At 71.0% G+C, this 115,066-nt stretch carries 97 protein-coding genes, 5 tRNA genes and 2 pseudogenes (1 of these 104 cut by a window edge); 71 read left to right on the plus strand and 33 right to left on the minus strand.

What is annotated here, in order from left to right:
• Positions 1-583: 583 nt before the first annotated feature.
• Positions 584-2,149 carry an MFS transporter gene (locus tag H305_RS0122450; protein WP_028802365.1) on the minus strand — a complete coding sequence of 522 codons (1,566 nt, stop codon included), beginning with the start codon at positions 2,147-2,149 and terminating at the stop codon, positions 584-586.
• Between the two features lie 109 nt (positions 2,150-2,258).
• On the opposite strand from H305_RS0122450, the gene H305_RS0122455 reads away from it, so the two are divergent.
• Complete coding sequence (locus H305_RS0122455) at positions 2,259-2,870, plus strand: TetR/AcrR family transcriptional regulator (protein ID WP_028802366.1); 612 nt, start codon at positions 2,259-2,261, stop codon at positions 2,868-2,870.
• A 46-nt stretch (positions 2,871-2,916) separates the two neighbouring features.
• Here the strand turns inward: H305_RS0122455 and H305_RS0122460 are convergent, their stop codons facing one another.
• The gene (locus H305_RS0122460; RefSeq protein ID WP_028802367.1) at positions 2,917-4,095 is read right to left on the minus strand and encodes an MFS transporter; all 1,179 of its coding nucleotides are present in this window, start codon (positions 4,093-4,095) and stop codon (positions 2,917-2,919) included.
• A gap of 47 nt (positions 4,096-4,142) precedes the next feature.
• On the opposite strand from H305_RS0122460, the gene H305_RS0122465 reads away from it, so the two are divergent.
• Positions 4,143-5,549, plus strand: a complete 1,407-nt coding sequence (locus tag H305_RS0122465) for a PLP-dependent aminotransferase family protein (RefSeq protein WP_028802368.1) — start codon at positions 4,143-4,145, stop codon at positions 5,547-5,549.
• 53 nt (positions 5,550-5,602) lie between these two features.
• On the opposite strand, the gene H305_RS0122470 is transcribed toward H305_RS0122465, so the two are convergent.
• On the minus strand, positions 5,603-6,952 hold the full coding sequence (locus H305_RS0122470) for a PucR family transcriptional regulator (RefSeq protein ID WP_028802369.1): 1,350 nt from the start codon (positions 6,950-6,952) through the stop codon (positions 5,603-5,605).
• Between the two features lie 164 nt (positions 6,953-7,116).
• On the opposite strand from H305_RS0122470, the gene H305_RS0122475 reads away from it, so the two are divergent.
• The gene (locus H305_RS0122475; RefSeq protein WP_028802370.1) at positions 7,117-8,043 is read left to right on the plus strand and encodes a proline dehydrogenase family protein; all 927 of its coding nucleotides are present in this window, start codon (positions 7,117-7,119) and stop codon (positions 8,041-8,043) included.
• A 36-nt stretch (positions 8,044-8,079) separates the two neighbouring features.
• On the plus strand, positions 8,080-9,711 hold the full coding sequence (gene pruA, locus H305_RS0122480; RefSeq protein WP_028802371.1) for an L-glutamate gamma-semialdehyde dehydrogenase: 1,632 nt from the start codon (positions 8,080-8,082) through the stop codon (positions 9,709-9,711).
• 3 nt (positions 9,712-9,714) lie between these two features.
• Here pruA and H305_RS0122485 read toward each other — a convergent pair whose 3' ends face one another.
• A complete protein-coding gene (locus H305_RS0122485; protein ID WP_028802372.1) occupies positions 9,715-10,587 on the minus strand; it encodes an alpha/beta fold hydrolase in 873 nt (290 codons plus the stop codon).
• 152 nt (positions 10,588-10,739) lie between these two features.
• Here H305_RS0122485 and H305_RS0122490 point away from each other — a divergent pair, with 152 nt between their 5' ends.
• A complete protein-coding gene (locus tag H305_RS0122490) occupies positions 10,740-11,279 on the plus strand; it encodes a GNAT family N-acetyltransferase (protein WP_028802373.1) in 540 nt (179 codons plus the stop codon).
• 327 nt (positions 11,280-11,606) lie between these two features.
• A complete protein-coding gene (locus H305_RS55805; protein ID WP_095936841.1) occupies positions 11,607-11,735 on the plus strand; it encodes a hypothetical protein in 129 nt (42 codons plus the stop codon).
• Positions 11,736-11,808: 73 nt separating this feature from the next.
• Here H305_RS55805 and H305_RS0122500 read toward each other — a convergent pair whose 3' ends face one another.
• Entirely contained in the window at positions 11,809-13,374 is a 1,566-nt protein-coding gene (locus tag H305_RS0122500; RefSeq protein ID WP_028802374.1) for a purple acid phosphatase family protein, read from the minus strand.
• A gap of 154 nt (positions 13,375-13,528) precedes the next feature.
• Between H305_RS0122500 and H305_RS0122505 the strand changes: the two genes are divergently transcribed.
• Together H305_RS0122505 and H305_RS0122510 are read left to right on the plus strand one after the other, a co-directional pair.
• A complete protein-coding gene (locus H305_RS0122505; RefSeq protein WP_028802375.1) occupies positions 13,529-14,572 on the plus strand; it encodes a 3-isopropylmalate dehydrogenase in 1,044 nt (347 codons plus the stop codon).
• A gap of 263 nt (positions 14,573-14,835) precedes the next feature.
• Entirely contained in the window at positions 14,836-15,924 is a 1,089-nt protein-coding gene (locus tag H305_RS0122510; protein WP_028802376.1) for a branched-chain amino acid aminotransferase, read from the plus strand.
• A gap of 140 nt (positions 15,925-16,064) precedes the next feature.
• Here H305_RS0122510 and H305_RS46785 read toward each other — a convergent pair whose 3' ends face one another.
• Entirely contained in the window at positions 16,065-17,519 is a 1,455-nt protein-coding gene (locus tag H305_RS46785) for a cytosine permease (RefSeq protein ID WP_051370843.1), read from the minus strand.
• Between the two features lie 142 nt (positions 17,520-17,661).
• Here H305_RS46785 and ureA point away from each other — a divergent pair, with 142 nt between their 5' ends.
• The 5 genes from ureA to cimA all read left to right on the plus strand — a co-directional run bounded on the left by ureA (position 17,662) and on the right by cimA (position 23,832).
• Positions 17,662-18,366: an urease subunit gamma gene (ureA, locus tag H305_RS0122520; RefSeq protein ID WP_028802377.1), complete on the plus strand. Its 705-nt coding sequence runs from the start codon at positions 17,662-17,664 to the stop codon at positions 18,364-18,366.
• Positions 18,363-20,072: an urease subunit alpha gene (locus H305_RS0122525; protein ID WP_028802378.1), complete on the plus strand. Its 1,710-nt coding sequence runs from the start codon at positions 18,363-18,365 to the stop codon at positions 20,070-20,072. The genes ureA and H305_RS0122525 overlap by 4 nt, the downstream gene beginning before the upstream one ends.
• A gap of 26 nt (positions 20,073-20,098) precedes the next feature.
• Positions 20,099-21,169 (plus strand): agmatine deiminase family protein, encoded by a 1,071-nt coding sequence (locus tag H305_RS0122530; RefSeq protein ID WP_028802379.1) that lies wholly within the window; start codon positions 20,099-20,101, stop codon positions 21,167-21,169.
• 82 nt (positions 21,170-21,251) lie between these two features.
• Entirely contained in the window at positions 21,252-21,809 is a 558-nt protein-coding gene (locus H305_RS0122535) for a TetR/AcrR family transcriptional regulator (RefSeq protein ID WP_051370846.1), read from the plus strand.
• 418 nt (positions 21,810-22,227) lie between these two features.
• Complete coding sequence (gene cimA, locus H305_RS0122540) at positions 22,228-23,832, plus strand: citramalate synthase (RefSeq protein ID WP_028802381.1); 1,605 nt, start codon at positions 22,228-22,230, stop codon at positions 23,830-23,832.
• A gap of 105 nt (positions 23,833-23,937) precedes the next feature.
• Here the strand turns inward: cimA and H305_RS0122545 are convergent, their stop codons facing one another.
• Positions 23,938-25,806, minus strand: coding sequence for a ricin-type beta-trefoil lectin domain protein (locus H305_RS0122545; protein WP_028802382.1), 1,869 nt, complete (start codon positions 25,804-25,806; stop codon positions 23,938-23,940).
• 262 nt (positions 25,807-26,068) lie between these two features.
• Between H305_RS0122545 and H305_RS0122550 the strand changes: the two genes are divergently transcribed.
• Positions 26,069-29,092 (plus strand): glycoside hydrolase family 3 protein, encoded by a 3,024-nt coding sequence (locus H305_RS0122550; RefSeq protein ID WP_028802383.1) that lies wholly within the window; start codon positions 26,069-26,071, stop codon positions 29,090-29,092.
• A gap of 329 nt (positions 29,093-29,421) precedes the next feature.
• A complete protein-coding gene (locus tag H305_RS0122555) occupies positions 29,422-30,789 on the plus strand; it encodes a hypothetical protein (RefSeq protein WP_028802384.1) in 1,368 nt (455 codons plus the stop codon).
• A 43-nt stretch (positions 30,790-30,832) separates the two neighbouring features.
• Here the strand turns inward: H305_RS0122555 and H305_RS0122560 are convergent, their stop codons facing one another.
• On the minus strand, positions 30,833-31,669 hold the full coding sequence (locus H305_RS0122560) for an NAD(P)H-binding protein (protein ID WP_028802385.1): 837 nt from the start codon (positions 31,667-31,669) through the stop codon (positions 30,833-30,835).
• Between the two features lie 138 nt (positions 31,670-31,807).
• Here H305_RS0122560 and H305_RS0122565 point away from each other — a divergent pair, with 138 nt between their 5' ends.
• Positions 31,808-32,191 carry a winged helix-turn-helix transcriptional regulator gene (locus tag H305_RS0122565; RefSeq protein WP_028802386.1) on the plus strand — a complete coding sequence of 128 codons (384 nt, stop codon included), beginning with the start codon at positions 31,808-31,810 and terminating at the stop codon, positions 32,189-32,191.
• An 11-nt stretch (positions 32,192-32,202) separates the two neighbouring features.
• On the opposite strand, the gene H305_RS0122570 is transcribed toward H305_RS0122565, so the two are convergent.
• Both H305_RS0122570 and H305_RS0122575 read right to left on the minus strand, forming a co-directional pair.
• Entirely contained in the window at positions 32,203-32,694 is a 492-nt protein-coding gene (locus tag H305_RS0122570; protein ID WP_028802387.1) for a hypothetical protein, read from the minus strand.
• 426 nt (positions 32,695-33,120) lie between these two features.
• Complete coding sequence (locus tag H305_RS0122575; RefSeq protein WP_028802388.1) at positions 33,121-33,738, minus strand: YceI family protein; 618 nt, start codon at positions 33,736-33,738, stop codon at positions 33,121-33,123.
• A 482-nt stretch (positions 33,739-34,220) separates the two neighbouring features.
• On the opposite strand from H305_RS0122575, the gene H305_RS0122580 reads away from it, so the two are divergent.
• From H305_RS0122580 to H305_RS0122595, 4 genes are all read left to right on the plus strand, one after another.
• Entirely contained in the window at positions 34,221-34,718 is a 498-nt protein-coding gene (locus H305_RS0122580) for a hypothetical protein (RefSeq protein WP_028802389.1), read from the plus strand.
• Between the two features lie 2 nt (positions 34,719-34,720).
• The gene (locus H305_RS0122585; RefSeq protein ID WP_028802390.1) at positions 34,721-37,039 is read left to right on the plus strand and encodes a polysaccharide lyase 8 family protein; all 2,319 of its coding nucleotides are present in this window, start codon (positions 34,721-34,723) and stop codon (positions 37,037-37,039) included.
• 154 nt (positions 37,040-37,193) lie between these two features.
• Complete coding sequence (locus H305_RS0122590; protein WP_028802391.1) at positions 37,194-38,801, plus strand: acyl-CoA carboxylase subunit beta; 1,608 nt, start codon at positions 37,194-37,196, stop codon at positions 38,799-38,801.
• A 56-nt stretch (positions 38,802-38,857) separates the two neighbouring features.
• On the plus strand, positions 38,858-39,049 hold the full coding sequence (locus H305_RS0122595) for an acyl-CoA carboxylase subunit epsilon (protein WP_028802392.1): 192 nt from the start codon (positions 38,858-38,860) through the stop codon (positions 39,047-39,049).
• Positions 39,050-39,224: 175 nt separating this feature from the next.
• Here the strand turns inward: H305_RS0122595 and H305_RS0122600 are convergent, their stop codons facing one another.
• The 8 genes from H305_RS0122600 to H305_RS0122635 all read right to left on the minus strand — a co-directional run bounded on the left by H305_RS0122600 (position 39,225) and on the right by H305_RS0122635 (position 49,779).
• Entirely contained in the window at positions 39,225-39,806 is a 582-nt protein-coding gene (locus H305_RS0122600; RefSeq protein WP_026248371.1) for a GTP-binding protein, read from the minus strand.
• A complete protein-coding gene (locus tag H305_RS0122605) occupies positions 39,787-40,386 on the minus strand; it encodes a DUF742 domain-containing protein (protein ID WP_028802393.1) in 600 nt (199 codons plus the stop codon). Before H305_RS0122605 ends, H305_RS0122600 begins: the two co-directional genes overlap by 20 nt.
• Positions 40,387-40,481: 95 nt before the next feature.
• Positions 40,482-40,895 carry a roadblock/LC7 domain-containing protein gene (locus H305_RS0122610; RefSeq protein WP_005479603.1) on the minus strand — a complete coding sequence of 138 codons (414 nt, stop codon included), beginning with the start codon at positions 40,893-40,895 and terminating at the stop codon, positions 40,482-40,484.
• 10 nt (positions 40,896-40,905) lie between these two features.
• Complete coding sequence (locus H305_RS0122615) at positions 40,906-44,145, minus strand: nitrate- and nitrite sensing domain-containing protein (protein WP_028802394.1); 3,240 nt, start codon at positions 44,143-44,145, stop codon at positions 40,906-40,908.
• A gap of 350 nt (positions 44,146-44,495) precedes the next feature.
• The gene (locus tag H305_RS0122620) at positions 44,496-45,071 is read right to left on the minus strand and encodes a GTP-binding protein (protein ID WP_028802395.1); all 576 of its coding nucleotides are present in this window, start codon (positions 45,069-45,071) and stop codon (positions 44,496-44,498) included.
• Positions 45,052-45,450: a DUF742 domain-containing protein gene (locus tag H305_RS0122625; RefSeq protein ID WP_028802396.1), complete on the minus strand. Its 399-nt coding sequence runs from the start codon at positions 45,448-45,450 to the stop codon at positions 45,052-45,054. Before H305_RS0122625 ends, H305_RS0122620 begins: the two co-directional genes overlap by 20 nt.
• Before the next feature lie 111 nt (positions 45,451-45,561).
• Entirely contained in the window at positions 45,562-45,975 is a 414-nt protein-coding gene (locus H305_RS0122630) for a roadblock/LC7 domain-containing protein (RefSeq protein ID WP_037764993.1), read from the minus strand.
• A 9-nt stretch (positions 45,976-45,984) separates the two neighbouring features.
• Positions 45,985-49,779, minus strand: a complete 3,795-nt coding sequence (locus H305_RS0122635) for a nitrate- and nitrite sensing domain-containing protein (protein WP_028802398.1) — start codon at positions 49,777-49,779, stop codon at positions 45,985-45,987.
• Between the two features lie 596 nt (positions 49,780-50,375).
• Here H305_RS0122635 and H305_RS0122640 point away from each other — a divergent pair.
• The 9 genes from H305_RS0122640 (at position 50,376) to H305_RS0122680 (ending at position 54,591) form a co-directional block, all read left to right on the plus strand.
• Positions 50,376-50,564, plus strand: a complete 189-nt coding sequence (locus H305_RS0122640; RefSeq protein WP_028802399.1) for a hypothetical protein — start codon at positions 50,376-50,378, stop codon at positions 50,562-50,564.
• Between the two features lie 269 nt (positions 50,565-50,833).
• Positions 50,834-51,610, plus strand: coding sequence for a fumarylacetoacetate hydrolase family protein (locus tag H305_RS0122645; RefSeq protein WP_028802400.1), 777 nt, complete (start codon positions 50,834-50,836; stop codon positions 51,608-51,610).
• Positions 51,603-53,111, plus strand: coding sequence for a glutamate--tRNA ligase (gltX, locus tag H305_RS0122650; protein ID WP_199791440.1), 1,509 nt, complete (start codon positions 51,603-51,605; stop codon positions 53,109-53,111). The genes H305_RS0122645 and gltX overlap by 8 nt, the downstream gene beginning before the upstream one ends.
• Before the next feature lie 137 nt (positions 53,112-53,248).
• A complete protein-coding gene (locus H305_RS0122655; RefSeq protein WP_028802402.1) occupies positions 53,249-53,983 on the plus strand; it encodes an HAD family hydrolase in 735 nt (244 codons plus the stop codon).
• A gap of 91 nt (positions 53,984-54,074) precedes the next feature.
• A tRNA-Gln gene (locus H305_RS0122660) sits at positions 54,075-54,146 on the plus strand.
• Positions 54,147-54,188: 42 nt separating this feature from the next.
• Positions 54,189-54,261: transfer RNA gene (locus tag H305_RS0122665), tRNA-Glu, on the plus strand.
• 63 nt (positions 54,262-54,324) lie between these two features.
• Positions 54,325-54,397 (plus strand) — tRNA-Glu (locus H305_RS0122670).
• Between the two features lie 21 nt (positions 54,398-54,418).
• Positions 54,419-54,490, plus strand: a tRNA-Gln gene (locus H305_RS0122675).
• 28 nt (positions 54,491-54,518) lie between these two features.
• A tRNA-Glu gene (locus H305_RS0122680) sits at positions 54,519-54,591 on the plus strand.
• 52 nt (positions 54,592-54,643) lie between these two features.
• Here the strand turns inward: H305_RS0122680 and H305_RS0122685 are convergent.
• Positions 54,644-55,288 (minus strand): MerR family transcriptional regulator, encoded by a 645-nt coding sequence (locus H305_RS0122685; RefSeq protein ID WP_028802403.1) that lies wholly within the window; start codon positions 55,286-55,288, stop codon positions 54,644-54,646.
• Positions 55,289-55,378: 90 nt separating this feature from the next.
• Between H305_RS0122685 and H305_RS0122690 the strand changes: the two genes are divergently transcribed.
• Positions 55,379-55,915, plus strand: coding sequence for a DUF4188 domain-containing protein (locus tag H305_RS0122690; protein ID WP_028802404.1), 537 nt, complete (start codon positions 55,379-55,381; stop codon positions 55,913-55,915).
• 89 nt (positions 55,916-56,004) lie between these two features.
• Here the strand turns inward: H305_RS0122690 and ndgR are convergent, their stop codons facing one another.
• A complete protein-coding gene (gene ndgR, locus H305_RS0122695) occupies positions 56,005-56,721 on the minus strand; it encodes an IclR family transcriptional regulator NdgR (protein ID WP_007384919.1) in 717 nt (238 codons plus the stop codon).
• Between the two features lie 190 nt (positions 56,722-56,911).
• Here ndgR and leuC point away from each other — a divergent pair, with 190 nt between their 5' ends.
• From leuC to H305_RS0122715, 4 genes are all read left to right on the plus strand, one after another.
• The gene (leuC, locus tag H305_RS0122700; protein WP_028802405.1) at positions 56,912-58,345 is read left to right on the plus strand and encodes a 3-isopropylmalate dehydratase large subunit; all 1,434 of its coding nucleotides are present in this window, start codon (positions 56,912-56,914) and stop codon (positions 58,343-58,345) included.
• A gap of 6 nt (positions 58,346-58,351) precedes the next feature.
• Positions 58,352-58,945 carry a 3-isopropylmalate dehydratase small subunit gene (gene leuD / locus H305_RS0122705; RefSeq protein WP_028802406.1) on the plus strand — a complete coding sequence of 198 codons (594 nt, stop codon included), beginning with the start codon at positions 58,352-58,354 and terminating at the stop codon, positions 58,943-58,945.
• Between the two features lie 274 nt (positions 58,946-59,219).
• Positions 59,220-59,450 carry a hypothetical protein gene (locus tag H305_RS0122710; protein WP_028802407.1) on the plus strand — a complete coding sequence of 77 codons (231 nt, stop codon included), beginning with the start codon at positions 59,220-59,222 and terminating at the stop codon, positions 59,448-59,450.
• Positions 59,451-59,588: 138 nt separating this feature from the next.
• Complete coding sequence (locus H305_RS0122715) at positions 59,589-60,239, plus strand: HU family DNA-binding protein (protein WP_028802408.1); 651 nt, start codon at positions 59,589-59,591, stop codon at positions 60,237-60,239.
• Positions 60,240-60,314: 75 nt separating this feature from the next.
• Here the strand turns inward: H305_RS0122715 and H305_RS0122720 are convergent, their stop codons facing one another.
• Together H305_RS0122720 and cofC are read right to left on the minus strand one after the other, a co-directional pair.
• Positions 60,315-60,518 carry a hypothetical protein gene (locus H305_RS0122720; RefSeq protein ID WP_028802409.1) on the minus strand — a complete coding sequence of 68 codons (204 nt, stop codon included), beginning with the start codon at positions 60,516-60,518 and terminating at the stop codon, positions 60,315-60,317.
• Positions 60,519-60,627: 109 nt separating this feature from the next.
• The gene (gene cofC / locus H305_RS0122725; protein ID WP_028802410.1) at positions 60,628-61,275 is read right to left on the minus strand and encodes a 2-phospho-L-lactate guanylyltransferase; all 648 of its coding nucleotides are present in this window, start codon (positions 61,273-61,275) and stop codon (positions 60,628-60,630) included.
• Positions 61,276-61,420: 145 nt separating this feature from the next.
• Here cofC and H305_RS0122730 point away from each other — a divergent pair, with 145 nt between their 5' ends.
• From H305_RS0122730 to H305_RS0122740, 3 genes are all read left to right on the plus strand, one after another.
• Positions 61,421-62,197 carry a lysophospholipid acyltransferase family protein gene (locus H305_RS0122730; RefSeq protein WP_028802411.1) on the plus strand — a complete coding sequence of 259 codons (777 nt, stop codon included), beginning with the start codon at positions 61,421-61,423 and terminating at the stop codon, positions 62,195-62,197.
• Complete coding sequence (locus H305_RS0122735) at positions 62,194-63,204, plus strand: NAD(P)H-dependent glycerol-3-phosphate dehydrogenase (RefSeq protein WP_028802412.1); 1,011 nt, start codon at positions 62,194-62,196, stop codon at positions 63,202-63,204. Before H305_RS0122730 ends, H305_RS0122735 begins: the two co-directional genes overlap by 4 nt.
• 148 nt (positions 63,205-63,352) lie before the next feature.
• Positions 63,353-64,510 (plus strand): D-alanine--D-alanine ligase family protein, encoded by a 1,158-nt coding sequence (locus H305_RS0122740; protein WP_028802413.1) that lies wholly within the window; start codon positions 63,353-63,355, stop codon positions 64,508-64,510.
• A 25-nt stretch (positions 64,511-64,535) separates the two neighbouring features.
• Here H305_RS0122740 and H305_RS0122745 read toward each other — a convergent pair whose 3' ends face one another.
• Complete coding sequence (locus tag H305_RS0122745) at positions 64,536-65,045, minus strand: DUF3515 domain-containing protein (RefSeq protein WP_028802414.1); 510 nt, start codon at positions 65,043-65,045, stop codon at positions 64,536-64,538.
• A 20-nt stretch (positions 65,046-65,065) separates the two neighbouring features.
• Positions 65,066-65,299, minus strand: coding sequence for an Lrp/AsnC family transcriptional regulator (locus H305_RS0122750; protein WP_028802415.1), 234 nt, complete (start codon positions 65,297-65,299; stop codon positions 65,066-65,068).
• 206 nt (positions 65,300-65,505) lie between these two features.
• On the opposite strand from H305_RS0122750, the gene H305_RS0122755 reads away from it, so the two are divergent.
• Positions 65,506-66,471, plus strand: coding sequence for a thiamine-phosphate kinase (locus H305_RS0122755; protein ID WP_028802416.1), 966 nt, complete (start codon positions 65,506-65,508; stop codon positions 66,469-66,471).
• 291 nt (positions 66,472-66,762) lie between these two features.
• On the opposite strand, the gene rpmB is transcribed toward H305_RS0122755, so the two are convergent.
• Positions 66,763-66,948, minus strand: coding sequence for a 50S ribosomal protein L28 (rpmB, locus tag H305_RS0122760; RefSeq protein WP_004924906.1), 186 nt, complete (start codon positions 66,946-66,948; stop codon positions 66,763-66,765).
• 261 nt (positions 66,949-67,209) lie between these two features.
• On the opposite strand from rpmB, the gene H305_RS0122765 reads away from it, so the two are divergent.
• A complete protein-coding gene (locus tag H305_RS0122765) occupies positions 67,210-68,991 on the plus strand; it encodes a DAK2 domain-containing protein (protein ID WP_028802417.1) in 1,782 nt (593 codons plus the stop codon).
• A gap of 273 nt (positions 68,992-69,264) precedes the next feature.
• Here H305_RS0122765 and H305_RS0122770 read toward each other — a convergent pair whose 3' ends face one another.
• Together H305_RS0122770 and H305_RS0122775 are read right to left on the minus strand one after the other, a co-directional pair.
• The gene (locus tag H305_RS0122770) at positions 69,265-72,255 is read right to left on the minus strand and encodes a hypothetical protein (RefSeq protein WP_028802418.1); all 2,991 of its coding nucleotides are present in this window, start codon (positions 72,253-72,255) and stop codon (positions 69,265-69,267) included.
• Positions 72,252-74,090: an HSP90 family protein gene (locus tag H305_RS0122775; protein WP_028802419.1), complete on the minus strand. Its 1,839-nt coding sequence runs from the start codon at positions 74,088-74,090 to the stop codon at positions 72,252-72,254. Before H305_RS0122775 ends, H305_RS0122770 begins: the two co-directional genes overlap by 4 nt.
• Positions 74,091-74,257: 167 nt before the next feature.
• On the opposite strand from H305_RS0122775, the gene recG reads away from it, so the two are divergent.
• The 8 genes from recG (at position 74,258) to mutM (ending at position 82,008) form a co-directional block, all read left to right on the plus strand.
• Positions 74,258-76,477: an ATP-dependent DNA helicase RecG gene (gene recG, locus H305_RS0122780; protein ID WP_028802420.1), complete on the plus strand. Its 2,220-nt coding sequence runs from the start codon at positions 74,258-74,260 to the stop codon at positions 76,475-76,477.
• 39 nt (positions 76,478-76,516) lie between these two features.
• Positions 76,517-77,104 (plus strand): 16S rRNA (guanine(966)-N(2))-methyltransferase RsmD, encoded by a 588-nt coding sequence (rsmD, locus tag H305_RS0122785; protein WP_028802421.1) that lies wholly within the window; start codon positions 76,517-76,519, stop codon positions 77,102-77,104.
• Positions 77,105-77,130: 26 nt separating this feature from the next.
• On the plus strand, positions 77,131-77,610 hold the full coding sequence (gene coaD, locus H305_RS0122790; protein ID WP_324608115.1) for a pantetheine-phosphate adenylyltransferase: 480 nt from the start codon (positions 77,131-77,133) through the stop codon (positions 77,608-77,610).
• A gap of 99 nt (positions 77,611-77,709) precedes the next feature.
• The gene (locus H305_RS0122795) at positions 77,710-78,795 is read left to right on the plus strand and encodes a DivIVA domain-containing protein (protein WP_028802423.1); all 1,086 of its coding nucleotides are present in this window, start codon (positions 77,710-77,712) and stop codon (positions 78,793-78,795) included.
• A 194-nt stretch (positions 78,796-78,989) separates the two neighbouring features.
• Positions 78,990-79,643: a YceD family protein gene (locus tag H305_RS0122800; protein WP_028802424.1), complete on the plus strand. Its 654-nt coding sequence runs from the start codon at positions 78,990-78,992 to the stop codon at positions 79,641-79,643.
• Between the two features lie 2 nt (positions 79,644-79,645).
• Positions 79,646-79,819 carry a 50S ribosomal protein L32 gene (gene rpmF, locus H305_RS0122805; protein ID WP_028802425.1) on the plus strand — a complete coding sequence of 58 codons (174 nt, stop codon included), beginning with the start codon at positions 79,646-79,648 and terminating at the stop codon, positions 79,817-79,819.
• Positions 79,820-79,838: 19 nt separating this feature from the next.
• On the plus strand, positions 79,839-80,678 hold the full coding sequence (gene rnc, locus H305_RS0122810; protein ID WP_028802426.1) for a ribonuclease III: 840 nt from the start codon (positions 79,839-79,841) through the stop codon (positions 80,676-80,678).
• A gap of 469 nt (positions 80,679-81,147) precedes the next feature.
• A complete protein-coding gene (mutM, locus tag H305_RS0122815; protein WP_028802427.1) occupies positions 81,148-82,008 on the plus strand; it encodes a bifunctional DNA-formamidopyrimidine glycosylase/DNA-(apurinic or apyrimidinic site) lyase in 861 nt (286 codons plus the stop codon).
• Positions 82,009-82,089: 81 nt separating this feature from the next.
• On the opposite strand, the gene H305_RS0122820 is transcribed toward mutM, so the two are convergent.
• Positions 82,090-82,524, minus strand: a complete 435-nt coding sequence (locus H305_RS0122820; protein WP_078629189.1) for a winged helix-turn-helix transcriptional regulator — start codon at positions 82,522-82,524, stop codon at positions 82,090-82,092.
• A gap of 131 nt (positions 82,525-82,655) precedes the next feature.
• Here H305_RS0122820 and H305_RS0122825 point away from each other — a divergent pair, with 131 nt between their 5' ends.
• The 4 genes and pseudogenes from H305_RS0122825 to H305_RS54965 all read left to right on the plus strand — a co-directional run.
• Positions 82,656-83,255: a flavodoxin family protein gene (locus H305_RS0122825; RefSeq protein ID WP_028802429.1), complete on the plus strand. Its 600-nt coding sequence runs from the start codon at positions 82,656-82,658 to the stop codon at positions 83,253-83,255.
• A 103-nt stretch (positions 83,256-83,358) separates the two neighbouring features.
• Positions 83,359-83,577: a hypothetical protein gene (locus H305_RS0122830; protein ID WP_028802430.1), complete on the plus strand. Its 219-nt coding sequence runs from the start codon at positions 83,359-83,361 to the stop codon at positions 83,575-83,577.
• A gap of 641 nt (positions 83,578-84,218) precedes the next feature.
• A complete protein-coding gene (locus H305_RS0122835; protein ID WP_158690562.1) occupies positions 84,219-84,842 on the plus strand; it encodes a hypothetical protein in 624 nt (207 codons plus the stop codon).
• A gap of 811 nt (positions 84,843-85,653) precedes the next feature.
• Positions 85,654-85,911: pseudogene (locus tag H305_RS54965) on the plus strand (site-specific integrase); the annotation flags it as partial.
• 20 nt (positions 85,912-85,931) lie between these two features.
• Here the strand turns inward: H305_RS54965 and H305_RS0122845 are convergent.
• A complete protein-coding gene (locus H305_RS0122845) occupies positions 85,932-86,900 on the minus strand; it encodes a CAP domain-containing protein (RefSeq protein ID WP_028802432.1) in 969 nt (322 codons plus the stop codon).
• 154 nt (positions 86,901-87,054) lie between these two features.
• Here H305_RS0122845 and H305_RS0122850 point away from each other — a divergent pair, with 154 nt between their 5' ends.
• The 4 genes from H305_RS0122850 (at position 87,055) to H305_RS0122865 (ending at position 93,399) form a co-directional block, all read left to right on the plus strand.
• Complete coding sequence (locus H305_RS0122850; RefSeq protein WP_028802433.1) at positions 87,055-87,336, plus strand: acylphosphatase; 282 nt, start codon at positions 87,055-87,057, stop codon at positions 87,334-87,336.
• Between the two features lie 381 nt (positions 87,337-87,717).
• Entirely contained in the window at positions 87,718-87,921 is a 204-nt protein-coding gene (locus H305_RS0122855) for a hypothetical protein (RefSeq protein ID WP_028802434.1), read from the plus strand.
• A 210-nt stretch (positions 87,922-88,131) separates the two neighbouring features.
• On the plus strand, positions 88,132-91,707 hold the full coding sequence (smc, locus tag H305_RS0122860) for a chromosome segregation protein SMC (RefSeq protein WP_028802435.1): 3,576 nt from the start codon (positions 88,132-88,134) through the stop codon (positions 91,705-91,707).
• Between the two features lie 273 nt (positions 91,708-91,980).
• Positions 91,981-93,399, plus strand: coding sequence for a sugar porter family MFS transporter (locus tag H305_RS0122865; protein WP_028802436.1), 1,419 nt, complete (start codon positions 91,981-91,983; stop codon positions 93,397-93,399).
• A gap of 100 nt (positions 93,400-93,499) precedes the next feature.
• Here the strand turns inward: H305_RS0122865 and H305_RS0122870 are convergent, their stop codons facing one another.
• Entirely contained in the window at positions 93,500-94,480 is a 981-nt protein-coding gene (locus H305_RS0122870; RefSeq protein WP_028802437.1) for an LLM class flavin-dependent oxidoreductase, read from the minus strand.
• A 45-nt stretch (positions 94,481-94,525) separates the two neighbouring features.
• Positions 94,526-96,118 (minus strand): cytosine permease, encoded by a 1,593-nt coding sequence (locus H305_RS46795; protein ID WP_078629190.1) that lies wholly within the window; start codon positions 96,116-96,118, stop codon positions 94,526-94,528.
• Positions 96,119-96,227: 109 nt separating this feature from the next.
• On the opposite strand from H305_RS46795, the gene ftsY reads away from it, so the two are divergent.
• Positions 96,228-97,436, plus strand: coding sequence for a signal recognition particle-docking protein FtsY (gene ftsY, locus H305_RS0122880; protein WP_028802438.1), 1,209 nt, complete (start codon positions 96,228-96,230; stop codon positions 97,434-97,436).
• A gap of 194 nt (positions 97,437-97,630) precedes the next feature.
• Here ftsY and H305_RS0122885 read toward each other — a convergent pair whose 3' ends face one another.
• A complete protein-coding gene (locus tag H305_RS0122885) occupies positions 97,631-98,293 on the minus strand; it encodes a bifunctional DNA primase/polymerase (RefSeq protein ID WP_028802439.1) in 663 nt (220 codons plus the stop codon).
• Positions 98,294-98,739: 446 nt separating this feature from the next.
• On the opposite strand from H305_RS0122885, the gene H305_RS0122890 reads away from it, so the two are divergent.
• From H305_RS0122890 to H305_RS0122915, 6 genes and pseudogenes are all read left to right on the plus strand, one after another.
• Positions 98,740-100,215 (plus strand): hypothetical protein, encoded by a 1,476-nt coding sequence (locus H305_RS0122890; protein ID WP_028802440.1) that lies wholly within the window; start codon positions 98,740-98,742, stop codon positions 100,213-100,215.
• Between the two features lie 336 nt (positions 100,216-100,551).
• Positions 100,552-101,892 (plus strand): ammonium transporter, encoded by a 1,341-nt coding sequence (locus H305_RS0122895; protein WP_028802441.1) that lies wholly within the window; start codon positions 100,552-100,554, stop codon positions 101,890-101,892.
• The gene (locus H305_RS0122900) at positions 101,889-102,227 is read left to right on the plus strand and encodes a P-II family nitrogen regulator (RefSeq protein WP_028802442.1); all 339 of its coding nucleotides are present in this window, start codon (positions 101,889-101,891) and stop codon (positions 102,225-102,227) included. Before H305_RS0122895 ends, H305_RS0122900 begins: the two co-directional genes overlap by 4 nt.
• Before the next feature lie 25 nt (positions 102,228-102,252).
• Positions 102,253-104,700, plus strand: coding sequence for a [protein-PII] uridylyltransferase (locus H305_RS0122905; RefSeq protein WP_028802443.1), 2,448 nt, complete (start codon positions 102,253-102,255; stop codon positions 104,698-104,700).
• A gap of 422 nt (positions 104,701-105,122) precedes the next feature.
• A complete protein-coding gene (ffh, locus tag H305_RS0122910; RefSeq protein WP_028802444.1) occupies positions 105,123-106,673 on the plus strand; it encodes a signal recognition particle protein in 1,551 nt (516 codons plus the stop codon).
• Between the two features lie 124 nt (positions 106,674-106,797).
• A pseudogene (locus H305_RS0122915) lies at positions 106,798-107,319 on the plus strand (cell division protein FtsH); the annotation flags it as partial.
• 15 nt (positions 107,320-107,334) lie between these two features.
• Here the strand turns inward: H305_RS0122915 and H305_RS0122920 are convergent.
• Positions 107,335-108,141, minus strand: a complete 807-nt coding sequence (locus tag H305_RS0122920) for a methyltransferase type 11 (RefSeq protein ID WP_028802446.1) — start codon at positions 108,139-108,141, stop codon at positions 107,335-107,337.
• A gap of 252 nt (positions 108,142-108,393) precedes the next feature.
• On the opposite strand from H305_RS0122920, the gene proS reads away from it, so the two are divergent.
• The 9 genes from proS to lepB (H305_RS0122965) all read left to right on the plus strand — a co-directional run.
• The gene (gene proS, locus H305_RS0122925) at positions 108,394-109,809 is read left to right on the plus strand and encodes a proline--tRNA ligase (protein ID WP_028802447.1); all 1,416 of its coding nucleotides are present in this window, start codon (positions 108,394-108,396) and stop codon (positions 109,807-109,809) included.
• Between the two features lie 250 nt (positions 109,810-110,059).
• Positions 110,060-110,656 (plus strand): hypothetical protein, encoded by a 597-nt coding sequence (locus tag H305_RS0122930; RefSeq protein WP_028802448.1) that lies wholly within the window; start codon positions 110,060-110,062, stop codon positions 110,654-110,656.
• Between the two features lie 296 nt (positions 110,657-110,952).
• On the plus strand, positions 110,953-111,372 hold the full coding sequence (rpsP, locus tag H305_RS0122935) for a 30S ribosomal protein S16 (protein ID WP_028802449.1): 420 nt from the start codon (positions 110,953-110,955) through the stop codon (positions 111,370-111,372).
• 2 nt (positions 111,373-111,374) lie between these two features.
• A complete protein-coding gene (locus tag H305_RS0122940) occupies positions 111,375-111,614 on the plus strand; it encodes an RNA-binding protein (RefSeq protein ID WP_003973401.1) in 240 nt (79 codons plus the stop codon).
• Positions 111,615-111,698: 84 nt separating this feature from the next.
• Positions 111,699-112,241, plus strand: a complete 543-nt coding sequence (gene rimM, locus H305_RS0122945) for a ribosome maturation factor RimM (RefSeq protein ID WP_028802450.1) — start codon at positions 111,699-111,701, stop codon at positions 112,239-112,241.
• Complete coding sequence (gene trmD / locus H305_RS0122950) at positions 112,241-113,062, plus strand: tRNA (guanosine(37)-N1)-methyltransferase TrmD (RefSeq protein WP_028802451.1); 822 nt, start codon at positions 112,241-112,243, stop codon at positions 113,060-113,062. The genes rimM and trmD overlap by 1 nt, the downstream gene beginning before the upstream one ends.
• Positions 113,063-113,194: 132 nt before the next feature.
• Positions 113,195-113,545, plus strand: coding sequence for a 50S ribosomal protein L19 (rplS, locus tag H305_RS0122955; protein ID WP_028802452.1), 351 nt, complete (start codon positions 113,195-113,197; stop codon positions 113,543-113,545).
• Between the two features lie 83 nt (positions 113,546-113,628).
• On the plus strand, positions 113,629-114,345 hold the full coding sequence (gene lepB, locus H305_RS0122960) for a signal peptidase I (protein WP_028802453.1): 717 nt from the start codon (positions 113,629-113,631) through the stop codon (positions 114,343-114,345).
• Positions 114,338-115,066, plus strand: partial view of a signal peptidase I gene (lepB, locus tag H305_RS0122965; RefSeq protein ID WP_028802454.1) — the 5' portion only. 363 nt of this gene lie beyond the right edge of the window; only the first 729 of its 1,092 coding nucleotides appear in the window; the start codon lies at positions 114,338-114,340; its stop codon lies beyond the right edge, outside the window. Before lepB (H305_RS0122960) ends, lepB (H305_RS0122965) begins: the two co-directional genes overlap by 8 nt.

Here is a 115,066-nt window from a genome sequence, read left to right on the forward strand (position 1 = left end):
CGGGATCGGCGGGGGTCCCGGGTGTGGTGCTGGCAAGGGGTGGCTCCGGTCTGTGCGCCGGGATCGGCGGGGGTCCCGGGTGTGGTGCTGGCAAGCGGTGGCTCCCGCCTGTGCGCTCCGGCCGATGGCACGCTCGGCGGGTGGCGACCGGCGCGACGGCTCCGTGCCACGTACCCCGCCCCACGTGCTCGGACCGACGGGCCCCGGCCGGTGGCGACCAGGGCGATGGGCCTCGACGGGTGGCGACGACGGCGAGCCTCCGGCAGGTGGCGACCAGGGCGATCGACCTCGGCAGACGGCGACGGCGGCGACGGGCCTCCGGCAGAGTGCGACCCGAGCGATCAACCTCGGCAGACGGCGATCAGAGCCACGGGCCCCGACAAGTGGCGACCGCACCCACCGCACCCCGGGCCGACCGTGACCGGAGCACCCGGTTCCGACCCGTTCCGGCCCGGCGCGCCCCGTGCGCGGGCTCCGAGGGGCCGGTCTTCCGGGGCGAAGGGCCCGGTCCCGCGCATGCGAGGGGCCCGGATCCACTCTCCGGTGGTCCGGACCCCTCGCGGAACGTGCTCGGTGGACCGTGTCAGGCGGTCGCGCCCTCCGCCTGCGGGTGCGCGACGTCCGCGGGTCCGGCCTCCCGGACGTGCACCTTCCGCAGGGTCGCGGTGGCCAGGACCGCCGCCCCCAGCAGCACCACCGTGCCCGCGATCGCCGCCGCCTGCATGCCGTGGGTGAAGGCCTCCCGGGCGGCCGTGGCCAGGGCCTGGCCGGTGTCGCCGGGGAGCTGCCGCGCCACGGCCAGCGCGCCGCCGAGGGTTTCGTGGGCGGGGGCCGGAGCCCCGGACGGCATGTCGTGACGGTAGACCGCGGTGCCGATGGAGCCGAGGACGGCCATGCCGAGCGCGCCGCCGAACTCGGCGCCCGTCTCCAGCAGGGAGGACGCGGCACCGGCGTTGCCGACGGGGACCGTGCCGAGGGCGAGGTCCATCATCTGCGACATCACGGTGACGATGCCGGAGGCGAGGACACCGGCGCCGGCGAGGACGAGCCACATCGAGTCGGTGCCGGCGAGGGCCAGCAGCGCGTAGCCGCAGGCGGCGGTGACGAAACCGCCGGAGACGACGTGGGCGCGGTGCACGCCCTTGCGCACGAGTTGCGCGGCGACCGGCGCGGCGACGCCGACCAGGACGGTGGGGAGCAGCGCCCACAGCGCGGCCTCCATGGAGCTCTTGCCGAGCACGGACTGGAGGTACTGCGTGGTGAAGAACGCCGATCCCACCATCCCGAAGGACGAGACCAGGTTGAGGACGACGGCGGGGGCGAAGCCCCGGCCGCGGAACAGGGCGGGGGAGATGAGCGGGGACTTCGTGGTGCGCTGGCGGTGGACGAAGAGGGCGGTGAAGAGCAGGCCGACGGTGATGGAGACGACGTAGCGGACGTTCCAGCCCTCGGAGGGGATCTCCTTGATGCCGTAGATGACGGGGAGGACGGCGGCCATCGACAGCGGCACGCCGAGCAGGTCGAAGCGGCCGGGGTTCGGGTCCTTGGACTCGGGGAGCAGGATCGGGCCGAGTATCAGCAGCAGCGCCATCGCGGGCAGGTTGACCAGGAAGACCGAGCCCCACCAGAAGTACTCGACGAGGACGCCGCTCATCACCGAGCCGAGCGCGATGCCTCCGGTCATGACGCCGGACCACAGTCCGATCGCCTTCGCGCGCTGTCCGAGGTCGGTGAACATCGTGCGGATGAGCGCCATCGTCGACGGCATCAGGGTCGCTCCGCCGATGCCGAGGACCGCGCGGGCGGCGATCAGCGTCTCGGCGCTGTCGGCGTAGGCGGCGATCACGGACGCCGTGCCGAAGGCCGCGGCACCGATCAGCAGGAGCTTGCGGCGGCCGATGCGGTCGCCGAGGGAGCCCATCGTCATCAGCAGGCCCGCGAGCACGAACGCGTAGATGTCGAAGATCCAGAGCTGCTGGGTGCCGCTGGGCTCCAGGTCCGCGCTGATCGCGGGGATCGCGAAGTAGAGGACCGAGACGTCCATGGAGACCAGGAGCAGCGGAAGCATCAGGACGCCGAGGGCGGTCCATTCGCGGCGGCCGGCAAAGGCGCCGGACGCGAAGGCGGTCGTGCTCTTCGGGTTCGTCATGGCAGTGACTGTACGAGCGTCTTAAACGCTTGTCTAGTACGCTCGTATAATACACTTGTCTCATACGTACGTATGGGACACTTGTGTGGATCGGGGTACCCTGACCCGCATGGGACACCGTGAGGATCTGCTCGAAGGCGCCAAACGCTGCCTGCTGGCGAAGGGGTTCGTGCGCACCACGGCGCGCGACATCGTGAAGGAGTCGGGGACGAACCTGGCGTCCATCGGTTACCACTACGGCTCCAAGGACACGCTCCTCGCCCAGGCCTACGTCGAACTCATCTCGGACGTCGGCGGGACGTTCGAATCCATCGGCGCGGGCGGGACCGTCGGGGAGCCGGGCTCCCTCGCCCGCTTCCAGGAGGTCTGGACGAACGTCACCAGGTCATTCGTCGAGGACCGTCCGATCTGGATGCTCACCTTCGAGGTCATCACCAACGCCGACCGGCTGCCCACGGTCCGCGATCACCTGGTGAAGGCCTCGGACGAGGGGCGCCGCGGTCTCGTCCCCCTGCTCATGGGCGGATTCGAGGACGACGTGGACGAGGAGACGCTGCGCACGGTGGGCGGCTTCTACCAGACCCTGCTCAACGGACTCAGCGTGCAGTGGCTCTTCGACGCGGACTCGGCGACGACCGCCGAGCAGTTGACCGAAGGCCTGCGACGGGTGCTCGACGGTGCGGCGAAGACCGACGGCCGAGGCGGGACGGCCGCCGGCTGACGTCGTACGGGCAGGCCCCCGGCGCCCGGGGGCCTCGGCACATCGCTCAGGACGACGGCGCCGCGGGTGCGTCCGTCCGCCGGTCGCGCACGGCGGGCACCAGCGCCACCAGCATCAGCACGGCGGTGACCGCGAACGCCCAGGAGTAGCCCGTCCACCCGGCGAGCGCGCCGAAGCCGACCGCGCCGATGCCCATGCCGCCGTCGTACGCGAGGTTCCAGAGCGCGGTGACGGTGCCGTACCCGGAGGCGGTGACCCGTGTGTACATGAGCGTCAGCGTCGCGTTCTGGGCGATGCCGAAGCCGATGCCGAACAGGGCGACCCCTGCGAGCACGGCGACCGCACTGCCGGTCGCGGCGGTGACCAGCATGCCCACGGCGGACAGGAGCAGGCCGGGCAGCACCAGCCGCGCGGGCCCGTGCCGGTCGGCGTGGCGGCCCGCCGCCCAGCGTGCCGCCGTCGACGCGGCGGGCTGGACGAAGAGGGCGATGGCGACGACGCCGTCCAGCGCGGCGGGCACCGCGAGCGGCAGGAACGTGACGACGATGCCGGTCGCGACGGCCGTGGCCGCGAAGACCGCGGCGGGCCGCACCAGGCCCCCGGTGCGCAGGCCGGCCACCACACCCACCGGCTTCTCCCCACCCGGCGCGGGCTCCTGACGGCCCGGCAGGCCCGGCACGGAGGCGACCGAGGCCAGGGCCGCCACACCCGCGGCGACCGCGACGGGCGTGTAGCCGACGTGGGTGGCGAGCCACACGCCCAGCGGCAGGGCGATCAGCGAGGGGACGCCGGAGACCACTCCGACCAGGGCCAGCCCCTCACCGCGCCGCTCGGCCGGGATGAGCGACGCGGTCAGCGCCCCGCCCGCGACCAGGGTGAGCGCGAAGCCGAGGCCCCGCACCAGGCACACCGCCACGATCCATGCCAGGTCGTGCGAGAGGGTCAGGAACAGGGCGGGTGCGCCGAGCAGGACCAGCCCGACGACGAGCGCGAACCGGTGGCCGTAACGGGCCACGAAACGGGGGGCGGCCAGCTCGCCGAGGACCGTGGACAGCATCAGCGCGCCGGTGGCCGGGCCCGCCCCCGACGCCGTCGCGTAGCGGGGGACGACCGACAGGAGCAGGAAGAACCCGGTCGATGCGCCGACCATGCTCACGAAGCGGAGCAGGAGCGGACGGGTGACCAGGCGCGGGCGGGCCGGGGAAGTCGTCGCGGTAGTCGTCATGGGAACGACGCTAGGTGCGCGCCGGACCGCCGGTAAGCTCCAATTCCATGCCGTTGCAGTGGGCCGGTCTGTCACCCGAACTGCTGCTGTACGTCGACCGGGACAGCGGCGAGCACCTACGTGCCCAGCTGGAGCGCCAGGTCCGCGACGCGATCCGCACCGGCCGCCTCGGCCCCGGCGAGCGCCTGCCGTCCTCCCGCGAACTGGCCCGTACGCTCGGCCTGTCCCGAGGTCTGGTCCAGGACTGCTACGCCCAACTCCAGGCGGAGGGCTACCTGGTGACCCGTGTCGGATCCGCCACCCGGGTCGCGACGGTCGCCCACGTGCCCTCCGCGCCGGTCTCGGCGCCCCCGGCGGCCCCCCGGCTCATCGCCGATTTCCGCCACGGCGTACCGGACCTGGGCGGCTTCCCCCTCACCGACTGGCTCTGGGCGATGCGCGAGGCGGGCCGGGCCATGCCGACCTCAGACCTCGACTACGGTGATCCGCGCGGGAGTCCAGTTCTGCGCGAGGTTCTGGCGGGCTATCTGCGCCGGGTGCGGGCCGCGGCGGCCGACCCCGAACGGATCGTGGTCTGCTCCGGCTACGCACAGGGCCTGGGCCTGGCCCTGCACGCCCTGGCCCGCACGGGCGTACGCGTCGTCGCCTACGAGGACCCGGGCGCGCCCGCCACGGCGACGTCGGCGGCCGAGGCCGCGGGCCTGACGGCGGTGCCCGTCCCGGTCGACGAGGACGGCGTCGACGTCGCCGCGCTCGACGCGACCGGAGCGCGGGCCGTCATCGTCACCCCGGCCCACCAGTGGCCGACCGGAGTGGTCCTCGCCCCCGGGCGCCGGCTCGCCCTCGTCGACTGGGCGGCACGACGGGACGCGTACGTCGTCGAGGACGACTACGACGCGGAGTTCCGCTACGACCGCGAGCCCGTGGGCGCGCTCCAGGGGCTCGCGGCGGACCGGGTGATCTCCGTCGGCACCGTCAGCAAGTCCCTCGCGCCGGCGCTGCGCATCGGATGGCTGCTCTGTCCGCCCGCGCTCACCCACCCGCTCACCCGGGCCAAGCACCTGACCGACCGCGGCTCCCCGACCCTCGACCAGCTGGCCCTCGCCCAACTGATCGAGTCCGGCCGCCACGACCGTCATCTGCGCCGCATGCGGACGGTCTACGCGGCCCGGCGCGCGGCCCTCGTCTCGGCTCTCGCCGAGCACGCCCCCGCGGTGCGTCTCACGGGCCTCGCCGCCGGCTTCCACGCGGTCGCCCACCTCGCACCGGAAGCCGACGAGCAGACCGTCGTGGCCGCGGCACGGGAACGCGGCGTCGGCCTCTACGGCATGAGCCCGTGCCGCTCGACCGGCGCGAGCGAGCCGCCCCGGCTGGTCCTTGGCTTCGGGGACGTGGGCGAACGGGCGATCACCGAAGGCATCGCGGCCGTCGGCGACCTGCTGGCGGGCCCCTGACGGCGAACCGGCCCGCACGGCCCCACAGGCGGGCCCCTGGAACCGGCCCGCACCTACAGGCGGGCCCCCTTCAGGGCCATGTGCAGCAGCAGCCGGTCCTCGCCGTCGTCCAGGTCCAGGCCGGTGAGCTGTTCGACCCGGGACAGGCGGTAGTAGAGCGTCTGGCGGTGGACGCCCAGCTCGGCGGCGGTACGGCCGGCCTGGCCCGCGCAGTCGAGGAACACCTCGGCCGTGCGCGCCAGTTCGCGGTGGGCGGGCGCCAGCAGCGCCTTCACCACGGGGTCGTGGGCCACCTCCGGGGGAAGGGAGGTGAGCAGTCTGAAGGGGCCGATGGACGCCCACTCGGCGACCGGGCCGAGCCGCGGCTCGGCGAGGACGGCACGGGCGGCGGCGGAGGCCTCCTGCCAGGCGGCCCCGAGCTCCGCGAGACCCACGCGGGCCACGGCGACCCCGGCCGCGGCCCGGCCCCGCCCGCTGCGCGCGCCGGCCCTGGTCCGTCCGCCCTCCGCGGCGCCCGCGAGCCGTCCGTCCTCCCCGCGCGTCGCGTCCGGGCCGCCCGCCGACGGCCCGCTCTCCCCGCGCCCGCCCTCCGCCTCCCGCACGAACCGGGAGGCCGCCGTGAGCGCCGGGGAGAGCACGTCCGCCGACCTCAGCCGCACGAGCAGCGCCAGACTCCGCCCGGTGTCCCCTGCCTCGACGGCGTGGGAGGTGCCGCCACTCCTGCCCCCACTCCACGGCACCGTGCACAGCGCGGTCGCGCCCGGCACGGTACGGGCGGAGGGGGCGTCGTCCGGGTCGGCCGACGGCCACGGCGCCACGCAGACGACGGTGTGCAGGACGTCGGCGCGCGGGCCGAGCGCCGACCGCAGCTCGGCGACGGCCATGTCGCGCTGCCAGCCGCGCTCCGCGGTGAGCACCGCGCGCAACTCGCGCGTGAGATCCGCGCCCGCCTGCCGCTCGTCCGCGAGCAGGGCGCCGATGCGGGAGGCGACCTCCATGGCGGCTGTGAGCTGGGCGGCGGTGGGGCCCGGGTCGTCGTCGAGGAGCCAGACGTAGCCGAGGACGACACCCCGATGGCGTACGGGCAGACAGATCCTTCCGCGGTACACGCCCGCCTCCGGGGTGGGCGGGATGCGCACCGGCCCGGTGGCGCGGGTGATACCGAAGCCCTCGAACCAGGTGCGGACCGCCGCGGTGGAGCGGCGCGTGAGGATCGAGCGGGCGCGCACGGGGTCCAGGGCCGACGGATCGAGCTCGCCCTCGGAGTCGTAGGCGCCGAAGGCGATGAGCTCGAAGTCCCGGTTCTCCAGCGTCGCCGGCACGCCGAGCAGTGCCGAGATCTCGTCGACCAGCTCCTGGTAGTCCCCTCTGTATTCACCCGTCACCCGGGCATTCTCCCGCATTTTCGCGCGGCCTTCATACATCTGTCTGAGATCCATGGCACGGATGCGTGACAGCTGTCGATGGCAGAGGATCGGAGCGATCCATAGGTTTCACGGTGGTTCTCCGTGCCGTACCCGAATGGTCGGGATTCGGCCTCCTGCTGGCTTTGTTGTGGAGGTGCCCCGTGCTGGGTCCCGTGATTCTCGCCGCCTCGCGCAGCGACAAGATGCGCCGTCTGATCTCGGCGGCCCCGGTGACCAAGCCGGTCGTCGACCGCTTCATACCCGGCGAGACCGTCGACCAGGTCGTCCCCATCATCCGGGACCTCACGGGCAAGGGCCTCGAGGTCACGATGGACGTCGTCGGCGAGGACATCACGACCCCCGAGCAGGCCACCGCGGCCCGCGACGCCTACCTGGACCTGATCGAGCGCCTCAAGCAGCTCGACCTCGGCACCAAGGCCGAGATGTCCATCAAACTGTCGATGTTCGGCCAGGCGCTGGAGGGCGGCCACGAGCTCGCCCTCGCGAACGTCCGCCCCGTCGTCGAGGCCGCCGCCGCCATCGGCACGACCGTCACGCTGGACGCCGAGGACCACACCACCCTCGACTCGATGTTCGCCATCCACGAGGAGCTGCGGAAGGACTTCCCGCAGACCGGCTGCGTCATCCAGGCCTACCTCTTCCGCACCGAGGCCGACGCCCGCCGCCTCGCCGAGAGCGGCAGCCGCGTACGCCTGGTGAAGGGCGCCTACAAGGAGCCCGCCGAGGTCGCCTACCAGCAGAAGACGGAGACCGACAAGGCGTACGTGCGCATCCTGAAGATCCTGATGGAGGGCGAGGGGTACCCGATGATCGGGTCGCACGACCCGCGGCTCATCTCCATCGCGCAGGAGCTCGCGCGCAAGGCCGGGCGCAAACTGGACGAGTACGAGTTCCAGATGCTGTACGGCATCCGCAGCGACGAGCACCTGCGACTCGCCGCCGAGGGGCACCGCATGCGTGTGTACACCGCGTACGGCACCGACTGGTACGGCTACTTCATGCGCCGCCTCGCGGAGAAGCCCGCCAACCTGCTCTTCTTCGCCCGCTCGATCCTCACCAAGGGCTGAGCCCGAACCACCCGCTCACTAAGGAGTACGGAACACATGGACGCTGTGACCCAGGTCCCCACCCCCGTCAACGAGCCGGTGCACGGCTACGCCCCCGGCTCGCCCGAGCGCGCCCGCCTGGAGGCCAAGCTCAAGGAGCTGGCCGAGAACCCGATCGAGCTGTCGATGACCATCGGCGGCGAGAAGCGGCTCGGCGGTGGTGAGCGCTTCGAGGTCGTGCAGCCGCACAACCACAAGGCCGTCATCGGCACCGGCGCGCACGCCACCCAGCAGGACGCGCAGGACGCCATCGACGCCGCCCTCGCGGCCGCGCCGGCCTGGCGCGCGATGGCCTTCGACGACCGCGCCGCGATCATCCTGCGCGCCGCCGAGCTGCTCGCCGGCCCCTGGCGCGAGACGCTGGCCGCCTCCACGATGCTCGGCCAGTCGAAGACCGCCCAGCAGGCCGAGATCGACACCCCGTGCGAGCTCGTCGACTTCTGGCGCTTCAACGTCAAGTACGCCCGTGACCTGCTCGCCGAGCAGCCCCCGGCCAACTCGCCGGGCGTGTGGAACCGCCTCGACCACCGCCCGCTGGAGGGCTTCGTCTACGCGATCACGCCGTTCAACTTCACGGCGATCGCGGGCAACCTGCCCACCGCCCCTGCCCTCATGGGCAACGTGGTGGTCTGGAAGCCGTCCCCGACCCAGACCCACGCCGCGGTGCTGCTGATGCAGCTGCTGGAGGAGGCCGGTCTGCCCAAGGGTGTCATCAACCTCGTCACCGGTGACGGCATCGAGGTCTCCAAGGTCGCCCTGGAGCACCGCGACCTCGCGGGCATCCACTTCACCGGTTCGACCAAGACCTTCCAGTACCTGTGGAAGACGGTCGGCAACAACATCGAGAAGTACCGCTCCTACCCGCGCCTGGTCGGCGAGACGGGCGGCAAGGACTTCCTGGTGGCCCACCCGTCGGCCGACCGCGCCGTCCTCAAGACCGCGCTGACCCGCGGTGCCTTCGAGTACCAGGGCCAGAAGTGCTCGGCCACCTCCCGCGCCTACATCCCGGCCTCCATCTGGAACTCCGGGTTCAAGGAGGAGTTCGCGGCCGAGGTCGACTACCTGACCATGGGTGACGTCACCGACCTGTCGAACTTCATCGGCGCGGTCATCGACGAGCGTGCGTTCGCCAAGAACAAGGCGGCCATCGACCGCGCGAAGGACGACGAGACCTGCACGATCGTCGCGGGCGGCTCGTACGACGACTCCGTCGGCTACTTCGTGCGCCCGACCGTCGTCGAGTGCTCGGACCCGGAGAACGAGGTCTTCAAGACGGAGTACTTCGGCCCCTTCCTCGCGGTGCACGTCTACGAGGACGACCAGTACGACGAGATGCTGACCCAGATGGAGTCGGCGTCGGACTACGCGCTCACGGGTTCGGTCGTCTCGAACGACCGCGCTGCCGCCGCGTACACGATGGAGAAGCTCCGCTACGCCGCGGGCAACTTCTACATCAACGACAAGTCGACCGGCGCCGTCGTCGGCCAGCAGCCCTTCGGCGGCGGCCGGGCCTCCGGCACCAATGACAAGGCCGGTGCCCCGCAGAACCTGATGCGCTGGACGCTGACCCGCGCCATCAAGGAGACGCTGGTGCCGCCGACCGACTACGGCTACCCGCACATGGGCTGACCGCTAGCGGACATGCCGGGCCAGGAAGTCGCCGATCAGGGCGGCTGCCTGGCCCGCGTGCGTTTCCAGGGCGAAGTGGCCCGCGGGGAGCAGGTGGATCTCGGCCTGCGGGAGATCGCGCCGGAAGGCGAGGGCGCCGGCGGGGACGAAGATCTCGTCGTGCGCGCCCCAGAGGGCGAGCAGCGGGACCTGGCTGTCGCGGAAGTACTCGTGGAACGCCGGGTAGAGGGCGAAGTTGGAGCCGTAGTCGGAGATCAGGTCGAGCTGGATCTCGCTCTGGCCCGGTCTGGCCATGCGGGCCGCGTCGTGCTCGTAGGCGTCGGGGCTGACGAGCGTCGGGTCCGGGACGCCGTGCAGGTACTGCCACTTGATGCCGTCCGGGCTGCTGATCTCCCGGACCGGCGCCTCCGTCTCGGGCGTGCGCTGCGCGATCAGCGCGAGCACCGGTGCCCACGCGTCGGCACCCAGGCCCTCCTCGTACGCGTTGCCGTTCTGCGTGATGATCGCGGTCACCCGCTCGGGGTGCGCGAGGGCCAGGCGCAGACCGATCGGGGCGCCGTAGTCCTGGATGTAGAGGGCGTACTCCCTCAGTCCCAGCTGCTCGGTGAACTCGCCGGTGATCTCGGCCAGTCGGTCGAAGGTGTAGCGGAACTCGTCGGCGGCGGGCGTCGCGGAGCGGCCGAAGCCGATGTGGTCGGGGGCCACGAGGTGGTAGCGGTCGGCGAGGAGCGGCATCAGGTCCCGGAACATGTGCGAGCTGGTCGGGAAGCCGTGCAGGAGGAGCAGGACGGGGGCGTCGGCGGGGCCCGCCTCCCGGTAGGCGATCTCCAGGCCTCGGACGGTGGTGGTGCGGTGGTGGATCCGGTGCGCGGTCATGACGGTTCACCTAACCCTTGAAGTTCTCCTTGGTGGTGAGAACACCTCACCACGCCTATGACTAACCGGTCAAGGTGCTTTTGAAGGTTAGTCCGACAAGTGGCCCGACAAGTGGCCCGACAAGTGGTCGACTCCCCGGCGATACTGGCCCGATGACCCCCCGACTGCGCACGGCCCACACCGCGGACCTCGCCCCGGGCGACCTCCGCGCCGTCCGCGAGCTCCTGGACGCCGCCTTCGACGGGGGCTTCGGCGACGACGACTGGGACCACGGACTCGGCGGCCTCCATGTCCTCGTGCACGACGCACGGGGCTTGGCCGCCCACGGCTCGGTGGTCCAGCGCCGCGTTCTGCATCGCGGCCGTTCACTGCGCACCGGATACGTGGAGGCGGTCGGTGTGCGCGCCGACGTGCGGCGCAGGGGCCTGGGCGGGCGGGTGATGGCCGAGCTGGAACGCGTCGTCGACAGCGCGTACGCGCTGGGGGCGCTCTCCGCGAGCGAGGAGGGCGCCGCGCTCTACACGGCCCGCGGCTGGCAGGTCTGGCCGGGCCGGATCTGCGTGCTCGGCCCGGACGGAGTGGTGCGCCTGCCGCAGGAGGAGGGGGCCGCCTTCGTCCGCCCCTCGTCGATCGGCCCCCTCGACCCCGCACACGAGCTGGTCTTCGACTGGCGCGACGGCGACGTGCTCTGACGCCGGACCGGGCGGGCGGCGGCCACCCCCGTGGCCGCACCCAGCCGTGAGTGATGTGGCCAGTGGGATCAGTGCAGGTCAGAGCGGTGCGACCTGAACCGTCGTCTCAGATAGTAGGAAGTCCGACTAACTGTGGAGACAGATGCCCGCTCCTCGCCTAGTTTTGTAGGAGCCGAACGTCTCGCTCGACCCAGCGAATGGCGGTCGTGAGCCGGAGCCCCTGGCAGGCAACCCCTGCGGCACCGCTCCCCGCCCCATCCGGCGTCTCGTAAATCCCTCACCGCACTTCCGGACCACCGCGTCCGGAGGCAAAGGAGTCGATTCATCATGGCCGAGACGACCGTCCGCCGAGTCCGCCACATCTCCCGTACGAGCGATTCCGACCGCAAGAACGCGGCGGCGGCCCTCCAGCGCGCCCTCGACCGCCGGGACAACGGCGGCGAGACGGGCCACTGAGCCGACCGCACGCCCCGGCCGACGGCCGGGCCGCCCACCGGGAGCCGCACCCGCACGAGGTGCGGCGCGGGGCTCACGCGCCGCGCCGCACCTCGAAGTGGTCGATGCGCTCGCCGCTCTGCGCCAGCGCCGACACCTTGAGCCGGGGGGTGGTCCCCGCCTCCGCCTCCACCGAGAGGAAGGAGAAGCCGGTGTACCGCACCCGTGACCACTCCACGGTCTCGGCCTTCTGCTGCCGGGAGCCGGTCCAGTGGAAGGTCTCGACGTATTCGCGGTTCCCGGCCTTCCCCTCGTAGCTGTCCTTCACCCCGGTGGGGAACCGGTACAGGCTCTTGCCCGCGCCGCCCGCCGTGACGTAGACGATCCCGTCCCGTGTCGGGTCCGTCGACGCGCCGACCGGGACGCGCTTGCCGACCTTTCCGCCCCTGACGGCGTCGGTCCGCTCGTACACGTGGTTGTGGCCGTTGATCACCAGGTCGACCTGGTGCTTGGCGAACAGCGGCTCCCACGTGTCCCGAACCCCGCCGTCGGAGGCGTGTGTCGCCGTGGAGTACGCGCAGTGGTGGAAGAAGACCACCACGAAGTCGGCTGTCCGCCGCAGCTCGCCGAGCCGCTTGTCGAGCCAGGCCGTCTGCCGCCCGCCCGAGTAGCCCTTGTTGGCGGGGATCTCGTACGACACGTCGTTCGCGTCCAGTGCCACGATCCCGACATTGCCGTACGTGAAGGAGTAGACGCCCGGCGCCCTGCGCGCGTCGAAGCCGTTGTCCGGGAGCGACCAGCGGGCCGACTGGCCCCCGTACCCGTTCGGCGAGTACCACGCCTCCATGTCGTGGTTGCCGGTCGTCACCATCCACGGCACCGACCTGGCCACGGACTCGGTCTGCTTGAGGAACAGGTCCCAGGCGCTGGGATCGTAGATGTCGGAGTCCTTGCCGAGCCCGACCGAGTCCGCGTAGCAGATGTCGCCCGCGTGCAGGTGGAAAGCCGGGTGGCGGCCGAGGATCAGCTTGTCGTTGGCGAGCGCCTCGGGAGTGACGCCCTGGTCGCCGAAGGCGGTGAACACGAACGTCTCGGCAGCGGCGGGCGCCGTGCGGAAACGGCCGACCGTCGCGTGCCGGTCGCGCGCCGCCGGGTCGAACCCCTCGTGGCCGACGCCGTAGTAGTACGTCGTGCCGGGGCGCAGCCCGTCGAGCGCCGCGTGCAGGTAGTACTGGTCCAGCGCGAACCGCCGACCCGCCAGGCCGGGCGTGTGCAGGGCCCTGACCTCGGCCTCGATCTTCCGGCTCAGCTCCCAGGGCGTCAGCCCCACCCGCACGTACGGCTTCCTGACCGCGAGCGGCACCTGCCAGGAGACGCGCATCTGGGTCCGCGGGTCCGCGCCGAAGGCCAGGTGACGGCCGAAGGGGGTGACGACCGAGCCGTGCACCTGCCCGGTCGCCGCACGCACGGACGGGCCGGACGTGTGCGTCGCCGCCCCCGCCCCCTGCGAGCAGCCGGCCAGCAGACCGCCGCCCGCGAACGCGCCCGCGGTGACCAGGGCGCGCCGACGGGTCAGCTTCGTCCGCAGGTACTCGTGCTGCTCGGCCATGCTCATACGGCGCGCGAGCGGTTCCGGGATGCCGACGTCAGGGGTGTCCATGTCGGGAAACTTCCCACGACGCCCCAACGGCCGCGGTACGTAAGGGTGAACGGCGGGCGTCGGGTCGGCGTTCCGCGAGGCCGTGGCGGCGAACCTGATGTCCGGATGGCGGACATGGCGTGTCATCCCATGGGACAAGGAGTACGGTGCCGTCATGTCTCGCAGCATCAATCTCGCAGTGATCCCCGGTGACGGCATCGGCCAGGAAGTCGTGGCCCAGGGTCTGAAGGTCCTCTCCGCCGTCCTCCCGCAGGATGTGAAGCTGGAGACCAAGGAGTTCGACTTCGGGGCCAAGCGATACCACGCCACCGGTGAGACCCTCACCGACGCGGACCTCGACGCTCTCAAGCAGCACGACGCGATCCTGCTCGGCGCGATCGGTGACCCCTCGGTCCCGTCCGGCGTCCTGGAGCGCGGCTTCCTGCTGAAGCTGCGCTTCGCCTTCGACCATCACGTCAACCTGCGTCCCTCGAAGCTCCTCCCGGGTGTCGAGACCCCGCTCGCCGGCCAGCCCGAGATCGACTTCGTCGTGGTCCGCGAGGGCACCGAGGGCCCGTACACCGGCAACGGCGGCACCATCCGCAAGGGCACCGAGCACGAGGTCGCCACCGAGGTCTCCGTGAACACGGCCTTCGGCGTCGAGCGCGTCGTCCGCGACGCCTTCGCCCGCGCCCAGGCCCGCCCGCGCAAGAAGCTCACGCTGGTCCACAAGAACAACGTGCTGACCTTCGCGGGGCACCTGTGGACCAACATCTTCAACCGGGTGGCTGCGGAGTTCCCCGAGGTCACCACTGACTACATCCACGTCGACGCCGCGACGATCTACCTCGTCACCGACCCGGCCCGCTTCGACGTCATCGTCACCGACAACCTCTTCGGCGACATCATCACCGACCTCGCCGCGGCCGTCTCCGGCGGCATCGGTGTCGCCGCCTCCGGCAACATCAACCCGAGCGGCGAGTTCCCCTCGATGTTCGAGCCGGTGCACGGCTCGGCGCCCGACATCGCGGGCCAGGGCAAGGCCGACCCCAGCGCCACGGTCCTGTCCGTCGCCCTGCTGCTGCGCCACCTCGGCTACGAGACGGCGGCCGTCCGCATCGAGGAAGCCGTCTCGGCCGACCTCGCGGAGCGCGTCGGCAAGCCCGCCCGGAGCACCGACGAAATCGGCGACGCGCTCGCCGTACGAGTAGCCGGCTGACCCGCCGCCACTCGCTTCACGCAGGAGCCGCCGGGTCGCATCCGCACCCGGCGGCTTTTGCTATGCCCTCGCCGGGTGCCACCATCAACCCCTGGGCAAGCCCAAGGGCCGCATTCACGCAGTTTTCGTCCCCGGTGCCCCGCGCGCGATAATCGAACGCGGAGCCGCGGAATGAGGGAATGCTCGGACGTCCTAACACTGGCCACTGGCAGTTCGGGCGTGAGCGCGGCCCGTCACACACAACCGGTGAAGGACAACCACTCATGACGCAGCCCACGATCGAGCTCAAGCCGTCCGCCAGTCCGCTCTCCGCCGCGGAGCGCGAGGCGATCCTGGCCAACCCCGGCTTCGGCCGCCACTTCACCGACCACATGGTGACGATCAAGTGGACCGAGGGCCGCGGCTGGCACGACGGACAGCTCGTTCCGTACGGCCCGCTCTCCCTCGACCCCGCGAACATGACCCTGCACTACGCCCAGGAGATCTTCGAGGGTCTCAAGGCGTACCGTCAGCCCGACGGCTCCGTGGCCACCTTCCGCCCCGACAAGAACGCCCGGCGCTTCCAGGCCTCGGCCCGCCGCCTCGGTATGCCGGAGCTGCCCGTCGAGACGTTCATCGAGGCCTGTGACGTGCTCGTCCAGCAGGACAGCGCCTGGGTGCCCGCGCACGGCGGCGAGGAGTCCCTCTACCTCCGCCCGTTCATGATCGCGACCGAGGTGGGGCTGGGCGTGAAGCCCGCCAATGAGTACCTGTTCCTGGTGATCGCCTCGCCCGCCGGCGCCTATTTCGCCGGCGGCGTGAAGCCGGTCTCGATCTGGCTCTCGGAGGACCGTGTCCGCGCCGTCCCCGGCGGCATGGGCGACGCCAAGACGGGCGGCAACTACGCGGCCTCCCTCCTCGCCCAGGCCGAGGCCGCCGCCAAGGGCTGCGACCAGGTCTGCTACCTCGACGCCGTGGAGCACAAGTGGGTCGAGGAACTCGGCGGCATGAACCTGTACTTCGTGTACGGCGACAGGATCGTCACCCCGTCGCTGACCGGGTCCATCCTGGAGGGCGTCACCCGTGACTCCCTCCTCACCGTCGCCCGTGACCTCGGCTACGGCTCCGAGGAGGGCCGCGTCTCCATCGAGCAGTGGCAGAACGACGCAGCGAACGGCACCCTGACCGAGGTCTTCGCATGCGGCACCGCCGCGGTCATCACCCCCGTCGGCACCGTCAAGCGGTCCGGCACCGAATGGCAGCACTCGGACGGTGAGCCCGGCGAGGTCACCCTGAAGCTGCGCAACGCCCTGCTGGACATCCAGCGGGGCGTGACCGAGGACAAGCACGGCTGGATGCACCCGCTGGGCTGATGCGGCCCGACGCCCGTGCCCGCCCCGGATTCGGAACCGGGGCGGGCACGGGTGTTCTCGGGACGCGCCGGGCCGCCGTGCGCGCAGGGCGCCGGGCGGCACGGGGCAGCCGGCCCTGCCTCACGGGGGCGCGATCAGGTTCACCGGCCCGGTCGGCCGACCTGGACCCCGCTGTCGGCGTGGGCGAGTTCCTCCCCGGCGAGGACGCGGTCCGAAGTCTGCCCGGGCGAGAGCAGCAGATGGGCGGCCCCGCCGACCGCCCCCGAGAGCAGGAAGCTGCAGTCCACCCCGCCGGTCAGCGACAGCAGGGGCCCCTCGTACGAGGGGAGGGACACCGCGAGCAGGCCCACGAAGGCGCCCAGTGCCCAGGACACCGTGGCCTGAATGTTCCAGCCGCCCCGGTACCAGTAGATCCCGCCCCGCGAGCGGCGGTTGAAGACCTGGAGGGCGTCCGGGTCGTAGACGCCCCGGCAGCGGGCGAAGCCGATCAGGGTGATGACGGCCCACGGGGTGCCGATGGCGGTCAGCAGGAGGACGAACGACGTCATCGCCGACTGGGCGTCCCAGGCGTAGTGGCCCACGAAGACACAGGCGGTGGCGACGACGGCGACCGTGCAGGTGGCGCGGGCCCGCGAGGCGCGGGGCAGGATCGCGTCCAGGTCGAGGCCCATCGAGTAGAGCATCAGGCCCGCGTTGCCGACCGAGCCCGCGGAGGCCGCCAGCAGGAGCGGGACCAGGTACCAGGTGGGGGAGGCGGTGACGAGGGGGCCCGCGTAGTCGAGGGCCGCCCGCGCCGCGTACGCCGTGAAGGTGCCGAACAGCTGGGGGACGAGGAGTCCGGCGATCAGCCCGAGCCAGGTGGCGTGCAGGACGGTGCGCGAGGAGTGGCGGGCCGGGGAGATGTAGCGCGTGTAGTCGCCGAGGAGCGTGATGAAGGCGATCGGGCCGGACAGGCCGGCCGCCACGGCGGCGAGCAGCCAGGTCGGCCAGAAGGAGCCGAGCAGATAGCCGCCGGCCTCCGGGAGCGCGGCGGTGGTGAAGTGCGGCGCGTACGCGATCACGCCGAGGACCAGCAGGGCCGTCATCGCGAGGGCCAGCACGCGGGACATGGCGAGGAGCACGCGGTAGCCGTACACGGCACCGGCGACGGTGGCGGCGGCGAGCAGTGCGTAGACGACGGCGTACGACAGTCCGTCGTCCGGCAGCCCGAAGAGGCGGCCGAGCACGCTGACCATCACGTCGCCGCCGATCCACACGGTCAGGGCGGTGTAGCCGAGGGCGAGGAGCAGGCCGACGACGGAGCCGACCAGGCGCCCGCGGACGCCGAACTGGGCGCCGGACGACGTCGACAGGTTCGTCGCCGTGCGCAGCGAGACCAGGGCCAGCGGGGCCGTGAGCGCGGTGCCGACCACCGTGCCCGCCACGATCGAGCTCACCGAGGCCCACCAGCCGAGCCCGAAGGACGGGGGCAGCCAGCCGAAGATGATCACGCCGAGGCAGAGGTTGGAGCCGAGCAGGATCGACACCAGATCGCGGGGACCGCTGGTGCGTTCCTCATCGGGGATGGTGTCGACTCCGCGCTGTTCTATCGGCATGGCTGGTCTCCTTCGACGGCCGCCTGAAGTTTGAGCGACGTTCAATGTGGACTGTTTGGAGGTCGCCCGTCAATGTTTCCGTTTCAGGAATCCGGCGTTTAGAGTGATGCTCTAATAGTGGGAAGCAAGGAGGTGCCGTGTCGTGAGACTGACCCCCACGGAACGTGACCGGCTGCTGCTCTTCGGAGCCGCGGAGCTGGCTCGCGCACGCCGCGCCAGAGGCCTGCGGCTCAACGTCCCGGAGGCGACCGCGCTGATCGCCGACACCGTGTGCGAGGCCGCCCGCGACGGACGCAGGCTCGCCGAGGCCGTCGAGGCGGCCCGGTCCGTACTCGGCCCCGACGACGTGCTGCCCGGTGTCGCCGACGTCGTCACCGAGGTGCATGTCGAGGCCGTCTTCGACGACGGCTCACGACTCGCGGTGGTCAGCGACCCCATCGTCGGCGGCCTCGGCGAACAAGCGCCCGGAGCCCTGCTGCCGGGGCCGGAGCACGCCGAGCCCGAGGCGGCCGTCCGTCTGACGGTGACCAACACGGCCACCGTCCCGGTCTCCGTCACCTCCCACTTCCACTTCTTCGAGGCCAACCCACGGCTCGACTTCGACCGCCCCGCGGCCTACGGCATGCGGCTCGCCGTGCCCGCCGGATCGTCCGTCCGCTTCGGCCCGGGGCAGAGCGCCGAGGTCGGGCTGCTGCCCATCGGCGGCGCGCGCGTCGCGATCGGTTTCGCCGGCCTCGTCGACGGGCCGCTGGACGCCCCCGGGGCCAGAGAAGAGGCCCTGCGCCGGGCCGCCGCCTGCGGCTACCTCGGCGTACCGGAAACCGGTGAACAGGAGGTCGAGCGATGAGCCGCCCCGGAGGCCACCCCGCCGAGGCCCGCCGCCTCACCCCGTACGAGTACGCCGCCACCCATGGGCCCCGCGCCGGTGACCGGATCCGTCTCGGCGACAGCGGGCTGACCGTCCGCGTCGAGTCCGACGCGCAGAGGTACGGCGACGAGTTCCTGGCCGGTTTCGGCAAGACCGCCCGCGACGGACTGCACCTCAAGGCCGCCGCCGTGCGCCGGACGTGCGACGTCGTCATCAGCAACGTGGTGGTGATCGACGCGGCGCAGGGCATCCGCAAGGTCTCCATCGGCATCCGCGAGGGCCGCATCTGCTCGATCGGCCGGGCCGGCAATCCCGACACCCTGGACGGCGTCGACGTCGTCGTCGGCACCGGCACGTCCATCGTCTCCGGCGAAGGCCTCATCGCCACCGCCGGAGCCGTGGACACGCACGTCCACCTGCTGTCGCCGCGCATCATGGAGGCCTCCCTCGCCTCCGGGGTGACCACGGTCATCGGCCAGGAGTTCGGCCCCGTGTGGGGCGTGGGCGTCAACTCGCCCTGGGCGCTGCGCCACGCCTTCAACGCCTTCGACGCCTGGCCCGTCAACATCGGCTTCCTGGGCCGCGGCTCGTCCTCCGACGGCGCGCCGCTGGTGGAGGCACTCGCCGAGGGCGGCGCGTCCGGCTTCAAGGTGCATGAGGACATGGGCGCCCACACCCGTGCCTTGGACACCGCGCTGCGGGTGGCCGAGGAGCACGACGTGCAGGTCGCCCTGCACAGCGACGGCCTGAACGAATGCCTGTCCGTCGAGGACACCCTGCGCGTCCTGGAAGGGCGCACCATCCACGCCTTCCACATCGAGGGCTGCGGCGGCGGCCACGTCCCCAACGTCCTGAAGATGGCGGGGGTCCCGAACGTCATCGGCTCCTCCACCAACCCGACGCTGCCCTTCGGCCGGGACGCGGTCGCCGAGCACTACGGGATGATCGTCTCCGTCCACGACCTCAAGACCGACCTGCCGGGCGACGCGGCCATGGCCCGCGACCGCATCCGCGCCGGCACCATGGGTGCCGAGGACGTGCTGCACGACCTGGGCGCGATCGGGATCACCTCGTCGGACGCGCAGGGCATGGGCCGCGCGGGCGAGACCGTGCGGCGGACCTTCGCGATGGCCGGGAAGATGAAGGCCGAGCTCGGCGCCCCCGAGGGCGACGACAACGCACGCGTCCTGCGCTACATGGCCAAGCTGACCATCAACCCCGCCATCGCGCACGGCCTCGCGCACGAGGTCGGCTCCATCGAGGCCGGCAAGCTCGCCGACATCGTGCTGTGGCGGCCCGAGTACTTCGGCGCCAAGCCGCAGCTCGTCCTGAAGTCCGGGTTCCCCGCGTACGGCGTCGTCGGCGACCCGGGCGCCGCCACCGACACCTGTGAACCCCTCGTCCTGGGACCGCAGTTCGGGGCGCACGGAGCCACTCCCGCCGAGATCTCGGTGGCCTTCGTCGCGCAGGCCGCACTCGACCAGGGCAACGACCGGATGCCCACCCGCAGGCGGCGCGTCGCCGTCCGCGGCACCCGCGGTATCGGCCCCGCCGACCTGCGGCTCAACTCCCGTACCGGAGCCGTCGACGTGGACCAGCGCACCGGAGTGGTCACCCTCGACGGCGAGCCGCTGCGCTCGGAGCCCGCCGACTCGGTGTCCCTGAACCGCCTCTACTTCCTGTGAACGCCACGGCCTTGAGGACCTTCGCCATGAACACCCCCGCCTCCGACGGCTTCCGTATGCCCGCCGAATGGACCCCGCACGAGCGGACCTGGATGGCGTGGCCGGGCGCCAACCCCACCTTCGACGACCCCGACGGCCTCGCCCGGGCCCGGGAGGCCTGGGCGGCCGTGGCCCGTACGGTCCGCCGCTTCGAACCCGTCACCGTCGTGTGCGGCCCCGGGCAGTCCGCCGAGGCGCGCGCCCTGCTCGGCCCGGACGTCGACACCGTCGAGCGTGAACTCGACGACGCGTGGATGCGGGACATCGGCCCCACCTTCCTCACCGACGGCAAGGGCGCGCTCGCGGCCGTGGACTGGACGTTCAACGGCTGGGGCGCCCAGGAGTGGGCGCGCTGGGAGCACGACGCGAAGATGGGCGCGCACGTCGCCGGCCTGGCCGGGGCCCGTACGTACGCCTCGAAGCTGGTCAACGAGGGCGGCGCGATCCACGTCGACGGCGAGGGGACGGTGCTCCTGACCGATACCGTGCAGCTCGGCCCCGAGCGCAACCCCCACTGGACGCGCGAGCAGGTCGAGGCGGAGATCCACGCCCACCTCGGCACCCGCAAGGCGATCTGGCTGCCGCGCGGACTGACCGGCGACTATCCTCCCCCGCTGTCTGAAAGGCGTGGGGGGACCCCCGACGTCTTCGGCACGCTGGGCCACGTCGACATCGTCGCCGCCTTCGCGCGCCCGGGCGTGGTCGTCGTCCACTCCCAGCAGGACCCGGCCCACCCGGACCACGAGGTCAGCAAGGAGGTCATCGGCCTGCTGGGCGCGCAGACCGACGCGCGGGGCCGCCGTCTGGAGGTCGTCGAGGTGCCGGCCCCGACGGTCCTGGAGGCCGACGGCCACTGGGCGGACTACTCGTACATCAACCACTACCTGTGCAACGGCGGTGTCGTGCTGTGCGGCTTCGACGACCCGCGCGACGAGATCGCGGCCGGGATCTTCCGCCGGCTGTTCCCGGAGCGGACGGTGACGCTGGTGGACGCACGTACGATCTTTGCCGGGGGCGGTGGCATCCACTGCATCACCCAGCAGCAGCCGAGGATCTGAGACCCAGGAGTCGTTCGTGGCCGAAAGCCGCACACCGCGGAGGAAGAACGCTCCACCGCGGGAGGATGTGCTGGCCGTAGCCATGGACATGATTGCCGAGCGCGGTCTGGAGAAGCTGACCATGGCGGCGCTCGGCCGCGAGGTGGGCATGAGCAGCGGCCATCTCCTCTACTACTTCCACTCCAAGGACGAACTCCTGCTGCGGACCCTGGAGTGGAGCGAGGGCCGCCTCGGCGCCGAGCGCGCCAGGCTGCTCACGCGGGACGCGCCCGCCCGCGAGCGGCTGGACGCGTTCGTCGACCTGTACGTCCCCGACGGCCACCGTGACCCGCACTGGACACTCTGGCTGGAGGTCTGGAACCGGTCGCAGAACGCCGACGAGGACGCCCGGGAGCGTCAGGTCGCCATCGAGGGCGCCTGGCACCGCGATCTGGTCGCGCTCCTCGCCGAGGGCATCTCGCGCGGCGAGTTCCGCGCCGTCGACCCGGACCGCTTCGCCGCCCGGCTGCGCTCCCTCCTCGACGGCTTCTCCATCCATGTCGCGATCGGCCTGCGCGGCACGGACCGGGCGCACGTTCTCGGCCACGTCAAGGAGTTCCTGGACGAGTCGCTGGGGCGGCCGGGGCACGCGCACCCCTGATCAGGGCCTCAGGGCTCCCGGGCGTCATCGGAGGCGGGGCGGGCGGGCGGGCCGGCGGTCGGTGACGGGTTCGTGCGCCGACCGCGCCGACCTGCACGGTGTCCACGGTCGCGTAGCCCGCTGTTCGCATCCTGAGACGCCCGGTGAGCGCAGGGGCGGTATGTGCCAGACTGCCCCCGTGCTCTCGTTCGCCATGATTATTGGCAGCAGGCGCGCCGGTCCGCAGTGACCGCCTCGTACCACCACGTACGGGCGGACATCGTCGTCCTCGACCCGCGCGCAGACCTCTCGCACCCGCGAGAGGTTTTTCGTTTTCCTGGCCCACCTCAAGTCGGGAAGGGGAGCGCGAGGGACCATGGGGGGACGGTGGAGCCGGTCATTCCGGTAGACCGAGATCCAACATCAGGAGCCAGAGACCATGACGGAAACCAGCGAACTCGACGATTCCTTCCACGTCTTCGACACGACCCTGCGCGACGGCGCGCAGCGTGAGGGCATCAACCTCACCGTGGCGGACAAGCTGGCCATCGCACGGCACCTGGACGACTTCGGGGTGGGCTTCATCGAGGGCGGCTGGCCCGGCGCCAACCCGCGCGACACCGAGTTCTTCGCCCGCGCCCAGCAGGAGATCGACTTCAAGCACGCCGAGCTCGTGGCGTTCGGCGCCACCCGCCGGGCCGGCGCGAAGGCTTCGGAGGATCCGCAGGTCAAGGCACTCCTGGACTCGGGCGCCCAGGTGATCACCCTCGTCGCCAAATCCCACGACCGCCATGTCGAGCTCGCCCTGCGCACCACCCTCGACGAGAACCTGGAGATGGTCCGCGACACCGTCTCCTACCTGCGCTCGCAGGACCGCCGCGTCTTCGTCGACTGCGAGCACTTCTTCGACGGCTACCGCGCCAACCCCGCCTACGCGAAGGCCGTCGTCCGTGCGGCGTCCGAGGCCGGCGCCGACGTCGTCGTCCTGTGCGACACCAACGGCGGCATGCTCCCGGCACAGGTCCAGGCCGTCGTGGCCACCGTCCTCGCGGACACCGGCGCCCGGCTCGGCATCCACGCCCAGGACGACACGGGCTGCGCGGTCGCCAACACCCTCGCCGCCGTCGACGCGGGCGCCACCCACGTCCAGTGCACCGCCAACGGCTACGGCGAGCGGGTCGGCAACTCCAACCTGTTCCCCGTCGTGGCCGCCCTGGAGCTCAAGTACGGCAAGAAGGTGCTCCCCGAGGGGGCCCTGCGCGAGATGACCCGCATCTCCCACGCGATCGCCGAGGTCGTCAACCTCACCCCCTCCACGCACCAGCCCTACGTGGGCGTGTCCGCCTTCGCGCACAAGGCGGGCCTGCACGCCTCCGCCATCAAGGTCGACCCGGACCTCTACCAGCACATCGACCCCGAACAGGTCGGCAACACCATGCGGATGCTGGTCTCCGACATGGCGGGCCGTGCCTCCATCGAGCTCAAGGGCAAGGAGCTCGGCATCGACCTCGGCGGGGACCGCGAGCTGGTCGGCCGTGTCGTCGAGCGGGTCAAGGAGCGCGAGCTCAAGGGCTACACCTACGAGGCCGCGGACGCGAGCTTCGAACTGCTGCTGCGCGCGGAGGCCGAGGGCAAGCCGCTCAAGTACTTCGAGGTCGAGTCCTGGCGCGCCATCGTCGAGGACCGCCCGGACGGGTCCCACGCCAACGAGGCCACGGTCAAGCTCTTCGCCAAGGGCGAGCGCATCGTCGCCACCGCCGAGGGCAACGGTCCGGTCAACGCGCTGGACCGCGCGCTGCGCGTCGCCCTGGAGAAGATCTACCCCCAGCTCGCCAAGCTGGAGCTCGTCGACTACAAGGTCCGCATCCTGGAGGGCAAGCACGGCACGTCCTCCACGACCCGCGTGCTCATCTCCACGTCCGACGGCACCGGCGAGTGGTCCACGGTGGGCGTCGCCGAGAACGTCATCGCGGCGTCGTGGCAGGCCCTGGAGGACGCGTACACGTACGGCCTGCTGCGGGCCGGGGTGGAGCCGGCGGCGTAGGCGACCCGAAGGCCGGAGGGGCCGGGGAGGGCCCCTCCGGCCTGTCGGACGGCGGGCGCGGTGCGCACGGTGACCGGACGTCGTCGCGCCGGCGCCCGCACGGTCCTACTGGAGCCGCCACTTCTGGTTGGCCGCTCCCGTGCAGGACCAGATCTGCGCCCGCGCCCCGTTCGCGGACGAGTTGTCCGTCACGTCCAGGCACTTGTTCGCCGCTGCGTTGACCACGTCACCCGTGGACGCGTTGTACGACCACTGCTGTGCCCCCGTGCCGTTGCAGTCGTACAGCTGCACCTTGGCCCCGTCGGCGGTGGAGCCACCCGTCACGTCGAGGCACTTGCCGAGCGCCCGGACGGAGCCGTCCGCCTGCACGGTCCAGTTCTGCGCCGAGGACCCGTTGCAGTCGTAGAGCTGCACCGCCGTGCCGTTCGCGGACGAACCGCCCGCCACGTCCAGGCACTTGCCGGCGAGCCCGACGAAGGCCCCGGACCGGCTCCCGCCGCCCGACTGCGTGCCCGACCAGGTGAAGGTCGCCGACGTCCGGCCGGGCAGCGAGTAGGTGGCGTGCTGGCCGCCCCAGTTGACGGTCACCGTCTTCGCGGACGACGCCTCGTTGTACGCGATCAGCGCCTTCGACCCGTCGGGATTGCGCCAGGCCACGTTGGGCACGGCCGACGACGCCGTGGAGGCGATCCGCTGCGCTCCCGGCCGCACGAACTTCGTCAGGTGCCCCATCGTGTAGTACTCGATCGTGTAGTCGACCGTCCCGCTCGCCCCGTCCCCGTTGTGCACGGTGATCAGCCCGGAGCAGGTGCCGCAGCCGCCGTTGTGTGGCCCCCGGTTCTGGTCCACGGCCAGCGACCACTTGGTCACCGACTTCGCCCAGTTCCGGGTGTAGTCGACGATGTTGAGCATGTCCTCGCGCTGCTGGTCGGCGATCCAGGTGCCACCGGAGTGCTCGGTGCCGAAGGCGTCGAGGCCCGGGTACTGGTCGTGCACGCTCGTCTGCCTGCCCACGTCGCCGCCGTACCCGTGCCAGGCGATGCCGCCGAAGTTCGGGTGCGAGCGGACCGCCGCGTCGTCCACGGTCTGCGCGGCGTACGCGTCGTACACGTCCCAGTTCCAGTCGTGCGCGAGGACCTTCGTGGACAGCCCCGCCGCCTGGAGCTTGGGCAGCAGCTCGCTCTTGGTGAAGTAGGCGAGCCCCGAGGCGTTCCAGCTCATCGAGGGGTAGCCCGAGCAGCACGTCGGCTCGTTCTGCGCGGTGACGTACGCGACGGGCACGCCCTGGTCGCGGTAGGCCTGGAGGTACTTCACGAAGTACGAGGCGTACGCGCCGTAGTCCTCCGCCTTCAGCCAGCCGCCGTTGAGCTGGCCGCTGTCCTTCATCCAGGCGGGTGCCGTCCACGGCGAGGCCATCACGGTCAGGGACGGGTTGAGCTGGAGCGCCTGCCTGGTCAGGGGCACCACGTCCGCGAGGTCGTGGGCGATCGAGAACTTCGACAGCGAGGAGTCCGTCTGCCCGGCGGGTACGTCGTCGTAGGTGTAGCCGTACCGCGCGAGGTCGGACGCGCCCATGGGGTTGCGCAGGAAGGACAGCCCGATGCCGTCCGTCGGCGAGAACAGCTTCCGCATCGTGGCGTCCCGCGTGCTCTGCGACAGCGCTCCGCTGCTGTTCATCAGCCAGGCGGCGGTGTCCGTGAAGGACGCCCCGCCGCCGGTGAAGGTCTGGTACCGGGTGTTCTCGTCGACGGTGATGTTCTCGCCGCTTCCGCCGCTGCCGGACTGGAAGGCGAACGGCGTCTGGGCCTGGAGCCCGCGCACCACGTGCCGTCCGCCGGCGTCGTCGGTCGTGGTCAGCCAGGCGGTCACCTGTTCGCCCGCGGCCTGCGCGGGCACGGTGCCGACGGCGGTCAGCCCGGCGGTCGTCAGCAGCCCGGCGACGAGTAGCCGGGCCGCCCGGATGGATCTCCTCATGGCGCGCCGCCCTTCTGTGTGGGGGTGGGAGACGGGGCGTGCGAGCCGTGAGTAAATGACGGCTTCGGGTGCGCGTCAAGGGGGTGCGCGTTCAGATTCCGAAGGAACAACTTCCCTGTTCTAGACGTGAGTTACGTGTGTACCGGTTCTGACGTGAAGTCTTGACGGCTACTGGGGGCGCCAGTTAACTCACGCCGTGATCTAAGTCGTAAGAGGAGTGTACGAGTTCAGTCATCGCACGGAGAGAGTCGAGGGAAGGTCCATGCGAAGAACCGCCCTGCTCGTGTCCGCCGCCCTGCTCACCGGACTGCTGCCGCTGGCCTCCGCGAGCGCCGCGGCAGGTGCCGGCGAACCGGCCCCCGTCCCCGTCGACCGCTTCGAGGGCGAGGTGCCCTTCGCCGGCCAGCCCGCCGACGGCATCTTCACCTGGGGGAGCGACTCCGACGACCCGCCCCGGCTCGCTCTGACCGCCCGCACCGACGCACCCGAGGGCGACAAGGTCCTCACCGGCTCCTACGACATCAGCGGCTACGGCGGCTTCACCCACGACTTCGCCGCCGCCCTGCCCGCCCATGACTGGTCGGCCCACAAGGGCATCCGCTTCTGGTGGGAAGGCCGCGGCAGCGGCAAGAAGATCAGCTTCGAGATCAAGGACGGCGGCGCCCACGGTGAGGCCTCCGAGCTGTGGACGACGTCCTTCGCGGACGACTTCACCGGCTGGAAGCAGATCGAGATCCCCTTCACCGACTTCACCTATCGCACGGACTACCAGCCCGTCGGCGGCATCGACCAGGTGCTCGGCCTCACGCAGATGTGGGGGTACGCGGTCACCCTGCCGGTCGGCGTCAAGGGCGAGTTCGCCATGGACGGCGTCGAGCTGTACGGCAAGGCGGACCAGTCGCTGCGCGCCTCCGTGACCGTCGACGCCGCGGTCCGTCCGGTGAAGGAGGGCGGCACGGCGGACGTGCGCGTCTCGGTCGCCACCACCGGTTCCGCCCCGATCGACGAACCGGTGACCGTCGCCTACGAGAGCGCGGGCGGAACCGCCGATCCGGGCAAGGACTACATCCCGGCCAGGGGGACGATCACCTTCCCGGCGGGGACCGTCTCGGGCACCTCCCGGACGATCCACGTACGGACGCTGAAGGACAGGTCCGCCGAACCCGCCGAGACGATCCCTCTCCACCTCACCGTCACCGGCGCCAAGGCCCCGGCCGAGAGCCCGAAGGTGGTCGTCGACGCCCACGGCCTGCCCTATCTCGACCCGAAGCTGCCGGTGCGGAAGCGGGTCGCCGACCTCGTCTCCCGGATGTCCCTGGAGGAGAAGGCCGGCCAGATGACCCAGGCCGAGCGCGGCGCGGTCACCACGCAGGACGACATCGCGGCCTACGGCCTCGGCTCGCTCCTGTCCGGCGGCGGCTCGACCCCCACACCCAACACCCCCGCGGCATGGGCGAAGATGATCGACGCCTTCCAGCTCCGGGCCCAGGCGACCCGCTTCCAGATCCCGCTCGTCTACGGCGTGGACGCGGTGCACGGCCACAACAACCTCGTCGGCTCGACGATCATGCCGCACAACATCGGCATCGGCGCGACCCGCGACCCCGAACTGGCGGAACGGACCGGCGCGGTCACGGCCTCCGAGGTCCGCGCCACGGGCATCCCGTGGGACTTCGCGCCCTGCCTGTGCGTGACCCGCGACGAGCGGTGGGGCCGCTCCTACGAGTCCTTCGGTGAGGACCCGGCCCTCGTCGAGTCCATGGAGACCGTCGTCCAGGGGCTCCAGGGCGCCCGCGACGGCAGGGACCTGAAGGACGACGACAAGGTGCTGGCCACCGCCAAGCACTTCGTCGGCGACGGCGGCACGCAGTACGGCTCGTCCACCACCGGCTCGTACACCATCGACCAGGGTGTCACCAAGGTCACCCGGCAGCAGCTGGAGGCCGTGCACCTGGCGCCGTACCAGGAGGCCGTCGACCGCGGCATCGGCTCCGTCATGCCGTCCTACTCCTCGCTCGACGTCCTCGGCGACGGTCAGGGGCCGGTGAAGATGCACGCCCGCGGGGACATGATCAACGGCGTGCTCAAGGACCGTATGGGCTTCGACGGCTTCGTCATCAGCGACTGGGCGGCCATCGACCAGCTACCCGGCGACTACGCGTCCGACGTCCGCACCTCTGTCAACGCCGGCCTCGACATGATCATGGTTCCGTACGCCTACAAGGACTTCCGCGCCGCGCTGGTCGCGGAGGTGAAGGCGGGCCGGATCAGCGAGGCGCGCGTCGACGACGCCGTCTCGCGGATCCTCACCCAGAAGTTCAAGCTCGGCCTCTTCGAGAAGCCCTACGCGGACACCAGCGGCGCCTCGCGCATCGGCTCGCCCGCACACCGCGCCGTGGCCCGCGAAGCCGCCGCCGAGTCCCAGGTCCTGCTGAAGAACTCCGGCGGCGTCCTGCCCCTGAAGAAGTCCCAGAAGGTCTACGTCGCCGGATCGAACGCCGACGACATCGGCAACCAGACCGGCGGCTGGACCATCACCTGGCAGGGATCGTCCGGAAAGATCACGGACGGCACGACGATCCTCGACGGGATGCGGCGCGCCGGCGGCGACGTCACCTATTCCAAGGACGCCTCGGCGCCCACCGGCGGATACGACGTCGGTGTGGTGGTCGTCGGCGAGACCCCGTACGCCGAGGGCGTCGGCGATGTCGGCAACGGCAACGACCTGGAGCTGACCGCCGCCGACAAGGCCGCCGTGGACAAGGTGTGCGCGGCGATGAAGTGTGCCGTGCTGATCGTCTCCGGACGGCCGCAGCTCATCGGCGACCGCCTCGGCGCCGTGGACTCGCTCGTCGCGTCCTGGCTGCCGGGCACCGAGGGCGACGGGGTCGCCGATGTGCTGTACGGGAAGCGGGCCTTCACCGGCCGGCTGCCCGTCACCTGGCCGAAGTCCGAGTCCCAGCTGCCGATCAACGTCGGTGACACGGACTACGACCCGCAGTTCCCCTACGGCTGGGGCCTCACCACGCTCACGAAGGTCCCGGCCGGCGGCACGGCGACCCTGCGGGCCCTCGGCCTCGTCGCCGCCGCGGCGGACCGGGCCGGATCGGCCTCGGCGGGCCGCGCGGCCGTGACCAAGGCCCGCCTCCTCGTCCAGCAGCGGATCGGCGCGACGATCACGTCCGCGACCGCCAAGCCCTTCGCGGACGCCGACCACCTCCTGCTGACGGGCCACTACGCCGGCGCGGTGGCGAAGCTGAAGGAGGCGTACGAGGCGGCCGGCTGACACCCGGGCACGAGAACGGCGGGGCGGCGGGGGACGGAGTGCCCGGCGCCCCCGCCCCCTGTCGGCCCGGGCCCGCCCCTGGTCCGGGCCCGGGCCGACAGGGCCCGGACGTCGCCCAGGGCCGCCGCCTGTCCACCCTGCCCGGCTCCCCGTCCGGGGGCCGGTGCCTGTCCACCGCGCCCGGGGCTGCCGCCTGTCCACCGCGCCCGGGGCCGCCCTCGATCCACCGGGCCCCCGTCCCGTACCCGCCCTCGGTCCAACGCGCCCGCTCCTCGTTCCGGGTTCCGCACCGATGCCCAATTCGGTGCATTTCGGGTAGCTTCGAAGACATGAAGCCCGCTCGCACCCGAGGTCTCCCGGGATGGCGGGGTCTCCCGGGACTGCTCGTCGCGCTGGTTCTCACCGCCCTGGCGGTCCTCGCGACCGGCATCTCCCGCGCCCAGGCGGCCACCGACGTGGACACGGTGGCCGCCGCCCTGCGCGAAAGCCCCGTGTACGTCGATCCGGCGGCCTCCGCGCAGCTGCCCGAGGCCGACGCCGCCGCCCTGGCCAAGAAGATCAAGGACGCGGACAAGCCCGTATTCGTGGCGGTCCTCCCGGCCGGGTTCCCGTCCCAGAGCCTCTTCCAGAACCTGCGCACCGCCACCGGCATCACCGGCCTGTACGGGGTCCGGCTCGGCGACCGCTTCGACGCGCGGGCCGATGCCTCGGTGATGTCCCGTACCGCCGTGCAGAACCTCGTCACCAGCGTCCAGGGCGAGGACGCGAAGACCCAGCTGAACGACTTCACGGACCGCGCGCTCGCCAACATCAGGGGCTCCGCCCCCGCGAGCTGGGACAGTGGTTCGGCGGGCAGCGGCGTCTCCACGGCCGCCCTGGTCACGGTCGCCGCGGTGGTCGTGGCGGGCGGCGCGGGCGCCTACACGCTCGCCCGCCGCAACCGGCGCCGCAAGGAACAGGAGCGGCGGGCGGCGCTCGACAGGCTCCGCGTGGTCGTGGACGAGGACATCACGGCCTTCGGTGAGGAACTCGACCGGCTCGACTTCCATCCCGCGGAGGCGGGGGCGGACGACGCGATGCGCGCGGACTACGAACGCGCGCTGGACGCCTACGAGCAGGCGAAGTCGTCCATGGCGGCGGCCGCCCGGCCCGAGGACGTCAGCGCGGTGACGCAGGCCCTGGAGGACGGCCGGTTCTCGCTCGCCGTGCTGGCCGCACGCCGTGAGGGCCGCCCTCTCCCCGAGCGTCGCGCCCCGTGCTTCTTCGACCCGCGGCACGGCCCGTCCGTCGCCGACGCGACATGGACGCCGGCGGGCGGCGCGCCCCGGCAGGTGCCGGTCTGCGCGGCGGACCGGGCCCGGCTGGCCGACGGGGTGTCCCCGGCGGTCCGTGAGGTCGAGACCGACTACGGACGCCGTCCCTACTGGGACGCGGGTCCGGCGTACGGCCCCTGGGCGGGCGGCTACTTCGGCGGCGGCATCCTGCCCGGCCTGCTCGTCGGCACCCTGCTCGGCAGTGCGATGGCCAGCCCCTCGTACGCCTCCGACTACGGCGCCGGGTACGGCGACTTCGCCGGCGGCTACGACGGCGGCGACGTCTCCGGCGCCGACTTCGACCCCGGCGACTTCGGCGGTGGTTTCGGGGACGGCGGGGGCGGCGACTTCGGCGGGGGAGGGGACTTCGGCGGCGGCTTCTGAGTCGCACCCCCGACCCCGGCCGACTGCCGGACGGGGCCGGAGATCACTTGAACGCCGCGGCGTTGCGTCCCGCCCAGTGCGTGAAGGCGTGCCCGGGCCGGCCGAGGAGCCGTTCCACGTCCGGGCTCACCCGCTGTTCCTCGGCGACCGGCGTGCCCAGGATGTCCAAAGTGGTGTCCGCCAGCGGCTCGGGCATGAACCGCAGCATCTGCGCCCTGGCCTCCTCGCGGGTCTGCTCGACGAACCGCACCGGCTCGCCGACGGCGTCCGCGATCGCCGCGACCTGCTGCCGCGGCGAGACCGGCGCCGGGCCGGTCAGCTCGTAGGTCATGCCCGCGTGGCCGGGTTCCCGCAGGGCGAGAGCGGCGACCTCGGCGATGTCGAGCGGGTCGACGACCGGCAGCGCGACGTCGCCGAAGGGCGCCCCGGCCGTCCGCGCCGCGCGGACCGTGCCGGCCCACGCCAGCGTGTTGGAGTGGAAGCCCGCCGGCCGGAGCAGGGTCCACTCCAGCCCCGAGCGCTTGACCGCGTCCTCCAGCATGGGTGGGTGACGCCGCGTGCCGACCCCTTGCGAGGAGAGGAGGACGACGCGCCGTACGCCTCCGTCCCGAGCGGTGCCGAGGACGCCGGACAGGTTTCCGCCCGAAGCCAGGAATTCACCGGTGACCAGCAAGAACAGTGCCTCGGCCCCGTCCAGCGCGGGCCGCAGGCTCAACGGGTCCGCCAGGTCCGCCCGGACGTGCCGCACCCCCGGCGGCAGGTCCGCGACGCCCGTCGCCGAGGTGCCGCGCGACACCGCCGTCACCCTCTCGCCCGCCGCGTCCAGCGCCCGCACGAGCAGCCTGCCGACGTTGCCCGTGGCTCCCGTCACCATCATCACGATTGCTCCCCTTTGCCGCAGCGGCATGGCTTCCGGTCAGGTTCAACCGGTTCCTGCCGTTTCTTTCGGACAAAAAGAAAGCTACCGTCCTTGGCATAGTAGGTACCTAGAGGAAAGTAATGGGGAGAGGGGTTCATTGTGACTGACGCCACATCCCGGCCGGTCGCCGTCGATGTCGACCCCGAGGCGGCCTGCCCGATCGCTCCGGTCGTCGACATCGTCTTCAGTCGCTGGACCACGCCCATCCTGTGGGCGCTGCACGAGTACGGACGGCAGCGCTTCGTGGAACTGGAGCGCCGCATCACCCGGATCACGCCCAAGGTGCTGACCCAGCGGCTGCGTCAGCTGGAGCGCGACGGGCTGGTCGTGCGCACGTACCACCCCGAGGTCCCGCCGCGGGTGGAGTACGAGATCAGCGAGCTGGGACGCAGTCTGGCCCCCCTGTTCGCGACGCTGGCGGAGTGGGCCGAGGTCAACCTGGACAAGGTCGAGGAGGCCCGGGTCGCTTATGACGCCGGCTGAGCCACCGACGCTCAGGCGTCGGGCAGTCGGAGCCACTCGCCCCAGGAGAGATCACGTCCGATGAACCGGGGCCGCTCGAAGGGCCAGTCCTCGGCGATCCAGCGCGGCACGAGCGCGTCCAGATCGCGCTCCAGCGCACTGCCGACGCGGGCGTCCACGACCCACCAGGAGATCTCGGCGTCGGCGCCGGTCTTCTCGGGCGGATCGATGTAGACACATCCGTACTCGGACGTGCCCGCGTCGTCGAACAGCACGTAGTTGAAGGACTGGTGGGCGGCGATCTCCGCCTCGTGCCGCCGGAGGTCCTGGAGGTTCGCCTCGTACGTCATGGTCTCGGCGGGCCATCCCCAGGCCTGGCCGAAGATGGACCAGAGCCGTTCACGCGACCCCATGACGGCCGGATAGTCGATGGCGGCGTCCGCGCCGGTGATCGGGCGCAGGTGATGCCCGCCGGGCACGTCGACGCGCAGCGGGTGGACGAAATCGGCGGGCAACCAGGTCATGCCCGGAGGCTAACGGCCGGGCGGAGCACCACGCACCGGGTTATCGGGCCGCGGCACCGAGCCCCGCCGCGGCACCGAGCCCCGCCGCGACGCCGGACCCTGCGCGGCGGTGGGGGTCGGTGCCGCGGCCGTTCGCGCACGGGCGGACCCGGCCGTGGGCGTGCTGCTTCCGGCGTGCTTCCCGTGCCCCGTCATCCGGGCGATCCACGCGATGAAGTCGCCCGGGTCGGGGTTCGAGCCGCGCGGTGCCGACAATTCTGTTGACCTCATGGCGGACCCTCACCGATTCCGGGCCGGCTCACAGGGAAGCCCCCGGACATGCCGGAGCGCCCGTGCTTCTCGTGCGAGAAGAGCGGGCGCTCCGGACGTGCCGCGGCGGGTTCGGTGGGCCGGGCGGTGCGGCACGGTGCGGCGGACGGAACGCGCTCAGGCGGCGTTCCGGATGGCCGAGATGTCGAAGTTCAGCTTGATCTTGTCGGAGACGAGGACGCCGCCGGTCTCCAGCGCGGCGTTCCAGGTGAGGCCCCACTCGGAGCGCAGGAGCTCGGACTTGCCCTCGAAGCCCACGCGCTCGTTGCCGAACGGGTCCTTCGCGGCACCGTTGAACTCCAGGTCGATGGAGATCTCCTTGGTCGTGCCGAGGATCTCCAGGTCGCCCGTGATCCGGTAGTCGTCGCCGCCCAGGGCCTCCGCCTTGGTGGAGCGGAAGGTCATCGTCGGGAACTCTTCCGTCTTGAAGAAGTCGGAGCTCTTCAGGTGGCCGTCGCGGTCGGCGGACCCGGTGTCGATGCTGTCCATCTTGATGTCGAGGCTCGCCGTGGACTTGGACGGGTCGCTGCCGTCCAGGTGCAGCGAACCCTGGAAGTCGAGGAACGAACCCTTCACGTTCGTGACCATCGCGTGGCGCGCGACGAAGCCGATCGACGAGTGCGACGGGTCGATCGTGTAGTCGCCGGTCAGTGCGGCGAGGTCGGCGCTCACGGCGGCGGACGCCGGGGCGGCCGAGGCGGTGTCGTCGGTGTTCTTGCGGCCGAAGATGCCCATGACGTGCTCCTTAGGGGGACGGGTCGCGGATTCGGTCGGAAGCCGCGCTGCAATCTGTTATCTGTTGAATCTTCAACGAGGGGAACAAGAAGCACCGTAGACCTATTCCGTTCAAGTTTCAACATCATCCGCGACGTGTCTACGACGTTACGGCCTGTCATGGCCTTCCGCCTTCCGGGGGAGAGCGATCCGGCCGCCGGGTGAATGTGCTCCGGCCGACCCGGGGAGGGGACTCCGGCAGGGCCGGGGGAGGTGTTCGCGGCCGGGCCGTGGCGGGAACGCCGGTACCGGAGGCGAGGGCCCGGGGCGGCGTGCTCCGGCCGCAGGAGACGAGGCGATCCGGTGCAGTTCGGTCCCCCGCGCAGACAGGTCCCGACGCCCTCTGGCGAACGCGCGTAGACCTCGGGCACCATCTTCCTGCACCTGTACCGACTGCACAACCGCCCCACAGGAAGCACGGTCGTCCGCAGGAAGGTTCCCCCATGAAGCTCCGCTCCGTCCTGACCGCCCTCGCCCTCGTCGTCGCCCCGGGTGTGGCCGTCATCGGCACCTCCACCGACGCCTTCGCCGTCACCAAGATCAGCCATGCCACGGCGACGTCGATGTTCCGCTCCTCCGGCATCACCTGGTCCTCGTCGGGTGGCTGCTCCGACCGGAACAACCCCACCTGTACGTCCTTCGAGCAGCTCAACCTCGCCACCGCCCAGGGCGCCCAGACCCTCAAGGGAGCCAGCGGCTGCGCGCTCAACATCACCGGCGGCACCGAGACCGGCCACGCGAGCGGCACGTACTCACACTGGAACGGCTACAAACTCGACTACGGCAAGAACACCTGCGTCACCGCGTACATCAAGAACAACTTCACCTACATCGGGCTGCGCGGCGACGGTGCCCCGCAGTACAAGTCCGGCTCCGGCAACATCTACGCCGACGAGGGCAACCACTGGGACGTCCTCTACTACAACTGCGGCGGCTGCTAGGCATGACGGCCAGCCGCCGTACGTTCCTGCTGGCGGCCGCCCTCCTGGCGGCCGCCGCACCCCCGGCGGGCGCCGCCTCGGCGGACGACGAGTACGTGCTGCTCCGCCGGCGCTGGGTGGGCATCGCGCTCGGCACCGGCTACGACCCCACGGCCGAGCCCTACGCCTCCCGGCTGCGCCGCACCGGCGAACTCGCCCGCGGCTTCGCGCGGTCCATGGCCCCGACGGCCGTGTCCCTCTGGCCGGACCATCCCTTCGACCCGCCCGCCGGCATCACCGCGAGCTACTCCAGGCTGTGGACGATGACCCAGGCGTATCTCCAGGAGGGAACCGGGTCGGCGGGCAACGAGAACCTCCTCGCGGACGTGATCCGCGGCCTCGACCACCTCTCCGCGACGGTCTACAACCCGTCCACCATCCGGTACGGCAACTGGTGGGAGTGGCAGATAGGCAGCCCCCGGCTGCTCATGGACATCGTCGCCGCCCTCGACGAGAACCTCACCGACGCACATCGGACAGCCGCCTGCGCGGCCGTGGACCACTTCGTCCCGGACGAGATGCTCCGCGACTACTCCGGCACATCCACCGGTGCCAACCGCGTCGACCTGTGCCGGTCCGTGACGCTGCGCGGCGTCCTCGGGCGGGCCCCCGACAAGATCGCGCTGGCCCGGGACGCGCTCTCACCCGTCTTCCCGTACGTGACGTCCGGGGACGGGCTGTACGAGGACGGCTCGTTCGTGCAGCACGTCCAGGTCGCGTACTCGGGAACGTACGGCCAGGTCCTGCTCGACGGACTCGGCCGGCTGTTCGCGCTGCTCGCCGGATCGACGTGGGAGGTGACGGACCCGGACCGGCAGATCGTCCTGGACTCCGTCGAGCACGCCTTCGCGCCCCTCATCCACGACGGACTGGTGATGGACACCGTCAACGGGCGGGCCATCAGCCGGGGTTACCTGAAGAGCGACGACCAGCACGTCCTGCGCAGCGACCACTTCCACGGGCAGGCGCTGATCGCCGCGATCGCGCTGCTCGCCCAGGGCGCGACCCTCGCCGAGCGGCAGCGCTGGCACGGCCTGATCAAGGGGTGGATCGCCCGGGACACGGTGAGCCCGATCCTCACGGCACCCCAGTTCGAGGTCGCCGACCTCGCGCGGCTGCACGCCGTCGCCGGCTCCGCCGCCCCGCCCGCCCCCGAACCCGTCGGCCCCCGCCTGTTCCCCGCGATGGACCGTGCGGTGCACCGCGGGCCCGGCTTCACCGCCGCAGTCTCGATGGCCTCCGAACGGATCGCGCACTACGAGTGCGGGAACGGCGAGAACCCACGCGGCTGGCACACCGGCGCCGGCATGACGCTGTGGTGGGCAGAAGGGCACGCGGACCAGTACACGGACTGGTTCTGGCCCACGGTCGACTGGTACCGGCTGCCCGGAACGACCGTGTCCACCAAGCGGCTCGCCGACCGCGAGGGCGGCGAGTGGGGTGCGCCCCGACCCGCGGTGCGCTGGGTCGGCGGAGCGACGGACGGAACCTGCGCGGCCGTCGGACAGCATCTGAAGGGACTCGGCTCCACCCTGGAGGCCCGCAAGTCCTGGTTCTGCGCCGTCGACTGCCTCATCTGCCTCGGCGCCGGCATCACGGCCGCCGACGGAGTGCCGGTGGAGACGGTGGTGGACAACCGCAGCCTGGGGGAGGGCGGCACCGAGACGCTCACCGTCCGGCGCGGCTGGGCCCACCTCGAAGGCCACGGCGGGTGGGTCTTCCCCGGGCCGGCCGGTACGTCGGCCCTGCGCACCCTCCGCGAGGACCGCAGCGGCGCCTGGTCGGACATCAACACCACCAGCACCACCGAGCGGCGCACCCGCCGCTGGCAGACGCTCTGGCTGGACCACGGCACGGACCCGGTGGGAGCCGGCTACGCCTACGTCTTGATGCCGGGTGCCTCGCGCGCCGCCGTCGCGGCCCGGGCCGCCGATCGCGACTGGCTGCACGTCCTCGCCAACGACGCCCGCCGACAGGCCGTCCACGTGCCCTCCTTGGGGCTCACGGCGGCGAACTTCTGGCAGGCGGGCAGCGCGGGCCCGCTGAGCGCCACGGCAGGCGCCTGCGTCCTGTTACGCCGTCGTGGACGCACCGCTACGCTCTCTGTGAGTGAACCGCCCCGTACGGGCGACCCGCTGGAGGTCGTCTGGGACCGGCCGGTGCGCTCGGTCCTCAGGGCCGATCCGTCGGTCGAGGTGCTCGCCACAGGCCGCCGACTGAGGGTCCGTGTCACTCCGTCGATGGCATGCGCCACACATGAATGTGAGGTGGCTCTCAGCTGACGGCTTTGTGTGACCTCTACAAGCCGGAGGCCCTCTGAGCAGTCAGATCGCCTGCATGGGGTCGCGGTTCTGTTCAGGGCTACCAGTAAAACGGGCCGGAGACTGTACGGAGTCGACGGCTCGCTTTCCTTGCCGGGCTTCGTAAGGTCACTGCATGACCGTTTTGGACGAGGCCGGCCCGACAGACTCCACGAGCGCCACAGGCGAACCCACGGACGCGCGCGGGCGCGTGGCCGAACTGCACGCGATCCGTGCGGAGGCGCTGCGGGGTCCCAGCGAGAAGGCGACCGAGGCGCAGCACGCCAAGGGCAAGCTGACCGCCCGGGAGCGCATCGAGCTGCTGCTGGACGCGGGCTCGTTCCAGGAGGTCGAGCAGCTGCGCCGGCACCGGGCGACCGGCTTCGGCCTGGAGGCCAAGAAGCCGTACACCGACGGTGTCATCACCGGCTGGGGCACGGTGGAGGGCCGCACGGTCTTCGTGTACGCCCACGACTTCCGCATCTTCGGCGGCGCGCTGGGCGAGGCCCACGCCACCAAGATCCACAAGATCATGGACATGGCCATCGCGGCCGGTGCGCCGCTGGTCTCCCTGAACGACGGCGCGGGCGCGCGGATCCAGGAGGGCGTCTCCGCCCTCGCAGGCTACGGCGGCATCTTCCAGCGCAACACCAAGGCCTCGGGCGTCATCCCGCAGATCTCGGTCATGCTCGGCCCGTGCGCGGGCGGCGCGGCCTACAGCCCCGCCCTCACGGACTTCGTGTTCATGGTCCGCGAGACGTCGCAGATGTTCATCACGGGCCCGGACGTGGTCAAGGCGGTGACGGGCGAGGAGATCACCCAGAACGGCCTGGGCGGCGCCGACGTGCACGCCGAGACGAGCGGTGTCTGTCACTTCGCCTACGACGACGAGGAGACGTGCATCGCCGAGGTGCGCTACCTCCTCTCGCTCCTCCCGCAGAACAACCGGGAGAACCCGCCGCGCGTGTCCTGCGAGGACCCGGCGGACCGCCGCTCGGACGTCCTGCTCGACCTGGTCCCCGCCGACGGCAACCGGCCGTACGACATGGCGAAGGTCATCGAGGAGCTCGTCGACGACGGCGACTACCTGGAGGTCCACGAGCGCTGGGCCCGCAACATCATCTGCGCGCTGGCCCGCCTCGACGGTCAGGTCGTCGGCATCATCGCCAACCAGCCGCAGACCCTCGCCGGCGTCCTGGACATCGAGGCATCCGAAAAAGCTGCACGCTTTGTCCAGATGTGTGACGCTTTCAATATTCCGATCGTCACGCTGCTGGACGTACCGGGGTTCCTCCCCGGTGTCGACCAGGAGCACGGCGGGATCATCCGGCACGGCGCGAAGCTGCTGTACGCGTACTGCAACGCGACGGTCCCGAGGATCTCGCTGATCCTGCGCAAGGCGTACGGAGGTGCCTACATCGTCATGGACAGCCAGTCCATCGGGGCCGACCTCACCTTCGCCTGGCCGACGAACGAGATCGCCGTGATGGGTGCGGAAGGTGCTGCGAACGTCATCTTCCGCCGTCAGATCGCCGACGCCGCCGACCCCGAGGCCATGCGTGTCCGCATGGTCAAGGAGTACAAGGCCGAGCTGATGCACCCGTACTACGCGGCGGAGCGGGGCCTGGTCGACGACGTCATCGACCCGGCGGAGACCCGCGAGGTGCTGATCAAGTCGCTCGCGATGCTGCAGAGCAAGCACGCGGACCTGCCGTCGCGCAAGCACGGCAACCCCCCGCAGTAACCCAGCGGATCCTCCGCGGTACCCCCGCGGAAACCTCTCTCACGGAGACTGAGCCTATGAGCACCCCGGACATTCGCGTCGAGAAGGGCCACGCCGAGCCCGAGGAAGTCGCCGCCATCACGGCCATCCTCCTGGCCCGCGCCGCCGCCCAGCCGGACACCGCCCCGACCCACCGCGGCCGCGCCAAGGCAGGCTGGCGCCGCCTGGAGCGCGAGCCCGGCTTCCGCGCTCCGCACAGCTGGCACTGAGCCCCGGCCCCGCCCGGGCCGACGCAAGGCCCCGCCTCCCTCGGGAGAGCGGGGCCTCGGCGTTTCCGGAGCTGTGCCGGCCGAAGGGGCCGCCCCGGGCGAGGCACACGAAACGGCCCCCGCGCCTCCAACAGGAGGCGCGGGGGCCGTTCTCGGGCTTTGTGCGGTGTCCGTGCTAGCGCAGCCGCGCCATCAGCGCGTGCTCCACGAGCGTGATCAGCGCCGACTTGGCGTCCGCGCGGTGGCGGGCGTCCGTCGTGATGATGGGGGTGTCCGGTCCGATCTGGAGCGCCTCACGGACCTCGTCCGGGTTGTACGGCTGGTTGCCGTCGAAGCCGTTGAGGGCGATGACGAACGGCAGACCGCTGTTCTCGAAGTAGTCGACCGCGGGGAAGCAGTCGGCGAGCCGGCGGGTGTCGACCAGCACGATCGCGCCGATGGCGCCGCGGACCAGGTCGTCCCACATGAACCAGAAGCGGTCCTGGCCGGGGGTGCCGAACAGGTACAGGATCAGGTCCTGGTCCAGGGTGATGCGGCCGAAGTCCATGGCGACGGTGGTCGTCGTCTTGTCTCCGGTGTGCGTGAGGTCGTCGATGCCCGCGGAAGCGGACGTCATGACGGCCTCGGTGCGCAGCGGGTTGATCTCCGAGACGGCGCCGACGAACGTGGTCTTGCCCACGCCGAAGCCGCCCGCCACCACGATCTTCGCGGACGTGGTGGAGCGGGAAGGCCCTCCGCTAGAGCTTGCGAAGTCCACTGAGCACCCTTTCGAGCAAAGTCACGTCTGGCTGGCCACCGGCGCTTTCGTCGCCGCCGGGCTGATGGATGGCGACCAGTCCCGCCTCCGCCAAGTCGGCGACGAGGATCCTGGCCACGCCGAGGGGGATCGTCAGGAGGGCCGAGACCTCGGCCACCGACTTGATCTCTCGGCAGAGATTGCAGATCCGCTGATGCTCGGGCAACTGGCCCTGCATCTGGTGCGGCTGCGCGGTGGTGTGCACCAGCGCCTCGATGGCGAGCTGGTAGCGGGGCCTGGTGCGACCGCCCGTCATGGCGTACGGGCGCACCAGCGGATTGTTCGACGCCCCGGCCGGCGACGGCTCGGGCGAGCGCCGCTGCGGCTGCACGGGCTGGATGCGCGGCGCCGGCGGCTGGTCGTACGGCGACGGGCCAGGACCCTGGGGGCCCTGGGGCGCGTACGGCTGGCGCCGGTGGCTGGGCGCGGAGGGGAAGTTGTACCGGTTCGGGTTCTGCGAACCGTCACCCTGGCCGCCCTGCCCCTGACCGGGGCCGTACGACCAGTTACCCGAAGACGAACCGCCTGGGGGTGTTGCCACTTTTCTCCTCCTCCGACTGTGCCGGGCACCCAACGCTGTGGGACCGCGTCCCGAAACCTTACGGCCCCAGGACGCCAAGACGCACCGTCTGTCTGCTAGTTGAGAAGGCTCCCCTGGAGCTCCGCCCGGAGATCCGGGGTCAGGACCGTGCCCGCACGGTCCACCAGAAGTGCCATCTCGTACCCAATGAGACCGATGTCCGCCTCCGGGTGTGCAAGGACGGCGAGCGAGGAACCATCAGAAACGGACATGATGAAGAGGAATCCCCGCTCCATCTCCACAACTGTCTGGTTCACGCTGCCGCCCTCGAAGATGCGGGAGGCACCCGCGGTCAACGAGGTCAGGCCGGACGCGACGGCCGCCAGCTGGTCGGCGCGGTCACGGGGAAAGCCTTCGGACATCGCCAGAAGGAGTCCGTCGGCGGAGACCACCACCGTGTGGGACACCCCGGGGGTGTTGTCCACGAAGTTGGTGATCAACCAGTTCAGGTTCTGTGCCGCCTGGCTCATCGGGCTCACACTAACGCTCCTGGTTGTAGGTGCTGTCAGGACCGAAGCCCTGGCCGTTCGTGTCACTGCTTGCATTGCGTCCCCGCTGTACGCCACGGCGCAGGTTGCTCAGCCTGCCCCGGACGTCCTCGGGTGCGCGGGAGACCTGGGGGCCGCCCTGTGGGGTCGATTCCGCGGTTCCCTCGACCAGGTTGGCCTTGGGCACCCGCCGCGGCAGGCCGGAGGAGGTGACCCCGCCCGCCTTGGGCTTGCGGAGCTGTGCCGCCTGCTGCCAGCGGTCGTCGTTGGACGAGCGCCACTCGTCGTTGCCGTCCGAGGCCGGAGCCTTGGGCGCAGGCGCCGCCTGCTCCCGCTGCTCCGCGGGGCGCTGGCCGTTGCCGTTGACACCCGAGGAGGCGCCACGGCGCGGCAGCCCGGCGTCGGTCAGCTGGTGGCCGCCCGAGGGGGCCGGTCCCGGACGGGTGAAGCCTACGCGGTCCTGGTCACTCACGTCAGCGGCCTGCGAGGATTCCGTTTCCGGAGCGTAGCCGGATCGGTACCCGCCCTCGTACGCGTCCTGCTGCGGCCAGTCGTCCTGGTAGGACGGCTCCTCGAAAGCGGAGAACGTCTCCGGGGCGGAACCCTGGACTCCCGCACGGGCGTCCTGGCCCGGCTCCGCATACGCGGGCTCGGGGTAGCCACCGTTGGACGGGAAGTACGTCTCGTCATACGCCGCCTGCTGCGGGTCCTCGTACGCCGTCTGCTGGTCGTACCGGGCCTGCTGCTCGTCGTACGCGCCCTGACCGTCGCCGTAGGCGGGGCCGCCGTCGTAGGAAGGGGCGCCGTTGTCGAACGCGGGACGCTCCGCGAAGTCCGTCTGGTAACCCTGCGGGGCCTCGATGGCCTCGTGATCCTGGGCCTGGGCCTCCAGGGCGGCGCGGCGCTCCTCGCGCATCAGCGAGCGGCCCACGGGGTCCAGGTCGCGGATGTCGTCCGGGACCTCGGTGTAGCGGCTGTCGTCGAAGCCGAGTTCGGCGGCCGTGCGCAGCGGCTGCTGGCTGCCGAAGTCCTCACCCTGGAACGACTGCTGCTCGGGGATGATCTGGGACACGGTGAACTCGTCGCGCAGCGGCTGCTGCTCGCCACCGCCACCATGGGTGATCGCGTCGGGGAGCATGACCAGCGAGGTGGTGCCGGCCTGCTCGCCCGAGGGGCGCAGCTGGACACGGATGCCGTGCCGGTCGGACAGTCGTCCGACCACGAACAGGCCCATGCGCTGCGAGATCGCGGCGTCCACGGTCGGCGGGTTGGCCAGCTTGTGGTTGATGTCCGCGAAGTCCTCGGCGGTGAGGCCGATTCCCTTGTCGTGGATCTCGACCATGATGCGGCCGTCCGGGAGACGGGTCGCGGTGACGCGGACCTTGGTCTGCGGCGAGGAGAACGTGGTGGCGTTCTCCAGGAGCTCGGCGAGCAGGTGCACGAGGTCGGTCACGGCGCGGCCGTGGATCTCGGCCTCCGGGACACCGGAGAGCTCGATGCGCTCGTACTGCTCCACCTCGGAGGAGGCGGCGCGCAGCACGTCGACCAGCGGGACCGGCTGGTCCCAGCGGCGGCCGGGCTCCTCGCCCGCGAGGACGAGGAGGTTCTCGCCGTTGCGGCGCATACGGGTCGCGAGGTGGTCCAGGCGGAAGAGGTTCTCCAGCTGGTCCGGATCGGCCTCGTTGTTCTCAAGGTCGGTGATCAGGGTCAGCTGGCCCTCGATCAGCGACTGGTTGCGGCGCGAGAGGTTGGTGAAGATCGCGTTGATGTTGCCACGCAGGAGGGCCTGCTCGGCGGCGAGCCGGACGGCCTCGCGGTGGACCTGGTCGAAGGCGCGGGCGACTTCGCCGATCTCGTCCGTCGTGGTGATCGGGATCGGCTGGACACGGGTGTCGACGCGGCCCGGGTCGGTGCGCGAGAGCTGGTCGACCAGCATCGGCAGGCGCTGCTCGGCGACACCGAAGGCCGCGTTGCGCAGCTGGCGCATCGAACGGCTCATCTGGCGCGCCACCATGCCGGCCAGGATGAACGCGGCGAGCAGGGCGACCACGACGGCGGCACCGGTGATGATGGCGTCGGTCTTGGCGTCGGCGGAGATGTCCGCGGCCTCGGCCACGGCCTTGTCGGAGAGGTCCGACTCGATCTGGCGGTAGGCGTTGTACTTGGCCGTGTTCACGACCCACCAGTTCTGCGCGGTGACGCCCTTGGCGGCCAGACCGTCGAGCTCGGTCTGCTGCGGGGACTTCAGGCCCGCCAGCATGCTGACCATCTCGGTGGGCTTCGACGGCGGCGGGGTGTAGGTCTTCCCCTTGGCGGCGGCGGCCGCGCCGGCCTCCTTCGCCTTGGCCGTCAGGTCGGTCTTGATCTGGGCCTGGGCCGCGTCGAGCTTGTCGGCGTCGGCCTGGGTGCCACCACCGAGGTACTCCTCGACGGCGATGCCTTCGAGGTAGGCGTAGGAGGAGAGGGCGACGCGCTGGGAGGCGAGGCTGCTCAGGCCGGGGCCCGGCTTGACCAGCATGTGCATGCCGATGGACCGCTCCAGCGACAGCGCGGCCTTGGACAGCGAGATCGCGTAGACCGTACGGCCGTAACTGGTGATGTTTCCGGTGCCCAGACCGAGCTCGTTGGCGAACTCCATCAGCGGGTGCTGGATCTGGAGGTAGCCCTCCTCGGTCTGCACACCCTTGGGACCCTTGGGACCGGTGGAGTAGGCGATCTTGCGCCAGTAGTCCAGACGGGGCTCGACCTTGCGGAAGACCGCGAGCCGGCGTTCCAGGCCCGGCGTCTTCGGCATGTTCTGGGCGGCCTCGTCGAAGACGTCGGCGGCCGCGTCGGTGGCCTTGCGGGCCCTCACGACGGTCGGGTCGTCCTGGCCGGCGCCGCTCAGCAGGGGCTGGGCGGTGATGTCGCGTTCCTCGAACAGTTTGTCGCCGTAGGTCAGCGCGGCCTGCACCAGCCGGGCCGTCTTCTCGGCGTCCTGGGCCTCCTGCCAGGTGTTGATCGAGCTCTTCACCTGGAAGCCGCCCATGACGAGGCCGACCACCACGGGTATGAGCAGGATCGCGTTCAGCCTGGTGGGCACACGCCAGTTGCGCGGGGAGAGACGGCCGCCGCTCGGAGCGGGCGCCGCCGTGGGCTCCTGAACGGGCACGTGTGCGGGCGCCGCTCCGCGCGGCGGCGGGGTGAAGTTGCCCCGTGCCGACGGCTCGGGACCGTTCTTGCTTCGCCTCACTCGACCAACAACCTCTCGGCGTCGGCACCTAGGTTGTGCCGCGGTATCTCCAGCGCCCTTGACTACTGGGCAGTTCAGCGCATTCCAGCACGTCAGGCGGCGCCCTTCCAAACACTCGGAATCGACGGTTCCGAGTGGTGCAGGCCCCAGATAAAACGGTCATAAAGAGCGAGCCCCGCCAAAAGGCGGGGCTTTTGTGAGCGCAGCGGTACCGGGTGACCGCGATGCGTGTCTGCGTCTGTGAAATTCTCTGTCGAAACGTTATGAACACTGTGGCCGACCGTGTCAAACGACACAGCCGGCTCCAATGTGTCTACGACAACTTCCGTACAGAGCCTCCGACTTGGGTGCTATCGCAGGCGAGCCATGAGGGCGTGCTCGACCAGCGTGATCAGCGCGCTCTTCGCATCCGCACGGTGTCGGGCGTCCGTCGTGATGATCGGCGCGTCCGGTCCGATCTGGAGCGCCTCGCGCACCTCTTCGGGGTTGTACGGCTGGTGTCCGTCGAAGCCGTTGAGGGCGATGACGAACGGCAGGCCGCTGTTCTCGAAGTAGTCGACCGCGGGGAAGCAGTCGGCGAGCCGGCGGGTGTCCACCAGGACCACCGCGCCGATGGCACCGCGGACCAGGTCGTCCCACATGAACCAGAAGCGGTCCTGGCCCGGCGTACCGAAGAGGTACAGGATCAGGTCCTGGTCCAGGGTGATGCGGCCGAAGTCCATGGCCACCGTGGTGGTGGTCTTGTCCCCGGTGTGGGTCAGGTCGTCGATGCCCGCGGAAGCGGACGTCATGACGGCCTCCGTGCGCAGCGGGTTGATCTCCGAGACGGCACCCACGAACGTGGTCTTGCCGACGCCGAAGCCACCCGCCACCACGATCTTCGCGGAGGTGGTCGCCCGGCCTCCGTCAGAGCTTGCGAAGTCCACTGAGCACCCTTTCGAGCAAAGTCACGTCCGGCGCGCCGCCGTTGTTCTCGTCGCCGCCCGGCTGGTGAATGGCGACGAGTCCGGCCTCCGCGAGGTCCGCGACGAGGATCCTGGCCACACCGAGCGGCATGGACAGGAGGGCCGACACCTCGGCCACCGACTTCACCTCACGGCAGAGGTGGCAGATCCGCTGATGCTCAGGGAGCAGACCCATCAGCTGTGCCGGGTCGGCCGTGGTGCTGATCAGCGCCTCGATGGCGAGTTGGTACCGCGGCCGGGTCCGGCCGCCGGTCATCGCGTACGGACGTACCAGCGGCTGGTCGCCCTCATCCTCGTACGACTGCGCGTACGGATCATGAGAGGCGGTGGGCGGGGTCATGAATCCTCCGGGCTGGACAGCAAGTCGGTCAGTCGTGCCGTCTGTTGGGGCCGGTGGGGGGATTGTGTCGGCCGGACGGTGATTTCGTGCTGTGGGTAGAACCCAGGGCCGTCAGTGGAGCAGACTTCCCTGTAGTTCGGCGCGCAGGTCCGGCGTGAGCACTGCGCCCGCGCGGTCGACGAGCAGCGCCATCTCGTAGCCGACGAGACCGATGTCGCACTCCGGGTGGGAGAGGACCGCCAGGGACGATCCGTCCGAGATGGACATCAGGAAAAGAAAACCGCGTTCCATCTCCACGACCGTCTGCGCCACGGTGCCGCCCTCGAAGATCCGGGAGGCCCCGGCCGTCAGCGAGGTGAGACCGGACGCGACGGCCGCGAGCTGGTCCGCGCGATCGCGGGGAAAACCTTCGGACAGTGCCAGAAGGAGTCCGTCGGCGGACACGACGACGGTGTGGGACACCCCGGGGGTGTTGTCCACGAAGTTGGTGATCAACCAGTTGAGGTTCTGTGCCGCCTGGCTCATCGGGCTCAACTAACGCTCCTGCTGGTGAGTGGGGCTGGGGAAGCTGCCGGTCTGGCCGGTACCGGCCTGGCGACCCTGCTGGATGCCCCGACGGAGATTGGTCAGCCGGCCGCGTACGTCATCGGGCGCACGCGAGACCTGCGGACCGCTTTGGTGCGATTGCTGCTGTGCCGTACCCGCGACGAGGTTCGCCCGCGGGACGCGGCGCGGCAGGCCGGAGGTGGTGACCCCGCCCGCCGACGGTTGACGGACGCGTTCTGCCTGCCGGACGAGGTCGTCGTTCGGCGAGGTGCGCCACGAGGCAGCGGCCGGTGCGGCAGCCGGACGCTGCGGAGCCGAGGGGGCCTGCGGCTGCTGCGCAGCCTGCGGCGAACCCTGGGAGCCGTTGTTCTGGAAGCCCTGGGAGTGGGCGCCGTTCGCCTGACCGTGGAACCAGTTGGTCTCCAGCGTGTCGTACAGCGGCGTACGTCCGTCACCGGGCCCGGGCGCCGGCGGCAGCGCCTCGGGCTCCTGCTGACGGGGAGCCCGCTGCTGCGGCTGCGGACGCTGGGGGGCGCCGGGCCGCTCGAACTGGCCGGTGGAGGACGGGTCCTGGCCGTTGCCGTAGCCGGGGACCGCGAACTGGCCGGTGGACGAGGGGTCCTGGCCGTTGCCGTAACCCGGCCGGGCGAACTGGCCGGTGGAGGACGGGTCCTGGCCGTTGCCGTAACCCGGCATCGCGAACTGGCCCGTGGACGACGGGCTCTGCTGCGCGGGAGCCTGGTGGGACGCGTTGAAGATGTCGGGACGGACGAACTGCCCGGTGTTCTGCCCGGAGTTCTGCGGCGCACCGGCACCGGGGCGCGGGGCGTCGAAGTCGGGACGGGCGAACTCGGACGTGGAGCCCGGGCCCTGACGGTCGTCGATCCGCGGCATGCGCGAGGTGGTGTCGGGCTCCTCGTGACCACGCGGGGCGTCGAGGGACGCGCGCGGCACCGGCGGCTGCGCGTTCTCGTCGCTCCAGCTCGGCACGCGGGGCTGCTGGTCGGCACCGGGCAGCTCGGCACGTGCACCACCGCGGCCGGGAAGCTGCGGCCTGCGGCGTCCGGTCTTGCCGCCCTTCGGCTGCTGCTGCGGCGGCGCGGCCGCGGGGCCGCTGTCGCCGAAGCCGCCCTGGCGCGCACCGGCTCCGCCCTGACGGGCTCCGGGCGCGTCACCGAAGCCACCGCTCTGGCGGGAACCGTCACCGAACGCGTCGCCGAAGCCACCACCCTGGCGGGAACCGTCACCGAAGCCCTGAGCGGAACCGGGCCCGGTGGCCTGGAGACCCTGCGGCGCACCCGGCGTGCCCTGCCCGAAGCCACCGGCGCCGGCACCGGCCGGAGCCGGCCTGCCCTGCTGCCCGGAAGCCGGACCCTGCTGACCACGCGCTCCACCCGGAGCGCCCGGACGACCACCCTGGTTGCTGCCCGGCAACGCGGCCCGCGGGCCCTGCCCCGAGCCGACCTGTCCGCGCTGCGGCGGGGCGCCGAGGCGGCCACCGCCGGCGGCCGGAGCACCGGCACCGAGCGAGGTGCCACCCTGCGAGCCGTTGCCGCGGCGGGCCGCCGCGACACCGGCGGCAGCCTGTGCGGCGGCGGGACCGCCACCGCCCGGGGCGCCCTGGCCGGGCTTGCCCGGGGTGGGCTTCTTGGCGCCCTGGGCGACGTCGACGGGCAGCATGACCAGCGCGGTCGTACCACCGGAGTCGGACGGGCGGAGCTGGATGCGGATGCCGTGGCGCTGCGACAGACGACCGACCACGAACAGACCCATGCGGCGGGACACCGAGACGTCCACGGTGGGCGGCGAGGCGAGCCGCTCGTTGATCGCCGCGAGGTCCTCGGGGGAGAGACCGATGCCGGTGTCGTGGATCTCGATCAGCACGCGGCCGTCGGGCAGCGCGTGACCGGTGACCTTGACCTTGGTCTGTGGAGAGGAGAACGAGGTCGCGTTCTCGAGCAGCTCCGCGAGGAGGTGCACGAGGTCGTTGACGACGCGGCCGGCGACCTCGGTGGTCGGCACGGCGGCCAGTTCGATGCGCTCGTACTGCTCCACCTCGGACGCGGCGGCGCGGAGCACGTCGACCAGCGGGACCGGGCGGGTCCAGCGGCGGCCGGGCTCCTCACCCGCGAGGACGAGGAGGTTCTCGCCGTTACGGCGCATGCGGGTCGCGAGGTGGTCGAGCTTGAACAGCGACGACAGCTGGTCCGGGTCGGCCTCGCGGGACTCGAGCTCGGAGATCAGCGACAGCTGGCGCTGGATGAGGCCCTGGGAGCGGCGCGAGAGGTTGGTGAACATCGCGTTGACGTTGCCCCGCAGAAGGGCCTGCTCGGCGGCGAGGCGGACCGCCTCGCGGTGCACGTCGTCGAAGGCCGCGGCCACCTGGCCGATCTCGTCCCGGGAGTGCACACCGACCGACTCGACGGACGTGTCGACGTCCTGCGGGTCGGACTCGGACAGCTGCTTGACCAGCTCGGGCAGGCGGTCCTGGGCGACCTTGGTCGCGGTCTCCTGGAGGCGGCGCAGCGAGCGGATCATGGAGCGGGCCACGACGAAGGCGCCGACGAGGGAGACACCGAGGACGAGGAGGATCAGCGCACCCGAGATGATCGCTTCGCTCTCGGACTCGTTGCGCAGCTCACGGGCCTTCTGCTCCATCTGGCCGAGCAGCGTGGTCTCGATGGTCGACATGTTCTGGATCTTGGACGTGTCGTCGTCGACCCAGTCCTTGTACGAGCGTTTGGTCTGCGTCTTGAGACCGTCCGGGCCGCCGAGCACGCGCTTGGCGTACTGGTCGGCGGACTGGATGGTCGGGTTGTCGCCCTCGACGGGCTTGAGGAGCTCGGTGACGCCTTCGCCGTAGATGTTCTTGAAGCCGCTGATCTCCGACTCCTGGCTCTCCTGGGCGGAGAGCGCGTACTGCCGGTCGTTCTCGGACAGCGTGCCGAAGGTGGACTTGGTCTCGGGCAGCGCGGCGGCGATGATGGCGCGCTGGACGGAGGCGTACTCCTTGGCGGAGGAGAAGGCGGACAGCGCGCGGGTGCGCTGGATCATCTCCGGGTTGCTGGTCGCCTCGGCCATGTCCTGCGAGAGCGCGAGCAGCTGGGTGACGAGGCGGTGGTAGGCCTCGACCGTCTGCGTCGCGTTCTTCGGGTCGTTGTAGGCGTCGCTGCGGATGCTGCTCAGCTTGTTCAGCTCGCCCGCGATACCGACGAGGCTGTCACGGACGCCGGACAGCTGTCCCTTCGCCGTGGCGTCGTCGATCTCCTGCGTGCCCTCGAGGAAGTGCTTCTTGGCGATATCCGTGGCGTCGCGGACGCCCTTGACCTCGTAGTCGGTGGCCGTGGCGCCGTGCGCCAGCGGGCCGGCCGACTGGTCGCGCTCCTTCTGGAGCGCGGCGGCGAGCTCGGTCGCCTGCTGGGTCATGTCGGTCAGCAGCTTCATGTTGTCGAGCTGCTGGATGTCGTCCATCGACTGGTTGATGCGCAGCGCACCCAGCGAGGTCGCGGCGACCACGGGGAGCGCCAGCAGCGAGACCAGTCGCGTCGAGATGCGCCAGTTGCGCAGGGCCACGCGTGAGCCGGGGCCGGTCGGGCCCTTCGGCTTCGCGGCCGGTGTGGCGGGAGCCTTGGCCTTGGCGCCGGGGCGAGCGGAGTCACCGCTGCCGCCGAGCTCTGCCGGTCCCGGGTTCTGGGCGTGCTGGGGCGAGGAACCGCGGTCGGTCCCGCCGTGCGGCTCCGGCTCCGCCGAAGCGCTGCCATCCCTCTTGAAACGTCCCTGCACTAGCGTCGCAACCTCTGGACCAGGCGTCCCACCGGTGATACGGCGGGACGGTGTCGGCGTCGTTCAAGGGCGCAGATGCGCCCCCTGGTGGTCGTGAGTGACCGGCGCAGGTTCCCCCTTACCGCCGCCAATCGGCGCTGCGTTGCGCCCCTGCGCGCCGGTTCGATCCCGCGGCGGTCCGTGGAATTCCAGCACAGTGCAGGATCTCCAACAAGGCCCGAGAGCCAGGCTGTGACCTCCGTGACACCTTGTGAGTGCAGCGTCACGAGACGTAGAAAGTGATGTCGTACATAACGGGCGTATGCCTACGAGGTGTTGGGGTGTGCCCGGTGTCCCAGTCGCCATGATCAGGAGCGGAATGTTTGCTTCAATGGAGCAATGTCCGTTTCGCCGGGCCGAGTTGGGGGTCTGAATTGACCGGTTTGCCTGCCGGCGAGTGAGGAAACTCACATGGCGATCATGGCCTCTTCCCAGCTTCGCCGGGGAATTGCATGTTTAGCCTGGCGCTTTACAGGGATGGCGAATCCGACAACCCGCGCCGGAATGGGGGCTTTTGAGCCCGCCCGGCGCCCCTCACGACAAGGTCGAGTACACCGGTGAAGACGACGATGATGTTCCGCAACATAGCCAACCCGCGACGCACGACGCTGGCGCACCTCGAGGACGCCGACGCGCTGCAGACGCCGGACCAGCCGGAGCACTCGGTCGATCTTCCCACCCAGACCGCCAACCCGCGCCGCACCGTCCTGATGGAAGCCCCGGTCGCGGCCTCCGTCGCCCAGTAGTACGCGCACGGGCGGCCGGCCGCTCAACGCGAGCCCGCACGGATCCCCGCACCGGCCGCCCCGCCTCCACAGACCGGCCCCTACGCCGGAGTCGTCCCGCGGCACCCCCCGGAAGGCCGGCCCGCCCAGCCGGCGGCGTACGACGTCCGGGGGCGCGGCCACATCGCACCACCCGGTGCGCCCGCGTATATGCGCGAGGCGCGGAGCCCTCCCCGCGTTAGCCTGGAGCGTCAGACTCCAGCCAGCTCAGTGAGGGGCGCAAGGATCCCGTGCGCATCGCCAGATTCTCCATCGACGGCAACGTCGCTTTCGGCGCGGTCGAGGGCGACAAGCCGGACGAGCTCGTCCTCGACATCATCAAGGGCATCCCGTTCGCGGACTTCGAGCTCTCCGGTACGAAGGTCCCGCTGAGCAAGGTCAGGCTGCTGCCGCCCGTGCTCCCCAACAAGATCGTGGCCTTCGGCCGCAACTACGCGGAGCACGCCAAGGAGCTCGGCAACGAGGTGCCCGACGCCCCGTTCGCCTTCTTCAAGCCGTCGACCTCGGTGATCGGCCCCGGCGACGAGATCCAGTACCCCTCCTTCTCGAACGAGCTGCACCACGAGGCCGAGCTGGCGGTCGTCATCGGCCGGATGTGCCGCGAGGTCCCGCGCGAACGCGTCAAGGACGTCGTCCTCGGCTACACCTGCGCCAACGACATCACCGCCCGTGACGTCCAGAAGCGCGAGAAGCAGTGGGCGCGGGCCAAGGGCTTCGACACCTCCTGCCCGCTCGGCCCCTGGGTCGAGACGGAGCTGGACCCGAGCGACCTGACCATCCAGCTCACGGTCAACGGACAGCAGCGCCAGCTCGGCCGTACCAGCGAGATGATCCACTCCGTCGAGGACCTGATCGTCAACATCACCGAGGCCATGACGCTGCTCCCCGGCGACGTGATCCTCACCGGCACCCCGGCCGGGGTCGGCCCCCTGAACGTCGGCGACGAGGTCGCCGTCTCCATCGAAGGCATCGGCACTCTCACCAACAAGGTGATCAAGCGTGGCTAACGCGAACTCCCCCAAGTCCTCGACCGTGCTCGGACAGGGGGTGCCCCCGCGCGTACGTTTCTGTCCCTCGCCGACCGGCAACCCCCACGTGGGCCTGGTCCGCACCGCCCTGTTCAACTGGGCGTTCGCCCGGCACAAGGAAGGCACCCTGGTCTTCCGCATCGAGGACACCGACGCGGCCCGCGACTCCGAGGAGTCGTACGACCAGCTGCTCGACGCGATGCGCTGGCTGGGCTTCGACTGGGACGAGGGCCCCGAGGTCGGCGGCCCGCACGCGCCGTACCGCCAGTCGCAGCGCATGGACGTCTACAAGGACGTCGCGCAGAAGCTCCTGGACGCCGGGCACGCCTACTACTGCTACTGCTCCACCGAGGAGCTCGACGCCCGCCGCGAGGCCGCCCGCGCCGCCGGCAAGCCCTCCGGCTACGACGGCCACTGCCGTGACCTGAGCACCGAGCAGACCGAGGCCTACAAGGCCGAGGGCCGCACGCCCATCGTCCGCTTCCGTATGCCGGACGAGACGATCACCTTCACCGACCTGGTCCGCGGCGAGATCACGTACCTCGCGGAGAACGTGCCGGACTACGGCATCGTCCGTGCGAACGGCGCGCCGCTCTACACCCTGGTGAACCCGGTCGACGACGCGCTGATGGAGATCACCCACGTCCTGCGCGGCGAGGACCTGCTCTCCTCCACCCCCCGCCAGATCGCCCTCTACAAGGCGCTCACCGAGCTGGGCATCGCCAAGGAGACCCCCGCCTTCGGCCACCTGCCGTACGTCATGGGCGAGGGCAACAAGAAGCTCTCCAAGCGGGACCCGCAGGCCTCCCTCAACCTCTACCGGGAGCGCGGTTTCCTCCCCGAGGGTCTGCTCAACTACCTCTCCCTCCTGGGCTGGTCGCTCTCGGCGGACCGCGACATCTTCACGATCGGGGAGATGGTCGCCGCCTTCGACATCGCGGACGTCAACCCCAACCCGGCCCGCTTCGACCTGAAGAAGGCCGAGGCCATCAACGCCGACCACGTCCGCATGCTCGACGTGAAGGACTTCACCGAGCGCTGCGCCCCCTGGCTGCGGGCACCGTTCGCACCGTGGGCGCCCGAGGACTTCGACGAGTCGAAGTGGCAGGCGATCGCCCCGCACGCGCAGTCCCGCCTCAAGGTCCTCTCCGAGATCACGGAGAACGTCGACTTCCTGTTCCTGCCGGAGCCGGTCTCCGACGAGGCGTCCTGGGCGAAGGCGATGAAGGAGGGGTCGGACGCGCTGCTGCGCACCGCGCGCGAGAAGCTCGCCGGCGCCGACTGGACCGACCCGGAGTCCCTCAAGGCGGCCGTCCTGGCCGCCGGTGAGGAGCACGGTCTCAAGCTCGGCAAGGCGCAGGCCCCGGTCCGTGTCGCCGTCACCGGCCGCACGGTCGGCCTCCCGCTCTTCGAGTCCCTGGAGATCCTGGGCAAGGAGAAGACGCTGGCCCGCATCGACGCCGCGCTGGCGAAGCTGTAGCCGTCCGTCCCGGACAAGGGGGCGGGGTCCGGTCCGGACGCCGCCCCCTTGTCCGTGTTTTCCTCGTCACATCCCGGACGCGGTGTTCGTCGCGCGAGTGAGGGACAGGCGAGCGAGCCGCGCGTTACGGTCGGACCATGGACATCGAGGCCGTGCTCTGGGACGTCGACGACACGATCTTCGACTACACGGCCGCGGACCGGGCCGGAATGCGCGCACACCTGGACGTCGAGGACCTCCTGGGGGCCTACGAGTCCGTCGATCAGGCACTCGCACACTGGCGTGAGGTCACCGACCAGCAGTGGGCCAGGTTCTCCGCGGGGGAGTCGGACTGGGAGGGGCAGCGGCGCGACCGGGTGAGGGTCTTTCTGGGGGAACCGCTGAGCGACGCCGAAGCCGACGCGTGGTTCCAGCGCTACGTGGGGCACTACGAAGCCTCGTGGGCCCTCTTCCCCGACGTGCTGCCCGTCCTGGACGCCCTCGCCGCCAGCCACCGGCACGCAGTCCTTTCCAACTCCAGCCTGCAGAACCAGGACCGCAAGCTGCGCGTCCTCGGCGTGCGCGACCGCTTCGAGACGGTCCTGTGCGCGGCCGAGCTGGGCGTCTCCAAGCCCGCCGCGGCGGCCTTCCACGCGGCCTGTGACGCGCTCGCGCTGCCCCCGCACCGGGTCGCCTATGTCGGCGACCACCCCGAGATCGACGGCCGGGGCGCTGCCGACGCCGGCCTGCTCTCCGTCTGGATCGACCGTGGTGGCGTGTACACCGTGCCGGACGGCGCGGCACCCGGTCCGCGCCGCATCGCCTCGCTCGCCGAACTGCCCGCGATCCTCGGCGCGGATACCCGTTTTGGAGCGCCGTCCACCTTCAGGTAATGTTCTTCCTGCGCCGCCGGGGAGCGGGCCGAAAGGCCGGGAACCGGAGGAGCGAACTAGAACAAGAACCCCTCCGGGGCTTGCGTTCCAGTGGCCTATGGTGTAATTGGCAGCACGACTGATTCTGGTTCAGTTAGTCTTGGTTCGAGTCCAGGTAGGCCAGCTCGCAGAGCTCATCTGCAACCGCGGAGATCGACTCCGCAAAGCCCCCGTTGTGTAGCGGCCTAGCACGCTGCCCTCTCAAGGCAGTAGCGCCGGTTCGAATCCGGTCGGGGGTACAGATCCTTCCCAAGGGAGACAGTCCGGGTCGCACCCGCTGACTCTCATGCAGGATCGCTAGGGCCCCCGTTGTGTAGCGGCCTAGCACGCCGCCCTCTCAAGGCGGTAGCGCCGGTTCGAATCCGGTCGGGGGTACGCAGTTGGTCTAAACCATATTGGTCTATGGTGTAATTGGCAGCACGACTGATTCTGGTTCAGTTAGTCTAGGTTCGAGTCCTGGTAGACCAGCTCGGATCTGCGGAAACGCAAGATCCTGGCCCCCGTTGTGTAGCGGCCTAGCACGCCGCCCTCTCAAGGCGGTAGCGCCGGTTCGAATCCGGTCGGGGGTACACAGCAAGGCCCTTCGCTTCGGCGGAGGGCCTTTGTCGTGCCCGGCGCCGGCTACTCGAAGCCGTACCGCCTTGTGGTCTCCTCCTCCTGGGCCAGCCGGTGCAGCGCCTGCAGGATCGGCTCGTTGATGATCGCCCCCAGGATCGCCCACTCGATCCGCTCCTCCTCCGAGGGCTGCGTCTCCATGTTGTCCAGGTCGAGCACGGCTGTCCGGTGCATCAACTCGGCGTACGGCACGAGCAGTTCGGCCCCGAAACCGTAGCCGAGCCGGCGGAACGCGGCCACCGCCACCACCAGCGAGCGGTACGCCGGGGAGATGGTCGAGAGCCGCTTGGCGTTCTCCCAGCCGAGCCGGTCGAGGAGCGCGGAGGCCTCCTGGTGCGCGGCCCGGACGTACTCGTCGTCCTCGTCCGGCTCCGGCACCTGCGGCAGCGCCCACATCGCCGCGCCCAGGCGGAGCGCGCGGCCCATGGAGTCGTCGTCCACGTGCCCGAGCACCTCCCGGACGGTCGCCACGGGGATCCGGCCGACCTGGATCATCGCCCGCACCAGCCGCAGCCGGCGCAGATGCTCCTCGTCGTACTCGGCGGTCCTCGCGTTGATCTGGCGGCCCGGCGCCAACAGTCCCTCGCGCAGGTAGTACTTGATCGTCGCGATGGGCACACCGCTGCGCTCGCTCAACTCGGCCAGCCGCATCCTCTTGCGCCTCTCCTAGGGAAGTGTCACTATCCAATCACTGCACAGAAGGATAGTGCCGGTATCCAATTCTGGAATCAGGGGGACGTCATGTTCGCAAAGCCGTTTCCGGGCCTCAGTACTGCGGCCGTCGAGGGTGATGCGGTGGTCCTGCTGATCGGCATGCGCATCAACCACTTCTGGGCGGTGCACCAGTGGCTGCCGGTCATGCTGTCGATGAAACGCATGCTGGGGGAGCTTGCTCGCGACAGCGGCCGGGGGCTGCTGGGCCACGTCCTGCTGACCGCCTCGCCGCGGACGTACTACGTGGTCCAGTACTGGGAGTCGAAGGAGAAGCTCTACGCCTACGCGACCTCGCCCGACATGTTGCACCACAAGGCGTGGGCGACCATCAACCGCATGGACCGCGCCGGGAAGCTGCGCCAGCACGTGGGACGCTGGCACGAGGCGTACGTCGTGCCCGAGGGTTCGTACGAGTCCATCTACGCGGACATGCCGGCCTTCGGGCTGGCGGCCGCGCACGGGGTGCTGCCGGTCGAGAAGCGGGGGCGGCGGGCCGCGGACCGGTACGCGTACCGCTCGTCCGGGGCGCCCGAAGAGGCCGAGCCGGCCGATAACGCCGGGTGACCCGGGCACGGACCAGGGGGGACGGGGGAATCGGGGAGGGTCTGCCGCGGCGTTGAGGCAGGCCCTCCCCGGTTGTCGTTCCCGGAAGGTCAGCCCGTGCGGCGCAGGGCCTCGGAGAGGCGGGCGGCGGCGTCGATGACCGCCTGGGCGTGCATACGGCCCGGATGGCGCGTGAGGCGCTCGATCGGTCCGGAGACCGAGACGGCGGCCACGACCCGGTTCGAGGGGCCGCGCACCGGCGCGGAGACGGACGCGACGCCCGGCTCGCGCTCGCCGATCGACTGGGCCCAGCCGCGGCGCCGCACGCCCGAGAGTGCCGTCGCCGTGAAGCGGGCCCCCTGGAGGCCGCGGTGCAGCCGCTCCGGCTCCTCCCAGGCCATCAGGATCTGGGCCGAGGAGCCGGCCTTCATCGTGAGCGTGGAGCCGACCGGGACCGTGTCCCGCAGGCCGGACAGCCGCTCGGCCGCGGCGACGCAGATGCGCATGTCGCCCTGGCGCCGGTAGAGCTGCGCGCTCTCGCCCGTGATGTCCCGCAGATGCGTGAGCACCGGGCCCGCCGTCGCGAGGAGCCGGTCCTCGCCGGCGGCCGCGGCCAGCTCGGCGAGGCGGGGGCCGAGAATGAAACGGCCCTGCATGTCACGCGCCACCATGCGGTGGTGCTCAAGTGCCACGGCGAGGCGATGTGCCGTGGGTCGTGCCAGTCCGGTCGCCGCGACCAGGCCCGCGAGGGTGGCCGGGCCGGACTCCAGAGCGCTCAGGACAAGGGCTGCCTTGTCCAGAACGCCGACGCCGCTACTGTTGTCCATGCAACGATACTCGCGTCTCACTCTGTGAAACGCAAGTTCAATTTTCCGTGGAACGCGCCACCCTTGTAGACACAGCGGCCCGCGGACCAACGGGCCCGGCGGACGACGTCCGGTACGAGGGGTACGGACGTTGCCGCCCCGGAAATCTCTAGTTGGGCCGGCGCCACACAGGCCGGCCGGAGGGAAAGCGATGGGTAGGACACTCGCGGAGAAGGTCTGGGACGACCACGTCGTCCGGCGCGCCGAGGGCGAGCCCGACCTCCTCTTCATCGATCTGCACCTGCTGCACGAGGTGACCAGCCCGCAGGCCTTCGACGGCCTCCGCCAGGCCGGGCGTCCCGTGCGCCGCCTCGACCTCACCATCGCCACCGAGGATCACAACACCCCGACCCTCGATATCGACAAGCCCATCGCGGACCCGGTCTCCCGGGCCCAGCTGGAGACGCTGCGCAAGAACTGCGCCGAGTTCGGCGTGCGACTGCACTCGCTGGGCGACGTCGAGCAGGGCGTCGTCCACGTGGTGGGGCCGCAGCTGGGCCTGACCCAGCCGGGCACCACCGTTGTCTGCGGTGACTCCCACACCTCCACGCACGGTGCCTTCGGCGCGCTGGCGTTCGGCATCGGCACCTCGCAGGTCGAGCACGTGCTGGCCACGCAGACGCTGCCGCTGGCCCGCCCGAAGACGATGGCCATCACCGTCGACGGCGAGCTGCCCGAGGGCGTCACCGCCAAGGACCTGATCCTGGCGATCATCGCCAAGATCGGTACGGGCGGCGGCCAGGGCTACATCCTGGAGTACCGCGGCTCCGCCATCGAGAAGCTGTCGATGGAAGCCCGGATGACCATCTGCAACATGTCGATCGAGGCTGGTGCCCGCGCGGGCATGATCGCCCCCGACGAGACCACCTTCGCCTACCTCAAGGGCCGCGCCCACGCGCCCGAGGGCGAGGACTGGGACGCCGCGGTCGACTACTGGAAGACCCTGAAGTCGGACGACGACGCGGAATTCGACGAGGAGGTCGTCATCGACGCCGCCTCCCTGTCGCCGTTCGTCACCTGGGGCACCAACCCCGGCCAGGGCGCGCCGCTTTCGGCGTCCGTCCCCGACCCTGCTTCGTACGAGGACGCTTCGGAGCGCCTGGCCGCCGAAAAGGCCCTGGAGTACATGGGGTTGGCCGCCGGACAGCCGCTGCGCGACATCAAGGTCGACACCGTCTTCGTAGGTTCCTGCACCAACGGCCGCATCGAGGACCTGCGCGCCGCCGCCGAGATCGTCGAGGGCCGCAAAGTCGCCGACGGCGTACGGATGCTGGTGGTCCCGGGCTCCGCACGGGTCGGTCTGCAGGCCGTCTCCGAGGGCCTGGACGTGGTCTTCAAGGAGGCCGGGGCCGAATGGCGGCACGCGGGCTGCTCGATGTGCCTGGGCATGAACCCCGACCAGCTGGCCCCCGGTGAGCGCTCCGCGTCCACCTCCAACCGCAACTTCGAGGGCAGGCAGGGCAAGGGCGGCCGTACGCACCTGGTCTCGCCGCAGGTCGCCGCCGCCACCGCCGTGCTGGGCCACCTGGCCTCCCCGGCCGACCTGTCCGACGCGTCCGCCGCCCGTACGCCCGCTGGAGTCTGAGAAGCCATGGAAGCATTCACCACGCACACCGGCCGGGCCGTGCCGCTGCGCCGCAGCAATGTCGACACCGACCAGATCATCCCGGCCCACTGGCTCAAGAAGGTGACCAGGGACGGCTTCGAGGACGGGCTGTTCGAGGCCTGGCGCAAGGACCCGTCCTTCGTCCTCAACCGGCCCGAGCGCCAGGGCGCCACGGTCCTGGTCGCCGGCCCCGACTTCGGCACCGGCTCGTCGCGCGAGCACGCCGTCTGGGCCCTGCAGAACTACGGCTTCAAGGCCGTCATCTCCTCGCGGTTCGCGGACATCTTCCGCGGCAACTCGCTCAAGAACGGCCTGCTCACGGTGGTTCTGGAGCAGAAGATCGTGGACGCGCTGTGGGAGCTGACCGAGCAGGACCCCGAGGCCGAGGTCACGGTCGACCTGGAGGCCCGCGAGGTGCGCGCCGAGGGCATCACCGCCGCCTTCGAGCTCGACGAGAACGCCCGCTGGCGCCTGCTGAACGGCCTGGACGACATCTCCATCACCCTCCAGAACGAGAGCGACATCGCCGCGTACGAGGCCAAGCGGCCGTCGTACAAGCCGAAGACGCTGCACATCTGAGGCCCGGGCCCGCGGGCCCGGCCCGCGGCTGATTTCGGCCACCGCAACACCCCTCTGTACCCCCAATCGTGGACGGTTGGGGGTACAGCTGCGTCTGCCCCCGAAGGGCCCCCGAAGGGCCCGGGAAGGGGGCTCAACTCCCCTGGTTACAGGGGAGATTGCCTGGGTACCCGCATTCCGCTGCCGCGCCGCGGCGAGCTGCCCAGGACCCCGTCGAGGGGCGGCAGTTGCCCCTGGGCAGGCGACAACTCGCCCCAGATGGCACAATCTGTGCATGGAACACGACGGCCAACTCGAGCTCTACGTGGCAGTCGCGGCCCAACTCAAGGAAGCGCACACAAGAGTGCGCGCACTGCAAGTCCCGGAGGGCGTACGGATGGCGCTGACCCGGAAGCTGCTGGTCATTACGGCCGTGGCCAAGCACGATCTCGCCGACGCGACAAGGCGGCTGGAGCGGTTCACCGACGACCTCGACGAGGGTCGATTCCTCGAAGAGGAACGCTGAGGAACTCCGAGCCGGGCCGAGTTCGTTGCGGCACAAGGGTGATTAGCCCGTTTCGTGTTTGATTTGCGGTATATATCTGCCTAACGTGCGAAAAAGCTTGAACGCATTCGTTCGGGCAATGTCTCCGAAGGGGAAGACGTGAACAAGGCGCAGCTCGTAGAAGCGATTGCCGACAAGGTCGGCGGGCGTCAGCAGGCCGCCGACGCGGTCGACGCCGTACTGGACGCGATCGTCCGTGCAGTTGTCGGCGGGGACCGGGTCTCGGTCACCGGCTTCGGTTCCTTCGAGAAGGTCGACCGCCCGGCCCGTTACGCCCGCAACCCGCAGACGGGTGAGCGCGTCCGGGTCAAGAAGACCTCCGTACCGCGTTTCCGCGCCGGCCAGGGCTTCAAGGACCTGGTCAGCGGCTCGAAGAAGCTCCCGCGCGGCGGCGAGGTGGCCGTCAAGAAGGCGCCCAAGGGCAGCCTGACCGGTGGGGCCACGGCGACGGTCAAGAAGGCCGCGGCCAAGAAGGCCACCGCCAAGAAGGCGGCGGCGAAGAAGACCACGGCCGCCGCGAAGAAGACCACGGCGAAGAAGACCACCGCCGCCGCGAAGAAGACCACGGCGAAGAAGACCACCGCCAAGAAGACCACGGCGGCCGCGAAGAAGACCGCGGCGAAGAAGACCACCGCCAAGACGGCGACGGCGAAGAAGGCCCCGGCGAAGAAGGCGACGGCCAAGAAGGCCCCGGCCAAGAAGTCGACGGCCCGCAAGACCACCGCCAAGAAGGCCACCGCCCGCAAGTAGCAGCGGCGCAGGGCACCTCACGCGCCGGGCCGGGCTCCCCTGGGGAGCCCGGCCCGCGGCATGTCCGCGTCCTGCTCAGAACGTCTGCAGGGTGATCAGGGTGATCCGGCGGGCCTCGCCCTCGCCCTCGGTCTCGATGCGCACGCGCTGCCCGGGGCGCAGCAGCCTGAGCCCGCCCGCCTCGAACGCCGGCCCGTCGAAGGGCACCGGCGTACCGTCGTCGAGCAGCACCTGGCCGCTGTGGGTCTCGGGGTCGTACGTGTACGCGGTCGCCTGCATGGGGGAAGCCTATCCACCGGGCCACGACACCGGGACCGGCACCGGCCGCAGGGCGAGCGGGTGCGGTCCCGCGGAGCGCCGCGGGGAGCGGAACCGGCGCCGCCCGGCCTCAGCGGCCCGGTGGTCCGGGAAGCAGCAGGTGCGCCGCCACCGCCGCGGTGCGCGGGCCCACGCCGAGGGCCAGCGCGGCCCGCAGATCGTCGCCGGTGTCCACGTCCTGGCGTACGGAATCCACCGCGTCGAGGCCGATTTCCACGGCGCCCGAGGCGCGATGGCGGGCGCGGGATTCGGTGCCGAATGCGGGAAGCAATTCCCGGCCCGGAGAGGCGGCCAGCAGAGTCGTACCGATAGCGGCCGCATCGGGGAGAAATGAGCGGGGGAATTCGGTCGCGGCGTCGAGCACCCGGGCCAATTCCGTGGGGCGCAGCGCGGGCAGATCGGCGTTCAGAGCGGCGACCGCGCTTTCGGGACTCCGGGAGCGGACGACGGCCGCCGCGTGGGCCAGGGCGGCGTTCAGTCCGCCGCCAGGCTCTTCCGGGACGACACGGGCGCCGAGGGCTGCCAGCTCCCGTCCGGCCAGCACGTCGTCCGTGACGACCGCCACATCCAGCACGGCCGCGCAGGCCAGCACGGCTGCCACGGTGTCCTGTGCGAAGGCGAGCGCGAGGCCGGGGCGCAACCCGTCCGAGGCGGTGTCCGCCAGCCTGCTCTTGGCCCGCGCCAGGGGTTTGAGGGGTACGACCACAGTCCACCGCACGAACGCTCCACCCTCCCTAGTCGCGTCCCCATTGTGACCCGGCGGCCCTGGCGGTACGGATGTCGGGGCGTACGGTGTTCTCGACAGACAGGCGGCCTGGGGCGACACTTGTGCGGCCCCCCAGGCCCTGGAGGAAGGTGTCCGCGTGCCCCGCCGCAGAATCGGCTTCTGGTACCGCTTCGCAGCGGTCCTCTGCAAACCACCGCTGGTGGTTCTGATCAAGCGGGACTGGCGTGGAATGGAGAACATTCCGGCCGAGGGCGGATTTATCACTGCGGTGAACCACAATTCGCACGTCGACCCGTTCGCGTATGCGCACTATCAGTACAACACCGGGCGCGTTCCTCGTTTCCTCGCGAAGGCCGGCCTTTTCAAGAAGGGATTCGTGGGGGCCGCCATGCGCGGCACCGGACAGATCCCCGTCTACCGCGAGAGCACGGACGCCCTGAGCGCCTTCCGGGCCGCGATCGACGCCGTGGAGCGCGGTGAGTGCGTGGCCTTCTACCCCGAGGGCACCCTCACCCGTGACCCCGACGGCTGGCCGATGACCGGCAAGACCGGCGCCGCCCGGGTCGCCCTGCAGACCAAGTGCCCGGTGATCCCGGTCGCCCAGTGGGGCGCCAACGAACTGCTGCCGCCGTACGCCAAGAAGCCCAACCTCCTTCCGCGCAAGACCCACCGCGTGCTCGCGGGCCCGCCCGTGGACCTCTCGCGCTTCTACGACAGGGAGATGAGCCCGGAACTCCTCAAGGAGGCCACCGAGGTCATCATGGCCGCCATCACCGCGCTGCTGGAGGAGATCCGCGGCGCGAAGGCCCCCAAGAAGCCCTACGACCCGCGCGAGGTGCGTATCGCGCAGCGCCGCAGGGCCGCGGAGGCGGAGCGGGCGAAGGTACGGCAGGAAAAGGGGCAGGGCACGTGAGCAGTCCGGTCAAGGCGGCCGTCTTCGGGACCGGATCGTGGGGGACGGCCTTCGGCATGGTGCTCGCCGACGCCGGGTGCGACGTCACCCTGTGGGCGCGCCGTGCCGATCTCGCCGACGCGGTCAACTCCACGCGCATGAACCCGGACTACCTGCCGGGCATCGAACTCCCGGAGAATCTGCGGGCCACCACGGACCCGGCCGAGGCGGCGCGCGGCGCGGACTTCACCGTGCTCGCCGTGCCCTCGCAGACGCTGCGCGGCAACCTGGCCGAGTGGGTTCCGCTGCTCGCCCCGGACACCGTGCTCGTCTCGCTCATGAAGGGCGTCGAACTCGGCACGGTGAAGCGGATGAGCGAGGTCATCGAGGAGGTCGCCAAGGTCTCGTCCGACCGCGTCGCCGTGGTCACCGGGCCCAACCTCGCCAAGGAGATCGCCCAGCGGATGCCGGCCGCCGCCGTGGTCGCCTGCCGTGACGAGTCGGTTGCCACGCGACTCCAGGCCGCGTGCCACACCCCGTACTTCCGCCCCTACACCAACACGGACGTGGTGGGCTGCGAACTCGGCGGCGCGGTCAAGAACGTGATCGGTCTCGCCGTGGGCATCGCCGACGGCATGGGCCTCGGGGACAACGCCAAGGGCTCACTGATCACCCGCGGCCTCGCCGAGACCACCCGCCTCGGGCTCGTCATGGGCGCCGACCCCATGACGTTCTCCGGCCTCGCGGGCCTCGGCGACCTCGCCGCCACCTGCTCCTCGCCGCTGTCGCGCAACCACACCTTCGGCATCAACCTGGGCAGAGGCATGACGCTCCAGGAGACCGTCGCGGTCACCAGGCAGACCGCCGAGGGCGTCAAGTCCTGCGAGTCCGTGCTGGATCTGGCCCGCAGGCACGGCGTCGACATGCCCATCACGGAGACGGTCGTCAGCATCGTCCACGAGGGCAAGCCACCGGTGGTCGCGCTCAAGGAGCTGATGTCGCGCAGCGCGAAGCCCGAACGTCGCTGAACGGCCTGGCCGGCGATGCCGGGAACGGCCCGGCAGGCGGTCGCCGCGGCCGTTCGCGCGACGCTGAGCGACGGTCCGCACGACGCTGAGCAACCGCCGTCGTGGGGCGCTGACTCACCGCACTACCAACGGGTACTCTCAACGCGATATGAGCACCGAGAACCTCCCCCAGAGCCCTGAGCAGCCGCCTCGCAAGCCGCGCGTGGCCGTCGTCTTCGGCGGCCGCAGCTCCGAACACGGGATCTCCGTGGTGACCGCCGGCGCCGTCCTGAGCGCCATCGACAGGACGAAGTACGACGTACTGCCGATCGGCATCACCCAGGACGGCCGTTGGGCGCTCACCGCGGACGAGCCCGAACGCATGGCGATCGTCGACCGCAAGCAGCCCAGCGTCGAGCAGCTCGCCGAGTCGAGCGAGGGCGGCGTGGTGCTCCCCGTCGACCCCGCCGACCGCGAAGTGGTCTACAGCGAGCCGGGTTCGGTCCCCAAGGCCCTCGGCGAGGTCGACGTCGTCTTCCCCATGCTGCACGGCCCGTACGGCGAGGACGGCACCCTCCAGGGCCTCCTGGAGCTCTCCGGGGTGCCCTACGTCGGTTCGGGCGTGCTCGCGTCCGCCGTCGGCCAGGACAAGGACTACATGAAGCGGGTGTTCACCTCGTTCGGCCTGAAGGTGGGCCCGTACGTGGTGATCCGACCCCGCGAGTGGGAGCGCGACGAGTCGGCCGCCCGCAAGAAGATCATCGACTTCGCGGGTGAGCACGGCTGGCCGCTGTTCGTGAAGCCCGCGCGCGCGGGCTCCTCGTTCGGGATCACGAAGGTGGACGACCTCTCAGGCCTCGACGAGGCGATCGCAGAGGCCCAGCGCCACGACCCGAAGATCATCGTGGAGGCGCTGCTGCGCGGTCGCGAGATCGAGTGCGGCGTCCTGGAGTTCGAGGACGGCCCGCGCGCCTCGGTCCCGGCGGAGATCCCGCCCGTACAGTCCCACGCCTTCTACGACTTCGAGGCCAAGTACATCGACTCGGCCGACGGCATCGTCCCGGCGCCGCTCACCGAGGAGCAGAGGGCCGAGGTGCGGCGGCTGGCCGTCGAGGCCTTCGAGGCGGCTTCCTGCGAGGGCCTGGTCCGCGCGGACTTCTTCCTCACCGAGGACGGCGAGTTCGTGATCAACGAGATCAACACGATGCCCGGGTTCACGCCCATCTCCATGTATCCGCGCATGTGGCAGGAGACCGGGGTCAGCTACCCGGAGCTGGTCGACCGCCTGGTGCAGGCGGCGCTGCGCAGGTCCACCGGCCTGCGCTGAGCACGCGTTCCGGACGAGGTCCGGGTCAGTCGGCGATCCCCTTGGGGATCGCCTTCTTGATGGAGGCGGCGAGGTCGACGAGCATCCCCGAGGTGTCCCGTCCCTCCGGCACGGTCACCTCGACGTAGGCACGGCGTTGTGCGGTGGTGAAGCGGGTCGATCCGTCGTCCCGCTTCTCCATCAGCCAGTCGACGCCGTTCACTCCGCCGCCGACGGCCTTCGGGTCGTCGCCGAGCGCCACCTTGGGGTCGGTCATCTTCGCGGGCCGCTCCACACCGCAGCGCAGTATGATCGCCGGGCTTCCCCAGCCCGCGGTCAGCGCGGACCGGGGCTCGGGGTCATGGCGGCCGAGGCCGTCCACCTTCCGCGGCAGCGCCTTGTCCAGGTTCTGACACAGCTCGGTGACCTTCGTGTCCGGACTCGGAACCGCGACGGAGTCACCGTCGTCTGCTGAGGAGCAGCCCGCGATCGTGATCAGCAGGGCCAGGGCGGGCAGTCCGAGGAAAGCGGAGCGCCGGTGACGGAAGAAGTTCACCGGCCAAGGGTAGACGGGGGCTACAGGTGCACGACCGGGCAGGTCAAGGTACGGGTGATGCCGTCCACTTGCTGGACCTTCGCGACCACCATGCGGCCGAGTTCGTCGACGGTGTCGGCTTGGGCGCGCACGATGACGTCGTACGGTCCTGTCACGTCCTCTGCCTGGATCACCCCCGGGATCTTGCTGATCGTCTCGGCGACGGTCGACGCTTTGCCGACCTCCGTCTGGATCAGGATGTACGCCTGTACCACGGAACCTCCAGGGCGGCCACGAGGATCATGTGGGGAAAAGGAACGCCACGGTATCGCGTCGCCGCTCGCCGCGGGGAGACCCACGGTGACTGGGGCTTGCGCGCCGGGGTGGGCGGACTGCACAAGTTGACGGTCAACTCGACCGTACCGAGTACGGAGACGGCTCGCGACCGGGCACGGGCAGCGAGAGAGGGAGCAGTGCGATCATGAAGGGCACCGTGGGCGAGTTGGGGGAGTTCGGGCTCATTCGAGAGCTCACCTCGCGTCTCACCACCACCCCGGCCGTCCGGGTCGGTCCCGGCGACGACGCCGCGGTGGTGGCCGCGCCGGACCGCAGGGTCGTGGCGAGCACCGACATCCTGCTGGAGGGACGGCACTTCCGCCGTGACTGGTCCACGGCGTACGACGTGGGACGCAAGGCGGCCGCGCAGAACCTCGCGGACATCGCGGCGATGGGCGCCGTACCGACCGCGCTGCTCCTCGGCCTGGTCGTGCCGGCGGAACTTCCGGCGACCTGGCCGTCCGAGCTGATGGACGGACTGCGCGACGAGTGCCAGGTGGCGGGCGCGGCCGTGGTCGGCGGCGACGTCGTACGCGGTGACACCATCACCGTCGCGATCACCGCGCTCGGCGATCTGCGCAACCACGAGCCGGTCACCCGGGCCGGCGCCCAGCCCGGCGACGTCGTCGCGGTGACGGGCTGGCTGGGCTGGTCGGCGGCCGGGTACGCGGTGCTCTCGCGGGGCTTCCGCTCGCCGCGTGCCTTCGTGGAAGCCCACCGGCGCCCCGAACCGCCGTACCACGCGGGTCCCGCGGCGGCCGGACTCGGCGCCACCTCGATGTGCGACGTCAGCGACGGCCTGATCGCCGACCTCGGGCACATCGCCGAGGCCAGCAAGGTGCGCATCGACATCCGTTCCGGCGACATCGACATCCCCTCCCAGATGAACGACATCGGGCAGGCAGTCGGCGTCGACCCCCTCCAGTGGGTGCTCAGCGGCGGAGAGGACCACGCGATAGTGGCGACGTTCCCGCCGGACGTGAAGCTGCCCGCCCGCTGGAAGGTGATCGGCGAGGTCCTCAACCCGTCGGCACTCCCTCAGGTCACCGTGGACGGGGCGCCCTGGACGAGCAAGGGCGGCTGGGACCACTTCGGCGACATGGAGGCGTGATCCGGGCGGCCCCGGGGCCGCCCGGATCACGTACGGGGCCGCCCGTGGGCCCGGCACAGTCGGTGCCGGGCCCACGGGCGGCCCCGTACGTGTCGGTGGTGCCGGGGTGTTCGCCATGTCACCTGTGTCACTGTGCCGGCCCGTGTCCGCCGGGGGGAGCGTGCCCGGTGCCGCGGAAGCGTGCGCGGTGACGTCTCCGCGGCGGTGCGGGCGCAGCAAAAAACCGGCCCACCCGGAGAGGTGGACCGGTTCAGTGCAAGCGAACCAGCAGTGGCCGCGCGCTAGCGGTTGTCAGCGCGAGACCTTGCCGGCCTTGATGCACGAGGTGCAAGCGTTCACGCGCTTCGGCGTCCCGCCGACCACGGTACGGACGCGCTGGATGTTGGGGTTCCAGCGACGGGGCGTACGGCGGTGCGAGTGCGAGATGTTGTTGCCGAAGCCCGGCCCCTTGCCGCAGACGTCGCAGTTGGCAGCCACGGGTCACTCCAAAGACTTCAGATGCACTTACGGTTGATCCCGGCATGCCGGAATCAGGATCTAGGATCTGAGTGGCGGTGCCAGGGGGAAGACCCGATCAGATCGGGCAACTGGAGCAGCATACAACGACTGCGTCCGGAGAACGAAACTACCATGACCGGCGCCTACACCTGGTCCGCGCCCTCATCAGGGTCCCCTACCGACAGTAACCCGTTCTGGGTCTACGCTGCGTCCCACGTTCAGCAGCTCAAGGAGGCGCAGGTGCCGCAGGTGCCGCAGACACTCGATGCTCTCGCGGTGCGCACCTGGTGCGGGCTCGCGCTCGAAGCGCTGGGACGGGCCCGCGAGGAGATCGACGCGATCAACGTCTACCCGGTGGCCGACGGGGACACGGGGACCAACCTGTATCTGACCGTGGAGTCGGCGGCGGCGGCCGTCGAGGCGGTGTTCGCGGGCCACGAGACGATGGCGGTCGCGGACGCTCGCGACCCCCACGGCACCGGTGCCCCTGCCGGCACCGGCACCGATGCCGACGCGCGCGGAGGTCCGGGGGCGGTGCGGGCGGCCGGTGGCCCCAGCCTCGCCGACGCCGTGCGGGCGATGGCCCACGGAGCGCTCATCGGGGCACGCGGCAACTCCGGGACGATCCTCGCGCAGCTGCTGAGGGGTATGGCACAGGTCCTCGCGGCCGACGGTGACACCGCCCACACCGACGGGCGGGGGCTGCGGCTCGCTCTGCGGCACGCCGCGGACTCCGCCCGCCTGGCCGTCGCCCATCCCGTCGAGGGCACCGTCCTCACGGTCGCCGCCGCCGCGGCCGACGCGGCGGACGGAACCGAGGGCGACTGCGTGGCGGTCGTGCGCGCGGCCCACGAAGGGGCACGCGCCGCACTCGCCGCGACCCCGGGGCAGCTGGCCGTCCTGCGGCGCGCCGGAGTCGTCGACGCGGGCGGGCGCGGGCTGGTGGCCGTTCTCGCGGCCCTCGTGGAGACGTTCACGGGGGAGTCGCCCGGCCTGCTCGCGGTGCCCGCGCCCGCCCGCGCGCCTGAGGGGACGACCACGGCCCAGGCTTCCCCGGCCGCCGACGTGTGCACCGACGACGGACCGGAGGACGGCGGGCCCGCCTTCGAGGTGATCTACCTCCTTGAGGCGGAGGACGCGGCCGTCGAGCGGCTCCGGCAGCGCCTCGACGGTCTCGGGGACTCCCTCGTCGTGGTCGGCGGGGACGGGCTGTGGAACGTCCATGTGCACGTCGACGACGCGGGCGCCGCCGTGGAGGCGGGCGTCGAGGCCGGACGCCCGTACCGGATCCGGATCACGCACTTCGGCCTCGGCGACGTCCACACCGCGGGCGCGACCGGCCGTCCGCCGCGGGAGCGGGCCCAGCGCGCGGTGGTGGCCGTCGTGCCCGGCGAAGGACTGGCCGGGCTGTATACGGAGGCCGGGGCGACCGCCGTGCTCGCCCGGCCCGGGGAGCCGCCCGCCAGCGGGGAACTCGTCGAGGCCGTACGGCGGGCCCACGCGCGTGAGGTGGTGCTGCTGCCGAACGACGCCGAGCTGCGGCACACCGCGGCGGCCGCCGCGGAGCAGGCCCGCACGGAGGGTGTCCGGGTCGCGCTCATCCCGACGCGGTCCGCGGTGCAGGGCATCGCCGCGCTCGCCGTGCACGAGCCGGACCGCCGGTTCGACGAGGACGTCGTCGCCATGACCTCGGCGGCCGGTGCCACGCGCCATGCCGAAGTCGTCGTCGCCGAACGGCAGTCCTGGACCATGGCCGGCATCTGCCAGGCCGGGGACGTCCTCGGCCTCATCGACGGCGACGTCGCCGTGATCGGCTCCGACGTCACGGCCACCGCCGAGTCGGTCCTCGACCGCATGCTCGCCGCCGGCGGCGAGATGGTCACGCTCGTCCTCGGCGACGAGGCCCCCGAGTCCGTGGTGCCGCATCTGGAGGCCCGGGTCAGGGAGTCGTACCTGGCGGTCGACACGGTCGTGTACCGGGGCGGACGGCAGGGCGCGTTGCTGCTGATCGGGGTGGAGTAGCGGCGTCCCCGCCCATCAAGCGCCCGACTTCAGCCCGTCCGGCGCTTGAGGACGACGCCGTCCCGGCCGAAGCGGGGGTTTGGGGGCGCAGCCCCCAGGAACAGGCGCAGCCCCCAGGAACAAGGGAAGGGCAGGGGCGGAGGGGGGGGTGAACCGCCGGCCGCGGGAGCTGCGAATCCCCCGGTTCGCGGAGGGTGGCGAACGCTCCGGTCCGCGGAGGGGCAACCCCGATCCGCGGAGGGGACGAACCCAGGGTTTCCCGGCCGCACCGACTCACTCCCCCGGGAGCCCCTCGACCAGCCCCAGCATTCGCTCAGCCTCGGTCCGCCGGGCCTGCGCCGTCTCCCCGTCCAGCCCCGCGCAGGCGGAGAGCACCGCACGCGCGCGTGCGGCAGCCGCGGAGGGGCGGCCGAGGTCGGCCTCCAGCCGGCCGGCGGCGAGTTCGGCCCCGGTCCGGGCGCCGACGCCGTCGTCGCCGAGCGAGGTGAACACGGCGATCGCCCGCGTGACATGGGCGAGGGCCTCCTCCAACGCCGCCCTGGTGGAGGCCTCTTCCCCGCCCCCGGACACGGAACGGGCCACGAGGTCACCGAACTGACGGTGGGTGTGGCCGAGTTCGGCGACCAGACGCTGCCGCGCGTCCTCGTCCTCCGGAGCCCCGGATGCGGAGCCGGACGGTGAGGCGGGCTCCGCCCGGAGAGCCGACTCGCACGCGCGCACGGCCGTCTCCATCAGCTCCCGCGCGGCGTCGAGCCCGGCCTCCAGGCGCGTCGCGGTCCACGCGCGCGCCCGCAGCGACCTGACCAGCCCGTGGACGTTGCCGAGCGCGCGCCACAGGTCGCCGGCACGGGCGTACGCCTGCTCGGCCTGGTCGGTCAGACCGGCGTGCCCCAGGGCCTCGGCGGCCAGATGCGCCAGCATCGCGTGGTCGTGCTGCTCGGGCCAGTGCCGAGCGATGTCGGCGGCCCGCAGCCAGTGCCCGGCGGCCTCACGGTGTTCGCCGAGTTCGGTGAGACAGTCGCCGAGCCACCACCGCGTCTGGACGATCGCGCCGTCCCCGTGCATCTCGGCGGTCAGGTCGGGCAGCGCCGACTCCAGTGCCTCGGCAGCCTCGGCCCACCGCCCCTGGCGGAGCAGCAGCCCGCCGAGCTGGTGCCGGGCCCAGGCGCCGAGCGTGCCCGCCTCGCCCGCCTCGTCAGCCCAGTGCGCGGCTTCCAGTGCCTGTTCCGCGGCGGGACCCACCTGCCCGTCGGCGCCCAGGATCTCGGCGAGCTGGAGGTGCAGCTGGGCATGACCCGCGGGCTCCAGGTACGGACCTGCGTGCTCCAGCGCCGCGCGGGCCGCCCGCTCCGCGGCGCCGGCGTCGCCCAGCTGCATCGCGATGCCGGCGAGGCGGGAGTCGTACTCCACGGCGAACCACGGCAGCCCGGCGGCGACGAACCCGTCCACCGCGGCCGAGAGGTGTTCCACGGCGGCCTCGGCGTCGTCGGCGCGCGCCGCGAGTTCGCCGAGCATCGCCCTCGCCTCCGCGGCCCGCGAGGCGAGCGCCACGTCCTCGCCGACGTGGGGCCCGACGAGCGCGAGCAACTCCCGCGCGGCCGCCCCGGCCGTCCGGGTCGCAGCCGCGGCGTCCGGGCCGGCGGACTCGCCCGCGCTCTCCAGTTCGTCGACCAGGTGCATCCACGTCCGCGCCCGCCCGATCAGCACGGACGCCGTCTGCGGCACACCAGTCCCGCCCCGGGCGTGGAGGGCGAGCACCTCCTCGTACAGCTCCGCCGTCTCAGCCAGCGCCTCTTCGGTGCCGGCGGACAGGGCGTGGACGAAGGCGGCGCGGGCGCGGGCCGCGAGCGCCTCACCGGGGTCGCCCGCCTCCTCGTACAGCTCCGCCGCGCGGCGGAACAGGCCGGCGCCCTCGGGACCGCGGCCCATCGCCTCGTGGTCGGCGATCTCCGCGCGGTCGCGGACCGTCAGCTCGTGACCCTCGGCGGCGCGTGAGACAGCCGCCCACGCCTCCACCGCGTCCGGGCTGCGCAGCCCGGACAGCCGTCGGGCCTCGGCGAGCAGCGTGGGCAGGTCCGCTGCGGCGTCGGCACCCGCCGCCCGCGGCCGGTGCTCCGGCGCCGGCTCGGCGTGACCGGCTGCCGCGGGGCGGGCGGAGCGCACGCCCAGCGGCAGCCGGTCCACCAGAGGCGCCTGGTCCATGCGCGCCCGGGCCCGCTCGCTCACGTAGGAGGTGCCGTTGCGGGAGTCGAAGCGCGCGGCCAGCGCGAGGGTCTCCCCGCGCGCGTGGACGGCCAGTTCCGCCGCGGTCCACGCGCGTCCGGCGGGGCCGGGCACCGTCTGCCCGCCGAGGCCGAGGGAGGTCAGGCGGTCCATCAGGAGGGCCACGACCGCCATGAAGTCCAGCTTGCTGCGCGGGTCCCCGGAGTCCGTGAAGTACGCGGGCCGCTCGGCGAGGAGCTCCAGGGCGCGGGCCTCGTTCCCCGACAGCGCGCAGAACTCCACGTGGTCCGCGTACGCCCCGCGCATGCTCTCCATGGCGCGCACCAGCCGGAAGCCCCGGAGGTGATGGGCACGGGCCTCCTGGAGGCGCCCCAGGCGCAGCAGGGGAAGCAGCGACGACGCGAGGACGGTGTGCGGCTCGTGGGCGCACGTGTACGCGCCCTCCAGGACCGGAGCCCACAGATCGAGCGCCTCCGCGTCGGCGTCCCGCTCCGCGCGCCACCATCCCTGGCTGTGCAGCTCGCATGCGTGGCAGTCCGCCATGCTGTCCCGGTCGGCGGCCAGCCACGCGGCATACGCCCGGTCCGCACGCTCCAGATCCCCGAGATGCGCGGCGACGCTGAACTCCGCGGCCCGCACGGCCCGTTCGGAGTGGCCGGCCAGCCGGTAGCGGCGCTCCATCTCGCCGAGCCACTTCTCGATCGAGGCGAGCGGGATGTGCGGCTGGTCCAGCATTCCGGCCGACATCCACTTGAACACCCAGTACAGAGAGTGGATCTCGTACTCGTCGAAGTCCTCCGGGTGCTCGTCCCACATGCGCAGCAGGCGCGCGAAGGGGACGAACATCTTGTCCTTCTCGGAGCTGTAGTTGTAGACCTTCAGCTGGTGTCCGAGCGCCTCGACGACCGCGAGCGGGATGTTCAGCTTCTCGGCCTCGACGAGCAGTTGCTCCGCGCGCGCGTTGCGTGCGGGCCCCTCGGGCTGCTCGTGGTTGTCCGCCATCTCCTGGCGCAGGGTGTCGAAGTCCATGGCCCCGCTCATCCGTGGTCGTCCCTCCCCGGGTCGGTGTGGGTGGCCCATTCGAGGAGGCCGATGAACGAGCGGTTCAGGAGCGCGGAGTCCGCGGGCCGCAGCGGGCGCTGGGCTCTCAGCAGCGCCTGGCCGTACAGCGACTCGGTGGCGGTGCCGATCAGCTCCGGGTCGGCCAGGGAACCGATCCGCCGGACGAGCGGGTTGAGGTGGTTGAGCACCAGCCGCGCGCGGGGCGCGCTGCCGCGCAGCGAGCCGAGAATGCCGGCCCATAGGTCGTCGGCCTGCTCCTCGGCCTCCGCGCGGGCCTGCTCGTGCCGGGCGGCCCGGTCGTCCAGGTGCAGGGCCGGGACCGAGAGCGGGTGGAAGGCGCGCAGGACGACGTCGCAGCCCAGCGGGTCGAGCTTCGCCCGCGCCGCCGCCAGGAAGGCCGACAGGGCCAGCTCCTCGCCCGGGTCGACCGCGTCCAGATGCGCGGTCACCGTGTCGGCGTCCAGCTCCGAGACGACCGTGCCCGGGCGCACCGAGGGCAGCGCCTCGACCAGCTCGCTGTCGTACGTGTAGCCGCCGTTGACGACGCCGACGCCCTGCGCGGACGCGATCGGTGCGACCTGCCGGTACTCCTCGACGGTGCGCGTGAAGTGCACGACGGGGTGCCGCTGCGCGAACTCTTCCAGGGACAGCCGGCCGTCGGTCGTCTCGAAGGGCAGCCACGGCAGCATCGTGCGCAGCATGTCCGTGTCGTGCCGTGCGAGGGACTTCACCCCCAGGTGGTGCACCGACAGGAACGCCGACAGCCGCTCCGGGTCCCCGGCCGCCAGCCCGGTCAGCCAGGACCGGATGCGCTCACCGAGCGCCTCGCGCACGGCGGCGAGTGTCTCGTCCTCGTACAGCGACTCGCGTGAGGCGGTGGGCCGCAGACTGTCCGTGTCCAGCACGCACCGCACGAAAAACGCCCAGTCGGGCAGCAGCTGCTCGGCCCGCTCGGTGAGCAGCATGCCCTTGAGATGCACCCGGTGGCTCGCCCGCTGGGCGGGACTGACGGCGGTCGGCAGGACGTACGCGACACCGCGGATGCCGGCCAGCGGCACCTTCAGGTCGATCGCGTCCAGCGGAGTGAACCCGAACAGGTCGTGGCAGTGCCGGGCGAGGGCCACCCGACGGGTGGCGGGGCTCGGGTACGCGCGGTCCCACGGCGCCGGCAGGTCGGTGACCGCCTCGTCGCCCACGCGCAGGTCGTACGGCAACAGCGAGCCGAAGTCCCGTGCCAGGGACCGCACCCGCTCCTCGGTGAGCCACTCGCCGGCCCCGGCGCGGGCCACCAGGTGCACGGTGGTGCCGGGTTCGGGGCGTGCCTCGGCGGGCAGCGTCCGCACGGTGTAGGAACCGTCGTCGGCAGCCGTCCACTCCACGGGCGCCGCGTCGGGCGTGCGCGCGCTGCGGCTGACGACGCGGATGCGCTCGGCGACCACGAAACAGGCGAGCAGGCCGATGCCGAACTGGCCCAGGAAGTCCGAGCGCGCCGACTCCAGGCCGTCGTCCCGCTTGGAGCTGCGGCCGATGGTCGCGAGGAGGCTGTGCACGTCGGCCTCGGTGAGCCCCACACCGGAGTCCTCCACCCGCAGCGTGCCGCCCTCGGCATGCAGGCGCACGGTGGCCGGGGCGTCCGGCTGCTCGGCCAGCCGCGCGGTGATCGCGTCCACCGCGTTCTGCAGCAGCTCGCGCAGATAGACCTTGGGACTGGAGTAGAGGTGATGGGAGAGCAGGTCCACCAGACCGCGCAGGTCGACCTGGAACGTATGAGGTGACTGAGGTGCCTGGGATGACTGTGAGGTCTGGGAGTCCATCGTCGCTGCGCCGGTGGGTGGGGGGACGGGCGACGGCGCGGGGTCGGGCGGTCCCGGCGGACGGTGACCGCGAAGAGGGCCGGAACGCGTCATCCTAGGCCCGGAACGACCCGCCTGACCAGCGGATTTGCAGGACGTATACGGCATTGTCAGTGTGGTGGTGTGCAATGGATCTCGTGCCCGTGCTCGAAGAACCACTGAAGAAGGCGCTCGGTCCCGCCACCGCGAAGGTGATGGCCGAGCACCTCGGCCTGCACACCGTCGGCGACCTCCTGCACCACTATCCCCGCAGGTACGAGGAGCGCGGTCAGCTCACCCACCTCGCCGACCTGCCCATGGACGAGCATGTGACGGTGGTCGCCCAGGTCGCCGACGCGCGCCTGCACACCTTCGCGTCGTCCCGGGCGCCGCGCGGCAAGGGCCAGCGTCTCGAAGTCACCATCACGGACGGCAGCGGCCGCCTCCAGCTGGTCTTCTTCGGCAACGGCGTGCACAAGCCCCACAAGGACCTCCTGCCGGGCACGCGTGCGATGTTCTCCGGCAAGGTCTCCGTCTTCAACCACCGCCTCCAGCTGGCCCATCCGGCGTACGAGCTGCTGCGCGGCGACGGCGACGAGGCCGCCGAGAGCGTCGACTCCTGGGCCGGCGCCCTCATCCCGATCTATCCGGCCACGGCCAAGCTGGAGTCCTGGAAGATCGCCAAGTCCGTGCAGACGGTGCTGCCCAGCGCCCAGGAGGCGGTCGACCCCCTCCCGGACTCCCTGCGCGACGGCCGAGGGCTGGTCAGCCTCCCCGAGGCCCTCCTCAAGATCCACCGCCCGCACACCAAGGCGGACATCCACGACGCCCGCGCCCGGCTCAAATGGGACGAGGCCTTCGTCCTCCAGGTCGCCCTGGCCCGCCGCCGCCACGCCGACGCGCAGCTCCCGGCCGTCGCCCGCGTCGCCCGCGCGGACGGCATGCTCACCGCCTTCGACGCCAAGCTGCCCTTCACGCTCACCGAGGGCCAGCAGAAGGTCTCCAAGGAGATCTTCGACGACCTCGCCACCGAACACCCCATGCACCGGCTGCTCCAGGGAGAGGTCGGATCGGGAAAGACGATGGTCGCCCTGCGCGCCATGCTCGCCGTCGTCGACGCCGGGGGGCAGGCGGCCATGCTCGCGCCCACCGAGGTGCTCGCCCAGCAGCACCACCGGTCCGTCACCGAGATGATGGGGGAGCTCGCCGAGGGCGGCATGCTCGGCGGGGCCGAGCACTCCACCAAGGTCGTGCTGCTCACCGGCTCCATGGGCGCGGCGGCCCGCCGCCAGGCACTGCTCGACCTGGTCACCGGCGAGGCCGGCATCGTCATCGGCACGCACGCGCTGATCGAGGACAAGGTGCAGTTCCACGACCTGGGCCTGGTCGTGGTGGACGAGCAGCACCGCTTCGGCGTCGAGCAGCGCGACGCTCTGCGCGGCAAGGGCAAGCAGCCCCCGCACCTCCTGGTGATGACCGCCACCCCGATCCCGCGGACGGTCGCGATGACCGTCTTCGGCGACCTGGAGACCTCCGTCCTCGACCAGCTCCCCGCCGGACGCTCGCCGATCGCCAGCCATGTCGTCCCGGCCGCCGACAAGCCGCACTTCCTCGCGCGCGCCTGGGAGCGCGTGCGCGAGGAAGTGGAGAACGGCCACCAGGCGTACGTCGTCTGCCCCCGCATCGGCGACGACGCCGACGACGCCGACGCGAAGAAGACCAAGAAGAAGTCCCCCGAGGACGAGGCCGAGAAGCGTCCGCCGCTCGCCGTCCTCGACATCGCCGACCACCTCGCCCAGGGCCCCCTGCGGGGACTGAGGGTGGAGATCCTGCACGGGCGGATGCAGCCCGACGACAAGGACGCCGTGATGCGCCGCTTCGCCGCCGGCGAGACGGACGTCCTCGTCGCCACGACGGTCATCGAGGTCGGGGTGAACGTACCGAACGCCACCGCGATGGTGATCATGGACGCCGACCGATTCGGCGTGTCCCAGTTGCACCAGCTGCGCGGTCGCGTCGGCCGCGGCTCGGCGGCCGGACTCTGCCTGCTGGTCACCGAGATGCCGGAGGCCAGCCCGGCGCGCCAGCGGCTGAACGCGGTGTCGTCCACCCTCGACGGCTTCGAGCTCTCCCGCATCGACCTGGAGCAGCGGCGCGAGGGCGACGTCCTCGGCCAGGCCCAGTCCGGCGTCCGCTCGTCGCTGCGGATGCTCGCGGTCATCGACGACGAGGAGATCATCGCCGAGGCCCGCGAGGAGGCCACCGCGGTCGTCGTCGCCGACCCGGCCCTGGAGCAGCTGCCGGGCCTGCGCACCGCCCTGGACGCGCTGCTCGACGAGGAGCGCGAGCAGTACCTGGAAAAGGGCTGACAGACTGGACCCGACACATCCCCGCCGCAAAGGACCCTCATGACCCGCGTGATCGCCGGCCGGGCCGGAGGACGCCGACTGGCCGTCCCGCCGGGCACCGGCACCCGGCCCACCTCCGACCGCGCGCGTGAGGGCCTCTTCTCCACCTGGCAGTCCCTGCTCGGCGGCCCCCTCGACGGAGAGCGCGTCCTCGACCTCTACGCGGGCTCGGGCGCCGTCGGCCTGGAGGCGCTCAGCCGCGGCGCCGGACACACCCTGCTCGTCGAGGCCGACGCGCGGGCCGCCCGGATCATCCGGGAGAACGTGAAGTCGCTGGGCCTGCCCGGAGCCGAGGTCAGGTCGGGCAAAGCGGAACAGATCATCCGCACGGCGTCGCCCGCGTCACCGTACGACCTGGTCTTCCTGGATCCCCCGTATGCCGTCACGGACGACGATCTTCGCGAGATTCTGCTCACACTCCGCTCGGAGGGCTGGCTCGCGGCCGAAGCCCTCGTCACCGTGGAGCGCAGCACCAGAGGCGGCGAATTCGGTTGGCCGGACGGCTTCGAAGCGATCCGGGCCCGTCGTTACGGCGAAGGCACGTTTTGGTACGGTCGCGCCGCCTCTACGTGCGAAGACGCACGATGACCGGACCGGAGAGCGAGGGACCACTGTTGCGCCGCGCCGTCTGTCCGGGGTCATTCGACCCCATCACCAATGGACACCTCGACATCATCGCCCGCGCCTCCAGGCTCTACGACGTCGTGCACGTCGTCGTGATGATCAATCAGGCGAAGAAGGGCCTGTTCAGCGTCGAAAAGCGGATCGAGCTGATCCGTGAGGTCACCGCCGACTACGGCAACGTCCAGGTCGAGGCCTACCACGGCCTGCTGGTCGACTTCTGCAAGCAGCGCGACATTCCCGCCATCGTCAAGGGCCTGCGCGCGGTCAGCGACTTCGACTACGAACTCCAGATGGCCCAGATGAACAACGGCCTCTCCGGCGTCGAGACCCTCTTCATCCCGACCAGCCCCACCTACAGCTTCCTGTCCTCCTCGCTCGTCAAGGAGGTGGCGAACTGGGGCGGAGACATCTCTCACCTGGTGCCGCCGGCGGTCCTGGAGGCGCTCACCGAGCGGCTCGGCAAGGACTGAGACCCTGACAGTCCGTCACCAGGTGTCGGGAGGGGCGGGAGTGGTCGTACAGTCGACCCGTCCGTCTTCAACACAGCTGTAGAGAGTGGCGAGCACACGGTGGACGTGCAGAAGAAGCTCGACGAGATCGTCGCGACGGTCGGCGGTGCCCGTTCCATGCCCATGTCGGCCTCGTGCGTGGTCAACCGCGCCGAGCTGCTCTCGATGCTCGAAGAGGTGCGCCAGGCGCTGCCCGGCTCCCTCGCCCAGGCCCAGGAGCTGATCGGCGGGCGCGAGCAGATGGTCGAGCAGGCCCGCCAGGAGGCCGAGCGGATCATCGAGTCCGCGCACGCCGAGCGCGGTTCCCTGATCTCCGACACGGAGGTCGCCCGCCGTTCGCAGAACGAGGCGGACCGGATCCTGGCCGAGGCCCGCCAGGAGGCCGAAGAGATCCGTGTGGAGGCCGACGACTACGTCGACTCCAAGCTCGCCAACTTCGAGGTCGTCCTCACCAAGACCCTCGGTTCCGTCGGCCGCGGCCGCGAGAAGCTCCTCGGCACCGGCCCCGGCCTCGACGAGCAGGGATACGAGGACGAGGACGCCCCCGAGCGCAGCCACGACCCGGAGACCCTGCGCCGCAACGCCGACGAGTACGTCGACGTCAAGCTCGGGGCCTTCGAGGCCGTCCTCGCCAAGACCCTGGAGGCCGTCGGCCGCGGCCGACAGAAGCTGCACGGCCGGATCGCCTCCGACGACCTCGGTGACCTGAGCGCCTTCGACGAGGACGGGACGCCCGGCCGCCACACCAGCGACGCCGACTACCTGGCCGGACTGGCCGAGCTCGCGGACGCCGCCCCCGAGCAGCCCACGCGGACTCCCGAGGTCCCCGCCCAGCCGTCCTACGGCCAGCAGGAGGCCTACGCCTACCAGCAGCAGTCGGCCGACCCGTACGGCTACCAGCAGCAGTACGCCCAGCAGGACGCCTACGGCTACCAGCAGGCCGACCCGTACGCCGCCTACCCGCAGCAGCAGGCCTACGGCCAGCAGGCCGCGTACGACGACGGCGGCGGCCAGGCCTACGGCGAGCCGCAGGGCCACGCCGCGGACCCGCAGGCGCACGCCCTCGACGAGACCAGCCTCTTCGACACCAGCATGATCAGCGCCGAGCAGCTGCGGGCGTACGAGCAGGGGCGCGGCGGGCACTGAGGCCGGCGCGGGCCGGTCGCCCGGCCGGGACACGGACGGGCGCGCTCCGGCGCCCGGAACCGGGGACGGGCACCGGATTGGGCCGAGAGCGAAAGGTCCAGTATCCTGGCTCTTCGGTCGCGCGTACGTCCGTGATCACCGCTGCCCGGAACACCAGGGCAATGGTTCTTGAGCTTCGAGGATCGAAAGCAGGAATGGCCCTGAACACCCGCCACGACCACCGCAACCCTCTCGTGTTCGACACGCACGAGCTGGGGCGGCGTCCTGGTGCGATGCAGCGCCTGACCCGCACGATCGACGCCCCCGCGGATCTCGGGATCCCGGGAGTCATCGGAGTGCCGGAAGGTGCCCCGGTGGAGCTCGAACTCCGGCTTGAGTCGGTCATGGAGGGGGTGCTTGTCACAGGCACCGCCCGTGCGTCGGCCAAGGGGGAGTGCGTAAGGTGTCTGGAGCCGCTGGAGCAGGAGCTCGAAGCGGACTTCCAGGAGATGTTCTCGTACCCTGACGCCGATGACCGGGGCCGCGTGAAAGCGGATCCGGCCGACGACGCCGAGGAAGACGAGGACAGGCTCTTTGTCGAGGACGGCCTGTTCGACCTCGAACCCGTGCTGCGTGATGCGGTGGTGCTCGCACTGCCGATGCAGCCGGTGTGCCAGGACGACTGCCCCGGCCTGTGCTCCGAGTGCGGAGCCCGGCTCGCGGACGACCCGGACCACCACCACGACGCCGTCGACATCCGTTGGGCGGCACTGCAGGGACTCGCCGGTTCACTCGAAGATGGCGAGAAGGACGAGATGAGCGGCGGCGCGCTTCCTTCAGCGCACGTCGACGAGAAGCAGGAGAAGTAGCCGTGGCTGTTCCGAAGCGGAAGATGTCGCGCAGCAACACGCGCCACCGCCGGTCGCAGTGGAAGGCTGCGGTCCCCACCCTGGTTGCGTGCGAGCGCTGCCACGAGCCCAAGCAGCAGCACATTGCCTGCCCGGCTTGCGGCACCTACAACAAGCGCCAGGTCCTCGAAGTCTGAGTGGCTGGTGAGAGGTCTGATGTCTGACGCCAAGGCGGAATCAAACGCCAAGAAAAAGGCGGACAACACAGCCTCGTCCCACACGCTTCTGGAAGGGCGGCTCGGCTACAAGGTCGAGTCCGCCCTTCTGGTGCGTGCACTGACCCACCGTTCCTACGCGTACGAGAACGGCGGTCTGCCGACCAACGAGCGCCTGGAGTTCCTCGGGGACTCCGTGCTGGGCCTCGTCGTCACGGACACGCTGTACCGCACCCACCCCGACCTGCCCGAGGGCCAGCTGGCCAAGCTGCGGGCCGCGGTGGTCAACTCACGTGCGCTGGCCGAGGTGGGCCGCGGGCTCGAACTCGGCTCCTTCATCCGGCTCGGCCGGGGCGAGGAAGGCACGGGTGGCCGGGACAAGGCATCCATCCTCGCCGACACCCTCGAAGCGGTGATCGGCGCGGTCTATCTCGATCAGGGCCTGGACGCGGCGGGCGAACTCGTCCACCGTCTCTTCGACCCCCTGATCGAGAAGTCCTCGAATCTGGGCGCGGGCCTGGACTGGAAAACCAGTCTCCAGGAGCTCACCGCGACGGAAGGGCTCGGCGTTCCCGAGTACCTCGTCTCGGAGACCGGCCCGGACCACGAGAAGACCTTTACTGCTGCTGCCCGCGTCGGAGGCGTCTCGTACGGCACCGGCACCGGCCGCAGCAAGAAGGAGGCGGAGCAGCAGGCCGCGGAGTCCGCGTGGCGTGCCATCCGTGCTGCCTCGGACGAACGCGCAAAGTCGGCCGAGGCCGCCGCCGAACAGGCGGCCCGGGCCGCCGAGGGGACCGCCGACACCCCCTCGGCACCGACGAGCGATGCGGCCACGGCCTGACTCCTTCACAGCCGGACGCAGTACCCGAACCCCGTCGCAGCGCTCGCGCCGCGACGGGGTTCGTGCGTCGGGCCGCCGCCCGGCACGGTGACCACGTCCGGCAACCGTCGGAGCGGATTGATCATCGCGTCGGGCCGCTGTCCGGCACGGCGACTCCGGCGGGCCGCTGTCCGGCACGGTGACTTCGTCGAGCGCGTCCGGCACGGCGACTCCGTCGGGCCGCTGTCCGGCACGGTGACAGCGTCGGGTGGTGTCCGGCACGGTGACCGAGTCCGGCCGCCGTCCGGACCATGGCCGCGGTCGGCCGCCGATGTCGCAGTGACCGTGGCCGGCGGCCCCGGGAGGGAGCGCGGCGCGAGCCCGGGCTCCCGCGGTCCTGCCTGCCCGAAAGGCCGCGCCGCCGCGCGCCGTTGAGCACGAGGTACCCTTCGGGCACTGCCCCCTCCAACCATCCCTGTGAAGGAGTCCCGTGCCCGAGCTGCCCGAGGTCGAAGTCGTGCGACGGGGCCTGGAGCGCTGGGTCAGCGGACGCGTCGTACAGACCGTCGAGGTGCGGCATCCGCGGGCCGTGCGACGCCATCTCGCCGGCCCCGAGGGCTTTGCGAGGGCCCTCGCGGGACACCGCATGGGCGAGGCCCGACGGCGTGGCAAGTACCTGTGGCTGCCCCTCGACGACTCCCCGTTCTCGGTGCTCGCGCACCTCGGCATGAGCGGGCAGCTCCTCGTGCAGCCGCAGGACGCCCCGGACGAGAAGCACCTGCGCATCCGCATCCGCTTCGACGACGGCATCGGCACCGAACTGCGGTTCGTGGACCAGCGCACCTTCGGGGGGCTCTCGCTGCACGAGAACACTCCGGACGGCCTGCCGGACGTCATCGCGCACATCGCCCGCGACCCGCTGGACCCCCTCTTCGACGACGCCGCGTTCCACACGGCGCTGCGCGCCCGCCGTACGACGATCAAGCGGGCTCTTCTCGACCAGTCGCTGATCAGCGGGGTCGGCAACATCTACGCGGACGAGGCGCTCTGGCGGTCCCGGCTGCACTACGAACGCCCCACGGGGACCTTCACCCGTCCCCGCACCGCGGAACTCCTCGGGCACGTCCGTGACGTCATGAACGACGCCCTGGCCGCCGGCGGCACCAGCTTCGACAGCCTGTACGTCAACGTCAACGGCGAGTCGGGCTACTTCGACCGCTCGCTCGACGCGTACGGCCGCGAGGGCGAACCGTGCCGACGGTGCGGGACGCCGATGCGTCGGCGCGCCTGGATGAACCGGTCGAGCTACTTCTGCCCGCGCTGCCAGCGGGCGCCGCGTCTCCCGGCCTGACGACGGGCGGGCGCTCCCACGGGCGCACGCCTAGGCCTGTCCGATCTTCCCGCCTGCCCGGCGACGCCATGCACGCACGCTCTAGCGCTCGCGCGTCTCGTCGTAGCGCTCGCGGGCTTCCAGCACGTCGTCCATGTGCCCCTCGACGAAGTCGATGAGCGTCAGCAGACGCTCGGAGACCTCGCGGCCGAGCGGTGTGAGCCGGTAGTCGACGCGGGGCGGGTTCGTGGGCTGGGCCTCGCGGTGCACCAGACCGTCGCGCTCCAGCGCGTGCAGCGTCTGGGAGAGCATCTTCTCGCTGACGCCGTCGACACGGCGGCGCAGCTCGTTGAAGCGGAACGTGCCGTCGTGCAGCGCGCCCAGCGTCAGTGAGCCCCATCGCCCGGTGACGTGCTCCAGCGTGCCCCGGGACGGGCAGCTGCGGGCGAACACGTTGTACGCGAGGTCCTTGCCCCGCACGCAGGCGGCGCTCCGGCCGCTGTCGGTGCCCTCGGCGGTCTGCGCGACAGAATCCATACCTCGAGCATACGCGCACACAGCGCTAACCAGCAGGTTGCACTAACTAGAAGTTAGTGCTTTCCTTTCGTCATCTTCAGTGAGCAGCGCAGATGCCGCTGCCCCGCTTTCGTCCCTGAGGAGTACGAACCGTGACGACCCCTGTTGTCTCCATCGCCTACCACTCCGGCCACGGCCACACCGCCGTGCTCGCCGAGGCCGTCCGCGCAGGTGCCGCCGAGGCCGGCGCCCAGGTCGAGCTGATCAAGGTCGACGAGATCACCGACGCGCAGTGGAAGCTGCTCGATGCCTCGGACGCGATCGTGTTCGGCTCGCCGACGTACATGGGCACCGCTTCCGGCGCCTTCCACGCCTTCGCCGAAGCGTCCTCGAAGCGCTGGTTCGGCCAGGACTGGCGGGACAAGCTCGCCGCCGGATTCACCAACTCCGGTTCCAAGAGCGGCGACAAGCTGCATACGCTTCAGTTCTTCCAGATCCTCGCCGCGCAGCACGGCATGAACTGGATCAACCTCGGTCTGCACCCGGGCTGGAACAGCAGCACGGCCTCCGAGCACGACCTCAACCGCCTCGGCGTCTTCGCCGGCGCCGCCGCGCAGACCAATGTCGACGAGGGTCCGGACGGCGTGCACAAGGCCGACATCGCCACCGCCGAGCACCTCGGCCGAAGGATCGCCGAGGCGGCCCGCGTCTTCGCGCTGGGGCGCTCGGCGGGGGCGGCGGTGGCCGCCTGAGGCGCCGCCCCTCGCGGTGTCCGTGCCGCGGGACGTGAGGGGGTGGTGCTTCCGGTGCGCGCCCTTGATGCGAGGGAAATCGAACATATGATTGAATCTTGTCATGCGACCGTTTCCCGACGATCTCGTCCAGGCGCAGCAGGAGTGGAGCACCACCTACCGACGGCTGGCCGAGCAGCCCGGCCGGACCGAGCTGCGCCGGCGTCTGTACCGGCTTTCGACCGCGGTGTTCTTCCATCCGTACTGGCAGGAGCGGGGCCGGACCCCGACAGCCTGGTGGGAGCTGCGCAGCCTGGGGCGGCGGGGGAGCGGCCGGGGATGAGCGGCCGCCCGCTCCCGGCCCGCCCGGGCGGCACCCTCGGGCGAACATGGCAAAGGCGACCCCGAGGGATCGCCGTGAAAGTCGCTGACGCCGGCCTGTAGGCCACCGCCGTGGAAGTGGCCGTGAAGCAGTCGCGGCCATGGGCCTCGGAGCCGGTGGCCGTCCCGGCCACCGGACTCCGTGTCTCAGTAACCGAAGAAGTGCGGGACCGGGTTTCTGACCTGCACCCCGCTCATCGCCCAACGCTGCGACCTGCGGTTTAGCCGTCGACGGTTGTCAGCGTTGGGTGTCGTTGAGCACCCTCGGACGGCCCAGGGACGGCCCGGGCGGGAATGTCGAGGTGTGATCCTCGGTGCGCACGATGCCGTGAGGGTCGCTGAAGCCAGAAGTCACGGGGCGCCTCGCCCGTGGCACCCCGTCGTTGCCTGCGGCTGTCAGTCTCGTGCTCTTGCCCGCCGGCCATCAGGCACGAAGGGAAGTCACCCGGCCTCCACTCTGCGGAAACGTTCCGGCTACTGTGTCGCGACGATCGGCGGCGCAGGGGGCGGGACGGGAGCATGGGCAGAGGCCAACGGGAGTACCGGAGGCGCAAGAGCATGCCACGGGCGTTGCAAGTCTTCTTGGGCGTCCAGGTGCTGTTGGTGACCTTGAGGCTGAGTGCTATCGACAACGACCGCACTTGGGTGCCGTGGCTCAAGGCAGGCATCGTTTTCGCCCTGCTCTTGATGATCATCTGGATGCTGGTACGCCTGCGGGTCGGGCGCACCCTCGTCGGACCGGACGGGGTGACCACTCGGGGGGCCGTGATTCGCCGCCACCGAGCCTGGCCCGACCTCTACGACATCAGGGTCGGGCCGGCCCCGGCCGGCAGGTGGAATCCCGAGCACGTGACGTTTGCTTACGGCATGGACGGGCGCCGCCTGCCGCTCTTCTTCGTGGACAGCCAGCAGTGTGACGACCTCCCCACCGAGGTGGAGGCCATCCGCGTCGATGGTGCCGCGTGGCGCGACATGCCCTGGCCCCGCCTGCCGGAGGTGGAGGAGAAGATCCGCCGCCGAGCACTGCGCCGGGCCAGTTTGAACAGGGCCTTCATCTGCATGATGTGCTCCTACCTCCCCGCACTCCTCCTAGTCCTGTGGCGTTTTTTCCATCACGAGGACGGCCATCCGGTCCTGTTCTTCGTGTGGGGGCCGCTGGCGGTGCTGCTCGCTTGCCTGACGCTGTTCGTGGCGACGGAGTCCCGGCGGCCGGCCCGCTCGGAATGACACGCCCAGACGAAGCCCGGCTGTTTCGAGGGTGCTCCCGCAGCCTGCTGGAGTGGGCACAACCGGAACTCGGTCCCATCTTTGGCATGTCGCCCCTCGATGCGAACTACAGGCAGGAAGGTCGCTGAGGTCTCCGGGTCTGATCACGCAGGTGGCGACGGCTCGGGACGGTTGCCTGCGGTCACCGCGGTTGCTGTACTTCGCTGCTGTACTACAACGGCTCCGGAGTCGTCTGGTCGGCGCTTGGACGATTGCTGGAGGGGACGCTCCAGAGGCCCAGACGTTGGAGACGGCGCTGCCTGTAGCGCTCTCCCAAGGCCGTCAATCCGAAGACGATCCCCAGAGCTGCGCCCATGCCTCCCGTGATCAACACCTCGCCCAACGATCCATGGTTCCCAAGTGTGGTTACCACAAAGAGGGTGCTGACCGGTACCCCGATGCATACGCCGATGCCGAGTGGATGGCGAGCGAAGAAGCGCTGGGATCGAGTCGGGGGCTGCTGTCCGCCGAGTATCCGGTCCATAGACCAGAAGGCACGCTTGAGCTTGTCTTGGGGGGTCGGCACAGCCCGGAGTCTAGGGCCGGCCCAAAGACTCAACCCAGCGGGGCGCCGTCCATGAGTTGAAGACGGCGCCATTGTCCCGCAGAGGCTTTGAGGTACAGCCTCATCTTTATCAGGTCGATCACGGAGAGACTTCGACCTTGCTCGACCCGGCTCGTGCCTCGGCTGTCTGTCTGGCGTCGACCGCCGCTGTTCACGTCTGTTGGTGTCAACTGCTGTTGTCAGGATCCGGGGCGCTCGACAAATTCGGCGCTTCGGGCCGCGGGTGTCGAGGCCGGGCGGGACAACGGCATGCACGCGCTCCGGCACTTCTCGCCTCGGTGCTGCTGGACGCGGGGGAGAGCATCAAGGCGGTCGGCGAGTGCCTGGGGCACCATGACCCCGCTGCGGACGTACACGCACCTGATGCCGTCGAGCGGGACGCGGACCCGGGCCGCCGTGGACGGAGTCTTCACGGAAGAAGAGTCCACGCAGGACGGCCCGGACACGGCTCAGGAGGGCGCTTAGCCCTCTGACCTGCGGTTAGTTCAGTAACCGAAGTCCTGCGTCCACCAAGGGCCGCCCGAGCCGAAGTGGGCTCCGACGCCGAGAGTCTTGAAGTCGCAGTTCAGGATGTTGGCGCGGTGGCCGGGGCTGTTCATCCAGGCCTCCATCACCGCCTCGGCGGTGGTCTGGCCACGGGCTATGTTCTCGCCGCCCAGACCGGTTATCCCGGCCTGCGCCGCACGGTCCCAGGGGCTGAGCCCGCCCGGGTCGGTGTGGTCGAAGAAGTCGCGCAGCGCCATGTCCTCGCTGAACGACTGGGCCAGCTCGGACAGGGAGCTGTTCGCCGCCACCGGGCTGCAGCCGACCTTGGTCCGCTCCTCGTTGACCAGGCGCAGCACCTCGGCCTCGGCCGCCCTCTCCGCGGACACCGTCACCGGCTCCTTGGTCTTCGGCGCCTTGGTGGCCTGCTTGGCCGGCCTGCTCGGCTTGGGTGCCTTCGTCTTGCCGGGCTTGGAGGGGTGGTCCTTCGGGGGCGCCGTGGTGGCCGGCGCGGCCGGCGACGTCGAGGGGGCGGCCGGGGGCGAGACGGAGCGCTGGGCGTCACGGCTCGTCGGGGTGTCGTCGTCGCGGGAGTCGTCCGCGGTGCCCGACATGCCCCCCTGCTGGGTCTCCAGGGACGACGGGGAGCTCGCGGCCTGTACGTTGTCGGAGTTGTTGCTGCCGCCACCGAGCGAGTAGTTCTCGCTGCCCGGCAGCACGCCGGTCGCGACGGCGACCGTGCCCAGCGCCACGGCCGCCGACACACCGAGCAGACCCGTGCGCACGGGCGTCACGGTCTTGCGCTTGCGGTGCGAGCGGGCGGCGGCGGTGGGCGGGAGGTCGGCGACGGCTGCGTAGCCGTACAGATTCTCCGGGCCGTAACTCTCCGTGCGAGCACCGTGTGTGTCCGTGACCCCGGTGGCGCGCCCTGTGGCGGCGCGGCCGGCGGCGGAGCGTCGGTGGCGTCCCATCTCCTGGGCCTTCCTCGATCTTGCGGTCAGCGATCCCCGGATGAACCTCACTCGAAAGAGTGAGTTTCCTGTGAGGCTCATTGGGTCGGGACGGTACCCCATGCCGCGTGAGGGGGAAGTGCTCCGAGAGACATTGTCCGGTTAGCGTGCACCCATGAACGAGGTTGCACGGCTGGTCGTCTGGGTGCGCGGAAGGGTCCAAGGTGTGGGTTTCCGCTGGTTCACGCGCGCCAAGGCCCTGGAGATCGGCGGGCTGAGTGGTTTTGCTCTCAATTTGGACGACGGACGCGTCCAGGTCGTGGCGGAGGGCCCACGGGACGACTGCCAGAGTCTGCTCGACTGGCTCCAGGGCGACGACACGCCCGGCCGGGTCGACGGAGTCACTGAGATCTGGGACACGCCCCGCGGGATCTACGACGGCTTCGCCGTCCGCTGACGACATCGACCCCGATGACCTCGCCGGACGGGGGCCGGGCATGCCACCGGCACCTGCCGGGAGCAGAAATGACCTGGTGGTTGCCAAGAACGGCGAGAAGTGGCAGGCTCCCCAGAGAAGGATGATCTCTACGCCCCGAGGGTCCCGCGGGAGTCGCAGCGCAGCCGTCAGAAGGCCGCGCGACAGCGGGTTGCCCCCCAATACGGGGCGTGATCGTGTTGACCGTCAAACTTTTTGGTGAGACGCTGAAAGCCCCGCGCACCTTAGCTGTTTGGCATGTGGAACGGCAGCAGGACATCAGCAGTGTCAAGCATCGCGGGTGCGATTCCCTCACGACCCACACCGCTTCGGTCGGTCACTCAGTGTGGAGGACCATCCATCATGGCAAAGGCGCTTCTCGGTTACGTCGGCGGTTCCGACCCGCGACTCATCGCCGAGATGCGACGGCTCCAGCAGCGCGTACAGGACCTGGAATCCGAGCTCGTACGGATCCAGGCCGAGAACGACGCGCTCGCGGCTGCCGCTTCTCACGATTCGCTTCTTGAGAGCATCGACGTACCCCAGGCGGAGCCTGCGCTCACCTGATCACTGCACCGCACCACGACAGCAGTGGTTGGGCTGCCCGTATCAACCGCTAAGTTGTCAGATTTGCAAGGGACGCCTCTCCGGCGTCCCTTCTTTCTTGCCCCCGCGTCCCCTTCCCCTCTCTTCACCGTCTGGTGTGCCCTGCACGTTCATGGGTGAAACCGCGCGTTCATGGAGTGAGACCCGGCCCGAAAGGTAGAGTCCAGCGGCGTGCACCTCAAGGCCCTGACCCTGCGCGGGTTCAAGTCGTTCGCCTCGGCGACGACGCTGCGGTTCGAGCCGGGCATCACATGCGTCGTGGGCCCCAACGGTTCGGGCAAGTCCAATGTCGTGGACGCGCTGAGCTGGGTCATGGGCGAGCAGGGAGCCAAGTCGCTGCGCGGCGGCAAGATGGAGGACGTCATCTTCGCCGGCACCACCGGCCGCCCGCCGTTGGGCCGTGCCGAGGTCTCGCTCACCATCGACAACTCCGACGGGGCCCTGCCCATCGAGTACGCCGAGGTCACCATCACGCGGATCATGTTCCGCAACGGCGGCAGCGAGTACCAGATCAACGGTGACACCTGCCGTCTCCTCGACATCCAGGAGCTGTTGTCCGACTCGGGCATCGGCCGCGAGATGCACGTCATCGTCGGGCAGGGCCAGCTCGACTCCGTCCTGCACGCCGATCCGATGGGCCGGCGCGCGTTCATCGAGGAGGCCGCGGGCGTCCTCAAGCACCGCAAGCGCAAGGAGAAGGCGCTGCGGAAACTGGACGCGATGCAGGCCAACCTCGCGCGCGTGCAGGACCTCACGGACGAGCTGCGGCGGCAGCTGAAGCCGCTCGGCCGGCAGGCGGCGGTGGCGCGCCGGGCGGCGGTCATCCAGGCCGATCTGCGCGACGCGCGGCTGCGGCTCCTCGCCGACGACCTCGTACGGCTGCGGCGGGCGCTGCAGACCGAGATCGCCGACGAGGCCGCGCTGAAGACGCGCAAGGAGTCCGCCGAGGCCGAGTTGAAGAAGGCGCTCCAGCGCGAGGCCCTCCTGGAGGACGAGGTGCGGCAGCTGACTCCGCGCCTCCAGCGGGCCCAGCAGACCTGGTACGAGCTGTCGCAGCTCGCCGAGCGGGTGCGCGGCACGATCTCGCTGGCCGATGCACGCGTGAAGAGCGCCACGTCCGTGCCCGCCGAGGAGCGGCGCGGGCGCGACCCCGAGGACATGGAGCGCGAGGCCGCGCGCATCCGCGAGCAGGAGGCCGAGCTCGAAGCGGCGCTGGAGGCGGCCGAACGGGCTCTGGAGGACACGGTCGCGCACCGCGCCGAACTGGAGCGCGAACTCGCGCTGGAGGAGCGCCGCCTCAAGGACGTGGCCCGTGCCATCGCCGACCGCCGTGAGGGCCTCGCCCGCCTGAACGGCCAGGTCAACGCCGCCCGTTCGCGTGCCGCCTCCGCCCAGGCCGAGATCGACCGCCTGGTCTCCGCCCGCGACGAGGCCCAGGAACGCGCCTTCGCCGCCCAGGAGGAGTACGAGCAGCTGAAGGCCGAGGTCGACGGCCTCGACGCGGGCGACGCGGAGCTCGCCGAGCGGCACGAGGAGGCCAAGGAGCAGCTCTCCGAGGCGGAGGCTGCCCTGACCGCCGCCCGCGAAGCGGTCACCGCGGCCGAACGCAGGCGCGCCGCCACCCAGGCCCGCCACGAGGCGCTCGCCCTCGGCCTGCGCCGCAAGGACGGCACGGGCGCGCTGCTCGGGGCCCGCGACCGGCTCACCGGCCTTCTCGGGCCCGCGGCCGAACTGCTCACGGTCACACCCGGTTTCGAGGTCCCACTGGCCGCGGCGTTCGGTGCGGCCGCCGACGCGATCGCCGTCACCACCCCGGCCTCCGCGGCGGAGGCCATCCGGCTGCTGCGCAAGCAGGACGCCGGCCGGGCGGCCCTCCTGCTGACCGGAGCGCCGGACGAGCCCGGGGACGGCACCCCGGGCGGCGCCTCCCCGGCACAGCCGGACGGCCTCCGGTACGCCGCCGAACTGGTCCGTGGTCCCGCCGAGCTGATGCCCGCCGTACGGAGGCTGCTGCGCGGCATCGTCGTCGTCGGCACCCTCGAGGACGCCGAGGACCTCGTCTACGCACGGCCCGAGCTCACCGCCGTCACCGCGGAGGGCGACCTGCTCGGCGCGCACTTCGCACACGGCGGGTCCGCAGGGGCGCCCAGCCTGCTGGAGGTGCAGGCGTCCGTGGACGAGGCGGCGGCCGAGCTGGAGGAACTCGCCGTGCGCTGCGAGGAGCTGACCGAGGCACAGCACCTGGCCGCCGGAGTGCGCGGTGAACGGGCCGCGCTCGTCGAGGAGCTGGGCGAGCGGCGGCGGGCCGCCGAGCGGGAGAAGTCGTCCGTCGCGCAGCAGCTCGGGCGGCTGGCCGGCCAGGCGCGTGGCGCCGCCGGGGAGGCGGAACGGAGTGCGGCCGCCGCGGCGCGGGCCCAGGAGGCACTGGACCGGGCCGTCGAAGAGGCCGAGGAGCTTGCGGAACGGCTCGCGGTGGCCGAAGAGATGCCCGTGGAGGAGGAACCCGACACCTCCGTACGCGACCGGCTCGCCGCCGACGGGGCCAACGCCCGGCAGACCGAGATGGAGGCCCGCCTCCAGGTGCGTACGCACGAGGAGCGGGTCAAGGGGCTCGCCGGACGTGCCGACGGACTCGACCGGGCCGCGCGCGCCGAACGCGAGGCACGCGCGCGTGCCGAGCAGCGGCGTGCCCGGCTGCGGCACGAGGCCGCGGTCGCCGAAGCCGTCGCCTTCGGCGCGCGCCAGCTGCTCGCCCACGTCGAGGTCTCGCTGACCCGCGCGGAGGTGGAGCGGGCCGCCGCGGAGAACGCGAAGACCCACCGGGAGCAGGCCCTCGGCGTCGCCCGCGGCCAGGGCCGTGACCTGAAGGGGGAGCTCGACAAGCTGACGGACTCGGTGCATCGCGGCGAGGTGCTCGGCGCGGAGAAGCGGCTGCGGATAGAGCAACTGGAGTCGAAGGCGCTGGAGGAGCTCGGCGTCGAGCCGGCCGGGCTCGTCGCGGACTATGGTCCGGACCAGCCGGTGCCGCCGTCGCTGCCCGCCGAGGGCGAGGAGCTGCCGGAGGACCCGGAGCACCCGCGCAACCAGCCCCGGCCGTTCCACCGTGCGGAGCAGGAGAAGCGGCTCAAGTCGGCCGAGCGGGCGTATCAGCAGCTCGGCAAGGTCAATCCGCTCGCCCTTGAGGAGTTCGCCGCGCTGGAGGAGCGTCACAAGTTCCTCAGTGAGCAGCTGGAGGACCTCAAGAAGACGCGTGCCGATCTGCTTCAGGTGGTGAGGGAGGTCGACGAGCGCGTCGAGCAGGTGTTCACCGAGGCGTACCGGGACACGGCCCGGGAGTTCGAGGGGGTCTTCAGCCGGCTGTTCCCGGGAGGGGAGGGGCGGCTGATCCTGACCGATCCCGACAACATGCTCACCACGGGTGTGGACGTCGAGGCCCGGCCGCCGGGCAAGAAGGTCAAGCGGCTCTCCCTGCTGTCCGGCGGTGAGCGGTCCCTGACTGCGGTGGCGATGCTCGTGTCGATCTTCAAGGCCAGGCCGAGTCCGTTCTATGTGATGGACGAGGTCGAGGCGGCGCTCGACGACACCAACCTCCAGCGGCTGATCCGGATCATGCAGGAGCTCCAGGAGGCCTCGCAGCTGATCGTGATCACGCACCAGAAGCGCACGATGGAGGTCGCCGACGCGCTGTACGGCGTCTCCATGCAGGGCGACGGTGTGTCGAAGGTCATCAGCCAGCGTCTCCGCTAGCGCCGCGAAAGTGCGTGTAGCCCACACCGGTCTTGACCTGGGCTTCCTGTCGTCTTCACTTTGACTTCAAGTGTTGAACACAACTCTGGTGAGGCTGTGGCTGAAATTCATAGCTGGCTGCCTGTTGACTTCGATACTTGAAGGCATAGTCTCTGCAGCGTTGCTTTTTACCTTCAGGTGGTGGGCGGCGTGAACCTGTGCGCCACTGGAACCACCAGCGAAGGGCTCGCCCCCCACCCCCGGCAGTGACGCCGGTGGCCCGAGGAGTTACCCGTGACCAGCACAGCGCAGGCGCCTCAGTCAGGAGCCAGGTCGGCTCACCCCGAACATCTCGGGCACGTCATCTTCATCGCGGCGGCGGCCGCCATGGGCGGCTTCCTCTTCGGTTACGACAGCGCCGTGATCAACGGTGCCGTCGAGGCCATCCGGAGCCGTTACGACGTCGGCTCCGCAGCCCTGGCCCAGGTCATCGCCATCGCGCTGATCGGCTGCGCCGTCGGTGCCGCCACCGCGGGCCGCATAGCCGACCGCATCGGCCGCATCCGGTGCATGCAGATCGCCGCGGTCCTCTTCACCATCAGCGCCGTCGGTTCGGCGCTGCCCTTCGCGCTGTGGGACCTCGCCTTCTGGCGCATCATCGGCGGCTTCGCCATCGGCATGGCATCCGTGATCGGCCCCGCCTACATCGCCGAGGTCGCCCCGGCCGCGTACCGAGGTCGCCTCGGCTCCTTCCAGCAGGCCGCGATCGTCATCGGCATCGCCATCTCGCAGCTGGTCAACTGGGGCATCCTGAACGCCGCGGGCGGCGACCAGCGCGGCAACCTGATGGGCCTGGAGGCTTGGCAGGTCATGCTCGGCGTCATGGTCGTCCCGGCCGTCCTCTACGGCCTGCTCTCCTTCGTGATCCCCGAGTCGCCGCGCTTCCTGATCTCCGCCGGCCGCCAGGACCGCGCCCGCGAGGTCCTCAAGGAGGTCGAGGGCGACAAGATCGACCTGAACGCCCGCGTCGCCGAGATCGAGCACGCCATGAAGCGTGAGCACAAGTCGACCTTCAAGGACCTGCTCGGCGGTTCCTTCTTCTTCAAGCCGATCGTCTGGGTCGGCATCGGTCTCTCGGTCTTCCAGCAGTTCGTCGGCATCAACGTCGCGTTCTACTACTCCTCGACGCTGTGGCAGTCGGTCGGCGTCGACCCGACGGACTCGTTCTTCTACTCGTTCACCACGTCGATCATCAACATCGTCGGCACCGTGATCGCGATGATCTTCGTGGACCGGATCGGCCGCAAGCCGCTCGCCCTCATCGGCTCCGTGGGCATGGTCATCGGTCTCGGCCTGGAGGCCTGGGCCTTCTCCTTCGACCTGGTGGACGGCAAGCTGCCGGCGACCCAGGGCTGGGTCGCCCTGATCGCCGCCCACATCTTCGTCCTCTTCTTCGCCCTCTCCTGGGGCGTGGTGGTCTGGGTCTTCCTCGGCGAGATGTTCCCGAACCGCATCCGCGCCGCCGCGCTCGGCGTCGCCGCCTCCGCGCAGTGGATCGCCAACTGGGCCATCACCGCGAGCTTCCCGTCGCTGGCCGACTGGAACCTCTCCGCGACCTACGTGATCTACACGATCTTCGCCGCCCTCTCCATCCCCTTCGTGCTCAAGTACGTGAAGGAGACGAAGGGCAAGGCCCTGGAGGAGATGGGCTAGGCCTCGGCGCCCCCACCCGCAGAGGTCCCCGAACTCGGGGAGAAGGGCCAAGTCCCCGCTGCCCCTCTCCTCGTACTCGTAAGAGGCGTACCGCCCCGGCTCAGCCCTTCAGGGCATCGAGCCGGGGCAGCACGTTTTCGCAGAACAGGTGCAGGCTGCGCCAGCCCTCGTCGACCGGCATCCCGCCGGACAGCGGGTGCAGCACGTAGTTGTCGAGCCCCAGAGCCACGCACGCGTCCGGCGTCAGGACGCGGTAGACGCCCTCGGTGCGCAGCTCGTCGACCGTCGTGGCCGCGGACTTCACCGCCGAGCGGATGTCCCCCGACTGCCAGGAGGCGTAGGTCCGGGCCTCGTGCAGGAAGTGCCTGCCGTGCTCGGCCCAGGTGCGGTCGGGGTCCTCGGACACGTGCAGCAGCGGGGTCTCGGCCGCGGGCATCATGGTCCAGCCCTCGGTGCCGTACTCGGTCAGCCGCTCCTTGTAGTACGCCTCCAGCTCCGGGAGGTGCGCGCTCGGGAAGAACGGCAGCCCGAGACGGGCGGCACGCCGGGCCGCCGCCTTCGACGAACCGCCGACCAGCAGCAGGGGATGCGGATCGGAGAACGGGCGCGGGGTGACCCGGACCGTACGGCCGCGGTAGGAGAACTCCTCGCCGCTCCACGCCTTCAGCACGGTCTCCAGGAGTTCGTCCTGGAGCCGGCCGCGCCGCTTCCAGTCCACGTCGAACAGGGCGTACTCCTGTGGCCGGTAGCCGATCCCGGCAACCGTCACGAGCCGTCCGCCGCTGAGCAGGTCGAGCACCGCGATGTCCTCGGCGAGGCGCAGCGGATCGTGCAGCGGGCCGATGACCGCCGACACGGTGACCGCGATGTGCCGGGTCGCGCCGAAGACGGCGCCCGCGAACGCGAACGGCGAGGGCAGCCAGTTGTTGGCGACGCCGTGGTGCTCCTCGGTCTGCACGGTGGTGATGCCGCGGTCGTCGGCGTAGGCGGCCATCTCGACGGCCGCCTTGTAACGGGCGCTGAGGGAGGCGGGGGTGGCTTCGGGCTCGACGAGGTTGAAGCGAACGACCGTCACGGGCATGGGTGCCCCCTTCGTGTGTGGGGGAGGACGCTAGCTGACGGATCGTCAGACAGCCATAGTCGTGGCCTCTTCGGCGGAATCCGCGGGCCCGCGGACCGCGGGTTTCGGCAGCACGACGTACAGCAGGAACGCCACCGCCGCGGTGGCCACCCAGCCGAGGCCGTACTCACCGATCGGGTTGCCGGACGCGAGCGGCCCGCTGAACCAGTCCGACGTGGTGAACAGCAGGCCCGAGCCCAGCCCGGCCGCCCACGCGACGACCGCGGCCGGGCTGAAGCCGCGCCGGTACCAGTAGGCGCTGGTGCGCGTGGTGTCGAGCAGTGCCTCGCCGTCGTATGCCGGGCGGCGCAGCATGTCCGCGCCGAAGACGCCGACCCAGGCCGAGAAGGTGACCGCCAGCAGCGACAGGAAGGCGAGGAAGGAGCTCAGGAAGCTGGTCGCGACGAGCATCAGGACGCCACCGAGGACCAGTGAGATCGCGGCGTTGACCGAGACCGCCCAGTGGCGCGGCACCTTCAGGCCGAGGGTCTGCGCGGTGAAGCCCGCCGAGTACATCGACATCGCGTTGATCAGCAGCATGCCGACCAGGGCGATCAGCAGGTACGGCACCGCCATCCACAGCGGCAGGACCTCGCCGAGGAAGGAGACCGGATCGGGTGCCGAGGCCAGGTCCGGGGTGGAGGCCGCCATGACCGCACCCATCAGGATCAACGGGAGCACGACGATCGCGGCACCGCCGACGGTGTTGCGCACGATCGCCACAGACGACGCCGTACGCGGCAGGTAGCGGGTGAAGTCGGGCGAGGACGGTGCCCAGCTCATGCCACCCGCCGCGATCAGCCCCACCCCCGTGACCATCAGGGCCGTGGGGCCCGCCGGCTGTGCGAACACCCGGCCCCAGTCCGTGTCGCCGACGAGGTGGCCGAGGACGAGCACGGAGAAGGCGCCGAACAGGTATGTCGCCCACTTGGTGCATCGGCGCACCGCGCCGATCCCGAGCCCCGAGATCGCGAACGTCATGGCGACGAACAGCAGCAGGGCCGCGACGACCAGGAACGTGCTGCTCCGGACGCCGAAGAGGACGTCCAGCACGGTGAGCAGGGCGTAGGCGCCGGTCACCGCGTTGATCGTCTCCCAGCCCCACCGGGCGACCCAGATCAGCGAGCCGGGCAGGAGGTTCCCGCGCTGGCCGAAGACCGCACGCGACAGCGCCATCCCCGGGGCTCCGCCGCGCTTGCCCGCGATGCCGACCAGCCCCACCAGTCCGTACGACACGGCCGGCGCCGCGACGCCGACGACCAGGGCCTGCCAGATGTTGAGCCGGAAGGTGACGGACAGGCTCGCCCCCATGGTCAGCAGCAGGACGGTGATGTTGGCGGCGACCCAGGTGGGGAAGAGTCCGCGGGTCCTCGCCCGGCGCTCGGCGGGCGGGACGGGCTCGATGCCCCGGGTCTCCGGGGCGCGCGGCGCACGCGCCCCGGAGGTGTCCCCCGCGGGGGGTTCCCGGGTGTCCTCCTCGCGCGGACCGTGACCGGCGCGGGCATGTGCTCCGGGGGATTGCGGGGGGTGGGGTTCGCGGGAGCCGCAGCCGCGGGCGCGAGGCCGGTGGGCGCCATCGGTCGATGCGGTGGAGCTCATGGCCCACTATCGTACGTTGGTCGTACTAAATCCTCTAAATGGCTTATGTTCCCTGGAGGAAAACACAAGCTGGGTTCCCGTGAGGGCCATGGCCGATACTGGGTGGGTTATGGAAACCGTCATCCTTGCTGTAGTCATCGCCGTGGTCGTGATCGGCGCGCTCGGCGGGCTCGTCATCGGCAGCCGCAGGCGCAAGCAGCTGCCCCCGCCGCCCCCGGCCGCCCCCGACATCACCGCCCCTCCGGCCGAGCCGCACGTCGGCGACGAGGCCGAGGCCCCGCACGACGAAGAGCGCCGCACGATCGAGGAGGTGGATCTTCTCGAGGGCCCGGCCGCCGCGCCGGTCGTCGTCGAGGAACCCCTCCCCACCGAGGCGCCCGCCGTCGAGATCCCGGAGCCGACCGCCGGGCGCCTGGTGCGCCTGCGCGCCCGGCTCTCCCGTTCGCAGAACGCGCTCGGCAAGGGGCTGCTCACGCTGCTCTCCCGCGAGCACCTCGACGAGGAGACCTGGGAGGAGATCGAGGACACCCTCCTCACCGCCGATGTCGGCGTGCAGCCCACCCAGGAACTGGTCGAGCGGCTGCGCGAGCGCGTGAAGGTGCTCGGCACCCGGACGCCGGACGAGCTGCGCGGCCTGCTGCGCGAGGAGCTGCTCCAGCTCCTCGTCCCCGAGTTCGACCGCGCGGTCAAGACCGACTCGAACCTCGACACCCCGGGCATCGTCATGGTCGTCGGTGTCAACGGCACCGGTAAGACCACCACCACCGGAAAGCTCGCGCGCGTGCTCGTCGCCGACGGCAAGAGCGTCGTGCTGGGCGCCGCCGACACCTTCCGTGCCGCCGCCGCCGACCAGCTGCAGACCTGGGGCGAGCGTGTGGGTGCCCGCACCGTGCGCGGCCCCGAGGGCGGCGACCCCGCCTCGATCGCCTTCGACGCGGTCAAGGAGGGCATCGAGGAGGGCGCCGACGTCGTCCTCATCGACACCGCCGGCCGGCTCCACACCAAGACCGGCCTCATGGACGAGCTCGGCAAGGTCAAGCGTGTCGTCGAGAAGCACGCCCCGCTCGACGAGGTGCTGCTCGTCCTCGACGCGACCACCGGCCAGAACGGTCTGGTCCAGGCGCGCGTCTTCGCCGAGGTCGTCGACATCACCGGCATCGTGCTGACCAAGCTGGACGGCACCGCCAAGGGTGGCATCGTCATCGCCGTGCAGCGCGAGCTGGGCGTGCCCGTCAAGCTGGTGGGTCTCGGCGAGGGCGCGGACGACCTGGCGCCGTTCGAGCCCGAGGCGTTCGTGGACGCGCTCATCGGCGAGTGAGACCACCCCCGGCCGAGGGTCTGTCCTGCGGAGCACGCCCGGGCCGCGGGAGCGCGGCCGTCCCGTCGTCGAAGAGAAGCGCCCGCCCCCAAGTGCAGTTGGGAGCGGGCGCTTCGTCATGCGGCCCCGTGGCGGGGAGGGCCGGGGGAGTCGATCGGATCACCGCGGCCCCGGGGGACCCGGACCGACACTTCCTAGACGCGCGAACGGTGCGCCACGTACGCCAGCGTGCCCAGGAGCAGCCGGGCCTGCGGCGGCCGGGTCGCCGAGTCGAGGGCGGGGGAGCGCAGCCAGCGCACGGGGCCGAGGCCGCCGCGGTCGGAGGGCGGCGCCGTGATGAAGGAGCCCGGGCCCAGACCGCGCAGGTCCAGTGACGGATCGTCCCATCCCATCCGGTAGAGCAGCTCGGGCAGCTCGGCGGCGGCACCCGGGGCGACGAAGTAGTGCGCGCGGCCGTCCGGCGTCGCCGTCACCGGGCCGAGCGGGAGGCCCATCCGTTCCAGGCGGGCGAGTGCGCGGCGCCCGGCGGGCTCGGCGACCTCGATCACGTCGAAGGAGCGGCCGACCGGCAGCATCACCGCGGCGCCGGGGAAGTCGGCCCAGACCTCGGAGACCTCGTCGAGCGTGGCGCCGGCCGGGACGGTGGGGGCGAAGTCCAGGGGGTGCGCACCCGGGGCCACGCAGTCCGCCTTGCCGCACGAACACGTCCCCGTGGCGGCACGGGCGCCCGGGACCGCGTCCCAGCCCCACAGTCCGGTGAACTCGGCCACGGCGGTGCACTCCGACGAGCGGCCGCGGCGCCGCGTGCCGGGCCGGATTTCGCGCAACCCCCGGCTGCTGCCGATCGTGAAGCCCATGCCCCCTCCAACGGGTCCGACGCACCAGTGGTTACGTGGAGGTATCGGAATGTGACCCTCTGTTCCCGACTTCCCCGTGCCGCCCGGTCCAGGTGGCGCGTTGTGGTGCACCGGGTGGTGTTCTCGGTTCCGCGCGCCCCGGCGTACACCGCTCCACCCACCCCTGCTTTTCCTCTGTCAAGTGAATCGCGCGCAGGCCACACGGAGTTCATTCGAAGGGGTGGCGAATGGTGGCGTTTCATGGATCGCCATGGCTGGAGCAGTGATCGTAGGATTACTTTGAGTACACGAGTCCTGGGGGCGTGTGCACTCGTGGGTATGCCAAGGGCAAGTCGGCTTCCCGTTCGAAGGGTGAGAACTACGGGACGAGCGGCCGTATTTACCGGCATTCTGATAGGGCTTGGCGCACGCAGCGTACAAGTGGTCTCAGGGATGGGGGCGTTCCAGTGGGCGGCAACGGCGGAAGCAGTACGAACGCTGACAAGCGCCCCAATGAGCTGCTCGGCTCATGGTTCGTGCGCAGCGGCTGGTCCAAGGGCGAACTCGCACGTCAAGTGAACCGCAGGGCCCGCCAGTTGGGGGCCAGCCACATCTCCACGGACACCTCGCGGGTGCGGCGCTGGCTGGACGGGGAGAACCCGCGCGAGCCGATCCCGCGCATCCTGTCCGAGCTGTTCTCCGAGCGCTTCGGCTGCGTCGTCGCCGTCGAGGACCTCGGCCTGCGGGCCGCCCACCAGTCACCGTCCGTGTCCGGCGTCGACCTGCCCTGGACGGGCCCGCAGACGGTGGCCCTGATCAGTGAGTACTCGCGCAGCGACCTGATGCTGGCGCGCCGCGGCTTCCTCGGCAGCTCGCTGTCGCTGTCCGCCGGACCGGCCCTGATCGAGCCGATGCAGCGCTGGCTCGTCCCCACCCCCGCCGCACCCCACGAGGAGCCCGAGCCCCCGGCATCGGCACGCCGCGGCGGCCGGCTCTCCAAGCCGGAGCTGGACCTGCTGGAGTCCACCACGGTGATGTTCCGCCAGTGGGACGCGAAGTGCGGCGGCGGTCTGCGCCGCAAGGCCGTGGTCGGCCAGCTGCACGAGGTGACGGACCTGCTCCAGGAGCCCCAGCCCGCCGTGACCAACAAGCGTCTGTTCAAGGTCGCCGCCGAACTGGCCGAGCTGGCGGGCTGGATGAGCTACGACGTGGGACTCCAGCCCACCGCGCAGAAGTACTTCGTGCTCGCGCTGCACGCCGCGAAGGAAGCGGGCGACAAGCCGCTCGGCGCGTACATCCTGTCCAGCATGAGCCGCCAGATGATCCACCTCGGGCGGCCCGAGGACGCCATCGAGCTCATCCACCTCGCGCAGTACGGCAGCCGTGACTGCGCGAGCCCGCGCACCCAGTCGATGCTGTATGCGATGGAGGCCCGCGCCTACGCCAACATGGGCCAGCCCGGAAAGTGCAAGCGGGCCGTGCGGATGGCCGAGGACACCTTCTGCGACGTCGACGAGTGGGACGACCCGGACCCCGACTGGATCCGCTTCTTCTCGAAGGCCGAGCTGTACGGGGAGAACTCCCACTCCTACCGCGACCTCGCGTACGTGGCCGGCCGCAGCCCCACGTACGCGTCCCTGGCCGAGCCCCTGATGCAGGAGGCCGTCGACCGCTTCGCCAAGGACTCCGAGCACCAGCGCTCGTTCGCGCTCAACCTCGTCGGCCTGGCCACCGTGCACCTGCTGCAGCGCGAGCCCGAGCGGAGCGTGGCGCTGGCCAGGGACGCCATGAAGATCGCCAAGAAGGTGCGCTCCGAGCGCGTGAACACTCGTATCCGAAAGACGGTCGACGCCGCGATCCGCGACTACGGGGACCTCGCCGAGGTCATCGACCTCACCGACCAGCTGGCCATCGACCTGCCCGAGACCGCAGAGGCGGTCTGACCCGGGGTCGCGGCAGCGGCCCCGCCCAGTACCCCGGCCACGGCCGGTCGTCCCGAACTGCCCGACTCGGCTCCCCCATGCCAGGTCATCGGACGACCCGCCGTGGCCGGTTCTTTTGCCTTCGAAGAAGGTTGCGCCACGATAACGATCGCTCGGCCCGGCAGCAGGCAGTTCATGGACGCGTAACACACAGGACCTCTTCGTCACTGCGGCGAAACATCGAGGGGCTTCGACCGAAACCGCGCTGCGCCAATCTCATGGCGCATAACCGGCCCACCCCTCACGACCACTCAGGCTTCGCCCGCACGGGGCCGTACCAACGACGAGGAGACGCCGATGGCACCAGCCATCACCCTTGCCGCAGAGGCACCCAAGCTGTCTGCCGCCAACACAGGGTTCATGCTCATCTGTTCCGCCCTGGTGCTGATCATGACACCCGGACTCGCCTTCTTCTACGGAGGCATGGTCCGCGTCAAGAGCACCCTGAACATGCTGATGATGAGCTTCATCAGCATGGGGATCGTCACCATCCTGTGGGTGCTGTACGGCTTCTCGGTCGCCTTCGGCACCGACAAGGGCTCCCTCGTCGGCTGGACCTCCGACTTCGTCGGATTCAGCGGCATCGGCAAGATGGAGCTCTGGGACGGCTACACCATCCCGATCTATGTCTTCGCCGTCTTCCAGCTGATGTTCGCGATCATCACGCCCGCCCTGATAAGCGGCGCCCTCGCGGACCGCGTGAAGTTCACCGCCTGGTCCCTGTTCATCGCGCTGTGGGCCACGGTCGTGTACTTCCCGGTCGCGCACTGGGTCTGGGGCACCGGCGGCTGGGCCTTCGACCTCGGCGTGATCGACTTCGCGGGTGGTACGGCGGTCCACATCAACGCGGGTGCGGCCGCACTCGGCGTCATCCTCGTCATCGGCAAGCGCGTCGGCTTCAAGAAGGACCCGATGCGCCCGCACAGCCTCCCGCTGGTCATGCTCGGCTGCGGTCTGCTGTGGTTCGGCTGGTTCGGCTTCAACGCCGGCTCGTGGCTCGGCAACGACGACGGCGTCGGCGCGCTGATGTTCGTCAACACGCAGATCGCCACCGCCGCCGCCATGCTCGCCTGGCTCGCCTACGAGAAGATCCGGCACGGCGCGTTCACCACCCTGGGTGCCGCCTCCGGCGCGGTCGCGGGCCTGGTCGCGATCACCCCGTCCGGCGGCGCGGTCTCCCCGCTCGGCGCGATCGCCGTCGGCGCCATCGCCGGTGTGCTGTGCGCCATGGCCGTCGGTCTCAAGTACAGGTTCAACTACGACGACTCCCTCGACGTCGTCGGCGTCCACCTCGTCGGCGGTGTCATCGGCTCCCTGCTCATCGGCTTCTTCGCCAGCGGCGGCGGCCAGTCCGACGTCAAGGGCCTGTTCTACGGCGGCGGACTCGACCAGTTCTGGAAGCAGTGCGCCGGTGTCTTCGCCGTCCTCGGCTACTCCCTCGTCGCCTCCGCGATCCTCGCCTTCCTGATCGACAAGACGATCGGCATGCGGGTCACCGAGGACGAGGAGATCGCGGGCATCGACCAGGCCGAGCACGCCGAGACCGCATACGACTTCAGCGGCGCCGGTGGCGGCGCGGCCCGGACCGCGGTCCCGACCCCGGTCGCCGACGCGCAGACGAAGAAGGTGGACGCATGAAGCTCATCACCGCCGTCGTGAAGCCCCACCGGCTCGACGAGATCAAGGAGGCCCTCCAGGCCTTCGGAGTACACGGACTGACGGTCACCGAAGCCAGCGGCTACGGTCGTCAGAGGGGCCACACCGAGGTCTACCGCGGTGCCGAGTACACCGTCGACCTCGTCCCCAAGATCCGCATCGAGGTGCTGGCCGAGGACGACGACGCCGAACAGCTCATCGAGGTCGTCGTCAAGGCGGCCCGGACCGGCAAGATCGGTGACGGCAAGGTCTGGTCCATCCCGGTCGACACGGCAGTCCGGGTACGGACCGGCGAGCGCGGCCCGGACGCGCTCTGATCAGCACGAGGACAGGAGTCGCTGGGTGACGAGTACGGACGTGCGTGCGGAAGCAGAGGACTCGGGACCCAGCGGCTACGCGGCGGCCCGGCTGCGCCTCCTCCAGGAGGGGGCGCGGTCCGGGCCGCCGCGCCGTACGGCCCTCGCCGAACTGACCGACGACTGGCTCACCGGCCTGTTCACGGCCGGCTCCGAGGGACTGCGCGGTGTCTCCCTCGTCGCCGTCGGCGGCTACGGCCGCGGAGAGCTCTCCCCGCGCAGCGACCTCGACCTGCTGCTCCTGCACGACGGCAGCGACCCCGGCGGCGTCGCCGCGCTCGCCGACCGCGTCTGGTACCCCGTCTGGGACCTGGGCATCGCCCTCGACCACTCCGTGCGCACCCCCGCGGAGGCCCGCAAGACCGCGGGCGAGGACCTCAAGGTGCAGCTCGGCCTGCTGGACGCCCGGCACATCGCGGGCGACCTCGGCCTGACCGCCGGACTGCGCACGGCCGTGCTCGCCGACTGGCGCAACCAGGCACCCAAACGCCTCCCCGAGCTCCAGGAGCTGTGCGCCGAACGTGCCGAACGCCAGGGCGAGCTCCAGTACCTCCTCGAACCGGACCTGAAGGAAGCGCGCGGCGGGCTGCGCGATGCCACCGCCCTGCGCGCCGTCGCCGCCTCCTGGCTCGCCGACGCGCCCCGCGAAGGCCTCGCCGACGCGCGCAGGCGCCTCCTCGACGTCCGCGACGCGCTCCACCTCACCACCGGACGCGCCACCGACCGCCTCTCGCTCCAGGAGCAGGACCAGGTCGCCGCGGAGCTCGGGCTGCTGGACGCCGACACCCTGCTGCGCGAGGTGTACGAGTCCGCCCGGGTCATCTCGTACGCCAGCGACGTGACCTGGCGCGAGGTCGGGCGTGTGCTGCGCTCGCGAGCCGTACGTCCGCGTCTGCGCGCCATGCTCGGCGGCGGCAAGCCGGTCGCCGAGCGCTCGCCCCTCGCGGAGGGCGTGGTCGAGCAGGACGGCGAGGCGGTGCTCGCCCGTGCCGCACGCCCGGAGCGCGACCCCGTGCTCCCGCTGCGGGCGGCGGCGGCCGCGGCGCAGGCCGGAATTCCGCTGTCGCTGCACGCCGTGCGGCGCATGGCGGCCGTCGCACGCCCCCTGCCCACCCCCTGGCCCGCGGAGGCGCGCGAGCAGCTCGTCACCCTCCTCGGCTCGGGCCGCCCGACCATCGAGGTCTGGGAGGCACTGGAGGCGGAAGGTCTGATCACCCGGCTGCTGCCCGACTGGGAGCGGGTGCGCTGCCGGCCGCAGCGCAACGCCGTGCACATCTGGACCGTCGACCGCCATCTCATCGAGACGGCGGTACGGGCCTCCGAGCTCACCCGGCGCGTCGGCCGCCCCGACCTGCTGCTCGTCGCCGCCCTGCTGCACGACATCGGCAAGGGCTGGCCCGGCGACCACTCCGTGGCCGGCGAGATCATCGCGCGCGACGTGGCCACCAGGATCGGCTTCGACCGCACGGACGTGGGGGTCCTCGCCACTCTCGTACGCCACCACCTGCTCCTCGTCGACACCGCCACCCGGCGCGATCTGGAGGACCCGGCCACCGTCCGCTCGGTCGCCGAGGCCGTCGGCTCCCAGGGCACCCTGGAGCTGCTGCACGCCCTCACCGAGGCAGACGCGCTCGCCACCGGGCCCGCCGCCTGGTCGTCCTGGCGCGGCTCCCTCGTGGCCGACCTGGTCAAACGGGTCTCGGCGGTGCTCGCGGGGGACGATCCCGAGGAGCCCGAGGCCGCGGCGCCCACGGCGGAGCAGGAACGTCTCGCGATCGAGGCGTTCCGGACCGGCGGCCCGGTTCTGGCGCTGCGCGCGCAGACGGAACCGGCCGAGGCCGACACAGCCGCGGACGATCCCGAGCCACTGGGCGTGGAGCTCCTCATCGCGGTGCCCGACCAGCCCGGCGTGCTTCCCGCGGTCGCCGGCGTGCTCGCCATGCACCGGCTGACCGTGCGCACCGCGGGACTGCGCGCACTGGATCTGCCCGAGGAGGTCCAGGGCTCGGTACTACTGCTCGACTGGCGGGTCGCCGCCGAGTACGGGTCGCTGCCCCAGGCCGCCCGGCTGCGCGCCGACCTCGTCCGCGCCCTGGACGGCTCCCTCGACATCGCGGCCCGCCTCGCCGAGCGCGACGCCGCCTACCCGCGGCGCCGGGGGACGATCGCGCCGCCGCCCCGGGTGACGGTCGCCCCCGCAGCCTCCCGGCACGCCACGGTCATCGAGGTCCGCGCCCACGACGCACCCGGGCTGCTGCACCGCCTCGGCAGGGCCCTGGAGGACGCGGGGGTCCGGGTGCGGAGCATGCACGTCTCCACGCTCGGCGCGAACGCCGTGGACGCCTTCTACGTGACCGGCACGAAGGGAGCGCCCCTCCCCGGGGAGGAGGCCGCCGCGGTGGCCCGCGCCCTGGAGGAGGCGCTGCGGGCGTGAGCCCGGCCCGGAGCCCGGCCCGGAGCCCGGCCCGGAGCACGGCCCGGAGCACGGCCCGGAGCCCGGCCCGGTGGGGTGCCCGCTTGAGCCTGGGCCCTGCCCGGCGGGTGAGTCCGCCTGAGCCCACCCCGGCCGGTGTGCCGGGTCGGGCCTGAGCCCGTCCGCGGGTGGGGCCGCCGAGCCTGAGAGCTGGTTCCGGCGGGTGGGCCCGGCCATGTTCCGCGGATGTGCACGGCCGTGTACCCGGCGTGGTCGGCGCGCCCGGCGCCGGCCCGGTGGGGCGCCCCGCCGGGCCGGATCGAGGCCCGTTGTCCTGGGCCGTCCCGGTCTCGTACGAACGCGGTGGAGACCGCACCGCACGCGGCCGGATACCCTGGAGGGCGATTCCCTTCGCCCCCGACCCCTGAGGACCGACGAGCGCCGTGTTCGATACTCTCTCCGATCGCCTCTCAGCGACGTTCAAGAACCTGCGGGGCAAGGGCCGACTGTCCGAAGCCGACATCGACGCCACCGCACGCGAGATCCGTATCGCGCTCCTCGAGGCCGATGTGGCCCTGCCGGTCGTGCGGACCTTCATCAAGAACGTAAAGGAGCGCGCGCTCGGCGCCGAGGTCTCCAAGGCGCTGAACCCGGCCCAGCAGGTTCTCAAGATCGTGAACGATGAACTCGTCACGATCCTGGGCGGCGAGACCCGCCGCCTCAGGTTCGCCAAGAACCCGCCCACCGTGATCATGCTCGCGGGTCTGCAGGGTGCCGGTAAGACGACCCTCGCGGGCAAGCTCGGCAAGCACCTGAAGGACCAGGGCCACTCGCCGCTGCTCGTCGCCGCCGACCTCCAGCGCCCGAACGCGGTGAACCAGCTCAGCGTCGTGGCCGAGCGCGCCGGCGTCGCGGTCTACGCGCCCGAGCCGGGCAACGGCGTCGGTGACCCGGTCAAGGTCGCCAAGGACTCCATGGAGTTCGCGAAGACCAAGGTCCACGACATCGTGATCGTGGACACCGCGGGCCGCCTCGGCATCGACCAGGACATGATGCAGCAGGCCGCTGACATCCGTGACGCGGTCTCGCCGGACGAGATCCTCTTCGTCGTCGACGCGATGATCGGCCAGGACGCGGTCAACACCGCCGAGGCCTTCCGTGACGGCGTCGGCTTCGACGGCGTGGTCCTGTCGAAGCTCGACGGTGACGCGCGAGGCGGCGCGGCCCTCTCCATCGCCTCGGTCACCGGCAAGCCGATCATGTTCGCGTCGAACGGCGAGAAGCTCGACGACTTCGACGCCTTCCACCCTGACCGGATGGCCTCCCGCATCCTCGACATGGGTGACCTGCTCACCCTGATCGAGCAGGCGGAGAAGACGTTCAGCCAGGAAGAGGCCGAGAAGATGGCCTCCAAGCTGGCGTCCAAGAAGGGCCAGGACTTCACCCTGGACGACTTCCTGGCCCAGATGGAGCAGGTCCGGAAGATGGGCAGCATCAGCAAGCTGCTCGGCATGCTCCCCGGCATGGGCCAGATCAAGGACCAGATCAACAACCTCGACGAGCGCGACGTCGACCGCACTGCCGCGATCATCAAGTCGATGACCCCGGCCGAGCGCCAGGAGCCGACGATCATCAACGGCTCGCGCCGCGCCCGTATCGCCAAGGGCTCCGGCGTCGAGGTCAGCGCCGTCAAGGGCCTGGTCGAGCGCTTCTTCGAGGCCCGCAAGATGATGTCCCGCATGGCCCAGGGCGGTGGCATGCCGGGTATGCCCGGGATGCCGGGCATGGGTGGCGGCCCCGGCCGCACCAAGAAGAAGGCGAAGCAGGCCAAGGGCAAGCAGCGCTCCGGCAACCCGATGAAGCGCAAGCAGCAGGAGGAAGAGGCCGCCGCGCGCCGCGAGGCGGGCGCGCAGCCGGGCGGCGCCTTCGGCCTGCCGCAGCAGGGCGGCAAGGACTTCGAGCTCCCGGACGAGTTCAAGAAGTTCATGGGCTGACGGCTCGGGAAAGTCCCCGGCCGTCGGCCCGCACCGGGCCGGCCGCGGCGTACGTCATCGAGGGCGCCCCTTTGCGAAGGGGCGCCCTCGGCGTGTGCCGGAGCGGGGGACAGGCCCGGGTGCCGGGCCCGCCCGAAGCGGAGCCGACACGGGCCGCGAGATCACCCTCGTCCCGCGTGGCCGCGCCCTCGGCGTCACGCCCTCCACCCCGGAGTCGGAACCGTACGCGTACAGGGAGGAGTACCTCCGCGGCCGCATCATCGGAGCCCTCGGCGGCACGGGCGCCGAGCAGGTCGTCTGCGGAGTGGTCTCCGCGGGCGCGGAGAACGACCTGGAGCAGGTCACGAACTTCGCCCGCGGCACGGTCGCCCGGTGGGGCATGAGCGACCGGGTCGGCCGTTCGTCCGCTCTCCCGACCGACACCCAGCGGGCCTGCGGGCTCGCCGCGGCACCCCGCACCCTCGACGTGATCGACGGGGAGACGCGCCGCATCGTCGACGAGCGCTACGAGGAGGTCTGCCGCGAGCTCCGCGGCCACCGCGGCCGACTCGACGCGCCGGCCGAGGCCCTCCTCGCGAACGAGACCCTGGAGGAGGCGGACGCCTACCGGGCCTCGGGCATCACCCGTCCGACGAAGGAGACGTAGCGGTCCGGTGCCCGTTCAGGCCGTGCGGGCGATCAGGTACCGGAAGACGTTCGGCATCCACACCGTGCCGTCCTGCCGCAGATGCGGGTGCAGCGCCTCGGCGAGCTCCTTGTCGACCTGTGCCCGGTCGGTGGCCTCGACCGCCGCGTCGAACCGCCCCGTCGAGACCAGTCCCCGCACCGCGCTGTCCACGCCGGCGTACCCGAAGGGGCAGGCGACCCGCCCCGATCCGTCCGGCCGCAGCCCGGCCCACTGGGCGACGTCCTCCAGGTCGTCACGTCGGGCCGCCCGCCAGTTCCCCGCCCCCGGCAGGGGATCGGCCAGCTTGGCGGCGATCCGCAGCACGCCCGAGGTGGCGCAGCGCTCCGGCGGCCCCCATCCCACGAGGACCACGGGCGTCCCCCGCTCCGCGAGCGGTGCCGCCCGGCCGAGCAGTGCGCCGAGCGCCTCGGAGTCCCCGGCCGCGCATCCGACCGGCTCGAAGGCGGTCACCAGGTTGTACGCCGGCGCCCCCGCGGCGACGGCCGCGTCCTCGGGGGAGCCGTCCACCAGCCGGGTGCCCGCACGCGCGCGCGTGCGCCGTCCCTCCGGCAGGAGCCGCTCACGCGCCAGGGCCGTCAGCTCGGGCGACCCGGAGTCGACACCGGTCACCGTCGCACCACGCGCCGCCGCCATCAGCAGCGCGAGTCCCGATCCGCACCCCAGTCCCAGCAGCCGTGTCCCACGGCCCACTTCCAGTCTTTCGTAGACGGCCTCGTAGAGCGGCACCAGCATCCGCTCCTGGATCTCGGCCCAGTCACGCGCGCGTGCACGCAGGTCCACGCGAGGCGATGGACCCGCGTGAGGCAGTCGCTGCCGCACGAGCGTAGGTGTCATCGAAAGCGCCCCAATCCGCCGAGAGTTGCCGCCTTGCCTGTTTCGCCGCCCCCCGTGCAGTGCGCTCGCACTCCCCCCGTATGTCAGGTAACTCCGCGCTCGTCCCGGCGTCCAGGGGTCGGAGGGCCCGGCTTGTCCACCGACCGCGCCCGCCGCGAGAATTCACATTCCGGCAACGTGGGCCCGTACGATCGCCGCATGGCAAAGGCACCCGTTCTCACGCCCCGGGCGGACGACTTCCCCCGCTGGTACCAGGACCTGATCAACAAGGCCGAGCTGGCCGACAACGGCCCGGTGCGCGGCACCATGGTCATCCGGCCGTACGGGTACGGGCTGTGGGAACGGATGCAGCAGGAGATGGACGCCCGCATCAAGGAAGCGGGTGCCTCGAACGCGTACTTCCCGCTCTTCATCCCGCAGTCGTACCTGACGAAGGAGGCCGAGCACGTCGAGGGCTTCGCCCCGGAGCTCGCTGTCGTCACGCACGGCGGCGGCAAGGAGCTGGAGGAGCCGGTCGTCGTCCGCCCCACCTCCGAGACGATCATCAACGACTACTTCTCCAAGTGGGTGCAGAGCTACCGCGACCTGCCGCTGCTGATCAACCAGTGGGCCAACGTGGTGCGTTGGGAGATGCGCCCGCGCGTGTTCCTCCGTACGACTGAATTCCTCTGGCAGGAGGGCCACACCGCCCACGCCACCTACGAGGACGCCCGGGACTACGCCGCGTACATCCACCGCGAGGTGTACGCCGACTTCATGGTGAACGTCCTCGGCATCGACGTCGTCCTCGGCCGGAAGACGGCGAGCGAGCGGTTCGCCGGCGCCATCAACACCCTCACGCTCGAAGGGATGATGGGCGACGGCAAGGCCCTCCAGATGGGCACCAGCCACGAGCTCGGCCAGAACTTCGCCAAGGCGTTCAACACCCAGTACCTGTCCAAGGAGGGCAAGCAGGAGCTCGTCTGGCAGACCTCCTGGGGGTCCTCGACCCGCATGGTGGGTGGCCTGATCATGTCGCACGGCGATGACAACGGGTTGCGGGTGCCCCCGCGGCTCGCCCCCGTGCAGGCCGTCGTCCTCGCGATCAAGGGGGACGAGGCGGTTCTGGCCAAGGTCCGCGAGATCGGCGACCGGCTCAAGGCGGCGGGCGTACGCGTCCAGGTGGACGACCGCACGGACACCCCCTTCGGCCGCCGCGCCGTCGACTGGGAACTCAAGGGCGTACCCGTCCGCATCGAGGTCGGGCCCCGTGACCTGGAGAACGGCACCGCGATGCTCGCCCGCCGCATCCCCGGCGGCAAGGAGCCGGTCGCCATCGACGCCCTGACTGGTCTGCTCCCCACGGTCCTCGAAGAGGACCAGGCGCTGCTGCTGAGGCAGTCGCGCGAGCGCCGCGAGTCCCGCACGTCGGACGTGACGACTGCCGAGGAGGCCGTCGAGGCGGCCGCCGCGGGCGGCTGGGCCCGCCTCCCCTGGGCCGACCTCGGCGAAGAGGGTGAGGCCAAGCTCGCCGAGCACTCCGTGACCGTACGGTGTCTGGTCGCCGAGGACGGGTCGGTGCCCGATGCCGACGACGCACCGGGTAACGTCGCCGTCGTGGCGCGCGCTTACTGAGTAGGTCCCAGGCCGACCGAAAGGCCTCTTGCGCATCTGCTGACTCCAGGTGCCCCGGCGCGCCGACCCCGTCTACGCGCCGGGGCGTACGTGCCTCTACGTACCGCCTTGGTACGAGCTGTGAGGCTTCTCCGCAGATCAGCGCACCCGCCCTCGTCAGGACACATCAGCGGCAACTGACGGGTACGTGCAAATTATTTGGGATGCCCCGGAATAGGAACACAGAGGCACCCCGGCTCGTTGTCACGACGTGAGCACGACACCACCTGTTCTCGCCGCAGAGCTGGCAGGGGCGTGGGCCGACATTCAGCGGCACCACCCCGAGCTGCCCGATCTTGCCGCGCCAGAGTCCCTGATCGGGGAGTCGTCGTCCGCCTGCGGGCACGAACTCTCCTTCGAACGACTGCTTCACGAAGCAGTCCACGGCATCGCCGCCGCCCGCGGAGTCCGCGACACCTCGCGCGCCGGCCGATATCACAACCGCAGGTTCCTCGCGATCGCCGAGGAGTTGGGTCTCGACCACCCCGAGGAACCGCATCCCAGCAGCGGCTTCTCCCTGGTCACGCTCAACCCCGAGGCGAAGCGCCGGTACCGCCCGACCATCGAGCGGCTCCAGCGCGCGCTGAAGGCGCACTCGGCCGCGACCGCCGCCGACAGCGCACGGTCGTTCCGCGGTCCGGCCGCGCGCCACGGCTCCTCCGGAGGAGGCGTCCGCGTCAAGGCCGTGTGCGACTGCGGCCGCAATGTGCGCGTCGTCCCGTCGGTGCTGGCCCAGGCGCCGATCGTGTGCGGAGGGTGCGGCAAGCCCTTCCGGATCCCCGAAGTGGTGGGCGCGGCGGCGTCCTGAGAGCACGGCTGCTCGTGGCAGCCGTGCTCAGCCATCCAGGACGGCGGCACCATCGGGCGCCGGGCGGCGTGACGGGCGCCCGGGGGCCGGCGCCGGGTGCCTATGAGCCATGGCCGCGCGCACCCCGCGGGTGAAGGCGACCCGCCGGGATGTGGCACAATGGCTAGCTGTACTCGACAGCCGCACAGGACCCCTCTCTCCTCCGGCTGACGCGTCCATCGGGCACTCGGGTACCGCAACCCCACGCGGCCATCTCGCCGTGCCCAACCACGTCAAGACCAGGAGACACCACTTCCGTGGCAGTCAAGATCAAGCTGAAGCGTCTGGGCAAGATCCGTTCGCCTCACTACCGCATCGTCGTCGCCGACTCCCGTACCCGCCGTGACGGCCGGGCCATCGAGGAGATCGGTCTGTACCACCCGGTGCAGAACCCCTCGCGCATCGAGGTCGACTCGGACCGCGCGCAGTACTGGCTGGGTGTCGGCGCGCAGCCGACCGAGCCCGTGCTCGCCATCCTGAAGCTGACCGGCGACTGGCAGAAGTTCAAGGGCCTGCCGGCCCCGGCTCCGCTGCTCGTCGCCGAGCCGAAGGCCACGCGCCCGTCCTTCGACGCCCTGGGCGGCGAGGACGAGGGCAAGGGTGAGGCCATCACCCAGAAGAAGAAGGCTGAGAAGAAGGACGAGGCCAAGGCCGAGTCCGAGTCGACCGAGGCCTGAGCATGCTCGAGGAGGCTCTCGAGCACCTCGTGAAGGGCATCGTCGACAACCCCGACGATGTGCAGGTCGCCTCGCGCAACCTGCGCCGCGGGCGCGTACTCGAGGTCCGGGTGCACCCCGACGACCTCGGCAAGGTGATCGGCCGCAACGGCCGCACCGCGCGCGCTCTGCGCACCGTCGTGGGCGCCATCGGCGGCCGCGGAGTTCGCGTCGACCTCGTCGACGTGGACCACGTCCGCTGACGTAACAGGCAGCACCGGCTCGGGCCGGGGAGGGCTTACGAGCCTTTCCCGGCCCGTAGTCGTATCGACAGGAGATCAAGCACAGTGCAGCTGGTAGTCGCTCGCGTCGGCCGCGCCCACGGCATCAAGGGCGAGGTCACCGTGGAGGTGCGTACGGACGAGCCGGAACTCAGGCTCGGACCGGGCGCCGTCCTGCTCACCGACCCGGCCTCCGCCGGACCGCTGACCATCGAGACGGGCCGCGTCCACAGCGGCCGTCTCCTGCTGCGCTTCGAAGGCGTACGGGACCGGAACGCCGCCGAGGCGCTGCGCAACACCCTGCTCATCGCCGACGTCGATCCGGAGGAGACGCCGGAGGACCCCGAGGAGTACTACGATCACCAGCTGATCGACCTGGACGTGGTCACCGCGGACGGCGCCGAGGTCGGGCGGATCACGGAGATCTCGCACCTGCCCTCGCAGGACCTGTTCGTGGTCGAGCGGCCGGACGGGACCGAGGTCATGATCCCGTTCGTCGAGGAGATCGTCACCGACATCGACCTCACGGAGCAGCGGGCCGTCATCGACCCGCCGCCGGGACTGATCGACGACCGCGCCGAGATCGCCTCCACCAGGGACGAGGCGTAATGCGGCTCGACGTCGTCACGATCTTCCCCGAGTACCTGGAACCCCTGAACGTCTCGCTGGTCGGCAAGGCACGCGCGCGTGGACAGCTGAACGTGCACGTGCACGATCTGCGGGAGTGGACGTACGACCGGCACAACACCGTCGACGACACCCCGTACGGCGGCGGTCCCGGCATGGTCATGAAGACCGAGCCCTGGGGCGACGCGCTGGACTCCGTCCTGGCCGACGGCTATGAGACGGGCTCCCACGGACCCGCCCTGGTGGTCCCCACGCCCAGCGGACGCCCCTTCACCCAGGAGCTCGCCGTCGAGCTCTCCGAATGCCCCTGGCTGGTCTTCACCCCCGCCCGCTACGAGGGCATCGACCGCCGGGTCATCGACGAGTACGCCACCCGGATGCCCGTCCACGAGGTGTCCATCGGCGACTACGTGCTCGCCGGCGGCGAGGCGGCCGTCCTGGTCGTCACCGAGGCCGTGGCGCGACTGCTGCCCGGTGTCCTCGGCAACGCCGAGTCCCACCGCGACGACTCCTTCGCCCCGGGCGCCATGGCCAACCTCCTGGAGGGCCCGGTGTACACCAAGCCTCCGGCCTGGCGCGGCCGCGAGATCCCGGAGGTGCTGCTCAGCGGCCACCACGGGAAGATCGCCCGCTGGCGCCGCGACGAGGCGCTGCGCCGTACGACGGCCAACCGTCCCGACCTGATCGAGCGCTGCGACCCCGCCGTCTTCGACAAGAAGGACCGCGAGATGCTCTCGATCCTCGGCTGGCAGCCGGGCCCCGACGGCCGATTTTGGCGCACGCCCGAGGCCGTGGAAGAATAGACCGCTGCTGTACGTCGTCCGGCGCGCGCCCCTGCCACAGGGGGACACGACGCTCGCCCCGGCGCGGCAGCGACTTCCGGAAAACCTATCTCCCGTTGATGACCTGTGGCATCAGCGAAGAAAGCAGACGAAATGTCTCACCTGCTCGACTCCGTCGACAGCGCGTCGCTGCGCAGCGACATCCCGGCCTTCCGCCCGGGTGACACCGTCAACGTCCACGTGCGCGTCATCGAGGGCAACCGCTCCCGTGTGCAGCAGTTCAAGGGCGTAGTCATCCGTCGCCAGGGCGCCGGTGTCCGCGAGACCTTCACGGTCCGCAAGGTCTCGTTCTCCGTCGGCGTCGAGCGCACCTTCCCGGTGCACACCCCGATCGTCGAGAAGATCGAGCTCGTCACCCGCGGTGACGTGCGTCGCGCGAAGCTGTACTACCTGCGTGACCTGCGCGGCAAGGCGGCGAAGATCAAGGAGAAGCGCGAGAACTGATCTCGCGCCGCCGCACGGGGAAACCGCTGGTGAACCCGTCGGCGCGAAGGTGTCACAGCGGGGCCGGATAACATCTGGCTCCGATGGACACCGAAGCACAGCACGTGGAGCGCGACCGCTCCTCCCGCCCTTCCGGATCCGAGGAGATCTTGGACGCAGAGGGGCCGGAGGGACGGTCGCGTTTCGCATGGGTGGACCGCGTCGCCGACTGGCTCCCGGGCGGGCGGATCACCTTGACCGTACTGGCCTGCCTGGCCTTTCTGCTCCTCGTGAGCCGCTTCGTGATGCAGCCCTTCGAGATTCCCAGCGGCTCGATGGAGTCCGGATTGAGGATCGGGGACCGCGTTCTCGTAAATAAGTTGGCGTACCGTTTCGGTGCCGAGCCGCGACGGGGCGATGTCGTCGTGTTCGACGGCACCGGCTACTTCGGAGACGCCGACTACATCAAGCGCGTGGTCGGTGCGGGGGGAGACCATGTGGTCTGCTGCGACAAGGACGGGAGGCTCGAAGTGAACGGCCAGTCGGTGGACGAGTCGGCGTTCGTGCATCACGGGGACAGCCCGTCCGACGTTCCCTTCGACGTCGTCGTGCCCGACGGCACCCTCTTCGTCCTCGGTGACCACCGCAGCGACTCCAGCGACTCCCGCGACCACCTGGGCTCCCCCGGCGGCGGCATGGTCCCCGTCGACGACGTCATCGGCCGGGCCGACTGGGTCGCCTGGCCCGCCGGTCATTGGACGCGGCTGACGCGCCCCGACGCCTACGCGCGCGTGCCCGCCGCGGACGGTGCCCATGGGTAACCGCGGCAAACCGCGCGGCGTGCCGACCAGCGCCGCCGAGAACCTGCTGCCCACCGGCACCCGGCGGGCCTCCGGCGGCGTCGCGCGCACCGGACGCGCCGAGCGACGCAAGCTCCAGCGCAAGGTCAAGCGGCGCAGGCGCCGCTCGGCCATCAAGGAGATACCTCTCCTCGTCGGCGTCGCCGTCCTCATAGCGCTCGTGCTCAAGACCTTCCTCGTGCAGGCCTTCGTGATCCCGTCGGGCTCCATGGAGAACACGATCCAGATCGGTGACCGCGTCCTGGTCGACAAGCTCACCCCGTGGTTCGGTTCCGAGCCCCGGCGCGGTGACGTCGTGGTCTTCAAGGACCCCGGAGGCTGGCTCACCGCCGAGGAGACCAAGAAGAAGGACGACCCCGTCGTCGTCAAACAGGTCAAGGAGGGGCTCACCTTCATCGGTCTGCTTCCCTCCGACAACGAGAAGGACCTGATCAAGCGTGTCGTCGGGGTCGGCGGCGACACGGTCAAGTGCTGCGACGCACAGGGCCGGGTCACCGTCAACGGCACCCCGCTCAGCGAGCCCTACATCCATGCCGACAACAAGCCGTCGGACTTCGCCTTCGAGGTGAAGGTGCCCCAGGGACGCCTGTTCGTCATGGGCGACCACCGCGCCAACTCCGCCGACTCCCGTTACCATCGCTCCGACAAGTTCAGCGGCACCGTCTCCCTGAAGTCGGTCGTC

Origin of the sequence: Streptomyces sp. 142MFCol3.1, assembly GCF_000424945.1 — a bacterium.
GTDB lineage: Bacteria > Actinomycetota > Actinomycetes > Streptomycetales > Streptomycetaceae > Streptomyces > Streptomyces siamensis.

What these genes read in the sequence shown, in the direction of transcription:
- H305_RS0122820 (WP_078629189.1), bottom strand. Translation starts at nt 82,524, where the DNA reads ATGGATTCTGTCGCGCAGACCGCCGAGGGCACCGACAGCGGCCGGAGC.
- H305_RS0122485 (WP_028802372.1), bottom strand. Translation starts at nt 10,587, where the DNA reads ATGACCGCGCACCGGATCCACCACCGCACCACCACCGTCCGAGGCCTG.
- H305_RS0122855 (WP_028802434.1), top strand. Translation starts at nt 87,718, where the DNA reads ATGGCAAAGGCGCTTCTCGGTTACGTCGGCGGTTCCGACCCGCGACTC.
- H305_RS0122690 (WP_028802404.1), top strand. Translation starts at nt 55,379, where the DNA reads ATGTTCGCAAAGCCGTTTCCGGGCCTCAGTACTGCGGCCGTCGAGGGT.
- leuD (WP_028802406.1), top strand. Translation starts at nt 58,352, where the DNA reads ATGGAAGCATTCACCACGCACACCGGCCGGGCCGTGCCGCTGCGCCGC.
- H305_RS0122585 (WP_028802390.1), top strand. Translation starts at nt 34,721, where the DNA reads ATGACGGCCAGCCGCCGTACGTTCCTGCTGGCGGCCGCCCTCCTGGCG.
- H305_RS0122465 (WP_028802368.1), top strand. Translation starts at nt 4,143, where the DNA reads ATGCCGTTGCAGTGGGCCGGTCTGTCACCCGAACTGCTGCTGTACGTC.
- H305_RS0122625 (WP_028802396.1), bottom strand. Translation starts at nt 45,450, where the DNA reads ATGACCCCGCCCACCGCCTCTCATGATCCGTACGCGCAGTCGTACGAG.
- H305_RS0122775 (WP_028802419.1), bottom strand. Translation starts at nt 74,090, where the DNA reads ATGGACTCCCAGACCTCACAGTCATCCCAGGCACCTCAGTCACCTCAT.
- H305_RS0122490 (WP_028802373.1), top strand. Translation starts at nt 10,740, where the DNA reads ATGACCCCCCGACTGCGCACGGCCCACACCGCGGACCTCGCCCCGGGC.
- rplS (WP_028802452.1), top strand. Translation starts at nt 113,195, where the DNA reads ATGTCTCACCTGCTCGACTCCGTCGACAGCGCGTCGCTGCGCAGCGAC.
- pruA (WP_028802371.1), top strand. Translation starts at nt 8,080, where the DNA reads ATGGACGCTGTGACCCAGGTCCCCACCCCCGTCAACGAGCCGGTGCAC.
- H305_RS0122850 (WP_028802433.1), top strand. Translation starts at nt 87,055, where the DNA reads ATGAACGAGGTTGCACGGCTGGTCGTCTGGGTGCGCGGAAGGGTCCAA.
- H305_RS0122550 (WP_028802383.1), top strand. Translation starts at nt 26,069, where the DNA reads ATGCGAAGAACCGCCCTGCTCGTGTCCGCCGCCCTGCTCACCGGACTG.
- H305_RS0122740 (WP_028802413.1), top strand. Translation starts at nt 63,353, where the DNA reads ATGAGCACCGAGAACCTCCCCCAGAGCCCTGAGCAGCCGCCTCGCAAG.
- H305_RS0122720 (WP_028802409.1), bottom strand. Translation starts at nt 60,518, where the DNA reads ATGCAGGCGACCGCGTACACGTACGACCCCGAGACCCACAGCGGCCAG.
- H305_RS0122830 (WP_028802430.1), top strand. Translation starts at nt 83,359, where the DNA reads ATGCGACCGTTTCCCGACGATCTCGTCCAGGCGCAGCAGGAGTGGAGC.
- H305_RS0122525 (WP_028802378.1), top strand. Translation starts at nt 18,363, where the DNA reads ATGAGCCGCCCCGGAGGCCACCCCGCCGAGGCCCGCCGCCTCACCCCG.
- H305_RS0122845 (WP_028802432.1), bottom strand. Translation starts at nt 86,900, where the DNA reads ATGGGACGCCACCGACGCTCCGCCGCCGGCCGCGCCGCCACAGGGCGC.
- ftsY (WP_028802438.1), top strand. Translation starts at nt 96,228, where the DNA reads ATGGAAACCGTCATCCTTGCTGTAGTCATCGCCGTGGTCGTGATCGGC.
- H305_RS0122770 (WP_028802418.1), bottom strand. Translation starts at nt 72,255, where the DNA reads ATGAGCGGGGCCATGGACTTCGACACCCTGCGCCAGGAGATGGCGGAC.
- H305_RS0122900 (WP_028802442.1), top strand. Translation starts at nt 101,889, where the DNA reads ATGAAGCTCATCACCGCCGTCGTGAAGCCCCACCGGCTCGACGAGATC.
- H305_RS0122610 (WP_005479603.1), bottom strand. Translation starts at nt 40,895, where the DNA reads ATGAGCCAGGCGGCACAGAACCTGAACTGGTTGATCACCAACTTCGTG.
- cimA (WP_028802381.1), top strand. Translation starts at nt 22,228, where the DNA reads ATGACGGAAACCAGCGAACTCGACGATTCCTTCCACGTCTTCGACACG.
- recG (WP_028802420.1), top strand. Translation starts at nt 74,258, where the DNA reads ATGGATCTCGTGCCCGTGCTCGAAGAACCACTGAAGAAGGCGCTCGGT.
- H305_RS0122710 (WP_028802407.1), top strand. Translation starts at nt 59,220, where the DNA reads ATGGAACACGACGGCCAACTCGAGCTCTACGTGGCAGTCGCGGCCCAA.
- H305_RS0122460 (WP_028802367.1), bottom strand. Translation starts at nt 4,095, where the DNA reads ATGACGACTACCGCGACGACTTCCCCGGCCCGCCCGCGCCTGGTCACC.
- lepB (WP_028802453.1), top strand. Translation starts at nt 113,629, where the DNA reads ATGGACACCGAAGCACAGCACGTGGAGCGCGACCGCTCCTCCCGCCCT.
- H305_RS0122535 (WP_051370846.1), top strand. Translation starts at nt 21,252, where the DNA reads ATGGACATGATTGCCGAGCGCGGTCTGGAGAAGCTGACCATGGCGGCG.
- H305_RS0122755 (WP_028802416.1), top strand. Translation starts at nt 65,506, where the DNA reads ATGAAGGGCACCGTGGGCGAGTTGGGGGAGTTCGGGCTCATTCGAGAG.
- H305_RS0122500 (WP_028802374.1), bottom strand. Translation starts at nt 13,374, where the DNA reads ATGGACACCCCTGACGTCGGCATCCCGGAACCGCTCGCGCGCCGTATG.
- H305_RS0122595 (WP_028802392.1), top strand. Translation starts at nt 38,858, where the DNA reads ATGAGCACCCCGGACATTCGCGTCGAGAAGGGCCACGCCGAGCCCGAG.
- ndgR (WP_007384919.1), bottom strand. Translation starts at nt 56,721, where the DNA reads ATGGACAACAGTAGCGGCGTCGGCGTTCTGGACAAGGCAGCCCTTGTC.
- H305_RS0122870 (WP_028802437.1), bottom strand. Translation starts at nt 94,480, where the DNA reads ATGCCCGTGACGGTCGTTCGCTTCAACCTCGTCGAGCCCGAAGCCACC.
- proS (WP_028802447.1), top strand. Translation starts at nt 108,394, where the DNA reads ATGGCAAAGGCACCCGTTCTCACGCCCCGGGCGGACGACTTCCCCCGC.
- rsmD (WP_028802421.1), top strand. Translation starts at nt 76,517, where the DNA reads ATGACCCGCGTGATCGCCGGCCGGGCCGGAGGACGCCGACTGGCCGTC.
- H305_RS0122545 (WP_028802382.1), bottom strand. Translation starts at nt 25,806, where the DNA reads ATGAGGAGATCCATCCGGGCGGCCCGGCTACTCGTCGCCGGGCTGCTG.
- H305_RS0122940 (WP_003973401.1), top strand. Translation starts at nt 111,375, where the DNA reads ATGCTCGAGGAGGCTCTCGAGCACCTCGTGAAGGGCATCGTCGACAAC.
- leuC (WP_028802405.1), top strand. Translation starts at nt 56,912, where the DNA reads ATGGGTAGGACACTCGCGGAGAAGGTCTGGGACGACCACGTCGTCCGG.
- H305_RS0122590 (WP_028802391.1), top strand. Translation starts at nt 37,194, where the DNA reads ATGACCGTTTTGGACGAGGCCGGCCCGACAGACTCCACGAGCGCCACA.
- H305_RS0122510 (WP_028802376.1), top strand. Translation starts at nt 14,836, where the DNA reads ATGACGCAGCCCACGATCGAGCTCAAGCCGTCCGCCAGTCCGCTCTCC.
- H305_RS0122575 (WP_028802388.1), bottom strand. Translation starts at nt 33,738, where the DNA reads ATGGGCATCTTCGGCCGCAAGAACACCGACGACACCGCCTCGGCCGCC.
- H305_RS55805 (WP_095936841.1), top strand. Translation starts at nt 11,607, where the DNA reads ATGGCCGAGACGACCGTCCGCCGAGTCCGCCACATCTCCCGTACGAGC.
- trmD (WP_028802451.1), top strand. Translation starts at nt 112,241, where the DNA reads ATGCGGCTCGACGTCGTCACGATCTTCCCCGAGTACCTGGAACCCCTG.
- H305_RS0122885 (WP_028802439.1), bottom strand. Translation starts at nt 98,293, where the DNA reads ATGGGCTTCACGATCGGCAGCAGCCGGGGGTTGCGCGAAATCCGGCCC.
- H305_RS46785 (WP_051370843.1), bottom strand. Translation starts at nt 17,519, where the DNA reads ATGCCGATAGAACAGCGCGGAGTCGACACCATCCCCGATGAGGAACGC.
- H305_RS0122580 (WP_028802389.1), top strand. Translation starts at nt 34,221, where the DNA reads ATGAAGCTCCGCTCCGTCCTGACCGCCCTCGCCCTCGTCGTCGCCCCG.
- H305_RS0122530 (WP_028802379.1), top strand. Translation starts at nt 20,099, where the DNA reads ATGAACACCCCCGCCTCCGACGGCTTCCGTATGCCCGCCGAATGGACC.
- H305_RS0122895 (WP_028802441.1), top strand. Translation starts at nt 100,552, where the DNA reads ATGGCACCAGCCATCACCCTTGCCGCAGAGGCACCCAAGCTGTCTGCC.
- H305_RS0122555 (WP_028802384.1), top strand. Translation starts at nt 29,422, where the DNA reads ATGAAGCCCGCTCGCACCCGAGGTCTCCCGGGATGGCGGGGTCTCCCG.
- H305_RS0122470 (WP_028802369.1), bottom strand. Translation starts at nt 6,952, where the DNA reads ATGCGGGAGAATGCCCGGGTGACGGGTGAATACAGAGGGGACTACCAG.
- H305_RS0122570 (WP_028802387.1), bottom strand. Translation starts at nt 32,694, where the DNA reads ATGACCTGGTTGCCCGCCGATTTCGTCCACCCGCTGCGCGTCGACGTG.
- H305_RS0122630 (WP_037764993.1), bottom strand. Translation starts at nt 45,975, where the DNA reads ATGAGCCAGGCGGCACAGAACCTCAACTGGTTGATCACCAACTTCGTG.
- H305_RS0122800 (WP_028802424.1), top strand. Translation starts at nt 78,990, where the DNA reads ATGGCCCTGAACACCCGCCACGACCACCGCAACCCTCTCGTGTTCGAC.
- H305_RS0122455 (WP_028802366.1), top strand. Translation starts at nt 2,259, where the DNA reads ATGGGACACCGTGAGGATCTGCTCGAAGGCGCCAAACGCTGCCTGCTG.
- H305_RS0122450 (WP_028802365.1), bottom strand. Translation starts at nt 2,149, where the DNA reads ATGACGAACCCGAAGAGCACGACCGCCTTCGCGTCCGGCGCCTTTGCC.
- H305_RS0122655 (WP_028802402.1), top strand. Translation starts at nt 53,249, where the DNA reads ATGGACATCGAGGCCGTGCTCTGGGACGTCGACGACACGATCTTCGAC.
- H305_RS0122685 (WP_028802403.1), bottom strand. Translation starts at nt 55,288, where the DNA reads ATGCGGCTGGCCGAGTTGAGCGAGCGCAGCGGTGTGCCCATCGCGACG.
- H305_RS0122505 (WP_028802375.1), top strand. Translation starts at nt 13,529, where the DNA reads ATGTCTCGCAGCATCAATCTCGCAGTGATCCCCGGTGACGGCATCGGC.
- rnc (WP_028802426.1), top strand. Translation starts at nt 79,839, where the DNA reads ATGTCTGACGCCAAGGCGGAATCAAACGCCAAGAAAAAGGCGGACAAC.
- H305_RS46795 (WP_078629190.1), bottom strand. Translation starts at nt 96,118, where the DNA reads ATGAGCTCCACCGCATCGACCGATGGCGCCCACCGGCCTCGCGCCCGC.